94 protein-coding genes, 3 tRNA genes, 3 rRNA genes and 3 pseudogenes (2 of these 103 cut by a window edge) are annotated in these 115,343 nt (G+C 61.8%); 54 read left to right on the forward strand and 49 right to left on the reverse strand.

Annotated features, from left to right (window positions below; translation table 11 throughout):
• The 4 genes from U5K31_00975 to U5K31_00990 form a co-directional block, all read left to right on the forward strand.
• A protein-coding gene (locus U5K31_00975) for a DUF368 domain-containing protein (GenBank protein ID MDZ7771312.1) crosses the window boundary here: on the forward strand, positions 1 to 906 show its 3' portion. It extends 237 nt beyond the left edge of the window; only the last 906 of its 1,143 coding nucleotides appear in the window; the start codon falls outside the window, past its left edge; the stop codon is at positions 904 to 906.
• Positions 907 to 999: 93 nt separating this feature from the next.
• Positions 1,000 to 1,986 carry a universal stress protein gene (locus tag U5K31_00980; GenBank protein ID MDZ7771313.1) on the forward strand — a complete coding sequence of 329 codons (987 nt, stop codon included), beginning with the start codon at positions 1,000 to 1,002 and terminating at the stop codon, positions 1,984 to 1,986.
• Positions 1,987 to 2,029: 43 nt separating this feature from the next.
• Entirely contained in the window at positions 2,030 to 2,908 is an 879-nt protein-coding gene (locus U5K31_00985) for a sterol desaturase family protein (GenBank protein ID MDZ7771314.1), read from the forward strand.
• 235 nt (positions 2,909 to 3,143) lie between these two features.
• The gene (locus U5K31_00990) at positions 3,144 to 4,559 is read left to right on the forward strand and encodes a DEAD/DEAH box helicase (GenBank protein ID MDZ7771315.1); all 1,416 of its coding nucleotides are present in this window, start codon (positions 3,144 to 3,146) and stop codon (positions 4,557 to 4,559) included.
• Between the two features lie 13 nt (positions 4,560 to 4,572).
• Here the strand turns inward: U5K31_00990 and U5K31_00995 are convergent, their stop codons facing one another.
• Entirely contained in the window at positions 4,573 to 5,763 is a 1,191-nt protein-coding gene (locus U5K31_00995) for an MFS transporter (protein ID MDZ7771316.1), read from the reverse strand.
• A gap of 14 nt (positions 5,764 to 5,777) precedes the next feature.
• The gene (locus U5K31_01000; GenBank protein MDZ7771317.1) at positions 5,778 to 8,540 is read right to left on the reverse strand and encodes a UPF0182 family protein; all 2,763 of its coding nucleotides are present in this window, start codon (positions 8,538 to 8,540) and stop codon (positions 5,778 to 5,780) included.
• Between the two features lie 226 nt (positions 8,541 to 8,766).
• Between U5K31_01000 and U5K31_01005 the strand changes: the two genes are divergently transcribed.
• Positions 8,767 to 10,299: a sensor histidine kinase gene (locus U5K31_01005; GenBank protein MDZ7771318.1), complete on the forward strand. Its 1,533-nt coding sequence runs from the start codon at positions 8,767 to 8,769 to the stop codon at positions 10,297 to 10,299.
• An 18-nt stretch (positions 10,300 to 10,317) separates the two neighbouring features.
• Here the strand turns inward: U5K31_01005 and U5K31_01010 are convergent, their stop codons facing one another.
• Positions 10,318 to 11,556, reverse strand: coding sequence for a Gfo/Idh/MocA family oxidoreductase (locus U5K31_01010; protein MDZ7771319.1), 1,239 nt, complete (start codon positions 11,554 to 11,556; stop codon positions 10,318 to 10,320).
• Positions 11,557 to 11,631: 75 nt separating this feature from the next.
• Positions 11,632 to 12,171: a hypothetical protein gene (locus U5K31_01015; protein MDZ7771320.1), complete on the reverse strand. Its 540-nt coding sequence runs from the start codon at positions 12,169 to 12,171 to the stop codon at positions 11,632 to 11,634.
• A gap of 168 nt (positions 12,172 to 12,339) precedes the next feature.
• On the opposite strand from U5K31_01015, the gene U5K31_01020 reads away from it, so the two are divergent.
• The 4 genes from U5K31_01020 to U5K31_01035 all read left to right on the forward strand — a co-directional run bounded on the left by U5K31_01020 (position 12,340) and on the right by U5K31_01035 (position 16,058).
• Positions 12,340 to 13,644, forward strand: coding sequence for an MFS transporter (locus U5K31_01020; GenBank protein MDZ7771321.1), 1,305 nt, complete (start codon positions 12,340 to 12,342; stop codon positions 13,642 to 13,644).
• Between the two features lie 106 nt (positions 13,645 to 13,750).
• The gene (locus U5K31_01025; protein MDZ7771322.1) at positions 13,751 to 13,927 is read left to right on the forward strand and encodes a histone H1; all 177 of its coding nucleotides are present in this window, start codon (positions 13,751 to 13,753) and stop codon (positions 13,925 to 13,927) included.
• Between the two features lie 120 nt (positions 13,928 to 14,047).
• Positions 14,048 to 14,530: a PH domain-containing protein gene (locus tag U5K31_01030; GenBank protein MDZ7771323.1), complete on the forward strand. Its 483-nt coding sequence runs from the start codon at positions 14,048 to 14,050 to the stop codon at positions 14,528 to 14,530.
• The gene (locus U5K31_01035; GenBank protein ID MDZ7771324.1) at positions 14,523 to 16,058 is read left to right on the forward strand and encodes a PH domain-containing protein; all 1,536 of its coding nucleotides are present in this window, start codon (positions 14,523 to 14,525) and stop codon (positions 16,056 to 16,058) included. Before U5K31_01030 ends, U5K31_01035 begins: the two co-directional genes overlap by 8 nt.
• Positions 16,059 to 16,060: 2 nt before the next feature.
• On the opposite strand, the gene U5K31_01040 is transcribed toward U5K31_01035, so the two are convergent.
• The 6 genes from U5K31_01040 to U5K31_01065 all read right to left on the reverse strand — a co-directional run bounded on the left by U5K31_01040 (position 16,061) and on the right by U5K31_01065 (position 21,421).
• The gene (locus tag U5K31_01040; protein MDZ7771325.1) at positions 16,061 to 16,546 is read right to left on the reverse strand and encodes a hypothetical protein; all 486 of its coding nucleotides are present in this window, start codon (positions 16,544 to 16,546) and stop codon (positions 16,061 to 16,063) included.
• A gap of 49 nt (positions 16,547 to 16,595) precedes the next feature.
• Positions 16,596 to 16,793 carry a hypothetical protein gene (locus tag U5K31_01045; GenBank protein ID MDZ7771326.1) on the reverse strand — a complete coding sequence of 66 codons (198 nt, stop codon included), beginning with the start codon at positions 16,791 to 16,793 and terminating at the stop codon, positions 16,596 to 16,598.
• A gap of 134 nt (positions 16,794 to 16,927) precedes the next feature.
• Complete coding sequence (locus U5K31_01050) at positions 16,928 to 17,296, reverse strand: response regulator (protein ID MDZ7771327.1); 369 nt, start codon at positions 17,294 to 17,296, stop codon at positions 16,928 to 16,930.
• 80 nt (positions 17,297 to 17,376) lie between these two features.
• Positions 17,377 to 18,207, reverse strand: a complete 831-nt coding sequence (locus tag U5K31_01055) for a ZIP family metal transporter (protein ID MDZ7771328.1) — start codon at positions 18,205 to 18,207, stop codon at positions 17,377 to 17,379.
• 12 nt (positions 18,208 to 18,219) lie between these two features.
• The gene (locus U5K31_01060) at positions 18,220 to 19,368 is read right to left on the reverse strand and encodes a YncE family protein (GenBank protein ID MDZ7771329.1); all 1,149 of its coding nucleotides are present in this window, start codon (positions 19,366 to 19,368) and stop codon (positions 18,220 to 18,222) included.
• A gap of 19 nt (positions 19,369 to 19,387) precedes the next feature.
• On the reverse strand, positions 19,388 to 21,421 hold the full coding sequence (locus U5K31_01065) for a hypothetical protein (GenBank protein ID MDZ7771330.1): 2,034 nt from the start codon (positions 21,419 to 21,421) through the stop codon (positions 19,388 to 19,390).
• Between the two features lie 275 nt (positions 21,422 to 21,696).
• On the opposite strand from U5K31_01065, the gene gcvP reads away from it, so the two are divergent.
• Positions 21,697 to 24,615 (forward strand): aminomethyl-transferring glycine dehydrogenase, encoded by a 2,919-nt coding sequence (gene gcvP, locus U5K31_01070; GenBank protein MDZ7771331.1) that lies wholly within the window; start codon positions 21,697 to 21,699, stop codon positions 24,613 to 24,615.
• A gap of 3 nt (positions 24,616 to 24,618) precedes the next feature.
• On the opposite strand, the gene U5K31_01075 is transcribed toward gcvP, so the two are convergent.
• From U5K31_01075 to U5K31_01095, 5 genes are all read right to left on the reverse strand, one after another.
• Positions 24,619 to 25,089: an OsmC family protein gene (locus U5K31_01075; protein ID MDZ7771332.1), complete on the reverse strand. Its 471-nt coding sequence runs from the start codon at positions 25,087 to 25,089 to the stop codon at positions 24,619 to 24,621.
• Between the two features lie 37 nt (positions 25,090 to 25,126).
• A complete protein-coding gene (locus U5K31_01080; protein ID MDZ7771333.1) occupies positions 25,127 to 25,603 on the reverse strand; it encodes a DinB family protein in 477 nt (158 codons plus the stop codon).
• 86 nt (positions 25,604 to 25,689) lie between these two features.
• Positions 25,690 to 25,941, reverse strand: a complete 252-nt coding sequence (locus tag U5K31_01085) for a hypothetical protein (protein MDZ7771334.1) — start codon at positions 25,939 to 25,941, stop codon at positions 25,690 to 25,692.
• Complete coding sequence (locus U5K31_01090; protein ID MDZ7771335.1) at positions 25,938 to 26,471, reverse strand: DUF6036 family nucleotidyltransferase; 534 nt, start codon at positions 26,469 to 26,471, stop codon at positions 25,938 to 25,940. Before U5K31_01090 ends, U5K31_01085 begins: the two co-directional genes overlap by 4 nt.
• 138 nt (positions 26,472 to 26,609) lie before the next feature.
• Positions 26,610 to 30,677 carry a response regulator gene (locus U5K31_01095; GenBank protein ID MDZ7771336.1) on the reverse strand — a complete coding sequence of 1,356 codons (4,068 nt, stop codon included), beginning with the start codon at positions 30,675 to 30,677 and terminating at the stop codon, positions 26,610 to 26,612.
• Positions 30,678 to 30,845: 168 nt separating this feature from the next.
• Here U5K31_01095 and U5K31_01100 point away from each other — a divergent pair, with 168 nt between their 5' ends.
• Together U5K31_01100 and U5K31_01105 are read left to right on the forward strand one after the other, a co-directional pair.
• Positions 30,846 to 32,420, forward strand: coding sequence for a GLUG motif-containing protein (locus U5K31_01100; GenBank protein ID MDZ7771337.1), 1,575 nt, complete (start codon positions 30,846 to 30,848; stop codon positions 32,418 to 32,420).
• On the forward strand, positions 32,417 to 37,231 hold the full coding sequence (locus U5K31_01105) for a filamin/ABP280 repeat domain-containing protein (protein ID MDZ7771338.1): 4,815 nt from the start codon (positions 32,417 to 32,419) through the stop codon (positions 37,229 to 37,231). The genes U5K31_01100 and U5K31_01105 overlap by 4 nt, the downstream gene beginning before the upstream one ends.
• Here the strand turns inward: U5K31_01105 and U5K31_01110 are convergent.
• The 5 genes from U5K31_01110 to U5K31_01130 form a co-directional block, all read right to left on the reverse strand.
• The gene (locus U5K31_01110; GenBank protein ID MDZ7771339.1) at positions 37,219 to 39,324 is read right to left on the reverse strand and encodes a pitrilysin family protein; all 2,106 of its coding nucleotides are present in this window, start codon (positions 39,322 to 39,324) and stop codon (positions 37,219 to 37,221) included. The genes U5K31_01105 and U5K31_01110 overlap by 13 nt on opposite strands.
• 38 nt (positions 39,325 to 39,362) lie before the next feature.
• Positions 39,363 to 40,895: a pitrilysin family protein gene (locus U5K31_01115; GenBank protein ID MDZ7771340.1), complete on the reverse strand. Its 1,533-nt coding sequence runs from the start codon at positions 40,893 to 40,895 to the stop codon at positions 39,363 to 39,365.
• Positions 40,896 to 41,079: 184 nt separating this feature from the next.
• Positions 41,080 to 41,286, reverse strand: coding sequence for a hypothetical protein (locus tag U5K31_01120; protein ID MDZ7771341.1), 207 nt, complete (start codon positions 41,284 to 41,286; stop codon positions 41,080 to 41,082).
• Positions 41,287 to 41,369: 83 nt separating this feature from the next.
• Positions 41,370 to 41,951, reverse strand: a complete 582-nt coding sequence (locus tag U5K31_01125) for a DNA-3-methyladenine glycosylase I (protein MDZ7771342.1) — start codon at positions 41,949 to 41,951, stop codon at positions 41,370 to 41,372.
• 65 nt (positions 41,952 to 42,016) lie between these two features.
• The gene (locus U5K31_01130; GenBank protein MDZ7771343.1) at positions 42,017 to 42,706 is read right to left on the reverse strand and encodes a uracil-DNA glycosylase; all 690 of its coding nucleotides are present in this window, start codon (positions 42,704 to 42,706) and stop codon (positions 42,017 to 42,019) included.
• Positions 42,707 to 42,894: 188 nt separating this feature from the next.
• Between U5K31_01130 and U5K31_01135 the strand changes: the two genes are divergently transcribed.
• Complete coding sequence (locus U5K31_01135; GenBank protein MDZ7771344.1) at positions 42,895 to 43,974, forward strand: branched-chain amino acid aminotransferase; 1,080 nt, start codon at positions 42,895 to 42,897, stop codon at positions 43,972 to 43,974.
• Here U5K31_01135 and U5K31_01140 read toward each other — a convergent pair.
• Positions 43,971 to 44,900 (reverse strand): glyoxylate/hydroxypyruvate reductase A, encoded by a 930-nt coding sequence (locus U5K31_01140; protein MDZ7771345.1) that lies wholly within the window; start codon positions 44,898 to 44,900, stop codon positions 43,971 to 43,973. The two genes, U5K31_01135 and U5K31_01140, sit on opposite strands and share 4 nt — an antisense overlap.
• A 167-nt stretch (positions 44,901 to 45,067) precedes the next feature.
• Here U5K31_01140 and U5K31_01145 point away from each other — a divergent pair, with 167 nt between their 5' ends.
• From U5K31_01145 to U5K31_01195, 11 genes are all read left to right on the forward strand, one after another.
• A complete protein-coding gene (locus U5K31_01145; protein ID MDZ7771346.1) occupies positions 45,068 to 45,448 on the forward strand; it encodes a hypothetical protein in 381 nt (126 codons plus the stop codon).
• A complete protein-coding gene (locus U5K31_01150) occupies positions 45,448 to 46,935 on the forward strand; it encodes a RimK family protein (GenBank protein MDZ7771347.1) in 1,488 nt (495 codons plus the stop codon). Before U5K31_01145 ends, U5K31_01150 begins: the two co-directional genes overlap by 1 nt.
• Positions 46,932 to 48,173 (forward strand): glutamate-cysteine ligase family protein, encoded by a 1,242-nt coding sequence (locus U5K31_01155; GenBank protein MDZ7771348.1) that lies wholly within the window; start codon positions 46,932 to 46,934, stop codon positions 48,171 to 48,173. The genes U5K31_01150 and U5K31_01155 overlap by 4 nt, the downstream gene beginning before the upstream one ends.
• A 3-nt stretch (positions 48,174 to 48,176) precedes the next feature.
• A complete protein-coding gene (locus U5K31_01160) occupies positions 48,177 to 48,893 on the forward strand; it encodes an N-formylglutamate amidohydrolase (protein MDZ7771349.1) in 717 nt (238 codons plus the stop codon).
• Between the two features lie 45 nt (positions 48,894 to 48,938).
• Positions 48,939 to 49,715 carry a queuosine precursor transporter gene (locus U5K31_01165; protein ID MDZ7771350.1) on the forward strand — a complete coding sequence of 259 codons (777 nt, stop codon included), beginning with the start codon at positions 48,939 to 48,941 and terminating at the stop codon, positions 49,713 to 49,715.
• A gap of 304 nt (positions 49,716 to 50,019) precedes the next feature.
• Positions 50,020 to 51,558, forward strand: a 16S ribosomal RNA gene (locus U5K31_01170).
• Positions 51,559 to 51,660: 102 nt separating this feature from the next.
• Positions 51,661 to 51,735: transfer RNA gene (locus U5K31_01175), tRNA-Ile, on the forward strand.
• Positions 51,736 to 51,795: 60 nt separating this feature from the next.
• Positions 51,796 to 51,871: transfer RNA gene (locus U5K31_01180), tRNA-Gln, on the forward strand.
• 248 nt (positions 51,872 to 52,119) lie between these two features.
• A 23S ribosomal RNA gene (locus U5K31_01185) occupies positions 52,120 to 55,054 on the forward strand.
• A gap of 149 nt (positions 55,055 to 55,203) precedes the next feature.
• Positions 55,204 to 55,313: ribosomal RNA gene (rrf, locus tag U5K31_01190) — 5S ribosomal RNA — on the forward strand.
• Together the 16S, 23S and 5S rRNA genes with 2 tRNA genes alongside form the textbook arrangement of a ribosomal RNA operon.
• Before the next feature lie 168 nt (positions 55,314 to 55,481).
• The gene (locus U5K31_01195; protein ID MDZ7771351.1) at positions 55,482 to 56,756 is read left to right on the forward strand and encodes a 6-bladed beta-propeller; all 1,275 of its coding nucleotides are present in this window, start codon (positions 55,482 to 55,484) and stop codon (positions 56,754 to 56,756) included.
• Positions 56,757 to 56,794: 38 nt separating this feature from the next.
• Here U5K31_01195 and tgt read toward each other — a convergent pair whose 3' ends face one another.
• A complete protein-coding gene (gene tgt / locus U5K31_01200; protein ID MDZ7771352.1) occupies positions 56,795 to 57,922 on the reverse strand; it encodes a tRNA guanosine(34) transglycosylase Tgt in 1,128 nt (375 codons plus the stop codon).
• Between the two features lie 200 nt (positions 57,923 to 58,122).
• On the opposite strand from tgt, the gene U5K31_01205 reads away from it, so the two are divergent.
• From U5K31_01205 to U5K31_01245, 9 genes are read left to right on the forward strand one after another with little or no spacing between them, the layout of a single operon-like run.
• The gene (locus tag U5K31_01205) at positions 58,123 to 58,851 is read left to right on the forward strand and encodes a polyprenol monophosphomannose synthase (protein MDZ7771353.1); all 729 of its coding nucleotides are present in this window, start codon (positions 58,123 to 58,125) and stop codon (positions 58,849 to 58,851) included.
• Between the two features lie 43 nt (positions 58,852 to 58,894).
• Positions 58,895 to 59,866 (forward strand): acetyl-CoA carboxylase carboxyltransferase subunit alpha, encoded by a 972-nt coding sequence (locus U5K31_01210; GenBank protein MDZ7771354.1) that lies wholly within the window; start codon positions 58,895 to 58,897, stop codon positions 59,864 to 59,866.
• A 6-nt stretch (positions 59,867 to 59,872) separates the two neighbouring features.
• Positions 59,873 to 60,313 carry a thioesterase family protein gene (locus U5K31_01215; protein MDZ7771355.1) on the forward strand — a complete coding sequence of 147 codons (441 nt, stop codon included), beginning with the start codon at positions 59,873 to 59,875 and terminating at the stop codon, positions 60,311 to 60,313.
• A gap of 48 nt (positions 60,314 to 60,361) precedes the next feature.
• Entirely contained in the window at positions 60,362 to 60,868 is a 507-nt protein-coding gene (locus U5K31_01220; GenBank protein MDZ7771356.1) for a DUF2085 domain-containing protein, read from the forward strand.
• Positions 60,855 to 61,430 (forward strand): DUF4199 domain-containing protein, encoded by a 576-nt coding sequence (locus U5K31_01225; protein MDZ7771357.1) that lies wholly within the window; start codon positions 60,855 to 60,857, stop codon positions 61,428 to 61,430. Before U5K31_01220 ends, U5K31_01225 begins: the two co-directional genes overlap by 14 nt.
• On the forward strand, positions 61,431 to 62,438 hold the full coding sequence (locus U5K31_01230) for a type II CAAX endopeptidase family protein (protein MDZ7771358.1): 1,008 nt from the start codon (positions 61,431 to 61,433) through the stop codon (positions 62,436 to 62,438).
• The gene (locus U5K31_01235) at positions 62,431 to 62,703 is read left to right on the forward strand and encodes a hypothetical protein (GenBank protein ID MDZ7771359.1); all 273 of its coding nucleotides are present in this window, start codon (positions 62,431 to 62,433) and stop codon (positions 62,701 to 62,703) included. The genes U5K31_01230 and U5K31_01235 overlap by 8 nt, the downstream gene beginning before the upstream one ends.
• A 3-nt stretch (positions 62,704 to 62,706) precedes the next feature.
• A complete protein-coding gene (locus tag U5K31_01240; GenBank protein ID MDZ7771360.1) occupies positions 62,707 to 63,528 on the forward strand; it encodes a phosphatidate cytidylyltransferase in 822 nt (273 codons plus the stop codon).
• Positions 63,515 to 64,573 (forward strand): dipeptide epimerase, encoded by a 1,059-nt coding sequence (locus U5K31_01245; GenBank protein ID MDZ7771361.1) that lies wholly within the window; start codon positions 63,515 to 63,517, stop codon positions 64,571 to 64,573. The genes U5K31_01240 and U5K31_01245 overlap by 14 nt, the downstream gene beginning before the upstream one ends.
• Here the strand turns inward: U5K31_01245 and U5K31_01250 are convergent.
• Positions 64,539 to 64,997, reverse strand: a complete 459-nt coding sequence (locus U5K31_01250; protein ID MDZ7771362.1) for a DoxX family membrane protein — start codon at positions 64,995 to 64,997, stop codon at positions 64,539 to 64,541. The two genes, U5K31_01245 and U5K31_01250, sit on opposite strands and share 35 nt — an antisense overlap.
• Positions 64,998 to 65,088: 91 nt before the next feature.
• Here U5K31_01250 and U5K31_01255 point away from each other — a divergent pair, with 91 nt between their 5' ends.
• Positions 65,089 to 65,988: a TIGR01777 family oxidoreductase gene (locus U5K31_01255; GenBank protein MDZ7771363.1), complete on the forward strand. Its 900-nt coding sequence runs from the start codon at positions 65,089 to 65,091 to the stop codon at positions 65,986 to 65,988.
• Positions 65,989 to 66,082: 94 nt separating this feature from the next.
• Here U5K31_01255 and U5K31_01260 read toward each other — a convergent pair whose 3' ends face one another.
• Positions 66,083 to 68,692, reverse strand: a complete 2,610-nt coding sequence (locus U5K31_01260; protein MDZ7771364.1) for a PQQ-binding-like beta-propeller repeat protein — start codon at positions 68,690 to 68,692, stop codon at positions 66,083 to 66,085.
• Positions 68,693 to 68,867: 175 nt separating this feature from the next.
• On the opposite strand from U5K31_01260, the gene U5K31_01265 reads away from it, so the two are divergent.
• The 10 genes from U5K31_01265 to U5K31_01310 all read left to right on the forward strand — a co-directional run bounded on the left by U5K31_01265 (position 68,868) and on the right by U5K31_01310 (position 82,901).
• Entirely contained in the window at positions 68,868 to 70,994 is a 2,127-nt protein-coding gene (locus tag U5K31_01265; protein ID MDZ7771365.1) for a BatA domain-containing protein, read from the forward strand.
• Positions 70,991 to 71,572: a hypothetical protein gene (locus U5K31_01270; GenBank protein MDZ7771366.1), complete on the forward strand. Its 582-nt coding sequence runs from the start codon at positions 70,991 to 70,993 to the stop codon at positions 71,570 to 71,572. Before U5K31_01265 ends, U5K31_01270 begins: the two co-directional genes overlap by 4 nt.
• Before the next feature lie 42 nt (positions 71,573 to 71,614).
• The gene (gene hflX, locus U5K31_01275) at positions 71,615 to 72,904 is read left to right on the forward strand and encodes a GTPase HflX (GenBank protein ID MDZ7771367.1); all 1,290 of its coding nucleotides are present in this window, start codon (positions 71,615 to 71,617) and stop codon (positions 72,902 to 72,904) included.
• A 40-nt stretch (positions 72,905 to 72,944) separates the two neighbouring features.
• Entirely contained in the window at positions 72,945 to 73,604 is a 660-nt protein-coding gene (locus tag U5K31_01280; GenBank protein MDZ7771368.1) for a CBS domain-containing protein, read from the forward strand.
• 70 nt (positions 73,605 to 73,674) lie between these two features.
• Positions 73,675 to 76,656 (forward strand): tetratricopeptide repeat protein, encoded by a 2,982-nt coding sequence (locus U5K31_01285; GenBank protein ID MDZ7771369.1) that lies wholly within the window; start codon positions 73,675 to 73,677, stop codon positions 76,654 to 76,656.
• A 10-nt stretch (positions 76,657 to 76,666) separates the two neighbouring features.
• Entirely contained in the window at positions 76,667 to 77,986 is a 1,320-nt protein-coding gene (aroA, locus tag U5K31_01290) for a 3-phosphoshikimate 1-carboxyvinyltransferase (protein MDZ7771370.1), read from the forward strand.
• A 149-nt stretch (positions 77,987 to 78,135) separates the two neighbouring features.
• Positions 78,136 to 78,561, forward strand: coding sequence for an Hsp20/alpha crystallin family protein (locus tag U5K31_01295; GenBank protein MDZ7771371.1), 426 nt, complete (start codon positions 78,136 to 78,138; stop codon positions 78,559 to 78,561).
• A gap of 78 nt (positions 78,562 to 78,639) precedes the next feature.
• A complete protein-coding gene (dnaK, locus tag U5K31_01300) occupies positions 78,640 to 80,625 on the forward strand; it encodes a molecular chaperone DnaK (protein ID MDZ7771372.1) in 1,986 nt (661 codons plus the stop codon).
• Between the two features lie 81 nt (positions 80,626 to 80,706).
• The gene (gene tsaD, locus U5K31_01305) at positions 80,707 to 81,687 is read left to right on the forward strand and encodes a tRNA (adenosine(37)-N6)-threonylcarbamoyltransferase complex transferase subunit TsaD (GenBank protein MDZ7771373.1); all 981 of its coding nucleotides are present in this window, start codon (positions 80,707 to 80,709) and stop codon (positions 81,685 to 81,687) included.
• A gap of 92 nt (positions 81,688 to 81,779) precedes the next feature.
• Positions 81,780 to 82,901 carry a Fic family protein gene (locus tag U5K31_01310; GenBank protein MDZ7771374.1) on the forward strand — a complete coding sequence of 374 codons (1,122 nt, stop codon included), beginning with the start codon at positions 81,780 to 81,782 and terminating at the stop codon, positions 82,899 to 82,901.
• A gap of 44 nt (positions 82,902 to 82,945) precedes the next feature.
• On the opposite strand, the gene rnhA is transcribed toward U5K31_01310, so the two are convergent.
• The 8 genes from rnhA to U5K31_01350 form a co-directional block, all read right to left on the reverse strand.
• A complete protein-coding gene (rnhA, locus tag U5K31_01315; GenBank protein ID MDZ7771375.1) occupies positions 82,946 to 83,401 on the reverse strand; it encodes a ribonuclease HI in 456 nt (151 codons plus the stop codon).
• Positions 83,394 to 84,233, reverse strand: coding sequence for an orotidine-5'-phosphate decarboxylase (pyrF, locus tag U5K31_01320; protein ID MDZ7771376.1), 840 nt, complete (start codon positions 84,231 to 84,233; stop codon positions 83,394 to 83,396). Before pyrF ends, rnhA begins: the two co-directional genes overlap by 8 nt.
• Before the next feature lie 69 nt (positions 84,234 to 84,302).
• The gene (locus tag U5K31_01325) at positions 84,303 to 84,443 is read right to left on the reverse strand and encodes a hypothetical protein (GenBank protein ID MDZ7771377.1); all 141 of its coding nucleotides are present in this window, start codon (positions 84,441 to 84,443) and stop codon (positions 84,303 to 84,305) included.
• 22 nt (positions 84,444 to 84,465) lie between these two features.
• Positions 84,466 to 86,610, reverse strand: a complete 2,145-nt coding sequence (feoB, locus tag U5K31_01330) for a ferrous iron transport protein B (GenBank protein ID MDZ7771378.1) — start codon at positions 86,608 to 86,610, stop codon at positions 84,466 to 84,468.
• Between the two features lie 12 nt (positions 86,611 to 86,622).
• On the reverse strand, positions 86,623 to 86,841 hold the full coding sequence (locus U5K31_01335) for a FeoA family protein (GenBank protein MDZ7771379.1): 219 nt from the start codon (positions 86,839 to 86,841) through the stop codon (positions 86,623 to 86,625).
• Between the two features lies 1 nt (position 86,842).
• Positions 86,843 to 87,064, reverse strand: coding sequence for a FeoA family protein (locus U5K31_01340; GenBank protein ID MDZ7771380.1), 222 nt, complete (start codon positions 87,062 to 87,064; stop codon positions 86,843 to 86,845).
• A 169-nt stretch (positions 87,065 to 87,233) separates the two neighbouring features.
• Entirely contained in the window at positions 87,234 to 88,649 is a 1,416-nt protein-coding gene (locus tag U5K31_01345; GenBank protein ID MDZ7771381.1) for an SGNH/GDSL hydrolase family protein, read from the reverse strand.
• Between the two features lie 21 nt (positions 88,650 to 88,670).
• Positions 88,671 to 89,924 (reverse strand): outer membrane protein transport protein, encoded by a 1,254-nt coding sequence (locus tag U5K31_01350; protein MDZ7771382.1) that lies wholly within the window; start codon positions 89,922 to 89,924, stop codon positions 88,671 to 88,673.
• Between the two features lie 301 nt (positions 89,925 to 90,225).
• On the opposite strand from U5K31_01350, the gene U5K31_01355 reads away from it, so the two are divergent.
• On the forward strand, positions 90,226 to 90,966 hold the full coding sequence (locus U5K31_01355; protein ID MDZ7771383.1) for a class I SAM-dependent methyltransferase: 741 nt from the start codon (positions 90,226 to 90,228) through the stop codon (positions 90,964 to 90,966).
• A gap of 39 nt (positions 90,967 to 91,005) precedes the next feature.
• Here U5K31_01355 and U5K31_01360 read toward each other — a convergent pair whose 3' ends face one another.
• The 7 genes from U5K31_01360 to U5K31_01390 form a co-directional block, all read right to left on the reverse strand.
• Entirely contained in the window at positions 91,006 to 91,686 is a 681-nt protein-coding gene (locus U5K31_01360) for a hypothetical protein (protein ID MDZ7771384.1), read from the reverse strand.
• A 417-nt stretch (positions 91,687 to 92,103) separates the two neighbouring features.
• Positions 92,104 to 94,317: a sodium-translocating pyrophosphatase gene (locus U5K31_01365; protein ID MDZ7771385.1), complete on the reverse strand. Its 2,214-nt coding sequence runs from the start codon at positions 94,315 to 94,317 to the stop codon at positions 92,104 to 92,106.
• Positions 94,318 to 94,369: 52 nt separating this feature from the next.
• A complete protein-coding gene (gene pth, locus U5K31_01370) occupies positions 94,370 to 94,927 on the reverse strand; it encodes an aminoacyl-tRNA hydrolase (protein ID MDZ7771386.1) in 558 nt (185 codons plus the stop codon).
• Positions 94,928 to 94,957: 30 nt separating this feature from the next.
• Positions 94,958 to 95,677, reverse strand: a complete 720-nt coding sequence (locus U5K31_01375; protein ID MDZ7771387.1) for a 50S ribosomal protein L25 — start codon at positions 95,675 to 95,677, stop codon at positions 94,958 to 94,960.
• 19 nt (positions 95,678 to 95,696) lie between these two features.
• Complete coding sequence (locus tag U5K31_01380) at positions 95,697 to 96,629, reverse strand: ribose-phosphate pyrophosphokinase (GenBank protein MDZ7771388.1); 933 nt, start codon at positions 96,627 to 96,629, stop codon at positions 95,697 to 95,699.
• 76 nt (positions 96,630 to 96,705) lie between these two features.
• A tRNA-Gln gene (locus tag U5K31_01385) sits at positions 96,706 to 96,776 on the reverse strand.
• A 50-nt stretch (positions 96,777 to 96,826) separates the two neighbouring features.
• Positions 96,827 to 98,038: a DUF2851 family protein gene (locus tag U5K31_01390; protein ID MDZ7771389.1), complete on the reverse strand. Its 1,212-nt coding sequence runs from the start codon at positions 98,036 to 98,038 to the stop codon at positions 96,827 to 96,829.
• A gap of 124 nt (positions 98,039 to 98,162) precedes the next feature.
• Between U5K31_01390 and U5K31_01395 the strand changes: the two genes are divergently transcribed.
• Both U5K31_01395 and U5K31_01400 read left to right on the forward strand, forming a co-directional pair.
• The gene (locus tag U5K31_01395; GenBank protein MDZ7771390.1) at positions 98,163 to 98,663 is read left to right on the forward strand and encodes a phosphoribosyltransferase family protein; all 501 of its coding nucleotides are present in this window, start codon (positions 98,163 to 98,165) and stop codon (positions 98,661 to 98,663) included.
• 99 nt (positions 98,664 to 98,762) lie between these two features.
• The gene (locus U5K31_01400) at positions 98,763 to 99,701 is read left to right on the forward strand and encodes a DUF3078 domain-containing protein (GenBank protein ID MDZ7771391.1); all 939 of its coding nucleotides are present in this window, start codon (positions 98,763 to 98,765) and stop codon (positions 99,699 to 99,701) included.
• Positions 99,702 to 99,929: 228 nt separating this feature from the next.
• On the opposite strand, the gene U5K31_01405 is transcribed toward U5K31_01400, so the two are convergent.
• The gene (locus U5K31_01405) at positions 99,930 to 100,358 is read right to left on the reverse strand and encodes an aldehyde dehydrogenase family protein (GenBank protein MDZ7771392.1); all 429 of its coding nucleotides are present in this window, start codon (positions 100,356 to 100,358) and stop codon (positions 99,930 to 99,932) included.
• Entirely contained in the window at positions 100,355 to 101,404 is a 1,050-nt protein-coding gene (locus U5K31_01410; GenBank protein MDZ7771393.1) for an aldehyde dehydrogenase family protein, read from the reverse strand. Before U5K31_01410 ends, U5K31_01405 begins: the two co-directional genes overlap by 4 nt.
• A 126-nt stretch (positions 101,405 to 101,530) precedes the next feature.
• On the opposite strand from U5K31_01410, the gene U5K31_01415 reads away from it, so the two are divergent.
• From U5K31_01415 to U5K31_01435, 5 genes and pseudogenes are all read left to right on the forward strand, one after another.
• Positions 101,531 to 102,202, forward strand: coding sequence for a hypothetical protein (locus U5K31_01415; protein MDZ7771394.1), 672 nt, complete (start codon positions 101,531 to 101,533; stop codon positions 102,200 to 102,202).
• A gap of 338 nt (positions 102,203 to 102,540) precedes the next feature.
• Positions 102,541 to 102,891 (forward strand): PIN domain-containing protein, encoded by a 351-nt coding sequence (locus U5K31_01420; protein ID MDZ7771395.1) that lies wholly within the window; start codon positions 102,541 to 102,543, stop codon positions 102,889 to 102,891.
• Positions 102,885 to 102,935 (forward strand): annotated as a pseudogene (locus U5K31_01425) (hypothetical protein). The gene U5K31_01420 and the pseudogene U5K31_01425 overlap by 7 nt, the downstream one beginning before the upstream one ends.
• Positions 102,936 to 103,116: 181 nt before the next feature.
• Positions 103,117 to 103,470 carry a PhoH family protein gene (locus U5K31_01430; protein ID MDZ7771396.1) on the forward strand — a complete coding sequence of 118 codons (354 nt, stop codon included), beginning with the start codon at positions 103,117 to 103,119 and terminating at the stop codon, positions 103,468 to 103,470.
• A 1-nt stretch (position 103,471) separates the two neighbouring features.
• Positions 103,472 to 103,642: pseudogene (locus tag U5K31_01435) on the forward strand (PhoH family protein).
• 253 nt (positions 103,643 to 103,895) lie between these two features.
• On the opposite strand, the gene U5K31_01440 reads toward U5K31_01435, so the two are convergent.
• From U5K31_01440 to U5K31_01460, 5 genes and pseudogenes are all read right to left on the reverse strand, one after another.
• Complete coding sequence (locus U5K31_01440; GenBank protein MDZ7771397.1) at positions 103,896 to 104,048, reverse strand: hypothetical protein; 153 nt, start codon at positions 104,046 to 104,048, stop codon at positions 103,896 to 103,898.
• A complete protein-coding gene (locus tag U5K31_01445) occupies positions 104,045 to 104,299 on the reverse strand; it encodes a hypothetical protein (GenBank protein ID MDZ7771398.1) in 255 nt (84 codons plus the stop codon). Before U5K31_01445 ends, U5K31_01440 begins: the two co-directional genes overlap by 4 nt.
• A 59-nt stretch (positions 104,300 to 104,358) precedes the next feature.
• Positions 104,359 to 104,502: pseudogene (locus tag U5K31_01450) on the reverse strand (glutamate racemase).
• Between the two features lie 2 nt (positions 104,503 to 104,504).
• Positions 104,505 to 104,708: a hypothetical protein gene (locus U5K31_01455; protein MDZ7771399.1), complete on the reverse strand. Its 204-nt coding sequence runs from the start codon at positions 104,706 to 104,708 to the stop codon at positions 104,505 to 104,507.
• A gap of 74 nt (positions 104,709 to 104,782) precedes the next feature.
• On the reverse strand, positions 104,783 to 110,446 hold the full coding sequence (locus tag U5K31_01460) for a lamin tail domain-containing protein (GenBank protein MDZ7771400.1): 5,664 nt from the start codon (positions 110,444 to 110,446) through the stop codon (positions 104,783 to 104,785).
• Between the two features lie 229 nt (positions 110,447 to 110,675).
• On the opposite strand from U5K31_01460, the gene U5K31_01465 reads away from it, so the two are divergent.
• Positions 110,676 to 111,077, forward strand: coding sequence for a hypothetical protein (locus U5K31_01465; protein MDZ7771401.1), 402 nt, complete (start codon positions 110,676 to 110,678; stop codon positions 111,075 to 111,077).
• A gap of 33 nt (positions 111,078 to 111,110) precedes the next feature.
• Here the strand turns inward: U5K31_01465 and asd are convergent, their stop codons facing one another.
• Complete coding sequence (asd, locus tag U5K31_01470) at positions 111,111 to 112,166, reverse strand: aspartate-semialdehyde dehydrogenase (protein ID MDZ7771402.1); 1,056 nt, start codon at positions 112,164 to 112,166, stop codon at positions 111,111 to 111,113.
• 163 nt (positions 112,167 to 112,329) lie between these two features.
• Between asd and U5K31_01475 the strand changes: the two genes are divergently transcribed.
• Positions 112,330 to 113,802: a glycine--tRNA ligase gene (locus U5K31_01475; protein MDZ7771403.1), complete on the forward strand. Its 1,473-nt coding sequence runs from the start codon at positions 112,330 to 112,332 to the stop codon at positions 113,800 to 113,802.
• Between the two features lie 13 nt (positions 113,803 to 113,815).
• Here the strand turns inward: U5K31_01475 and U5K31_01480 are convergent, their stop codons facing one another.
• Positions 113,816 to 115,279 carry an alpha/beta fold hydrolase gene (locus U5K31_01480; protein MDZ7771404.1) on the reverse strand — a complete coding sequence of 488 codons (1,464 nt, stop codon included), beginning with the start codon at positions 115,277 to 115,279 and terminating at the stop codon, positions 113,816 to 113,818.
• Positions 115,280 to 115,327: 48 nt separating this feature from the next.
• Positions 115,328 to 115,343, reverse strand: the final stretch of a protein-coding gene (locus U5K31_01485) for an SdpI family protein (protein MDZ7771405.1). It continues 641 nt past the right edge of the window; the window shows 16 of its 657 coding nt (coding positions 642–657); its start codon lies off the right edge, out of view; the stop codon is at positions 115,328 to 115,330.

Genomic DNA, 115,343 nt, shown 5'->3' on the forward strand with positions numbered 1-115,343 from the left:
GTCCACTGGCGCTTTCTGGTCCTCTTGGTGGGCGGCATCCTGCTGGCCGTGGTCTTCTTCACCCGGGTGGTGCCCTTGCAGATCTACATGCATACCCACCCCGAGCTGATCTACGGACTCTTTTTCGGGCTTATACTGGGCTCCATTTTTATCCTGGTCAAGGCGCTTGAGCACTTCGGGTGGGCCCACGCCCTGCTGCTGGCCGCCGGCGCCCTTGCGGGCTGGTGGACGGTGACCCTGGTGCCCGCCGCCACGCCGGAAACCCCGCTCTTCGTCTTTCTGAGCGGGTCGGTGGCCATCTGCGCCATGGTCCTGCCGGGTATCTCGGGTTCCTACCTGTTGCTCATTCTGGGAAAATACGACTATATCCTGAGTCAGCTCGCCCTGCTCGGCGGCTCCGCCACTGTCGAAGGGCTGCTGGCGCTATTGCCCTTCTTCGGCGGGGCTGCGGTGGGACTGGCCCTCTTTACACGACTGCTTTCCTGGCTGCTGGACCGGCACTACGGCCCCACCCTGGCGGTACTCATCGGTTTCCTGGTGGGGTCGCTCTATATGATCTGGCCCTGGCAGCAGCGTGAATACCGCGAGTTTACCCGTGTGGAGGCCGTGGTGGAGGTCGGCAGCGACCGGGCGGGCGACCTTCGCGACCGGCAGGAGGATCCTGACCTGCCGGAGTTCGAGAGGCTGGGCGAGGTGCTGAACCCGGATGTGCAGGGAGCCCCCCGGCAAGTGGAGATTCTGCGGGTCCAGAAAAAACTGGTGCGCTCCACACCGGAGCTTCCCGCTCCCCGGGAGCAACCCGGCGAAAGCGCGGCCGGCGCTGCCGGCGCTGCGGCGGGACTGCTAATGGTGGTGGCACTGGAGCGTATGCAGCGGCGCATGGGCGGGGACGGTAGGAATGAATAGCCCGCACCACGGGTTATACCGTATCGGGACAGACGGGGCCGCAAGAGCGGCCCGGACCACACAATCGTTTAACGGAATGAATCGGGAGCTAATATGAAGGAAATAAGGAAGATACTGGTGCCAACGGACTTTTCGGAGGGGGCGGTCCCCGCCTACACCCACGCGCAGGAAATTGCGGGACGTTTCGGATCGACGGTGGATTTTATCCACGTTATTCCCACCCTGCGCTATTTCGGGGAGAGTCTTTCCAGGATGGGAGCGCCCCTCGATATGGAGAACGATCTCTATCCCCATGCGCAGGAGGAGGCTCAGCACCGGTTGGGAAGCCTGATGGATGACTATATCCACGAAGACAATCGAGGGGAGGCGGTGGTGCGCATCGACCGCAAGCCCTCGGAAGCCATTGCTGAATACGCCGGCGACCACGGCTACGATCTTGTCGTCATGGCCACCCACGGCAAGCATGAGACAGAGATGCTCCGGGGTTCAGTCACCGAAAAGGTGATCCGACACTCGCCGGTCCCCGTATTCACGGTCGACCAGCGCCTGTCGCCGGGGGGACTCAAGCACATTCTCTATCCCACCGACGGCTCCTCCGCCTCCTGGGAGGCCCTGCCGCTTGCCCTGGCCGTGGCCGACACCTACGACGCCGAGATTACCTTTTTCCACGTCACCGAGCTGTACGGCAGCCTGGCCGAGAAGGTCACGCAGAATCCCAACCTGCCCGACGAGGTAAACATCTACGAAGGACTCCTCGACAGCCTGGAGGATTATCTTATCGACCGAGGCATGGATAGCGTTGATCTGCAGCGCGGGGAGGTCGATTTTGAAGACCGCCTGGTGGTGACCGAGGGGGCGGGCAGCCACGCCATCCCCGCCAGGACCGAAATACGCAAGGGCGTCTCCGCCCACTACGCCATCGAGGAGTACGCCGGGGAGTACGCCGACCTGGTCGTCATGGCCACCCACGGCCATAGTGGACTCGCCCATTTCTTTCTGGGCTCCACCACCGAAAAGGTTGCGCAGCACGTCGACAAGCCGGTGCTTACCGTCCGTTCGGTGCGGCGCGAGGACACCTGATATCGTCCTCACACCGCAAATTATTTGAGATTCATCCTACCCCATGCCCGAACTTATTACCATCGAGGAGCTTACCGCGATGGGCCTTCCTCCCATTATCATCTACGCGGCCCCAGTCATGTTCGCCCTTGTCTTCCTGGAGTGGGGATTCGGCTGGTACCGCAAACGAAAGCTCTACAATAAAAAGGACTTCTGGGCCTCGGCCGCCATCGGCATCGGCAACGTGACGATCAGCTCCTTCACCAAGCTCAGTATCTTCGCCCTGGTACTCTTCTTCTATAACATGGTACCCTGGCGGGTTCCCTACGCCTGGTGGGCTTATCCCCTCTGTTTCGTTTTCCTTGACTTCTGCCGCTACTGGGCCCACCGCGTCGCCCACGAGCAGCGGATATGGTGGGCTACCCACGTTCCGCACCACTCCTCGGAACAGTACAACTTTTCGGTCTCCTTCCGTCTTTCCTGGGTGCAGGGCTTCAAGGTGATTTTTTTCCTGCCGGTGGCCATGGCCGGATTTCACCCGGTGGTCTTCTTTATCTGCCACCAGATTGCTGTTCTCTACCAGTTCTGGATTCATACCGAACTCATCGAGAAGCTGCCTCGTCCCATCGAGTTTCTTTTTGTGACGCCTTCGCATCACCGCGTGCACCACGGCAAGGACGACAAGTACCTGGACAAGAATTACGGCTCCACCTTTATCATCTGGGACCGCATCTTCGGGAGCTTTGTGCCCGAGCAGGAGCGTCCCAATTACGGCATCACCGAACCGCCCGACTCCTACAACCCGCTCTACCTGGTCTTCCACGAGTTCATCGCCATCTGGAAGGACATACGTGCGGCCGAGGGCTGGAGAGAGATGGCGTGGATTCTCTTTGCCAGTCCCGCCGAGCAGGCGGAGGCCGCCGAAGGGGATAAGCAGCAGTAGCCCTGGATGCCGTGGAGCGGCCTACCCCCCGTTACGCTTTTTCTTTGAACTTGCGGGGATTCGGCGTACCTTGGGTGCGCCAGACGGCACAGCCTACCTCTCGGATTACGACGGAATAGCGGCCCTTCTCAGTGCACAGCCCCGTTTCACTCGGTTTTAGGTTCATTATATGTTCAGGGTACCTGGACCGCAGTGACGCGCAGGGTGCCTGCATTCAACTCGTATTTATCCTCTTATGTCTAAAAAGACCTTCCAGGGCCTGCCTATCAGCGGACCCGTATTGCAAGCTCTCCGTGAACTCCAATTTGAACACCCCACCCCTGTCCAGCAGGAGGCCATTCCTCCGCTCATGGAGGGAAGGGACGTAGTGGGTCAGGCCCAGACGGGCACGGGCAAAACCGCCGCCTTCGGCATCCCGGCCGTCCAGCAGGCGGACCCCTCCCTGCGCGCCGTGCAGAGCATTGTTCTGTGTCCCACCCGGGAACTGGCCGTGCAGGTCACCGGTGAACTGAAGCGCCTCGGCCGCCATATTTCCGGACTGGAGGTACTGTCGGTCTACGGCGGACAATCCATCGGGCGGCAGATCAAGGCCCTGAAGCGCGGGGTCCAGATTGTGGCAGCCACCCCGGGCCGCATGATTGACCACCTGGAACGGGGCACGCTCTCCTTTGAACACCTGAAACTGGTGATCTTCGACGAAGCCGACGAAATGCTGAATATGGGATTCCGGGACGACATGGAGTGTATTCTCTCCTTTGCCCGGCAGCCGGTGCAGATGGCCATGTTTTCGGCCACTGTTTCGGGTCCCATCCGCCAGATCATGCAGCGTTACATGAAGGATCCGGTGATGATCCGCACCGGCCGGGAACAACTGGCCGCCCCCGACATCGAGCAATTCGTGATGAAGGTACGGGACTCCGACCGCCTGGAGGCCGCCTGCGGCATCCTGGCCGGCAAAGGCATGCAGCTGGCCCTCGTGTTCTGCAACACACGCTGGAAATCGAAGAAGCTGGCCGGCCAGCTTCGTTCGCGCGGCTTCGGGGCGGACTACATCGGCGGAGACCTGAGCCAGAATCAGCGGGATCGGGTTATGGCCCGTTTTCGTTCGGGCGGCCTGGACCTGATGGTGGCCACGGACGTGGCGGCCAGGGGCATCGATGTGGACGACATCGACGTGGTGATCAACTATGATATTCCCAACGACCCCGCATACTACGTGCACCGGATCGGTCGCACGGGACGTGCGGGCCGAAGCGGCACCGCCGTCACCCTCTGCTCCCAGAGGGACCGGAAGGCCCTGCGCGCCATCGAAAAAGAGGTGGGACACAGCCTGCCCGACATGGATCGGCCTGAGACTCCCGAAGTTGCGCCCACCCGGAAGGGGGGACGCCCTGCGGAAAAACGCGCCGATGAAGGCGATGTGGTCCAGGTGAACTTCAACGTGGGACGCCGGCACAAGGTCTATCCCGGGGACATCCTGGGCGCCATTACCGGCGAAACCGACGTCCCGGGTCCCGCAGTAGGCAATATTGATATCAGGGGCAAGGAGAGCATCGTGGATATCTCGGCCGTCTACGTGGACCAGGTGCTTCGCGGGATGGAGCAGACCCGGGTGAAGGGAAGAAAGGTCCACGTCAGCATGGCCCGCTGAGCCGTTTCCGCGCCTAGGTTTGCGGCGCGCCCGCGCCGTGGCCCATCCACGTCTTGAGGACTGCCACGACCCCGAGGAAGCCCAGGGGGAGCAGCCATCCGGCCGTCAGGTCGTGCAGGGCCCCGAATAGGGTGGGTCCGGCGGCCGCCAGCAGGTAGCCCGCCGACTGCGCCATGCCCGAGAGTTCGGTGGCGCGCTGGGAGTTGCTCGAGCGCAGCACGATAAAGAGCAGCGCCAGTCCGAAGCTCCCGCCCAGCGAAAAGCCGATCAGCGAGACCCAGAGTGCCGCCATGGGAGCCTCCGGCAGGGCCAGCCCGGCCAGGCTCACCCCTTCCATGGCCACCAGCACCCAGACCATACCGCGCTGGCTGCGCAGCTTTTCGGCCCAGGCCGGGATGACCAGCGTTCCCAGCACGCCCATGGCCTGTGAGAGGGAGAGCATCCAGCCGGCGGGGCCTGCCGCCATGCCGCGGTCGCGCAGCAGCTCCGGCAGCCAGGCCAGCACCACGTAGAACGTAAGCGACTGCAGTCCCATGAATAGCGCCACCTGCCAGGCCTGCCGCGATCGGCCCAGTTCCCACATCGCCTTGCGGTGGCTGCGTCCAGGTGTCGGACGTTCCCGGTAGCGAAGCTGCGGCAGCCAGGCCAGCAGGCCTGCGAGGGAGAGCAGGGCCCAGGATCCCAGCGACCAGCGCCAGCCCAGTCCCACGCCCTCGGCCAGGGGAATGCTCAGTCCTGCGCCTGCGGCCGCGCCCACGCCCAACACACTGGAATAGAGTCCTGTGACAGCGCCCGTATGGTGGGGGAAGTCCCTTTTGGCGATGACCGGAAGCAGGGTGTTGCCGAGGGCGATGGCCACCCCCAGCAGCAGGGTGCCCCCGAAGAGTGCGCCCACCGGTTCGGGCACACGCAGCAGAAGGCCCAGGGTCAGCAGTCCCATGGCACCCGCCATGGTGCCCTCCAGACCGAAACGGCGGGTGAACAGCGGCGTGAACATGGAGACCACCCCGAAGGCGATCAGCGGCAGGGTGGTGAGCAGGCCCAGCAGGGTGTTCGACAGGCCCGTGGAGGCGCGTATGGCACCCACCAGCGGACCCACCGAGGCGAGGGCCGGGCGCAGGTTGAGGGAGACCAGGACAATGCCCGCCAGCAGCAGGACCTTCTGGAGAGGTTCCCGCCGGGAGTAGATGGGTGCCTGCTTCACCTGGACGCCAGCCCCTATGGGTTGTTCGATCCGTTCAGCAACCGCCCGATCTCGTCCATTTTCTGCCCGTAGAGGGTCCAGTTTCCGTCGCGCATGGCGGCGCGCGCCTCCTGCCAGAGGGTCCTCAGGCGGTCGACCTGTTCGGAAGTGAGCTCTGCGGCTGTCGTGGCCGCCTCGCCCGCTGCGGCCGTATCGGCACCGAGGGCCGGCGGGGGAGGCTGCGGGGTCGCGGAGGTGTCCAGCGCTACCGGATTGACGTCTTCTTCGTAGAGGGCGTCGATGCCCTGCTGGAGCGTCGGCTGCATGGCGATCTGGTCGCCTGCCGTCACGATCACCCGCTGGAGCTGTGGAATGTCCACGCCCTGGGCGATCAGGAAGACCGGCTCTACGTAGAGGAAGGAGTCCTCGATGGGAATGACCATAAGATTGCCGCGTATGACCGACGATCCGCGCTGGTCCCACAGCGAAAGCTGCCGTGAAATCTCGGTATCCTGGTCGATTTTCGCCTCAATCTGGGCGGGTCCCAGGATCAGGCGCTCCTTGGGAAGCTGGAAGACGGAGACCTCCCCGTAATCGGGGAAATCATTTTTGGCCGCCATCCAGCCGATCATGTTGTCGCGGTTGGCGGGGGTGAGGGGGGAGATGAGCAGATATTGCAGCTCTTCCTCCCCGGGCAGGCGGGTAAGGATGTAGTAGGGCTCCATGGGGATCTGCTGTCCCCCGTACTTCTCGTTGGGACGCGTCCAGAGGTCCTCGTTGTTGTAGAAGACCTGCGGATCGGTCATGTGGTAGACGTTGTACTTGGCGATCTGGTCCTGGAAGATGTGCTGGGGATAGCGCAGGTGTCCCTTCAGATCCTCCGGCATCTCCTCCAGGGGGGTAAACATGCCGGGAAAGATGTCGCGGTAGACATTCAGGATGGGATCCTCTTCGGTCATGGCGTAGAAATCCACCGACCCGTCGTAGGCGTCCACCACCACCTTGACCGAGTTGCGGATGTAGTTGTAGCCGCCCTGCGCCGGCTCGGAGTAGGGGTAGTCGGGGGTGAGGGTGTAGGCGTCCTGTATCCACTTCAGTTCGCCTTCGCTGAGCACCAGGTAGGGCCGGTCGCGCAGCTCCAGGAAGGGAGCGATGCGCTGCACCCGCTCCCGGGTGCGTTTCCAGAAGATGATGCGGCTGCCCTCGTTTATGTAGTTGGTGAGCAGCATGTTCATGTCGCCGAACTGCCAGGCAAAGAGCAGCCGCTCCAGGAAGCTGTTGATGGAGACCCCCCCGCCTCCCTGGTAGCTGGTGTAGACGTTCTGGTCGCCGCGCGGATAGTCCAGCTCCTGTACGTCGGTGTTGACGATCTTGTAGTCGCTGTTGTGCTCCCCGAAGTAGATGGCGGGCTGGTCGACGGTGAGACCCATTTCGGTCACCGGCGGCAGGTCGCGTATCACCAGGCGGGGATCGCCGGAGCGACCCACCTGGGCTACGGGACTCATGGCAAGTCCGTAGCCGTGGGTGTACTGCAGGCGGCGGTTGACCCAGGTGTCGGCCTGCGGGGGCAGTTCCTCGGTGAGCTCACGGGCCGAGAGCATCATTTGCATGTACCCTTCGCCGGTCCGGTAGCGGTCGATGTCCACGTTGTAGAACTGGTAGTAGGAACGGATCTCCTGCAGCTGCCGGTAGGTCTGGATGATCAGCCGCGGGTCCCACAGCCGGATGTTGTCCACTGTGCTCTGGTTCTGCTGCAGCTTGGCGCGGGAGAGGGTGTCGCCCGCCTCGTAGTTGCGCACATTCATCTGGTCCAGCTCGTAGGCCTGGCGCGTCTGGGCGATATTGTGCTCGATGTAGGGCGTCTGGAGCTGGAGCTCATTGGGATTGACCCGCAGGCTCTGCACGGCCGGCGGCAGCACGGCCTGTCCCACGCCGCCGATGACCAGCACGGCCGCGGCTCCTCCCAGCAGCCATTTGAAGCGCGGCTTGTAGAGCTGCCAGAAGGCCACGGCGGCCAGCAGCAGGCAGGCCACGAAGAGCACCCAGAGCACCGGGAGCGTCACGCTCATGTCCACGTAGTCAGCCCCGTAGACCACCCCGTTGTCCTTGTAGAGCAGCTGGTAGCGCTCCAGGAAGTAGCCCCAGGCCAGCAGCAGCAGCCAGAGTCCCAGGTTGAGGTTGAGGTGGCGCGACACCGGACGCGGGGCGGAAACCCCCTTGCCGTCCTCCCGCACCGAGAGAGTGCCTGCATAAAGATAGATAACGGCGCAGGCGGCCACGGTGAAAAAGACCAGCAGGGTCAGGCTGTTCTGTATAAGCTCCAGGAAGGGGAGGCGGAAGACGTAGAAGCCGATGTCGTTGCCGAATATGGGATCGGCCTGGCCGAAGACCTCGCTCCAGTGGAAACGGAAGTAGGTGTCCCAGCGCATGAAAAAGGCCATGGAGAAGAAGACGCTGATCAGCGCCCCGGCGCCCATGAGCGTGCCCTTGATCTTGGAGCGGTCGATCTGCCCCAGGTCAAGCTGTCCCAGGGGAGAGGGGGAGGAGGGGAGGCTGCCCACGTTGCGCGCCAGCAGGTTCATGTTGGTCATCACATAGCCCAGGGCCACCAGCAGGGCCCCGCCCATCAGCAGCAGCTGGGTCTTCTTGATGGTCCAGAAGACGGGGGAGTAGCCCAGGGCGTCCAGCCAGAGGTACTCGACGATCCAGTCGGTGAAGGCACCCACCAGCAGCAGGATCAGGAATACCAGCAGAATCCAGGTTCGTTTTTTCTTGAAGACGTTCGGCAGGATGCTCATCCGTAAATCGGGCTTGGTTTCGGGGGTGCGGCGACGCCTGGGGCGGTGCCGGTTCTGATGTGTTCAAAGTATCGACTCTGGGTCGAAATATGAAATCTATAGGGGGGGAGTCGGACAGCGGTGCGCGCCTCCCCTTGAGAGTAGGCACTGTGTGATGATATCTACGTAGAAATCCCTATCTTCGAGCGCAAGAAAATCAACCTCTTAAATCGGCGGAATTGCAGGCATGAAAGCACGGAGTAGACGCTTTCTGCCGGTTCTCCTGACGCTGTTATTGCTTCAGGCGGGCTGGTGGAATTACGCAAGGGCGTGGCAGCAAACCGGCGAGGCGCAGCATGCATCCCATCCCCATCTCTCTTTGGAGGAGATCTACCGTGACGCCGACGGCGACGGCGCCTCCGACCGTATGGGCGATACCGTGCGCGTGAGCGGGATGGCCAACGCTCCCAGCGGCGTCTACCACGAGCGCTACCTGCAGATCTATCTGCAGAACGGCGCCACCGGACTCTCCCTCTTTGCCGAGTCCATCGATCGGCCGGTCTCCATGGGCGACAGCCTTGAGGTGCTCGGTGTGGTGCAGGACTACCACGGGCTCCTGGAGCTGGAGGTGCTTGACTACCGCATCGCAGGACAGGTGCCGCTCGGCAGCCTGCGCACCCTTCCTCTCGACACTGTCTACGCGAATCCCGGGCGTTTTCTCGGCATGCAGGTAGCGGGAACCGCCGTGGTGGTGGGCAAGGGCAACCGCTACAACGGCAAGTACCTGACCCTCGCGCCCGGTGAGTCCGGAAACCGCTCCCTGATGTTTTATGTGACCAACTTCCACCGCAACTACGCCTCCTTCGACTTTGAACGGGTGAGCATAGGTGACCGGGTGCGGGTGGCCGGCGTGGTCAACCGCTACACCGACCCCAACAGGGGCGGTTACATCTACAGCCTTTTTCCGCGAACGACCGACGACTTCGCCTTTACCGGGATTCCGCGCCACTACCTGCTCCTGGGCGCGCTGCTGCTGGGAGGCGTACTGCTGGCAGTGGGTGCCTGGATCGTCTCCCTGCGCCGGCAGGTGCTCAGGAAGACCCGCAGCCTGGAGGAGGCGGTCGACCAACGTGACGCCCTCTTCCAGGAGATCCATCACCGCGTCAAGAACAACCTGGCGGTCATCTCCGGGCTCATCGACCTGCAGATGGACGGTACCCGGGACGAGTCCGCGCGGCGGGTGCTGCGCGACAGCCAGAAACGCATACAGTCCATGGCTCTGGTGCACGACAAGCTCTACCGCTCCGATGCCGTCACCGCCATCGGCATGGAGGCCTACGTGAGAGACCTGGTGGAGTCCATCCGCCGTACCTTTGCCGAGAGAAAGGGCGACGTGCGCCTGGTACTGGAGGTGGAGGACCTCGATCTTGACATGCGGCAGGTTATTCCCTGCGGACTGCTGATCAACGAACTGGCGGTCAATGCCTTCAAGCACGCCTTCCTGCCGGAGCACGGGGAGGAGGGGGTGCTGACGATCCGACTGGAGGAAAGGGACGGGGCGGCGCTGCTTGTCATCTCGGACAACGGTCCCGGTCTGCCGGAGGATTTCGATCTGGCCTCCAGCGATTCCCTCGGCATGATACTGGTACAGACTTTCGCCCGGCAGCTTTCGGCCGAGATGGAGGTGAACGGCCGCGATGGGACCGCCTTCCGTTTTACTTTTCCTCTTGAGCAGCATGCCTCCGTACCGACCGCACCGGCGGAAACCCCCAGCCGCTAGGCCTCCCTTCCGAGAACGCTAGAGCACCTGCGCCCCCTCGCCCTGCGCGATGAGCGAGGTGTAGCCGTCCAGGCGCTCCTGCACCTTCCCGTCGGTCAGGTCTACCGTGCGTCCCTCCTCCGCCGCAAGGTAGGCCGCCTGCACCAGGCGGGTAATTTCAAGTCCGTAGGACCAGTCCAGTGTCGCGTCCCGTCCCTCCAGGAATGCCCGGGTCATGTCGTCCAGCTCGCCCACGTAGCCGTACAGATCGGCCTCGTTGGGCTGCACCGCCATGAGGCCCCTGCTGGCCGTGGCCTTTTCCAGGGCTGTCTCCGCGTCGGCGGCGGCCTCCGCCGCTTCGTCTCCTATGAAGATCTCGAGGGGTGACTGCAGGGTGTTGATCTCCATGGCGTAGCCCGGTCCAAGTCCCTCCATGGTCAGCCGCAATCCCTGTTTGTCGTACATCCAGGAGTCGGTAAACTGTCCCTTGACCCTCTGGCCGGTATCGGGGTTCTCGAAGGTGACGATGCCCGTGCAGAAATCCTCCGCCGGGGTCTCGCTGTAGTCCACCCCGTAGCGATCAATCAATTGGTCGCGGTAGGTGGGCTGCCCCCATTTCAGCAGGCTGGTGTCGCACTGCATGGATACGGGACGCAGGAAGGAGGGGTCGCGGCCTGGAGGCGTGAGGATGTGGCGGGAAACGGCGATGCTGTGGCAGCCCATGTCGGAGAGCACTCCGCCTCCCTGCCTGCGGGGGTCCCAGAACCAGCCGTTATGCGGGCCGGCGTGCTCCTCGGTGCTTCGCGCCAGGGTCAGGTTGCCCATGGTCTCCATCTGCGGTTCGAGCTGGGCCAGGGCGTTGTTGATGGCGCGCATGAAGATCTGGTTTTCGAAATAGGAGGTGAGCAGGTCGGCCTTTCCGGCCAGCTCCACCAGCCTCTGCGCCTCGGCCACGGTACGCCCCAGCGGTTTTTCGCAGATCACGCCCTTCAGCCCGGCGCCCTTGCGCACCGCCTCGGCGATTTCTTCCATGATCTCCACCCGCACGTAATTGGGCGCCAGGATGGCGACGGCGTCGCAGTGTTGACAGACCTCCTCCACCGTGTCGTAGACCCTGCAGTCGCCCAGGCCGCTCTTGCGGGCCTTCTCGGCCAGCTCCCCGGCGCCGCCCCGCCGGTAGACGGCGGTCAGTTCCACGTGGCGTACCTGCTGCATGGCGGTGGCCATGAAATGCGCGATGAATCCGGATCCGATGAATCCAACTCTTAAATGTTCCATATAGGGTTTATGCTTTCGGGTTCGGAGGAAGGCGGGGCCTGCCGCCCGGTTCAGAAGAGGATAAGCAAGAGCGGGCTAAATTGAAAAGCCGGAGGATAGGTCGAGCAGGAAGTCCACCTCCCGCTGATCGTCCGGTCGGGGGAGGGAGGTCGAAAAGGAAGGGGAGGCGCCGGACCGGGCGGCTTTCCACAGGCTCAGGTACTGGCTGCACCGAAGCGCGCCCTGCCAGGCGTCGGGATTGACGCATTCGCGCGTGGCCAGGAAGGCGGGAGCGCCCGCGCTGCCCTGGCGAAGCCCTACCGTGTCGGTGGCCACCGCCATGCCCTCGGTCTCCTCGTAGAGGGAGGCGATCCGTTCCGCGCCGGTCTCTCCGTCGAGATGCGCCTCCGCGGCGCGCAGTAGCCTGCGCTGTACGGGCTTGATGGAGGGACTCATGCGCCGTGCGCACCAGACCGACCAGCGGCGAAGCTCCTTCCGCCGGCCGCCCTCCCGCAGCCAGCGGAGCAGGGACAGCACGCGGTCGTTTTCCCGGCTGACGGCCCGCCCGCTCTCCCGGTCAAACAGGATCACGGTCTGTCCGTCGGTATGATATTCGTAACGGTAGGAAGAACTCATGTTTGCTATCTGATGGGTGCTCATCCAAAGGATACGAAGACGGCGCCGGCGGTACAAGTTCCAGGCACCGGCGCACTTGACAATGGAGCGCGGAGGACGTACCTATGGGATGCCGACCGCGGTCGGCATCGGTCCGCGCCGGCCTTCCCGTTCACCGACATGCAAGCCATGAACAGCGATTCCGACGGAGCCTATTCCCGATCCGCCCTCTTCTCGTGGGCGATGTACGACTGGGCCAACAGCGCCTTCTTCGCGGTTATCCAGACCTTCGTCTTCGCAACCTTTTTCATCAATGCGGTGGCCGCCGACGAGACGGCCGGCAGTACCCTCTGGGGCAATACCATCAGCCTGGCCGGCCTGCTCATTGCCGTCGGTGGACCATTCCTGGGCGCCATCGCCGACCAGACGGGCCGGCGCAAACCCTGGATTGCCGCCTTCAGCCTGCTCTGCATCGCAGCCACCGCACTGCTCTGGTATGTGGCCCCGGGCCAGGAGTACCTGTGGCTTGCGCTGGGACTCATTTTCGCGGGCACCGTGGGTTCGGAGTGCGCCATCATCTTTTACAACGCCATGCTGCCCGACCTGGCCCCGCAGCGCGTGCTGGGACGCTGGTCGGGCTGGGCGTGGGGACTGGGTTACGCCGGGGGACTGGCCTGCCTGCTGGTGGCCCTCTACGTCTTCATCGACGTGGAGCAGGCGCCCTTCGGGCTCGACAGGGCCTCCTCGGAGCACGTGCGCGCCACCTTCCTGCTCACCGCCGCCTGGTACCTGCTCTTCTCCCTGCCGCTCTTTCTGCGCACCCCCGACACGCCCCGCACGGGGGTTTCCCTGCGCAAGGCTGCCGCCCGCGGCTGGAAACAGCTCCGCACGTCGGTCCGCCAGGTGCGACAGTACCGCCATATCGTGCGCTTCCTGGTAGCCCGCATGATCTTCATTGACGCCCTCGCCACCGTCTTCGCCTTCGGGGGCATCTACGCCGCGGGCACCTTCGAGATGAACGAGACCCAGGTACTGACTTTCGGCATTGGACTCAACCTGACGGCCGGCGTGGGGGCGGCCCTCTTCGCCTGGATTGACGACCGTCTGGGCAGTCGCCTGACCATTCTGGTCTCCCTGGCCGGGCTCATCGCCATGACCTCCGCCGTGCTACTGGTGGGTACGGAGACCCTCTTCTGGGTGTTCGGGCTCATCCTGGGCGTATTTGTGGGACCCGTGCAGGCGGCGGGGCGCTCCTGGATGGCGCGGGCCGCGCCCCCGGACCTTCGCAACCAGATGTTCGGGCTCTTTGCCCTCTCCGGCAAGGTGACCGCTTTCATGGGGCCCTTCCTGGTGGGCTGGCTCACCTGGCTGGCCGGCAGCCAGCGCATCGGCATGAGCGTGATCGTCGTACTCTTCTGCCTGGGACTTTGGCTGATGCTGGGCGTGCCCGAAGCGGAGCACGCCCTGGCCGAAGGGTCTGCCAATAAAAAATGATGAAAAGTTGCTCCAAAGTGGTAAATTGGCCGGAGTTTCTACGAGACACGGGCCGTGATGGGCAGGTCTCACACATTCAATCCCAACAAATAAACGCGAGCATCACATGAGCAGATTCGACGACATCAAAGGACTGGTTGAAGGTTTTGAAGCCGACATGAAGAAATTCTATGGCAAAGGCAACAAGGCCGCCGGCACCCGCGCCCGCAAGGGACTGCAGGAGCTGCGCAAACTGGCCCAGGAAGTACGCCTGGAAATCCAGGACATCAAGAACAAGGGCTAGGCCAACCGTCTTTCCCACGTATTGAGCCCCTGTGCGCCTAACCGCTCGCAGGGGCTTTTTTTATTGGCGAGGTATGGCTATTCTGGAGGCCGGCCGCAATTTTTCAAACTATTTCCGTTCATGAGACCCGCACCTGAAAACCAACTGCCCCGATCCGCCGTCCGCGCCTGGCGCATCAGCTCCGTGCTGGTGGGCCTGCTCATCCTGATGGTCCCCGTTTTCCTGTGGCTGCTTGGGTTGGGCGAGGATGGGCCGCCCCGATGGCTGGCCTACGGACTGGCGGGGGCCGTGGCGGTCTGCACGGGGGTGTGGACCCTGCTCATACCTGAAATCCGCTGGCGGCGCTGGCGCTACCAGGTAGACGAGCACGAAATCGATCTGCGGCGCGGCGCCATTATTATCAGCCGCACATTGGTACCCGCCAACCGGGTGCAGCATGTGGACACCCGCCAGGGTCCCATCCTCCGCAATTACGGGCTGGCCGACGTAACCATCTCCACCGCAGCCACCACCCACAAGATTCCCGCCCTGGACGAGGAAACTGCCGAGCTGGTCCGCGACCGCATATCCCAATTCGCACGACTGGCCCAGGAAGATGTCTGAACCCACCCGACAGCATCCTGTGGCCGCACTGGCCAAGGTGGTGGACATCATCCGCCAGAATTTCCTCACCATACTGATAGTGGTTGTGGCAGGGGGGACCAGCGACGAGGCCATCTGGAACCTCGTCGGTCTGGGCGGCGTGGCCGTGGTGCTGCTGGTCTGGGGCGTGCTCGACTGGCTGCGCTTTACCTACCGGGTGGAAGAGGGCGAGCTGCGCATCCACCAGGGCGTCTTCGTGCGTAAAAAACTCTACCTGACGCCCGAACGCATACAGGTCATCAACATCACCTCAGGACTGGTGCAGCGCATGTTCGGACTGGTGGCCGTGGAGGTGAAGACGGCCGGCGCCTCCTCCAAGGAGGCGCGCATCAGCGCCCTGCACCGCGAACAGGCGGAGCAGCTGGAGCACATGCTCCGCAAGAAGGCGGCTCCCGCCTCGGAAGGAGAGGGTGTCCGGGAGGATTACTTCCCCGGTTCCGACCGCGCCACAGAGGAATCGGGGACCCGCAGCGACATCTACGAGCTGGGCCTGCGCGATCTGGTGGTCGCCGCCTCCACCTCGGGCAGTTTCGGCGTAGCGCTCTCTATCGTAGGGGGCTTTTTCTCACAGATCGACCAGCTGGTCTCCGAGGAGCAGATGATGGCCTGGGCGGAACGTTTCACCCCCAACATGCCCTCCACGAACCTGGTGATCCTGGGCGTGGCGGCGGTGATTGCCATCTCCTGGCTGCTGGCTTTCCTGGGTACCATCATCAAGTATTACGGCTTCCAGGTGGAGGTCAAGGAGGAGGAGCTGGTGATCGTGCACGGGCTTATTGAAAAAAAGCAGCTTACCATTCCCTACAATCGCATACAGGCCCTCTCCATGCGCGAGGAGCTGCTCCGCCAGCCTTTCGGCTACGTCTCCCTGCACCTGGAAAGCGCAGGCTACGGCGACCAGGGGAGCAATACCGCCACCCTCTATCCGCTGCTTCCCCGCGAAGATGCGCGCGACTTCATCCGGCGGGTGGTGCCGGAGTTCGATGCGGACCTGTCCGGGGGACGGGAGGGGCCTCCCCGCCGGGCCATGCGCCGCTACCTGCTACGTATGACCTGGCTGGGCCTGGGTTTCGCACTGCCCTTCTGGTTCTTCGTACCCTACGGGGGATGGGCCCTCCTGGCACTGCCTCTCGCCTGGCTGCTGGGATGGGCGCAGTACCGCGCGGCCGGCATCGGCGTGCGGGACGGCAGCCTCGTTATCTGCCGGCGCGTGCTGAGCAAGACTACCGCTGTGGTGAAGAGATACCGCGTGCAGGCCGCCGAACTCAAGCAGAACCCTTTTCAGCGCAGGCTGCATCTGCTGAGCTGCCAGGTGACGGTGGCTTCGGGGAGCCAGGGACAAAGCTTCAGTGTGCGCGAGCTCGACCGTGAAACGGCTCACCGTTACTGGCTGTGGTGTAGTTCGGCTACTAAGACTATTAAGTCATCAAAGTCTGAAAGTCTTAAAGTCGGAAAGTCCGAGGTCGGGAAGTCGGAAGTCGGGGGATGATCCTAGGGGGTGAATAGGTAGTCGTAGGTGATCAGCGTGACCGCCCCGTAGGTCATGTGCAGCAGGAGCAAGGCGTAGGGCACACCGGCTCCCCATCTCCGGCCCATCATGCCCGGATCTGATAGGGCTCGTCCCTCGCCGATGTGCGGGTGGTTCTGAGAGAGGGTGCCCATGATCACGCCCACAAAAATACCGTGGGCGAATCCCCACAGCAGTCCAGCGGGCCAGTCCGGATGCACGCCCATGGCGGTCAGCAGGAAGACGTAGAGCACGCCCCATCCCGCGCCGGCCACCAGGTGGAGCACGACGCCCAGTCCGTAGACGCCACCCCGGTTGGAGGGGTCCACAAACCGGGAACCCAGCAGGTAGGGAATGTCGATCTTGACGCCCATGCCGCCCAGCAGGTAGATGAGAAGGGTGAGTATGAAAGCGCCCGCAAGTCCCGACAGGGCGCCGATGAACAGGTTGGCTTCCATGGCCATTTCCATAGGGAACCTCCGTTTTTTCGGTTTGGAAGGATGCGGGCTTGCCGCGGGGCTACTCCTCGTAGGAGAGCTTCACCTCAAAACGCATGGTGCGGGTGTCGTGAAGCGCGATGTGGTCTTCCGTGTCGATATTGGGCACGTCCAGGTTGGACACCTCGCAGCTGCACTCCTCGTTGAGGTATTCGCTCACTTTGCCGGCGATAAAACGTTCAAGCTGTGAGCGCGAGAGGGTTTTAAGCTTGTTGCTCATAATGGAAGAACGATTGACTTCGGGTCTCCGTGATGCGGCATGGTAACGACAATAAATGCAGAAGGAAGCTAATTTTCAAAAGAGGGTGCCCCTGAGCGTCTGGCACAGCCGGACTTGCAGGCGTCCCGTTCCGATCAGGCAAAGGCCTTCTGGATGGATCGCTCCAGGTCGCTCATCTGAATGGGTTTGACCAGGTAATCGATGAAATGGGTTTTTTTGGCCCGGCTGAGGTTGTACTGGTCGGAATTGCCGGTGATGTAGATGACGGGCACTTCGGACCATTCCCGGATGGTCTGCATGGCAGCGATGCCGTCGATTTCGTCCTTGAGCTGAATGTCCATCAGGATAAGGTCGGGCTTCAGCTCACGGGTGGTTTCGATGGCTTTGGCGCCGGTGATCACCTTGTTGATCACCTTGTGGTTGAGCTTCATGATCATGCGCTCAAGCACCATCGATATAATCATGTCGTCCTCGACAATGAGGATTTTTCTGGACTCGTCCATCATCCATTATGACCGTTTTGCAACCTTTGTTCAGGGGCTGAAAAGAGCAATTCGTAACCAATAAAGTAAAAAAAAGGGGATTAACCTAAAGCCACGTCAAGCACCATCATGACACTGAAGCCCAGCATGGTGCCCAGGGTGGCGATGTCGGTGTTGCCGCGCAGCTGCGATTCGGGAATGAGTTCTTCCACCACCACGTAGATCATGGCGCCTGCCGCAAAGGAGAGGGCGTAGGGCAGCATGGGCTGCACCGTCAGAACCGCCCAGGCGCCGACGACGGCCGCGATGGGCTCGACTATACCCGAAAGCTGCCCGTACCAGAAACTACGTCGCACCGATATGCCCTCGCGTCGAAGGGGCATGGAGACGGCCACGCCCTCCGGAAAGTTCTGGATGCCGATACCCAGCGCCAGGGTGATGGCGCCCATGACGGTGGCCGCCCCGGAAGGATCAACCCCAGAGGCCGCCGCCCCGAAAAGAACTCCCACGGCCAGTCCCTCGGGAATATTGTGGAGGGTGATGGCCAGCACCAGCAGGGTGGCCCTGCGCCAGGTGGTGGAGATGCCCTCTGCCTCCTCCATGGGAAAGCCGATGTGCAGGTGAGGCAGGAACTGATCGCATATCCTGAGGAAGACTCCCCCGGCCAGGAAGCCGACCACTGCGGGAAACCACTCCACCAAACCCTGCGCGGCGGCCATGTCGATGGAGGGCACCAGCAGGGACCAGAAACTGGCGGCGATCATCACGCCGGCTGCAAAGCCCATCATGGCGTCCAGCACCTTGCTGTTGACGGTGCGGGTAAAAAAGACCAGTCCCGCGCCCAGGGCGGTCATCAGCCAGGTAAAGAGTCCCCCGGCCAGGCTCTGGGTAACGGGGGGGAGTCTCAGGAAAAAGTCGTGGATGTCAGCCAAGACAGGAGGCTGTTAACGTTCGGTCTTCCAGTGGATGATGCCGCCCGCCTGCTTGCCCACTTCGATGACGGCGGTACGCTCCAGGCGCTGTAGGTCGATCACGTCCACCGATCCCGGTTCGCCGCCCTTGCCTTCCACGGAGATGAAGGCGAAACGGCTGTCGGGGGATATGCTCACTCCGTGGGTGACCGTGCGGCTGTTGGGGATGACGGCCACCTCCTCGCCGCTGTCGAGATTCCATACGCCCGTCGTACCGCCGCTCTTGTAGCTGGCCACCAGGTAGCGTCCGTCGTGGGCCACCTCCAGGTTATAGGGGGCGGAACCTTCAGGGGCCTGGAAACGGCGGGTGACGCTCCACGACTCCCGGTCGATTTCCAGAATTTCGTCGGAGCCGTTGCCGGCCACATAGACCATGGGACGGTCGGGGTGGGGGTCGGCCCAGGTGGGCTTGACCTCCGGCTGCATGCCGGACATCCCGGAGCCGTCGGACATGCCGCCCATCTCCGCATGGCCGCTCATGCCGCCCTCGTCGACGGGGTGATCGGGTCCGCCGTCTCGGCGGAGTCCCAGCCGGCGGGAAATCTTCATGGTGGCGGTGTTGATCTCCATCAGCTCGTCGGTCATCATGGAGACGTGGTACTGCCGGCGTCCGTCTTCGGTGATGCGAGAGCCGTGGGGCATGATGCCCGTGGGGATCTTGGTAATCTCCTCCATCACCTCGGGATCCACCACCGAAACGGTGGAGGGCTCGTGGTCGCCGTGAAGGTTGAAGTTCACCACGTAGAGCAGGCCCGTGGCACGGGAGATCTCCATGCTGGCGGGAAACATGCCCAGCTCGGTGCGGGCCACCATCTCATTGGTGCCCGTGGTGTACTTGTAGAGCCAGCCGTAGGGGTTGCCGTGGGCGATGGAGAGATACCAGTGCTCCCCGTCGGGGGAGATGTTGATGCCGTGGGGACCCTCGTTTTCGGTGGGCCACTGTCCCACGGCCACGGCGTCCTCCACCGCGCCCTCACCCGTTTGGGCATTGTAGGAGACCAGGTAGACCTGGTCGTCGGATTCGGCCGCCACGTAGACGTAGTAGGTCTGCGCCTGCGCCCCGGCCTGGGGCTGAAGGGTGAAGGCGATCAGCGCGGCAAGGAAAAGTAGTAATGTACGCATAGGTGCTTCTTTTGATGGATCAGTTCGTGCCCTGGGCCGGGTCGACCAGTTTGAGGGCCCAGAGGCCGGAGTTCCAGTCGCTCATGAAGATGTAGCCCTTGTAGGGCTGGGGTCCCCATGCCATCGGCGCATTGGGGACGCGTCCCTCGTGGTGGGTGGGAACGTAGTGGGCGATCTCACGCCCCTGCTCGTAGAGGTTGCCCATCAGCTCCCCGGAGATGTCCACTACCCGGAGTCCGGCGTTGTAATAGGCGATGTAGAGGGTGTCCCCCTTGACCCAGAAGTTGTGAGTGCCTGCTTCCGGGATCTGGTAGCGGGCCACCTCTTTCGGGCTGTCCCAGCCACCCTCGAACTTGATAAAGTGCATGTAGCCGGCGGGTACGGTGGGTTCGTTCTCCGTGTTGATGCCGTTGGGAAACGACTCGTCGCCCGCAATCACGTAGAAGTCGCCCGTCGATTCGCTCTTGAAGGGGAAGGCGGCGTGATTGCGTCCGCTGGGGTAGGCATAACTCCCAAGCTGCACGGGATTGGACAGGGAACCGGCGCCGACGGCATGCCCTTCGGGGCTCTGGGCCGCAGGCGTACTGCCCACGTCCACCGCCACCACACCGTCGCCCCAGTTGGAGCTGTAGGCGATGCCGTTTTCCACCCAGACATCGTGGATGGAATGGCCGGGCGTGTCGAGCTCGAAGCGGCTGACCCGGTAGGGGTTTTTGGGGTCCTCGATGTTGATAATGTCGTAGCGCCGCCCGTTGTTCACGGCAAACACATGGTCTTCGTAGATAAAGGCGTTATGCACGCCGCCGGTGAGGCCGTCTTCAAATTCCGAGTGCACGGTAACGTTGTGCGGGTCGGTAATGTCAAGAATGAATATGCCGTTTTTGCGGTCGGAGGCGCCCTCGCGGGTGATCACGGCCACGCGGCCGTCCTCGGAGACCTTCACATCGTTGACGGTGCGGGCGTCCACGGTCACCGTATCAATGATGCTCATGTTGGCCGGGTCGGTGACGTCCCAGAAGTAGGCCTCGCCGTTGGCACCCCAGGTGCCGGTCAGGGCGTAGTCGCCCCCGTCCACGCCTTCCCATACCCAGAGGTCGGAGGTATGCACGTCGGAGACCAGGCCGTGTCCCACTACCTCCACCTCCTTCTGCACGTTGCGGGCGTCCACCCGGATGGTATGCTCGGCGGCCATGCCGCCCGCCTTGGCGGTCACGGTAAAGAGTCCCGTCATGTTGGCCACAAAGCGGCCGTCCTGCTTGATAAGTCCGCTGGAGCCCTCACCCAGGTCGTCGTCGGTCTGGGCGCTGAAGGAATAGCTCAACGGCATGTCGCTCACCGGGCTGCCCGAAGCGTCCAGGGGACGGGCCGTGAAGCGCACCACTTCGCCTGTGACGGCGCGGTCGGTGTTGCTGGTAAGCTCAATTTCAGTGACCGGGTTGGGCTGCACGGCAAGTTCCCAGGTGGTCTGCACGCCCTGCACGCTGGCAGTGAGGGTGGCGCTGCCCGCCTCGCCGGCCTGCAGCCGGTTGAAACGGTCTACCCTCGCCACGTCGGGATCGGAACTGCTCCAGGTTACCTGCAGGGTGTCGCGGTCGAAGCCCATCTGGTCGGTAATGTCATAGTTGATGGGCACCACGGTGCCGGCGTAGATGTTGCCGGGCTTGTCGGTGATGACGATCTCCTGAAGTGCGGGATAGCTCACCTCCACCGGAAAGCTGGCCGTGATCCGCTCGTCCCAGCCACCCACGGTCCTCGCGTAAAGGTCGAAAGTTCCGGGGCGCAGGGCGGTGACGCGGGCGGCGGATTTGCCGGTCTCCTCAACGCGGATGGACTCGCCGTCGCCGGTGTAAAAGATGACCGAATCGGCCAGGGCGTTGCCGTCGGCGTCATAGGCGGTGGCGGACACCTCCACCGAGGCGTTTACCTGCAGGCTGATCTGCTCGGGCTCGAGGACAATGGTGCCGTCCTCGTCGTCCTGCGCCATTACGGCCGGGGCGGTGAGAAGCATCGCCAGGAGGAGGGTGAGAAGGGAGCTCGTTTGGAAGTTCTTCATGATCGGGTACTTGAATGGGTGGTTGGTATGTCAGGGCGGTAAGTAATCAAAGTAATCAAAAAATCGCGTGAATATGAAGTGCCCGCGTTGCATATCACATATTATTACAGTGCGTACGGCGAGCCGGCTGCCGGTCGCCGCTGGTACGGAGGGTCCGGGCGCGGCGGCGGAAGCCGGTAATTCGGGCCACCGGCGCCTGTGAAAAGAAGACGTTAATCCTTACCTTTACGCGCCTGTTACATCACGCCACCGGCAACCCTGAGACCATTCCTTTCATGAGTATCCGCTTCGATAAAGAACGCTTCCTGAATCGCCACAACGGCTCCGACGGGCAGGCCCTGCAGGAGATGCTGGAGGCGGTGGGTGCGGAATCCCTTGACCAGCTGGTGGACGAGACCATTCCCGCCGGCATCCGCCTGAAGGAAGAGACCGGGCTGGAGGAGCCCATGAGCGAGCACCGCTTCCTGGAGGAGTTCCGCGCGATGGCCTCCGAAAACAAGGTGTACGACTCCTACATCGGCATGGGCTACCACGACACGATCACGCCCAACGTAATTCTGCGCAATGTGCTGGAGAATCCCGGCTGGTACACCTCCTACACACCCTACCAGGCGGAAATCTCCCAGGGACGCCTGGAGGCGCTTCTCAACTTTCAGACCATGGTCTCCGACCTGACCGGCATGGAACTGGCCAACGCCTCGCTGCTGGACGAGGGCACCGCGGCCGGCGAGGCCATGTCGATGTTCTACTCCTCCCTGCGCGGACGCAAGCGCAAGGAGGCGAAGACCTTCTTTGTATCGGAGGGCTGCCACCCGCAGACCGTGGAGGTGGTGCGCGGCCGGGCCGAGCCGATGGACATCGAGATTGTGACCGGCGACCCGGAGGAGGTGGACGTGACCGATCCCGGTCTCTTCGGCATGCTGCTGCAGTACCCCGACAGCGACGGCCGGGTGCGCGACTACCGCGGGCTTATCGCCGCGGCCACGGAGAACGAGGTCTACACCGTGGTGGCCGCCGACCTGCTCAGCCTCACCCTGCTTACCCCGCCGGGCGAGATGGGCGCCGACGCCGTGGTGGGCTCCAGCCAGCGTTTCGGCGTGCCCATGGGCTACGGGGGACCCCACGCGGCCTACTTCGCCACACGTGAGGATTTCAAGCGCCAGGTGCCGGGCCGCATTATCGGCGTGACGAAGGACGCCGAGGGCAACCCGGCCTACCGCATGGCCCTGCAGACGCGCGAGCAGCACATCCGCCGCGAACGGGCCACCTCCAACATCTGCACCGCCCAGGTGCTGCTGGCCGTGATGGCCGGCTTCTACGGGGTGTGGCACGGTCCGGAGGGCCTGCGCCGCATTGCCGAACGCATCCACGGCCTAGCGCGCACCATGGAGAGGGGACTCGCCGAACTGGATCTCGAGGTGGCGCACGATCACTATTTTGACACCCTGAAGGTGCCGCTGGAAGCCTCCGCCGTGCAGGCCGTACGACGCGAGGCGCTGAAGCGGGAGATCAACCTGCGCTACTACGGCGAGGAGGCCGTGGGCATCGCCTTCGACGAGGTAAAGGACCTGGACGACGTGGATGCCCTGCTGGATATTTTTGCGAAGGCGGCCGCGCCCGATGGCGCCAAGGCCTCCCCGGCGGCCGAACTGTCGCAGGGACTTGAGGTGGAGCTTCCCGACGGGCTGGCGCGCACGAGCGCCTACATGGAGCACCCGGTCTTCACGTTCTACCACTCCGAGCACGAAATGCTGCGCTATCTGAAAAAGCTGGAAAACCGCGACCTCTCCCTGGTGCACTCGATGATTTCCCTGGGATCGTGCACCATGAAGCTGAACGCCACGGCGGAGATGATTCCCCTCTCGTGGCCGGAGTTTTCCAGGCTGCATCCCTTTGCCCCGCAGGAGCAGGCGGGGGGCTATCGCCGCCTCTTCGAGGGACTCCGGGAGCAGCTGCGCGCCATCACCGGCTTCGAGGCGGTCTCCCTGCAGCCGAACTCAGGCGCCCAGGGCGAATACGCCGGACTGATGACCATCCGCGCCTGGCACCGCAGCCGGGGCGAGGGACACCGCAACGTCTGTATTGTGCCCGATTCGGCGCACGGCACCAACCCCGCCAGCGCCGTCATGGCCGGCATGGAGGTGGTCGTCACCAAATGCGACGAGCACGGAAATATCGACCCGGCCGACCTGCGCGAAAAGACCAAGAAGCACGCCGACCGGCTCGGGGCCCTCATGGTCACCTACCCCTCCACCCACGGGGTTTTTGAAGAGGACATCCGCGAGATTTGCGAGATCATTCACCAGAACGGGGGACAGGTTTACCTGGACGGGGCCAACATGAACGCCCAGGTGGGACTCACCAGCCCCGCCGCCATAGGCGCCGACGTCTGCCACCTCAACCTGCACAAGACCTTCTGCATTCCGCACGGGGGAGGCGGCCCCGGGATGGGTCCCATAGCCGCCGCGAAGCACCTGGCGCCCTTCATGCCGGGCAACCCGGTGGTGAAAACAGGAGGCGACAACGCCATCCCGCCCATCTCCGCCGCGCCCTGGGGCAGCGCCAGCATCCTCACCATCTCCTACGCCTATATTCGGATGATGGGTCATGCGGGTCTGCGGGAGGCCACCCAGCTCGCCATCCTGAACGCCAATTACCTGAAGGAGCGCCTGAAGGACCACTACCCCATTTTGTATACGGGCAAAAGTGGGCGCACCGCCCATGAGTTCATCGTGGATATACGTTCCCTGAAGCAGGAGACCGGCATCGACTCGGTGGACGTCGCCAAGCGGCTGATGGACTACGGTTTCCACGCTCCCACCATGTCCTTCCCGGTGCCGGGAACCCTTATGATCGAGCCTACCGAGAGCGAATCGAAGGCGGAACTGGACCGCTTCTGTGAGGCGATGATCGCCATTCGAGATGAGATCCGCGAGGTGGAGCGCGGCGAGGCCGACCCCGAAAACAACGTACTCAAAAACGCCCCCCACACCATGCGGGTCGCCCTGGAAGGGGAGTGGGACCGCCCCTATGCACGCGAAAAGGCGGTGCTGCCGCTGGACTATCTGCGCTTCAACAAATTCTGGCCTGCCGTAAGCCGGGTGGACGACGCCTACGGCGACCGCAACCTGATGTGCAGCTGCGTGCCGATGGACGCCTACAGCGAGGGGCAGGAGCCGGCAGCCGTGGAGTAGCGGCTAGCTGCCCAGACTGTTTTCGATCTGTATCTCTCCCTTGAGTGTGCGGTGTACGGGACAGCGTTCGGAGATCTCCAGCAGCCGTTCTCTCTGGGCTTCATCCAGGTCGCCTTTCAGGATAAGCTCCACTTCAATATGGTCCATCTTACTGGCCGCATCGTCGCAGTTCTCGCAATCCTCAGCATGCCGCTTGTGGTGGCGAAGCTCCAGGTAGACCTCCTCAAGGGGCCATTCCTTACGCCGGGCGTACATCTTCAGCGTCATGGCGGTGCAGGAGCCGAGGGACATCAGCAGGTAGTCGTAGGGATCCGGGCCGGTGTCCCTGCCGCCCTCCACCGTCTCCGGTTCGTCAGAGGTCAGTTCGTGGCGGCCAGCGGTGAGGGTGGTTTCGTAGACCGCGTCGGCGGGCAGGTGCACGTGCACGATCTTGTCCTTCGGTTCCTGGGGGGAGTTGCTCTCGGGTGGTGTCATGACGCGGGTTGGTCGGTTCAATAGGATGACGGCTAGTCTAGTCTGCCGCGTCCGGCAGGGGCAGTCCGTAGCGCTCGCGGAAGAGGCGAAGATGGTGCCGTTCGTGACCGGCTATGATCCACGCCAGTGCGCGTACGGTTACCTTCAGCTCGTTAGCCCGTCCGCCGCGCAGGGCGACCTCTTCCGAGAAGCTGTTGAAAAGATGCACGGTGGCCTCCCGCAGGGCGCGGTATTCCGCCGCCAGGGTCTCCGTGCTGCGCTCGTCAAAATGTCCCTCCTCCACATAGTTGTCCTGGTCAAAGCCGGGCAATGATTTCTGCTCACCCCGCGCGATGCACATGGCGCGGTAGGCGAACACGCGCTCCGAGTCGACCAGGTGTCCCAGCACCTGCTTTACGGTCCATTTGTCCTCGGCATACCGGTGGCCGGCCTGTTCGGGCGAGAGCCCCTCGACCAGCCGGTGCACTCGATCGCCCTGCATGTGAAGCACCTCGAGTACGTTGCCGTCGGGCACCTGGTCGATATATCCCTGGTAGTAGTCGCCGTATTCGCCGGGTTGCGGGCGCTCGGCGCCCCAGGCTGCGGTGTGTTGAAACTTTGCTAGTACGATAGGATCGCCTCTTTTATGTTTTTTAACTTCTCCTCGGAAAATTCATTCTTGTAGTAACGCTCAAATCGTTCAGCTACGACCTCGCGCTCTGAAAGATGGGGATGTTCCTCCCGGATGCTGTTCGTTACCACCTTGCGAGCGCTTTCGATCATGTCCACGCCCAGCAAGGCACGTTCCCTGTCCGTCATGGCGTGAATGATGTCGCGTTGCATCTGCCGGATTTCAGGCGGGGTGTCTTTCATGATTCAAGGAGGCCGTATGTATTCAATGAAAGTTGGTTACACCAATCGTCAATGTATTCCCGATCCAGATCCTTACGGGTGAGCAAGTTCGAAATATCCCGTTTTTGGGTATCACTTTCCAGATCCTGTATCCATTTGAGCTTGGAAACAATCAGGTCCTCGGCGGTCACCACCCACACATCAAAGCCGAAAGCCGATGATCGCACTCTTCTGTCAAATTCAGTGATATGAAAATCCGAACTTTTTCGAATGATAAAATCGATCTTGTTGCCAGTCTCATGGTCGACCACATTGAACATGCCTTCGTTGGCAACTGCGGAGGCGATTACCTCCGGATCGATGTAATATCCGGTATGGAACAGGGAGGCCAATCGTTCGATATGAGACCGGTCCATATGAATGACAAGATCGATGTCCCGGGTCATCCTGGGGACGGTATAGATATTCATCGCCAGGCTGCCGGAGAGCATATAGGGTATTTCCGCCTCTTCCAGCTTCCGAGAAACCCGATCCAGCAATTTAAGAATCATTATACCGATATTGGTTATGCGGCTTTTTTCTCGAAAATTACCATCGGGAACCGGAGAGAGTATTCACGACTCCCGCCACGCAACATTATAACCAATCCCCGGCGAAATACCTGTTCATGTCAAGGCATCGCCGAACTATCATTTCAGCTCCGAGGGCGACTGTCCCGTCACCTTCTTGAAACTCCTGGAGAAGTAGCTGGGATCGGCATAGCCGACGGCGCATGCGGCCTGCTGCACATTAAATCCACGCTCGGCGATCAACACCCGGGCCTCCTCCATGCGCCGCTCCACGATATAGTCGTTCAGGGTCTTCTCGCCGGTTTCGCTCCACTCCCGGTAAAGCTTGGACCGGCTCATGTAGAGGGCGTCGGCCAGCAGTTCCACGGAGAGGTTGGAATCGGCCAGGTGGCGGTAGACAATCTGCCGGACACGGGCAACCAGATCCGGTTCTTCCGAAACCCCATACCCTGCTTCCTGTTTCCTGAGAACGCGTTCACGCCGCAATATCGCACGTACCTGGGAAAGAAGCATGCGGCTTTGGATCGGTTTGGTCAGGTAGACGTCGGCCCCTGATGAGAGGCCTTCCCGGATGTCGGCCTCGTGGTTTTTCGCCGAGAGAAAGAGGACCGGCAGCGTACGCAGGTCGTGCATATCCCGGAGTCGGTCCACGAACTCAACTCCGCCCATGCCCGGCATCATGACGTCGGAGATGACCAGGTCGGGCCTCCACTCCTCCAGCAGTTGCAGGGCCTCATGGCCCTCGGCTGCCAACCGAATCTGGTAGGACCCGGAGAGTATGGAGGCGAGATAGTCCCGGAAGTCGGTGTCGTCTTCCACCACCAGGATACGCGCCGACGGCCCGCCGCCATGCTCCTGCAGGCTTTCCCCGCGCGCCTGCTCATGTCCTGCCCCCTGCATCGGCGCGAATGCCTCATCCGGAGCTGGAATCCAGGGTACGTGCGTTACCCTATCGGCCGCGGAGAAATGGGCATCGCCCAGGCGGAGCCGCACGGTAAACTCCGCCCCCTCGCCTTCGCGGGAGCGCAGGGCGACCGATCCGCCCATATGCTCCGCCAGTCCCCGAACAAGGTAGAGTCCGATGCCGGTACCCCCGCGCGAGTATTCCCCCTCCGCCTGGTAGAGGTAGTTGAACACCTTTTCCTGTTCCGCTTCGGGGATGCCCTCACCCTGGTCGCGCAGGATGAGGGCCGCGTGCCCATCCTCCTCCCGTATGTCCAGGAAGATACGTCCGCCCCTGGGCGAATGGCGAATGGCGTTGGACATCAGGTTGAAAACAATGCGCTCCCACGCGTCCAGGTCCACATATACAGACACTGGCGGGCCGGTCTCCATCTCCAGGCTGATCTCCTGCTGCTGCAACAGCGAGCGAAACTGTCCGCAGATGCTGAGGGTCAGTCTGCGGAGGTCAGCCGGCTGCAGGGTGAGTTGAAGGGCGTTGGCGTTGAGGCGGCTCACGTCGAGAATCTGGTTCACCATCTGCTGCAGGCGCCGGCTGTTGCGGCTCATCACCCGCAGGCGGTTGGTTTCCACTGCGGGACGATCTCCGGAATGTTCCAGCAGCATGTCGTCGAGGGGACCGACGATGAGGGAAAGGGGAGTCTTCAGGTCGTGGGTAATCCTGCTGAAGAAACGGGATTTCTCCTCAGCGGCCCTACGGAGCTCGGCAGTCTGCTGCTCAACCCTGTGCTGCAGGCGTTGCTCCTGCCGCTTCAGCGTCCCCACGCGGTACCGGTGTCCTCCGTAGGCCATAAGTCCGGCCAGAAGGGCCATGGCAGCATAAAAAAGGGTAGTTTCGTAGATGTAGGGAGGTACCGACACGATGAGGGCGGCGGTGGTGCGGGTACCATCGGGACGTTCGGCCGCCACTTCGAAGGTGTGGTTGCCTGGCGGGAGGTTGGTGTAGCTTGCCGTGCGCCCGCCGGCCGTCCATGCTTCGTCCGCTCCGGTGAAACGGTGCCAGAAGGTCATCTGCCCGGGCAGCGCGAAATTCGGGGCGGTGAAGGCGAATTGGATGTTTCGCTCTCCGAGTGGCAGGCGTAGGCGGTCTCGTCCACCCACCAGGAGGGTGCTGTCAGACAGGCTTACCTCCTCCAGCAGTACAGGGGCCACGGGCGGCATATCCTGTTGCCCGGTTTCCAGGACGGTGATGCCGGCCTGGTTCGGAAACCAAACCGTGCTGTCGGAACGGAGCATGCCCGCCGTCTGCACGCCCCCGTTGGCTTCACGGTTGATCATGCCGGACTGTTCGTCGAAATGAAGCAGGCGAAGCGGACCCGTCCCGCTGTCGGCATAACGGTTCAGATCGGACAGGGGGATGCGCATGATGCCGGCGTTGGAGCTGATCCAGAGGTTTCCGTGCGGTCCCTCGATGATGCGGTGGAGGGCATCGTTGACCAGCCCATCGGCCGCTCCCACGTGAACCACCGAGTCCACCCGGCCGGCGTCGTCCAGCACTAGTCGGTTCAATCCGCGGTCCTGGGTGGCCACCCAGAGCGTGTCGTCGGACTGCAGGTAAATATCGCGTATGTAGCTGCTGGCCAATCCGTTTTCCAGGTCGGCAAAACGCCGCAGGAGATCGCCTTTCATCCGGTAGATGCCGTTGCCGTTGCTGCCCAGGTAAAGCGTGCCCCGGCTGTCTTCGCGGATGACGCGGACGCCGTTCACGGATTCGTCCCTGTCGGTGCGCAGCCGTTGCCAGGTATCCCCCTCCTTGACGGCCATTGCCGAGAGCGAACCGACCAGCAGTCGCCCCCGGCGGTCCCGGTACATGGACTCGACCGTCAGATCGGACGAGCCCATCACACGGTCCAATTCCGCCACCCTGACCCACGTGTCTCCGGTGTATTGCCACAGACCGTGCGCCCAGATGCCCGCATAGACGGTGCCGTCGGTATCTTGATGCAGGTAACGAACCACATCGGCCGACAGGTTGCTGTTGCCGGTATGCCAGTTGTCGGTTTCGCCCTCTCTTAACCGGAATATGCCGTACCGAAAGCTGCCCGCCCAGACAGCGCCGTCCTTCGTTTCAATGATAGGATAAATGTTTTCCAGGGGGCGACCTCCCGCTGACGTGAGGTTGAGCACCCTGTTCCGCCGTATCTGGTAGACGCCGTCGGTCCACGAGGCCACCCAAATGGAACCGTCGTTATCCACGTAGCCTTCCTGGATCTGATCGGCCCGGAAAACGATCTCGTCGTTCACGAGCACCTCGTCATCTCCCAGCAGGATGCGTTCCCCGTCCGGACCGGTATGCAGGCTGCCGCTGGCGTTGCCTGTGTTGACCTGCACAGGAAGGGCGGTTACCGTACCGGCCGCGGGGTCGGCCTCCATAAAACCCGCCGTGGTGGAGAAAAGTCGCGATCCCGCGGGGCCTGCCATCGATTCCATGACGTTGAAGTTCCCCTCTCCCGTACCGGGCAGGTACGAAGATGACCCGGAGACGACCCCATCCACCACGAGGAAGAATCCGCCGAGTCCCATCAGCCAGAAGGAATAGTCATCCCTGACGGCAATGCCGGAAATATTCTCCATCGGCAAGGGGGAATCTCCGGGTGCCAGCAAAAGGTCGGCTTTCCCGTTCTCCCAGTGCAGCAGCCCGTGACGGTTAACCGCCAGCACGCCACCGGAGGCCGTGGGTTCGAGCGCCCACGTGTCGGCAGCGAAGCGCGGCTCGGGCAGTGCGTGGAAGCGGCGCGCTTCTCGATCGTACCGGAAGACGCCCCGGTCGGTGCTCACCCAGACAGTCCGGATGCCCTCGCGTATCCTGGAGACTGCTCCAGGCAGGCCTTCTTCGGCCCCGATCGGAGTGAATCCGTACGCCGGACCGTCGTAGCGGACCAGCTTCAACTGTTCGTTCAGCAGCCAGAGGGATCCCCATTGGTCAGCCATGATGCCCGTGATGCGGTTGCTTATGAGTCCGGGACTGTTGCTGACATTGAAGGTCACAAACCGGTACCCGTCGTAGCGTGCAATCCCGTTCATCGTGGAAAAGTAGATATAGCCCTGCCGGTCTTTGGCGATGCCGGTCACCGCGTTTACGGGCAGCCCCTCCTCAACCGTAAAGAGCCGGGTCAGGAACTGCTTCGGCGGCAGATCCGGTCCACTACTCAGATCCTGGCCAGCCAGGGGAAACGTCCCGGTCACGAGGATAAAAAGGGCGGTATAGCGTAGTATGAGGGGCCTCATGGGATGATTTTACCTAAAAATGGGACGTTATCAAAGATGAAATTCACTATTGTGGTAGCGGGTAAATAACTGAAAGGGAGCAAGAGAGCAGAAAGAGGCCGTTTGTTGCCTCCGTCGCCCATTTCTCACTCCAGACACACAGTCAAGATTGACAGAGGAACACCTCATATGAAGAACAAGAGAGTTGCCATAGCATCTATGATTCTGTCCCTGGTCGGTATCTGCCTGCCTGCGGTGGCGCAGTTTTCAGGCATGGGTTCCGGTACGCCTGGGTCTCCCTACCAGGTTGCAAACGCCCAACAGCTTGACGAAATGCGTAACAACCTGGATGCCCATTATATCCTGGAGCAAGACATCGATCTTTCCACGGCTACAGGTCCCGGCGGGGCCTTTTATGATGGCGGGGCCGGCTGGGAGCCTATTGGAACGCTGGGAAGTGGATTCACTGGCAGCTTGGACGGAGACGGGTATGTAATCACCGGGATGTTTATCGCCCGCTCAGGAGATTATTTTGTCGGGCTGTTCGGAGACCTTTGGCCGGGGGGCTCGGTCTCGGACCTGGGGGTGGAAGCGGCGGACGTGACCGGTGATCAGTACGTCGGTATCCTGGCCGGATACTCCGAGGGTACGGTGACCGGCAGCTACGCCACCGGCACAGTGAATGCCCGTACCGCAGTCGGTGGATTGGTGGGGAGAACTGGTTCAGGATCCTCGATCACCGGCAGCTATTCCGGGGCTTCGGTGAGCGGCGACTTCGCCGGCGGCCTGGTGGGAGACAATTACGGCTCGATTTCTGAGAGTTACGCTACGGGTTCGGTGAGTGGCAGCTACTATGTCGGCGGCCTGGCGGGAAGCAACGATGGATCAGTCACAGACAGCTACGCCACGGGTTCTGTGAGCGGAAGTGGAGGCAATGTCGGCGGCCTGGTGGGAGAGAATTTCGCCGCGATTTCCGCGAGTTACTGGAACACCGAGACCAGCGGGCAGGAGGGGGGCGTGGGCGATGGCTCGGCTACGGGTATGACCGGCCTGACCAGCGCCGAGATGCGTCGGGTGGCGAGCTTCGGAGGCTTCGATTTCACCGATACTTGGCAAATAGACGAATACCTCTCCTTTCCCACGTTGCAGGACAATCCCCAGGACCCGGCGCCGGGTTTTGCTTTTGCCGATGGCGATGGCACGTCCGGGACTCCCTACGAGATCACCACGTCTGCACAGCTTGATGCCATCCGGGGTGACCTTGATGCCCATTACATCCTGACGGAAGACATCGAACTTTCCACGGCTACAGGATCCGGCGGGGTCTTTTACCACGGTGGGGCCGGCTGGGAGCCGATCGGGGAGAATGGCGACGAATTTACCGGCAGTCTGGACGGCAACGGCCATACCATCTCCGGACTTTATATCGACCGCTCAGGAGATGATTATGTCGGGCTGTTCGGGTCCCTTGGATCGGGGAGCTCGGTCTCGGACCTGGGGGTGGAAGAGGCGGACGTGACCGGTGATCGGCACGTCGGTATCCTGGTGGGAGAAACGGATGGCTCGATTACTGGCAGCTATGCCACGGGTGAAGTTAGCGGTAATAATCGTGTCGGTGGCTTGGTTGGGATTACTTCTTCTTCAGGATCCTCGATCACCGGCAGCTATTCCGGGGCTTCGGTGAGTGGAGGCGACTGGGTCGGCGGCCTGGTGGGATCAACAGTTATGGCTCGATTTCTGAGAGTTACGCCACGGCTTCGGTGAGCGGAAGTGGAGGCTATGTCGGCGGTCTGGTGGGAGAGAATTTCGCCGCGATTTCCGCGATTTCCGAGAGTTACTGGAACACCGAGACCAGCGGGCAGAGCAGCTCCGAAGGCGGCTCCGGTCTGACCAGCGCCGAGATGCGTCGGGTGGCGAGCTTCGGAGGCTTCGATTTCACCGATACTTGGCAAATAGACGAATACCTCTCCTTTCCCACGTTGCAGGACAATCCCCAGGACCCGGCGCCGGGTTTTGCTTTTACCGTCGGCGATGGCACGTCCGGGACTCCCTACGAGATCACCACGTCTGCTCAGCTTGATGCCATCCGGGGTGACCTGGATGCCCATTACATCCTGACGGAAGACATCGAACTTTCCACGGCTACAGGATCCGGCGGGGTCTTTTACCACGGCGGGGCCGGCTGGGAGCCGATCGGGGAGAATGGCGACGAATTTACCGGCAGTCTGGACGGCAACGGCCATACCATCACCGGACTTTATATCGACCGCTCAGGAGATGATTATGTCGGGCTGTTCGGGTCCCTTGGATCGGGGAGCTCGGTCTCGGACCTGGGGGTGGAAGAGGCGGACGTGACCGGTGATCGGCACGTCGGTATCCTGGTGGGAGAAACGGATGGCTCGATTACTGGCAGCTATGCCACGGGTGAAGTTAGCGGTAATAATCGTGTCGGTGGCTTGGTTGGGATTACTTCTTCTTCAGGATCCTCGATCACCGGCAGTTATTCCGGGGCTTCGGTGAGTGGAGGCGACCGGGTCGGCGGCCTGGTGGGATACAGTTATGGCTCGATTTCTGAGAGTTACGCCACGGCTTCGGTGAGCGGAAGTGGAGGCTATGTCGGCGGCCTGGTGGGAGAGAATTTCGGCGCGATTTCCGAGAGTTACGCTTCGGCTTCGGTGAGCGGAAGTGGAAGCTATGTCGGCGGCCTGGTGGGATTCAATCAACCCAGCGGTACGGTCACAGACAGCTACGCCACGGGTTTGGTGGGTGGCACCAGCCTGTTCGGCGGCCTGGTGGGAAGGAATATCGGTTCGGTATTCGAGAGTTACTGGAACCGAGAGACCAGCGGGCAGGAGGGTGGAATAGGACTTGGCTCTGGCGATGTGACTGGCCTGAACAGCGCCGGGATGCGCCGGGTGGCGAGCTTCGCCGGCTTCGATTTTGGGGGCACCTGGCAGATAGAGGAGTACCTGGGCTTCCCGGTGCTGCAGGCCAACCCCCAGGATCCCCCGCCGGGGGACGTGCCGGCTTCGGCGGCCTCGGCTGCTGTGGGCGGCGGGACGGCGGGGCAGGCGACGACGGTGACCGTGACGCTCCGGGATGCGGCGGGCGATCCGGCGACCGGCTCGGGCGGGGCCCTGGCGCTGTCGGTGGCCGGAGCCAACGCGGGGGCCTCCTTCGGGGCGCCCGTGGACAACGGGGACGGCACCTACGCGGCCTCCTATACGCCCACGGTTGCCGGCACTGATGAGATTGCCATTACCCTGGGCGGAGTGGCCATCCCGGGGAGTCCGTTTTCCAGCACGGTCACGGCCGGCCCGCCGGCGAGCGTGACCCTGTCGGGCCCGGCCTCGACCGTCGCCGGACAGGTGGCCGGGCCCTTTACGCTGGAGCTGCTGGATACGGAGGGCAATGCAACGACGGCCGGCGGCCTCACGGGCTTCGGGCTCACGTCCACGGGCACTACCTTTTACGCGGATGCGGCCGGGCAGACCGAGATTGGCGAGCTGACGTTGGCCGGCGGGGCGAGCACCGGCCTGTTTTACTACGCCTCCCCCTCGGCCGGGGAGCACGCCATCACGGCGGACTGGTCGTCCGGCCCGGACGGGGACCTGGGGCAGGCCACCCATGACATTACGGTCACGGCCGGGACGGCCGGAGCGCTGGTCTTCGCCGGACAGCCGTCGGGCGCGGTGGCCGGGCAGGTGTGGGCCCCGGCCCCGTCGGTGCGCATCGAGGACGACTCGGGGAACCTGGTCAGCGGCAGCGCCGCCGAGGTCACCCTGACGCTGTCGGGCGGTCCGGCCGGGGCGATCCTGTCGGGAACCCTCACCGTGGCCGCCGAGAGCGGGGTTGCCACCTTCGGCGATCTGAGCGTGGCCGCCGCCGGGGAGGGCTATACCCTGGCCGCCTCGGCCGACGGGCTGGCGGGGGCGAGCTCCACTTCGTTTGAGATCACGGCCGGCCCGCCGGCGAGCGTGACCCTGTCGGGCCCGGCCTCGGCCGTCGCCGGACAGGTGGCCGGGCCCTTTACGCTGGGGCTGCTGGATACGGAGGGCAATGCAACGACGGCCGGCGGCCTCACGGGCTTCGGGCTCACGTCCACGGGCACCACCTTTTACGCGGATGCAGCCGGGCAGACCGAGATTGGCGAGCTGACGTTGGCCGGCGGGGCAAGCACCGGCCCGTTTTACTACGCCTCCCCCTCGGCCGGGGAACACGCCATCACGGCGGACTGGTCGTCCGGCCCGGACGGGGACCTGGGGCAGGCCACCCATGACATTACGGTCACGGCCGGCACCGCCGGAGCGCTGGTGTTTGCCGGGCAGCCGTCGGGCGCGGTGGCCGGGCAGGTGTGGGCCCCGGCCCCGTCGGTGCGCATCGAGGACGACTCGGGGAACCTGGTCAGCGGCAGCGCCGCCGAGGTCACCCTGACGCTGTCGGGCGGGCCGGCCGGGGCGATCCTGTCGGGGACCCTCACTGTGGCCGCCGAGAGCGGGGTTGCCACCTTCGGCGATTTGAGCATAGCCGCCGCCGGCGAAGGCTATACCCTGGCCGCTTCGGCCGACGGGCTGACGGGGGCGAGCACCACTTCGTTTGACATCACGGCCGGCCTGGCTGATGCGGGCGCCTCTTCTGCGGAGGTGCCGGCCGAGGGGCTGCGGGGCACCCCGACCACCCTTACGGTGACGCTGCGGGACGCGGCCGGGAACCTGGTGGCCGGCGAGCCGGGGCAGCTGGCTGCCGCCGTAGTCTCCGGCCCCAACAGCGGCGCGGCGTTCAGCAAGGTAACCGGCCACGGGGACGGCACCTACACCCTCAGCTATACCCCCAAGCAGGCGGGCGCCGACCAGCTGGCCGTCACGGTGCGCGGGGAGGCGGTGGATGGCAGCCCCTTCCCGCACCAGGTGGCCTGGGAGGTGGACCCGCCCGGGGCCCCGGGCGTTCCGGCCCCCACGCCCGGCGACCGCCGGGTGGCTCTGGCCTGGTCCGCGCCCGCCAGTGGCGGCGGGGCGCCGGTGACCGGCTACCGGGTGCAGGTTTCCTCGAACGCCGGATCCGGTTGGAGCGAGGCCGGCGGGACCCTTGCCGGCACGTCCCGTACCGTTCGCGGCCTGGACAACCAGCGGGGCTACCGCTTCCGGGTGGCGGCGGTCAATGCGGTGGGCCCCGGCCCCTGGTCGCCGCCTTCCGCGGTGGCCGTGCCCACGGCTCCGCCGCCGGATCCGGGCGGCCCCGGCGGCTCGCCCCCGCCCCCCGGAGACGCTACAGGCACCCTCGACGGGGAGCCGATCGAGCTGACCCTGCAGGTCACCGACGACGGGGAGCTGCTGCTTACCGACGCCACGGGGACCTTCCGGTTGACGCTGGCGGCCCTGGGGCTGACCGGGGACCGCTTGCCGGTCTCCTCGCTGGACCAGATCCTCCGCTTGCTGGCCGCCCAGGGGGCCTCCGTACGGATCAGCGGGGACGGCTTTGCCCCGGGCAGCTGGGTGACGGTATGGCTGTTCTCCGAGCCGCTGCTGCTGGGCAAGCTGGAGGTGGGGGCTGGCGGGACCATGGGCGGAGACCTTCCCCTGCCGGCGCAGATCCCGGTCGGGGCGCACACGCTGCTGGTGAGCGGGCTGTCGCCCTCCGGGGCCCTGCGCACGGTGAGCGCGGGTGTGGAGGCGGCTCACCTGGCCCCGCCGTCGCTGCTGGCCCCGCCGTCCATTGCCGGGGAGGCCCTGGAGATCGGGGCCGAGCTGGCGGCGGACCCGGGCACGTGGGGCGGGGAGCCGGCCCCCGCACTCACTCCGCAGTGGATGCGCTGCCCGGATGACCAGACGACCGCCGCCTGCGTCCCGATTGCGGGGGCGACGGGCGCGCAGTACCTGCTCGCCTCGGCGGACCTGGGCTCCCACCTTCGGGTGCGGGTGGTAGCCGACAACGGGATTTTTGCCGCCGACACGGCCTGGTCGGCCCCCACGGCCTCGGCGGTGACGCCGGGGGCGGGCGTGGCGTCCGGATCACGCGCCGAGGTGCCGGCGGGCGTGGCCGGGGAGCCGACCACCGTAAGGGTGACCCTGCGGGACGCCCACGGGACCGCGGTGGACGGGGCGGCGGGCTACCTGGCGCTGTCGGTAGCCTCCGGCCCCAACGCCGGGGCCCCGTTCGGGGAGGTCGCCGCCCATGGGGACGGGGTCTACAGCGCCGCCTACACCCCCGCCCGGCCGGGCACCGACCGCATCGAGGTGATGCTCTCGGGCATGCCGGTGGACCAGGGGATCTACGCCAGCCAGGTGGGGCCGCTGAAAAACGAGCTGCTCCCCAACTACCCGAACCCTTTTGCCGGCCCCACGAGCATCGCCTACGCGGTGGTGGCCCCGGCGCGGGTGACCCTGCAGGTCTACGACGTGCTGGGAAGGGTGGTGCGCACCCTGGCCGACATCGAGCGGCAGTCTCCCGGCGAGCACGTGGTAGAATGGGCCCCCGAGCGTCTGGCCGGCGGGGTCTACTACTACCGGCTGGTGATCGTCCCCGAAGGCGGCGGCGAGCCCTTCACCAAAACCCTGCCGATGACCTATATACGGTAGGCGGGGAACCGTAGCCGCCAGTTCAGTGCACGGTATGGCTGGTGAATGTAGCCTGGCTGGCCTGGTTGCCGTCCTGGTAGGTAGTCACCGAGTAGGCATAAGCCACGCCGTCCACCACGGTCCAGTCGGAATAGTGCTCCTCGATGGTCACCTGCGAGCCGGCCTGCGGCACGAACTGCTGGTAGCGCATGATGTTGGGATAACCGGTCTCCGGATTGATCATGTAGGTGATGTCCGTTCCCCCGAGATTGAGGCGCACCTTGGCCAGCTCGGTACCGTCGACCTCTTCCATGCCGGTGAACTCGGGACTCGAGTTCAGAAACTTTCTGGGCCACGGCGAGGTAGTCGCGGTTGAGAGTCTGCCGCAGCGACTGCACGTAGGGCTGGGGCAGGGGCTGCGACTGTCCGCCTACGCTCAGGGTGCCCTGGCCGCCGGAATAGGACATGGTCAGCGTACCGGTGGGCGCCTGGACGGTCTGGCGTATGGCGTCGGGATAGTTGATGGTAAGGGAAGACTGCATGGTCTGTCCCTGGAGGGTGACCTCACCCTGTACGCTCAGGCTGTCTATTTGCGTGCCGGGGGCGATCAGGGCTTCGGACATCTGGCTGAGCAGCTCGGCTCCCCGCACCGGGTCGCCTGCCGGAGCGGCCTCGGCTGAGTCCTGTCCCGGCTGTGGAATGCTGATGTCGATTTCGTTGACCTCCCCGTACTTCTGCAGCTGGTCGCCCAGCCCGCTCTTGTTGCCCACCACCAGAATTTGCAGGGAGTCGGGATGCATGTACTCCTGCGCCACCCGCTGCACGTCTTCCACGGTGGTGTTGCGGACGCCCTCCACGTATTCGTCAAAGGTATCTTCGGGAAGGCCGAGATACGCGTAGGACATGCGCTCGTTGAGAACGTCCTCGTAGCTGGTGTAGCGAAACACCAGGGAATTCAGAAACTGCTCCTTGGTTTCCTGCAGCTCCTGCTGCGGGATGGGTTCCTGCCGCAGGCGCTCGATCTGTTCGATGACCGCGTCAATGGCCTCCGCGGTGGTGGAGGTCTGCGTGCCCACGCCCGCCGTGAAAACGCCGGGGTAGTTGGTGTTGCCCATGCCGTAGGAGCCGCTCACGGTGTAGGCAAGTCCCATTTCAGTGCGGACCACCTGCATGAGACGTCCGCTGAAGCCCCCGCTGAGTACCTGGTTCATCACCTGTACCTCGGGGTAGTCGGGGTTGTCGCGCATGCCACCGATGTGTCCCATGATCACGGTGCTCTGCGTCACGTCGGGCTTGTCCACCAGATTGATGCTGTTCTCCCAGTCGTAGTCGACCTCGGGAAATTCGAGGGTGGTTTCCTCTCCTGCGGGGAGGGCGCCGAAAGCCTGTTCGAGCTGACGGCGCATCTCGGAGGTTTCAAAATCGCCGATGACGCCCACCATCATGTTCTCGCCCGTGAAATGCTCCTCGTGGAACTGCATCATGTCCTCGCGCGTGATGTTGTTCACCGTCTCATACTCGGTGTTGCGAGCGTAGATTGATGACTCCCCGTAGATGACCTGCTGAAAGACGCGGCTGGCCACCTGCTGCGGGTTGTCGTTGCGGCGGGAGATGTTGCTCTTGGTCTGGGTCTTGGCCAGGTCAATTTTGTCCTGCGGAAAGGCCGGGTTGCGCAGCAGGTCGATGAAGATGGGAAGCAGCTCCCCAAAGTCTTCTTTGAGCACATTCATGGAGGCCGAGCCCGAGGAGAATCCGATACCGGTCTCCATGCTGGCCGCCCGGTACTCCAGGATCTGGTTGAGAGTATCGGCCGGGTAGTTTTCCGTGCCGCCCGAGCGCATGACGGTGCCCGTCATCGATGCAAGGCCCGTCTTCTCGTCGGGCACCAGTACCTCCCCGGTGCGGATGCGCACGCTGAGGTCGATAAGTGGTAGCTCATGGTCCTCCACCAGAAAGAAACGGATGCCGTTGGCGGTGGTGAAGGTGGTCACATCGGGCTGCTGGAACTCGTTCAGTTCGGGGAATTCCAGTTCGTCGTAGCTGCGCTGCTGGCCCAGGGCGGAGCCGATGGATAAGCCAAACAGCAGGCAGAAAATGCTCAGTCGTTTTAACATGGTTTTTCCTGTTTTCATGATAGCGTAGATCCTGATGATTACCGGGAAGTATTGTCTGCGGAGGTGGTGTCGGACTCGGGCTGCTCAATGGTGCCTACCGTGAGGTTGTCCTCGGTCAGATAGGTCCGGGCCACGCGCTGCAGGTCCTCCAGGGTAACCTCCTGCAGGTCGTCGATGCCGGTAAATACGGTCCGCCAGTCGCCCCGCTGGGCCTCGGCGGCCGCGAAAGACTGGGCGAGTCCCATATTGCTGTCGAGGCTGCGGATCAGTCCGGCGCGTATGTTGGTGCGGGCGCGGTCAAGCTCCTCCTGGGTGAGGACGCCCTGTTTTACTTTCTCGATCTCCTCGTGGATCACCGATTGCAGGGTGTCCACCGATACGCCCTGGTTGGGAATGGCCAGGGTCATGAACATGGTCTCGAACTTGGTACCGGGGAAGCCGTTCAGGGCCTGCACGCCCAGTGCCAGCTGCTCCTCCTCTACCATGCGCTTGTAGAGACGGGAGGTGCGTCCCTGGCTGATGACGGCTCCCAGGAGCTGCAGGTCGTCAAAATCGGGATGGTCCTGGGCCACCGCGTGGTAACCCATGAGTAGAACGGGTTGCGACTGCTCGCGGATGGTGAACTGCCGCTTTCCGAGCTGCTCAGGCTCCTTGGTGTAGACGGGCGGGGGTTCCGGTCCGCGCGGGATGTCCCCGAAGTAGGTTTCGGCCAGCTCCCGGGCCCGATCGGCCGTAATGTCGCCCGCGATGCCAATGGTAATGTTGGAGGGCACGTAATAGGTCTCATAGAACTCGCGCGTGTCCTCCATGGTGGTGGCGGTGATGTCGGAGGGCCAGCCGATGATAGACCTGCCATAGGGATGCGCGGTATAGGCTACGGCCAGGAACTCTTCCACCAGGCGTCCGGTCGGCTGCGATTCACGGGCCCGCCTTTCCTCGCGCACGGCATCTTTCTCCTTGTAGAACTCGCGGAAGACGGGGTTCTTGAAACGGGCCGACTCCAGGCTGAACCATAGCTCTGCCCGATTCTCGGGCAGGCTGTAGAAGTACATGGTCTGGTCGGCGCTGGTGGAGGCGTTCATGCCCGTGCCGCCGTTGCGCGATACAATCTCACTGAACTGGTTGTTGACCACGTATTGGCCGGCCTCCTCCTGAAGGGAGTTGAACTCAGCCATCAGTTCCTCCATTCGTGCGCTGTCGGGCGAGGGGCTGTAGCTCTCCTGCAGCCACTCCTGGTAGACGGCGTCCATCTCCTCCAGGAGATCCTGTTCGGCTTCCCAGTTGCTGGTGCCGATCTCGTGGGTACCCTTGAAGGCCATGTGCTCGAAGATATGGGCGATGCCGGTGTGTCCTACAGGTTCGTTGGCCGCCCCCACGTCCACGAAGGTGACGAAGCTGACCACCGGGGCCACGGGACGGTTCACCACCACGAAGGTCAGTCCGTTGTCCAGCGTGAATTCGGTGACTTTCTGCTCGAACTCCTGCAGGGACTGGGCGTCGGAGGGTTGGGTGCCGGTCAGCAGCACAAGGACCGCCAAAACGGGCAGACTGCGAAGAATGGATGTTTTCATGGGTCTCCCTATAACTCTTTTGATTGCTCTATTTATGGGGTTTTGAGAGCGTTTAAAATGTGACTATATACGGAAAGACACAAGCAAATATTAGTCCCTTCGTTTTACCGGGAGGTCGTCGACCCGACGAAAGGCTGGAGGAAGGGGATGAGGGAATGCTGGGAGATGGGCGAACTGTAGGGGGTCAGGAACCTTCGTCATGCAGGAATTCGCGAACGATCTTCATGGTCTGGTCTGCTCCCATGTACTTCTCAAGGTCGTACATGGTAACCATTTTCTCCCCTTCGTGATAGGTGTAGGAGAGGGTGCCGCCTTCAATCTCTTTTTGTACCTCCGACGGCTTCATGCTGAGCATTTCCCCGATCTCCTCAATTGAGAACATGGAGCGCATGATACAGGGCTTTTAGAATGATGATGAACAAGTTGATCCCGTTTCTGGTGTAAGCCTTAAAATAGTAAAAATGAAGTTTTTATCTATCCCGAATGCACCTCGCCATGGCGGAAGCAGTCCAGCAGGTGGTCGTTAACCAATCCAGTTGCCTGCATGTGGGCATAGACGATGGTGCTTCCCACGAATTTAAAGCCCCTCTTTTTGAGATCTCGGCTGAGGGCATCCGATTCGGGGCTGGTGGCCGGCACCTGGTCCATCGTCTTCCACCGGTTCACGATGGGATGGCCTCCCACGAAACCCCATATGTAGTCGCTGAAGCTGCCCTCCTTTTCCTGCAGCTCAAGGAAGGCGCGGGCGTTGGATACGGCGGCGCGCACCTTGAGGCGGTTGCGCACGATGCCGGGGTTTTCAAGCAGGCGGGCGATGCGCGCCTCGTCAAAGCGGGCCACCCTTGTAGGATCAAAACCTGCGAAGGCTTCGCGGTAGCCCTCCCTTTTTTTGAGGATGGTACTCCAGCTGAGGCCGGCCTGTGCGCCTTCCAGGATGAGAAATTCGAAATGGGTGCGGTCGTCGCGCACCGGAACGCCCCACTCCTCGTCGTGGTAGGTCACGTAGTCTTCAAAGGTGCCGAGGCACCAGTCGCAGCGATCAAGGTCATCGTTCATGGCATGAAACCGGCGGTAGGGGGGGGCGGGGCGGCGCCAGCAGCATGTGCGGCGGCGCGGAACTTCTAGCCGGGCAGCTCCCCATGGTTGACAATGGAGGAAAACTGGCGGCGGAACTTGGGGGCTCCGCCGTTGGCAGGATGGCGAACCGGCAGGTAGTCCACCCCAAAACGGTCGAGGCACTGCTCGGCCTTGCGTCCCACAGCGATCACGCGTCCCTCCGGAAACAGCTCCAGGAAACATCCCAGCGCCTGGCCTCCGGCTTCCAGTTCGGTGTCGGTGGGCGTTCGGTTGCTGAGCATGCCCTCCGAGCGGTCGAAGGGATGCCAGGCGAGGGCGTTCCAGAGCACCACCTCGTAGGGGTCCACCCCCAGTTCGTAGAGAGCTTTCCACATGATGGTGGCGGTGGGCTCGGACATACCCTTGGCGTTGACCGACTCCCTGCTGGTGCGCCGGGCCGGGATGCCACGGAAGGCGCCGTCGGCGGGTATGCCATGCACCGGTTTGTGGTGGCCGAGCAGGATGCGCTCGGAGGTCATGGCGATCCCGGTAAAGTGCCCGCCCTGGTAGCCCAGGGCCTCCGCTACGCAGAGGTAGCGGGCCCGGCCGGTACGCTCCTGCAGGTAGGCGCTGAGCTGGCGCTTGCGGATGGCGGGCGCCTCGCTGCTGCGGTCGTTCTGCGGGTCGCGGTCGTACCAGGGGTTGAAGAAGTCGCCTTCGGGCGTCTGTTTGAGGGCGTCGAAGAGTTGGTCCATAGGACCGGAATATGATTATAGCCGGGACCAGATGCAACGGCGGCGGGATGGTCCCGCCCGGCGCAACTATGGCCGACATCAAGCGGTATGATGAAGCCCCTCCACCAAAAGTGGTCCGGGACCGCAGCTCATGCTTTATGGAAAAATTGTCTACCTTACCCGCAACGTAACGAGCAGAACCCGAAGAGATGAAGACCATGAATTCAACCAGCCTGTTCAACCTCGTGCGAACACAGCAAAGCCGTCTCCCGGAGGTGGACCTGGAAAACCCGGGCTTCGGAAGGATCTTCTCCGATCACATGCTGGAGGTGGAATACCAGGGGGACGCCTGGCAGGAGGGCACCATCAAGCCCTACGGCCCCATCCAGATTGAGCCCTCCCTGAATACGCTTCACTACGGGCAGTCGGTATTCGAGGGCACCAAGGCCTACTATGCGGGCGACGATACGGTAAATCTGTTTCGCCTGGAGATGAATTACGAGCGTTTTTGCAACTCCTGCGAGCGTATGTGCATACCTCCGGTGGATCGCGAGGTCTTCATCGAGGGCATCCGCGAGCTGGTCCGCCTCGACCACGAGTGGGTACCCCGCAGTCCTGAGAACGCCCTCTACATCCGTCCCCTGGCCTTTGCCTTCGATATGCTTATCGCCGCCCGGGTCTCCCCGAAGTACCGTTTTTACATCATCACCTCACCCGTGGGGTCCTACTACTCCGACCCGGTGCGCCTGATCAGCTCCCTCAAGTACGTGCGTGCGGTCAAGGGCGGGGTAGGCGCCGCAAAGACGGCGGCCAATTATGCCGCCAGCCTCTACCCGGCGCAGAAGGCCAAGGCCATGGGTTACGACCAGGTGCTCTGGCTGGACGCCATGGAGCACCGCTACGTAGAGGAGGTGGGCACCATGAATATTTTCTTCGTCATCGACGGGACGCTGGTCACCGCGCCTCTCGGCGGTACCATCCTGCCCGGGGTGACGCGCGACTCGGTGCTCAAGCTTGCGCGGCACTGGGACCTCGACGTCGAGGAACGTCCCCTGCCCATCGACGAGGTGATGAAGGCGGGGCGCGAGGGGCGCCTGCAGGAGGCCTTCGGGGCCGGCACCGCTGCGGTCATCGCCCCGGTCGGGCTCATTCACCACGACGGGGAGACCGTAGAAGTTCACGAGGAGAGCAGGGGACCTATCGGAAAGCGGCTCTACGATGCCATTACGGGCATCCAGCGGGGCGAGCGGGAGGATCCCTTCGGTTGGATTACTACGATCCGAATTTAATAGCCCTTTTCCCTATCCACCCCGTGCAGGGGCGCCATCCCCGATAAGACGCGCTTGTAGTTTTCCACGATCTGCGCGGCCGCCTCGTCCGGCGGGGTGATGCTGGCGGCGTGCGGGGTCACCATGATCCTTTCGCGGTTCCAGAACGGGTGTTTCTCCGGCAGGGGTTCCTCCCCGAATACATCCAGGAAGGCGCCTGCAAGCCATCCCTTGTCGAGTGTGTATACCAGGTCCTCCTCCACAAGGTGCTCGCCCCGGGCCACGTTGACCAGGCAGGCCGGACGCACCAGGCGGCGCATCAGCTCCAGGTCCAGGATGCCTTCGGTTTCGGCCGTCAGCGGGAGCAGGCAGACCAGCACGCGTGTCTGTTCCGCGAAGGCCTCCAGGGATTCCCTGCCCGACAGGCAGCGCACCCCCTCCAGCTCCCCCGGGGTGCGCGACCACCCAAGCACCGGATAGCCGGACTGCGCCAGGAACTCGGCCACCGGTCCGCCGATGGCTCCCAGTCCCATGACCCCCACCGGCAGCTCCCCGGCCGGTATGTTCGGGTGCACGTTCCACTCGGAACGCTCCTTCTGGCGCAGGTAGCGCAGGGTGTGGCGCTGAAAGTTGAGCACCGCCGCCAGTACGTACTCCTGCATCTGGCGCACCAGGGAGGGGGCCACCACCCGGCAGATGGACACCGACTCCGGCAGGTCGGGATCTCCGAGCAGGTGATCTGCGCCCGCTCCCAGCGAGGAGACGGCCTTGAGATTGGGAAAATCGCCCAGCAGATGGCGGGGATGATTCCAGGTGACCGCAAACTGTACCCTCTTTTTGTTCGGGACCGCAGGCCAGAGGTCGACGTCCAGGTTCGGGTCCACCTCCAGCAGGCTCTCTTTCAGACTTTTCATGTCCCTTTCGGGGGCAACCAGCAACAGCGACATGCGATGGCGTTCAGGATTGGGTTTGGAGTTGATACATGGGGAAGGTAAAATATTTGACGAGGGAATGCGTATTCCTCGTAATATACCGATCTACCCAACAGGCGACCGCCTCCCCCGACGATGAAATCATTGCTTCCCATGCGCATGCCCTGGGGAGGGGATACCGGGTGGCTATCTACACCTATAATCTCACCCTTTTCGATCCCACCTGGTTCGGACACGAATCTTTCTACATCAAGAACAAGCTCATGCAGCAGGCGGCCCTGAAAGACGATCCCAAGCTTGGGGAGGCCACCGAGGCCTACGGGGCCTTCCTGGACCGGGGCGGGGAGCTGCGCTACGAGGTGCTGCGCCCCTGGCTGGTCCGACGTGAGCTTGAGGAGGGCAGGCCGGTGCTGGCCGACCCCCTGCGCGGCAATCCGATGGGAGGGGAACAGATTTACGAGACGGACATCGACCGGGTGTTGAATGCCATCCTGCTGGGCATCGTGACCTACGACGCCAACCTTATACTCATAACGCCCCCCGAAGGAGGGACGACGGACTGATGCGAAATATCGTGGTGGTGAACCAACCGAAACACTGGCCGCTCGACCTGCCCGGGGTTGAGGTGGTGGCGGTGCGCGCCTACCTGGGCGATCCCGAATGGAGCCGCGTCCGACGGGTTCGGGTCTTTAACATGTGCCGTTCGTACCGCTACCAGTCGGCCGGCTACTACGTCTCCCTGCTGGCCGAGGCCAGGGGACACAAGCCGCTGCCGGGGGTGATGACCATTCAGGATCTGAAGTCGCAGACCATGGTGCGTTTCGTCTCCGACGAGCTCATCGAACTCATCCAGAAGAGCCTGCGTCCCATTCAGGGCGACCGCTTCGTGCTGAGCATCTATTTCGGTCGCAACACCGCCCGCCGCTACGACCGCCTCAGCCGGAAACTCTTCGCGCAGTTTCGCGCCCCGCTGCTGCGCGCCCACTTCCTGCGCGGGGCGGGAGGATGGGGCCTGCAGTCCATCGGACCCATCCCTGCCGGTGAGGTGCCTGAAAGCCACCGCGACTTCGTGGGACGCGTGGCCCGGGAGTATTTCGAGGGGAGGCGTTCGGAGTTGGCGCCGGGACGCGAGACCCGTTTTGACCTGGCCATCCTTCGCAACTCTGAAGAGAAGTTCCCGCCCTCCGACGAGAAGGCCATCCGGGCGTTCGTGAAGGCCGCCGAGCAGCTTGACTTCTACGTCGAGCAGATCGGCCGGGAGGACTACGCGCGGCTGGCCGAGTTCGATGCGCTTTTTATCCGGGAGACCACCAGCGTAAACCACCACACCTACCGCTTCGCTCGCCGTGCGGCGGCCGAGGGACTGGTGGTGATCGACGACCCGGAGTCCATCCTCCGCTGCACCAACAAGGTTTACCTGGCGGAGCTGTTGCAGCGCAACCGCATCCCGGCCCCGAGCACCATTATCCTGGGCGAGGGACAGGAGGAGCGGCTGGAACGGGAGATCGGATTTCCCTGCATCCTCAAGCAGCCCGACAGCTCATTTTCACAGGGCGTCGTGAAGGTGGACGCCCGCGAGGACCTGCAGCCTGCCCTGGAGCGGCTCTTTGACAAGTCCGAACTGCTCATTGCCCAGGAGTTTCTGCCCACCGAATACGACTGGCGGGTGGGCGTGCTCAACCGGCAGCCCTTCTATGCCTGCAGATACTTCATGGCGCGCAAACACTGGCAGATCTACGAGCAGCACGCATCGGGACGCGTGTTTGCCGGCAGGGCGGAGGCGGTGCCGGTGGAGGAGGCGCCCCCGGAGGTGATCGAAACGGCCCTGGCCGCCGCCAACCTGATCGGGGACGGTTTGTACGGGGTGGACCTGAAACTCACCGGCGGGAAGGTTTACGTCATCGAGGTGAACGACAATCCCAGCATCGACAGCGGCTGCGAGGACGCCTGTCTGGGTGAGGAGCTCTACCGCAGGGTCATGGAAGAGATGCTGCGCAGGGTGGAGCAGAAAAAGGAGCGCAGCACACGCTCCAGGAACGGCGCGCCATGAGCACGAACTCCCCCCTTCATCTTTTCCAGGCCTTCGGCATCGAGCTGGAGTATATGATCGTGGACCGCGACAGCCTCGACGTGCGGCCTGTGACCGACCGCCTGCTGCACAAGCTGGCAGGGTCGTATATCAATGAGGTGGAGCGCGGCGACCTGGCCTGGTCCAACGAACTGGCCCTGCACGTGCTGGAATTCAAGACCAACGGCCCAGCTGCCGGACTGGGCGGCCTCCACCGTTCATTCCAGCGGGAGGTGGAGGAGGCCAACCGCCTGCTGGCCGGGGAGGGCGCCTGCCTGATGCCCACGGCCATGCATCCATGGATGGACCCCTACCGCGAGCTGAAGCTCTGGCCCCACGAGTACAACCCCATCTACGAGGCCTACAACCGGATCTTTGACTGCAGGGGACACGGGTGGGCCAACCTGCAGAGCATGCACCTCAACCTGCCATTTCAGGGCGACGAAGAATTTGGGCGCCTGCACGCGGCCATTCGGGTGGTGCTGCCCCTGCTTCCGGCCCTGGCTGCCAGCTCTCCGGTGGCGGACGGCGAGCTCAAGTCTTTTGCCGACTACCGGCTGGAGGTCTACCGCGGCAACTCCCATGCCGTACCCTCGGTGCTGGGCTGGGTGGTGCCGGAGGCCGTTTCCAGCCGGGCGGAGTACCAGCAGAAAATTTTCCAGCCCATGTACCGCGACATTGCTCCGCACGATCCCGAGGGTATACTGGCTGACGAATGGCTCAACTCGCGCGGAGCGATTGCCCGTTTCGACCGAGGCAGTATCGAGATACGGCTTGTTGACGTGCAGGAGTGTTCCCTGGCCGACCTGGCGCTGGCCCGGATGGTCACCGACACGGTTCGGGCCCTGGCCGACGAGCGATGGGCAGGTCTGGAGGAGCTGAATGCGTGGGACGAGAAGGAGCTTTTCGGGTTGATGATGGAGGCGGCGCGCGAAGGGGAAGAGGCCCGGATTGACAGCCCCGGCTACCTGGCGCTCTTCGGAATGGAGGGCCGCACCGCGACAGCCGGAGAGGTCTGGCAACATCTCCACGAACGTATCTACGGGGACCGTCGGGGGAAAGCGGACGAGCAGCTTGCGGCCCTGGCGCGCATCCTGGAGGCGGGCACCCTCTCCACGCGCATCCGCAGGCGAGTTGGACCGGCCCCGGATCGTCCCCGACTGAAGCAGGTCTACCGGGAGCTTACGGAATGCCTGGGTGAAGGACGCCTGTTGGAATAGGTCATGGAAGCCCAACTCGTACTGACTTGCGAACACGCCGGCAACAGGGTGCCGGAACGCTACACGGACGTATTCCGGAATGACGCCCCGGTGCTGGAGACGCACCGCGGCTACGACATCGGCGCCCTTGAGCTCACGCAGGCCATCGCGGAGGCCTGTGAGGTGGAACCGCACCTGCATACGGTCACCCGTCTGCTGGTCGACCTGAACCGCTCCCTTCACAACCCCACCGCCTTTTCGGAATATGTGAGGGATTTTGAGCAGGAGGATCGCAGCGAGCTGGTGCGCCGCTACTACCATCCCCACCGCAACAGGGTGGAGGAGATCATCCGCTCCCTCCTTGCCCGCGGCGAGCAGGTGCTGCATCTCTCCGTTCATACCTTTACGCCTGTCATGAGGGGCGAGGAGCGCCAGGCTGACGCAGGTCTGCTTTTCGACCCTTCCCGCGCCCTGGAGAAAGATTTCTGCAGGGCCTGGAAGGCCTCCATCCTGCGGAAACGTCCGGAGCTGAGGGTCCGCTACAACTACCCGTACAGGGGAACCATGGATGGATTTTCCACCGCCCTCAGGAGGCGCTACGGACCGGCGGAGTATATGGGCGTGGAGCTGGAGGTCAACCAGAAGTTCCCTCAGCAGGGCGACCCCGCCGGCTGGAAGAAGCTGCGGGAGGACATGGGACAAAGCCTGAAAGAGGCGCTGCGGAACGAATTGGACTCCTAAGGTTGTCCTTTTTACTTTCCGCTCAACCCAAACGGCTTCGTGTCCATGTCCGACGGCGACCCCCACAACAACGGCGTCAGCTACAAGCGCGACGCCCTCTTTCTCACCCTTGCCGGCATCTTCCTTACCGCGCTGGTCCTGGGTAATGTCATCGGCACCACCAAGTTCGTGGATCTTTTCTCCCTGGAGCTGCCGGGCTGGCTGCTCTCCATTACCCCCGAACTGGTGCGCAACGACCGGATCTACACCATGAGCGTGCCTGTGGGACTCATCGCCTATCCCTTCACCTTCCTTGCCACCGACCTGATCTCTGAACTTTACGGGAGGAGGAAGGCGCAGCTGCTGGTGTGGGTGGGTTTTTTCATGAATGTTTTCATGCTTTTCCTGATGAGCGTGAACCACTGGCTGCCCAACAGTGCGGGGGTGAGCGGGGGACTCAGCCTCTTTGAGCAGGTCTATGAATTTATGGTGGGCAATACCATCGGAAGCATGATTGCCTACCTTGTCGCACAGACGGTGGACGTGCGCCTCTTCCATTTCTGGAAGCGGCTGACCAAGGGCAAGCACCTGTGGCTCCGCAACAACGCCTCCACCATGGTGAGTCAACTGGTAGACTCCACCGCCATTCTTTCCATACTTTATATGGCCGGCAACCTGGGTTCGGACGTAACCACCATCGGGGCACTGGTCATCCTTATTATAAACTCCTATCTCTTCAAGTTCTTTTTCGCCCTCTTTGACACCCCGCTTTTCTACCTGGGCGTGCGGCTGTTCAAGCGCTTCGACGAAGACCCGTCCGGCTACGCTCTTCACGATTCCTGAGGGGCCGGGGAGCCCCCGGGGGAGAGAGGAAAAATTAATCCGGAAAAACATTGACACTGTCACCGCTATAGCCGTATATTTGAAATCCGTTTTCGACGAGGGGTTGAGCACAACACCTGGTGTTGCACTCAACCCTATTTTTTGCTCTGAGAATTGGGCAATGCGAAAGGGGAAATAAGTTCTTTGACATGCTGGAATACAGAGACGATCGCACGTCGAGCCCTTGTCATCCCGACAATAGTTGGGAGCGACATAGGAAAACGTTACGGGCTGGGTTCAACACTCTATATTAAGGTGTACTCTTACAATGGAGAGTTTGATCCTGGCTCAGGACGAACGCTGGCGGCGGGCTTAACACATGCAAGTCGCGGGAGAAGCGTCCCTTCGGGGACGTGGAGACCGGCGGATGGGTGAGTAACGCGTAGGCAATTTGCCTGAAGGACGGGGATAACATGCCGAAAGGCATGCTAATACCCGATGATGCAGCGGGGTCGCATGACCACAGTTGTTAAAGGCTTCGGCCACCTTCAGAGGAGCCTGCGTGCCATTAGCTAGTTGGTAGGGTAACGGCCTACCAAGGCGATGATGGCTAGGGGGTCTGAGAGGATGATCCCCCACACTGGGACTGAGACACGGCCCAGACTCCTACGGGAGGCAGCAGTGAGGAATCTTGCGCAATGGGGGCAACCCTGACGCAGCCACGCCGCGTGCCGGAAGACGGCCCTACGGGTTGTAAACGGCTTTTACTGGGGAAGAACCCGGGTCTTTCGAGACCCGCTGACGGTACCCAGAGAATAAGCACCGGCTAACTCCGTGCCAGCAGCCGCGGTAATACGGAGGGTGCAAGCGTTGTCCGGAATCATTGGGTGTAAAGGGTGCGCAGGCGGAAGCCTAAGTCGGAGGTGAAATCTTGCCGCTTAACGGTAAAATGGCCTTCGATACTGGGTTTCTTGAGTCCAGAAGAGGTCGGTGGAATTCGTGGTGTAGCGGTGAAATGCATAGAGATCACGAAGAACACCAGTGGCGAAGGCGGCCGACTGGTCCGGAACTGACGCTGAGGCACGAGAGCGTGGGGAGCGAACAGGATTAGATACCCTGGTAGTCCACGCCGTAAACGATGTATGCTAGTTGTTGGCCCTTCGGGGTCAGTGACGCAGTTAACGCAGTAAGCATACCACCTGGGGAGTACGTCCGCAAGGATGAAACTCAAAGGAATTGACGGGGGCCCGCACAAGCGGTGGAGCATGTGGCTTAATTCGATGCAACGCGAAGAACCTTACCCAGGCTAAATCTCGGGCGACCGGTCCTGAAAGGGACCTTCCCTTCGGGGCGGCCGAGAAGGTGCTGCATGGCTGTCGTCAGCTCGTGCCGTGAGGTGTTGGGTTAAGTCCCGCAACGAGCGCAACCCCTGTGGTTAGTTACCAGCACGTAATGGTGGGGACTCTAGCCAGACTGCCTACGCAAGTAGTGAGGAAGGTGGGGACGACGTCAAGTCATCATGGCCCTTACGTCTGGGGCTGCACACGTGCTACAATGGATGGTCCAGTGGGAAGCGACCGCGCGAGCGGCAGCAGATCCCCAAAACCATTCCCAGTTCGGATTGGAGTCTGCAACTCGACTCCATGAAGCCGGAATCGCTAGTAATCGCGTATCAGCAACGGCGCGGTGAATACGTTCCCGGGCCTTGTACACACCGCCCGTCAAGCGATGGAAGTCAGGAGTACCTGATGCGGCCGGGCCAATTCCCTTCGGGGAAAGGCAGGTCGTTAGGGTAAGCCTGGTGACTGGCGCTAAGTCGTAACAAGGTAGCCGTACCGGAAGGTGCGGCTGGATCACCTCCTTTTTGAGGGAGAACCGGCCCGTAGCGGCTCGTCGTGTGATCGTCTGTGTATTCCAGCCAGGCCGGCCTGCCGGCCCCAAACCGGTCGGTTCCCGCCACGCATTTGGGCTTGTAGCTCAGGCTGGTTAGAGCGCACGCCTGATAAGCGTGAGGTCGCAGGTTCAACTCCTCCCAAGCCCACTTACGGCCGGCTCTAGCTCAGCTGGCCAGAGCGCCTGCTCGGCCAGCCGGGGCGCCCCTGGGGCTATAGCTCAGTTGGCTAGAGCACCTGCTTCTGCAAGCAGGGGGTCGTCGGTTCGAATCCGACTGAGCTCCAGCACGGTAGGTCCGCGCCGGAGGGTATGTGTTGGTTGTTGATGTGTTGCCAGGCGCCGACGTTGAGGGCGGGATCTTCCTGGAGAAGCGTCCCGCGCCGGAAGCATCCGTGCTCCAGGTGTTCTTTGACGTAGTGGAATAGCTGATAGGTTATGAAGGTTAAGATCGAAGCAAGTCGATCGAGCAAGATGACGTCTGACAGACGAACTGCTCAGGCTGCCCGCCGATGGTGGATGGCAAGTCATATAAGCGAAAGCAACTCAAGGGCGCATGGTGGATGCCTTGGCATAACCAGGCGATGAAGGACGTGTAAAGCTGCGAAAAGCTGCGGGGAGCTGCATAAGAGCTGTGATCCGCAGGTGTCCGAATGGGGCAACCCCGCCGGTTTCGACCGGTGACTCCCTACGAGGAGGGCCAACGGGGGAACTGAAACATCTCAGTACCCCTAGGAGAAGAGAACAAGTCAGTGATTCCCCAAGTAGCGGCGAGCGAACGGGGAGCAGCCCAAACCGGGTGCCTACGGGCATCCGGGGTTGTAGGGCCCGCATTATGGGGGCCCCTGAGCGAAGACGAAGCGGACTGGAAAGCCGCCCCACAGAAGGTGATAGGCCTGTAGACGTAAGCGCGGAGACCCCCGCGGGATACCCTGAGTAAGGCGGGACCGGAGAAATCCTGTCTGAAGCTGCCGGCACCATCCGGCAAGGCTAAATACTGGTTATGACCGATAGTGAACAAGTACCGTGAGGGAAAGGTGAAAAGAACGCCGAGAAGGCGAGTGAAACAGTACCTGAAACCATGCGCTTACAAGCGGTCGGAGGTTTTGGCTTTCGAGCTGGAACTGACGGCGTGCCTTTTGCATAATGAGCCTACGAGTTGCGCCTGGTCTGCGAGGTTAATCCCCTACGGGGAGCAGCCGGAGCGAAAGCGAGTCCGAAACGGGCGTCAGTAGACCGGGGCAGACGCGAAACCGAGTGAGCTATCCATGGCCAGGATGAAGGTGCGGTAACACGCACTGGAGGTCCGAACCGTCTGGCGTTGAAAAGCCACCGGATGAGCTGTGGATAGGGGTGAAAGGCCAATCAAACTCGGAAATAGCTCGTTCTCCCCGAAATATATTTAGGTATAGCATCTGTCCAAGCCGCTCGGAGGTAGAGCACTGATTAGGCTAGGGGGCTTCACCGCCTACCAACCCTAGACAAACTCCGAATGCCGGGCGTGCGATGGCAGGTAGTCAGCAGGCGAGCGATAACGTCCGTCTGCGAGAGGGAAACAACCCAGACCACCGGCTAAGGCCCCTAAATCCAAACTAAGTTGCGAAAAGAAAGTTGGGTAGCCCAGACAACTAGGAGGTTGGCTTAGAAGCAGCCATTCCTTGAAAGAGTGCGTAATAGCTCACTAGTCGAGCGACCCGGCGTCGATAATTTGCGGGCATAAGTTTGGTGCCGAAGCCGTGGATTGTCTCCTTAGGGAGGCAGTGGTAGGGGAGCATTCCAGCGGCGCTGAAGCCGGGCCGGGAGGCCCCGTGGAGCGGCTGGAAGCGAAACTGTAGGCATGAGTAACGATAAGACGGGTGCGAACCCCGTCCACCGAAAATCTAAGGGTTCCTGATCAACGTTAATCGGATCAGGGTTAGTCGAGACCTAAGGCGTAGCCGAGAGGCGAAGCCGATGGCGAACCGGTTAAATATTCCGGTACCACCGACTGGCGATACCCAGAGGCGTCACGCAGAAGTGACACCCGCGCGTCGCGACGGAATGCGGCGTTGAAGGCAGTAGGCCGGGGCGGCAGGCAAATCCGCCGCCCCTCAAGGCTGAGCGCCGACAGTACTGTGAGCCTACGGGCAAGCAGATAGCCGGGGTAATCATGCTGCCAAGAAAAGCGTCGCTGGGTGCCAGGCCGGTGCTCGTACCCAAACCGACACAGGTAGATGAGGAGAGGATCCTCAGGTGCTCGAGCGAATCGTGGCTAAGGAACTCGGCAAATTAGATCCGTAACTTCGGGAGAAGGATCCCCGCGGCTGCCCTTCGGGGTGGCCGGCGGGCGCAGTGACCAGGTCCAATCGACTGTTTAACAAAAACACATGCCTCTGCTAAGTCGCAAGACGATGTATAGGGGCTGACACCTGCCCGGTGCTGGAAGGTTAAGGAAGCTTGTTAATGTCCTTCGGGGCATGAAGCGGGCGACTGAAGCCCCAGTAAACGGCGGCCGTAACTATAACGGTCCTAAGGTAGCGAAATTCCTTGTCGGGTAAGTTCCGACCTGCACGAATGGTGCAACGAATTGGACGCTGTCTCGGCCACGAGCTCGGTGAAATTGTGGTATCGGTGATGACGCCGATTACCCGCAGCGGGACGGAAAGACCCCGTGAACCTTTACTACAACTTTACATTGGCTTTAGCTGCCCGATGTGCAGGATAGGTGGGAGGCTTTGAACCGCGCGCGCCAGCGTGTGGGGAGCCGCCGGTGAAATACCACCCTCCGGGCCGCTGAATTCTAATGCCCCACCGCGGGCAGACAGTGTATGGTGGGTAGTTTGACTGGGGCGGTCGCCTCCTAAAGTGTAACGGAGGCTCCCAAAGGTACCCTCAGCACGGTCGGCAATCGTGCGTAGAGTGTAAAAGCATAAGGGTGCTTGACTGCGAGACATACAGGTCGAGCAGGTGACGAAAGTCGGGTTTAGTGATCCGGCGGTTTCCGAATGGAAGGGCCGTCGCTCAAAGGATAAAAGGTACTCCGGGGATAACAGGCTTATCTCCCCCAAGAGTTCACATCGACGGGGAGGTTTGGCACCTCGATGTCGGCTCATCGCATCCTGGGGCTGGAGAAGGTCCCAAGGGTTGGGCTGTTCGCCCATTTAAAGCGGTACGCGAGCTGGGTTCAGAACGTCGTGAGACAGTTCGGTCCCTATCTGCTGTGGGCGTAAGGAATCTTGCGGAGAGCTGCTCCTAGTACGAGAGGACCGGAGTGGACGCACCGCTAGTGGACCAGTTGTCCCGCCCGGGGCACCGCTGGGTAGCTATGTGCGGAAGTGATAAGCCGCTGAAAGCATCTAAGCGCGAAGCACGCTCCAAGATAAGGATTCCCTACAGAGCCTGGTGGAAGACGACCACCTTGATAGGCGGCAGGTGCACGGGAGGCAACTCCCTCAGCCGAGCCGTACTAATCAGGCCACCGGCTTGCCTGTATGACTTGCCAGGCCCTCGCCCGGCCGGCGACCGGTCTTAACCGGCAACCCCCTTCAGCTATTCCCCTGGGTCAAAGCACGCCTTGCGCGCGGCCCCGTTCCCTTCTTTGTACATACATACTGACAGTCCCTCCTTCCAAGGCTTTGGAGGAGGCGAGCCAAGCGCGGAGGTTCCACCCGTTCCCATCCCGAACACGGCCGTTAAGCTCCGCAGCGCCGATGGTACTGCCTCTGGCGGTAGAGTAGGTCCTCGCCTCCTCCAAAGCCTTCCTTTATTACTATTGGCCAACCATTGAAAGCCCGAAGCTCACCTGCGGGCTTTTTTACGTATGCAATTCTGAGATTTTCACTCATTTTGAATTAAGAACCTATATACGTAACTATTAGTAAGAGGATTGCCTACAACTTTCTTATAAGGTCAACGATCATGGTCATGGAACTGTCTCCAATGAGAAGTCTCCCAATTGCAGTAATATTGTGTACTTGTTTGGCCCTTCTAAGCTGCGAAATGGGAACATCACCGGTACCTACTAATACTCAAAAGGTGCCTGCTTATATCGACTCTCTGGACAATGTAGATATTGTTTCCATAAGAGAAGAAGGTCTTGATACGGCCGAAATAGAAAAAGTGGGTATCTATCAAAGCAATGAAGAAGTGTTTATCAAGGGATATCCGGGTGAAGTCATGGTCGATATGAAAGGCCAGGTTTATATTGAAGCATTTGTACCAGGAGAAGCTGGTATATATGTGTTCGACTCAGATGGAAAGTATGTTACGACCATAGGACGACATGGTAAAGGTCCGGGAGAGTTCCTTACTCTGGCAGCATTGAATCTCAAGAACGGTCGTTTATATATCTATGATGCGCATCAGGAGAAAATTTCGGCCTTTTCCACAGATACCTTCGAGCTAGTATATGAAGAAACCATAAAAAGAGATTCACTTGAGAGCAAGGATCTGTTGGCTATGCAACCAAGAAATGAACTATTCATCAAGGAGGACAGCTCATTCGTAATGAATTTTTTCCGTGCTGTAAACTCCAATGAATACAGAAATATTCATTATTTGGCAATATCATCCCGGGGCCAGATTAAGCCCCAAAAATTGATTACGGTCAAGCGCTCTACAATATATGAACCGGCAACCTCGCATAATTCAGGAGGGTACTTCAGGGTAGCTAGAACATTGCCCTTTTCCCGCGGATCGTTGGTTGCTTTATCCAGCAATGGAACATTCTATACAAACTGGAATGATGATTTTTTAATTAAGGAATATGCGCCGGATGGTAGCTACAGGCGAGCCTATTACTATCCCTATGTGCGAAGTGAATTATCCGTATCTGAAATTGAGGTCGGCGATGGCATGAGATCATTAATTGACGATAATCGAGATGTCTTACCGGATACCTGGCCTGCAGTTCATACCATTGAAACCGATGACCAGGATCGTTTATGGATATCAACCATAACAGAAAGTGATTCAACTTTTCAATGGTGGGTATTGAACGGCCATGGTAAATTAGTAGCTCGATTCAGATGGAAAGGAAGTAGGGACGACCGAAGTGGGATGCTCAAGCCTATGATTACAATCCACAATAATCATATTTACACTCGAAAACTCGACTTCAGGAATGAAGTCTATCAGATTATAAAATACCGGGTTTCCTTCAAACCGCATCCGCATTTTCAGCCAAGGCGGTAGTAGTTCCGTTCAGCCCATGGAGCTGCCCTCCGCAGGTATCAGATCTTCTGCGCCACCTGCTCGGCCGTCCCGGCGTACCAGCCGGCGAAGGTGTCCTCCCGGATCTGCTCGCGCATCTGACGCATCAGCCACATATAAAAGGTGAGATTGTGCAGGGAGGCGAGCTGCAGTCCCAGCAGCTCGTCGTTGCGGAACAGGTGGTGCACGTAGGCCATGCTGTAGTCCCGGCATAGGCTGGTGGGAAACTCCTCGTCCAGCGCCTTATGGTGGTTCTTCCACTTGGCGTTCTTGAGGTTGATCACCCCGTTACGCGTGAAGATCTGTCCGGTCCGGGCGTTACGCGTGGGAATCACGCAGTCGAACATGTCCACTCCCCGGGCCACGGCGTGCAGCAGGTTGGCGGGCGTGCCCACCCCCATCAGGTAGCGCGGCTTGCCGGCGGGGAGGTCGTCCGTATTCAAGTCCGTCATTTCGTACATCAGCTCGGTCGGCTCGCCTACGCTGAGTCCCCCGATGGCGATGCCCTCGAAGCCCATCTCCGCCACAGCCAGCGCCGACTCCCGGCGCAGGTCGCGAAAGGTGCCCCCCTGCACGATGCCGAACTGGAACTGCCGGTGTCCATACTGGGGCTCAGTGTCCAGGAAGGCCTGCCTCCCCCGCTCTTCCCACCGGTGGGTAAGCCGCATGGATTCCTTCACGTAAGAGCGCTCGGCGGGGTAGGGCGGACACTCGTCGAGCACCATCATTATATCGGAGCCCAGCACGCGCTGGGTTTCCACCACATTTTCGGGAGTGAACCAGTGCTCGGAGCCGTCCAGGTGGCTCTTGAACCGGGCCCCCTTCTCCGTCAGCTCTCGGTTGTCGGAGAGCGAGTAGACCTGGTAGCCGCCCGAATCGGTGAGAATGGGACGCTCCCACGACATAAAGCGATGCAGTCCTCCGGCCTTGCCAATAATTTCGTTGCCTGGACGCAGGTATAGATGGTAGGTATTGGCGAGTAAGATCTGTGCCCTGACCCGCTCCGCCAGCTCATCCTGGCGGACGGCCTTTACGCTGGCGTGGGTGCCGACGGGCATGAAAAAGGGGGTTTGGATCGTGCCGTGGTCGGTGGTCAGCTTCCCGGCGCGGGCCTTGGTGGAGCTGGCGACTGTCTCTAATTCAAACAATTTCGGTAAGGGATGGCTTTTCAGGGCTACCTATAGGATACGCCTCAATGCTTCGTTAAAGCGTATCAAGGCCAATTCAAATACGTATTGAGCAGGAGTATAACCAAAATTTCGTGTTAAATTAACGCCATAATTTTGTATTCTTTTCCTTATTCCATAGCATGGAAGCCCGAATTCCGAGCATATCCGACCAAGTCCTGATGCGTTCCGATACTCTCATCATCGTCCCCACCTACAACGAGTCGCACAACATCGTGCGGCTGATTGAGATGGTGTTCGGGCTGGACACAGAGATGGATCTGCTGATCGTGGACGACGGCTCGCCTGACGGGACGGCCGAACTGGTGGAGGAGAAACAATCCGACTACCCGGACCGCCTCCACATGATCCGCCGGGAGGGTAAGCTTGGATTGGGTACGGCCTACGTGCGGGGTTTCGAGTTCGCCCTGGAGCGGGATTATATCTACATATGCGAAATGGACGCCGACTTCTCCCACAACCCTGAAGATCTCCCCCACCTGGTCGACGAGGTCAGGGAGAACCGGGCGGATCTGGCCATCGGCTCCCGCTATTCCAAGGGTATAAGCATCGTCAACTGGCCGCTGAGCCGGCTCATTCTTTCGTTCACCGCCAACCTCTATGCGCGCTTCATCACCGGCCTCCCCATACACGACACCACCGCGGGCTTCAAATGCATTCACCGCAGGGTGCTCGAGAAAATCTCCGTGGGCAACATTCGTTCCAACGGCTATGCCTTCCAGATCGAACTGCATTTCCGTGCCTGGCAGGCCGGATTCCGCCTGAAGGAGGTCTCCATCATCTTCCGGGAGCGCGAGGAAGGGGTCTCCAAGATGTCCAAGGCCATCGTATGGGAGGCGATCTGGAGGGTCTGGACCCTGAAGGTGCAGAGTATCGTGGGGACGCTCTAGTTCTTATATTCCAAGACATTTATACCAAAGAACAAGGACATTCATGCAGTACCTGGATTTCGAACAGCCCATAGCGGACCTTGAGAACAAGATCAAGGAGCTCAACGAGATCAGCGTGGCCGATGACGACGTACTCGCGCCCGAGATCGAACGCCTCCAGGAAAGGGTGGACGAACTGCGGGAGTCGATTTTCACCAATCTCACACGCTGGCAGAAGGTGCAGCTGGCGCGACATCCCGACCGGCCCTATACCCTGGACTACATCTATCGCATCACCGAGAATTTCGTGGAACTGCACGGCGACCGTTACGAAAGTGACGACAAGGCGATCGTCGGGGGACTGGCCACCATTGAAGGGCGCTCTGTGATGATTATGGGTCACCAGAAGGGTCGTGACACCCAGGATCGCAAGTTCCGCCGTTTCGGCATGGCCAACCCGGAAGGGTACCGCAAGGCCTACCGCCTGATGAAACTGGCTGAGAAGTTCGGCATCCCGGTGATCACCCTGCTCGACACCCCAGGCGCCTTTCCCGGATTGGAAGCCGAGGAGCGGGGACAGGCCGAGGCCATCGCCAGAAACCTCAAGATGATGGCTACGCTCAAGGTACCCATTATCACTGTGGTCATCGGGGAGGGGGCCAGCGGGGGCGCCATCGGCATTGGCATGGGCAACGAAGTCTACATGATGGAAAATACATGGTACTCGGTCATATCGCCCGAATCGTGCTCGTCCATTCTCTGGAAAACCTGGGATTACAAAGAGCAGGCTGCCTCCGTGCTCAAACTGACGGCCGCCGACCTGGAAGAGATGGAGGTAATTGACGGGATCATTAAAGAGCCGCTGGGAGGCGCCCACCGCGATCCCGATGCGGCTGCCGAAGCTGTACGCGGGCAGCTGGTGAAGTCCCTGAAGAAAATGGGCCGCCTGAAAGCCGAAACACTGGTGTCGCGGCGCATCGAAAAGTATTCTTCCATGGGCGAGTGGAAAGAGGCTTCCCCAACCAAAAAGAAATAACCCCCCTTGCTGCCCGACCGAGAACCCGCATTTACCTATCGCCACACCCTGCGCAGCCGGTACGGGGAGACCGACAAGATGGGCTTCGTCTACTATGGACGCTACCTGGAGTACTTCGAGGAGGCCCGCACCGAAATGATCCGTTCGTTGGGCATGCCCTACAGCCAGCTGGAAGAGGAGGGTTTTATGCTTCCTGTGGTGCATGCCTCCATCGACTATAAGGCGCCTGTATTCTACGACGAATTGATCCACGTGCACGTGTATCTCTTCGAGCTGCCTTCCGTAAAATTGGAAACCTGGTACCGGATTTATACCGATCGGACTGATGCAGCCCACGCTGCGGGTAAGGTGACGCTCTGTTTTATGAAGGCCGACAGCCGCAGGCCTTGCCGAGCCCCTGACTCGTTTTTGAAGGGTCTGGAACCGCATTTTGACGAAGCAACCTGAGTGACGCACGTCGTATCTGAGCCAAGCCCGACACCAAGCAATCAACTTATGCCCATTGGCCGACACCATTACGGACTCTATACCTATGTGGCGGGTGCCGTGACTTTCGTGGCTGTCGCAGCCCTGGGAGGAGGACTTTGGGGACAGCAGACCCACTGGATGCTGCAGTGGCAGCACACCATGTTTGAACTGCTTTGCCACCAGATACCCGACCGCTCCTTCTGGCTGGGCGGGCAACCCATGGCCGTCTGCAGCCGCTGCATGGGCGTGTACGGCGGCATGCTGGCGGGCGTGCTGATCGTCCCCATGGCCGGAAGCGTGTTTCCCACGGTGCGGCGCCGGTTGCGATTTGACTTCCTCAAATGGGCCGTCGCCGGGACCGCAGCGCTCAATGGGGCGGACATACTTGGAAATATGCTCTCTTTTTGGCAAAATACCCTGCACTCGCGCCTGGCCCTCGGGCTCCTGGTAGGCGTAGCAGTCTCGGCCCTGATTATATCGGCAATGACAACCCATAACGAAAAAAAGGAAATCCTGCACTATGGAACAGCATAACGAATCGGAAATTCCCTCATACTGGCCATCGGTTGGGGTGGCAGGCCTCCTCTTCGGGGTCATTTTCTTCATCGTGGCCACAGGCGGCGCCTACATGACCATCGGCAGCGAACCTGTCGGGTCCTTTTTCTCCACCCAGACGGTGGGATACTGTCTGGCCTGCCTGCTCGGCGCCTTCGCTGGCATGACCGCCATCTGGCACTACAATCGGGAGACGGGTATGAAACTCACCCTGGGCAAAGGCGCGCTCATTGGATTCTATTCCGGGGCGCTTATTGGAGTGATCGGCACTCTGCTGAGTCAGATCTGGTATATAATCGATCCCGCCTTCACCGAGGAGCTGATGAACTGGACCATTGCAAATTTTGAGGCTATGGACCAGATGCCTGATGAACAGCGTCAGGCCATGATTGACAGCACCTATTCCCAGTTTCAGAACATGCACTCCCTCTGGAATATCGTGCAGGGACTTCTCATGTACTCCATTGGGATGGGAATCCTTAATTCGCTGAGTGGACTGTTGGGCGTAATGTTCTTCGCTCGCAAGAAAGAGGACATCTGAATGACCCCCACCTCTGATCCCCTTTACGGCGTCTACCGACCCTGGGTGGAGCGCAACGGCTTCGCCCACTGGGCCATGGCGCTTATCTGGCTGATTCTCGCCTTCGTTCTATTCCAGGTCATCGCCTCCATCGTGGCCGTCGCGCTTATTTTCGCGCGCACCGGGCTGGAGCTGAACATGGACGACACCATGGAGATGATGATGGCCAACCTGGACCTGCTTTTCGTGGGTAACACCCTCGGGCAGGTCTTCTTCCTGGGACTGCTGACGTGGTTTGTGAGTCGTTTTCACACCTCTTCATTTGAGCGTCCTTCTTTCTTCCGATTCCGTTGGCGGTCGAACACTCTCCAGATCACGGCCCTGACCGTCGTGCTGGTACTGGTTATGCAGCCGGCCGTCTGGTTTCTCTCCTGGCTGAACGCAATGATACCGGCGCCTGAATTCTTTGAGTCCATGCAGGCCTCCCAGATGGAAATGATCGAGATGTTTCTGAAGGGGGACCATATCATCTGGCTGACGCTTTTTCACGTGGCGCTGGTGCCGGCCGTTTGCGAGGAGGTGCTTTTCCGCGGGTATGTCCTGCGCGCCTTCCAGAAGAGCTGGGGCGCCTGGACGGCCATCATCGTCTCCGGAATTCTTTTCGGCATGTACCACATGCAACTCACCAACCTGCTGCCACTGGCGGCCATCGGCATACTTCTGGCCTTCCTCACCTGGATTTCCGGGAGTATCGTACCGGCCATGGTGGCCCACTTTGTCAACAACGGGAGCAGTGTCCTTCTGGGCTCCTATTTTCCGGAATCGGCCCTGGCCGAGATCACCCCGGAGACCATGCCGCCCCTCTGGGCAGTGGTCCTGAGTCTAGTAATCTCGGGCTATATTCTGCACTATCTGGCCAGTAAGGGGGTGCCGGAAGAAGAACGGACCGCAGGGACGTCGGATGCCGACCCAGACACGTTCGGTAACAAAGACCAGTCCGGCACGACCGGGGAGGACCGCTATGTTTGAAGGACCCGATCCCGAAGAGATTGAAGACTGGGTCTGCGTGCTGGAGGGCAGTACGGAGCACGAGGTGGCCATGGCGCAAAATTTCCTGGCCAACATGGAGATCCCCTCCAACATCCTGTCGAAGCGCGACTCCGCCTACAGCTTGAACGTGGGCGAGATGGCCCTTGTCTACCTCTACGTGCCCAAGGAGTACGCCGCTGAGGCCAGGGAGGCCCTGGACGAACTGAACGATATGGACCTGCCGCCCGGCGGGGAAGAGGAGTAGATCTTGTCCGAACTCGCCACACGCATAGCGACGGCCCTCCCGGCAGCGGCGCTGCTGCTGTTTGCCGTCTGGATGGGCGGCTGGATTTTGTTCGGGGCGGCCGCGCTGCTCGCCCTCCTGGGCGTCCGTGAACTCCACCGGATCTGCAGCATGGCCGGATGGCAGGGCGATCCCGTCCTGGCGGCGCTGTTGGCCCTCTGGCTGCTGTCCGCGCCCATCAATCCCCACATGATGGCGACCGGCTTCGCGCTGATGCTGCTGCTGGTCATCCGCGACCTGATGCGGGGCAGACCCGCCGACCTCGACCGACTGGTCGCCACCCCCTTTGTGGCTTTCTATCCCTCGGCCGGACTGCTGGCGTTGCTGCTCATCCGTGATACCGCTGCCGGCGACACCGGCTTCGCCCTGGTCGTGACACTTCTGCTGATGGTATGGGGCAACGATGTATTTGCTTATTTCGGAGGCAAAGCCTTCGGCCGCCGGCCCATGGCGCCCCGCATCAGTCCCAGGAAGACCTGGGAGGGATTCGGATCGGGTCTGCTGGGAGCGGTGACGGGCGTGATGCTGTCTTGGTGGCTGCTGCCCGGCCTGGACGCGCTCTCCTGGCAATTCCTGTTACCGGCCGCCGTGCTGGTGAGCCTCTTCGGACCTGCGGGCGATCTAACGGTGAGCCGCCTGAAGAGGGCGGCCGGCGTGAAGGACTCCTCCGGCCTGCTCCCGGGTCACGGTGGGGTGCTCGACCGCCTCGACGCACTGCTGCTGGCCGCCCCGGTCTTCTGGCTTTACCTCCACCTGGCCCTGGAGGCAGGTTATGCCGCGATTTGAACGCAGGCTGGCCGTACGCAGGCTCCCCCTCCGGCACACCTTCCGCATTTCCCGCAGCTCCCGTGAGGCAGTGCACAACGTCTTCATGGCCCTGTCGGATGGACAGGTGACCGGCTACGGGGAGGCCGCTCCCAGCGCCCGATACGGCGAGGATCCCGGGGCGGTCCTGGATTGGATGGACGCTTTGCCCCTGGAGGCACTCGGGGAGGCTGGAAGTCCCGGCGAGCTGCGCGAGATCCTCGACCGCCACAACAGCGGCCGCCCGGTCTACGCCGCACGCGTGATGGCCGAGATGGCCTGGCTGGACTGGCATGCGCGCAGCGAGGGGAGGTCGCTTGGGCGCACCTGGTCGCCGGATCACGCCCGCACCCCGCCCACCTCCTATACCATCGGAATGGGGAGTCCGGAGGAGATTCGCAGAAAGGTGAGGGAGGCGGAAAATGCCGGGGCGCCCCTGCTCAAGGTGAAACTGGGGGACGCACACGACGAGGAGACCATCCGAACGGTCCGGTCGCTCACCGACAGGCCCCTGCGGGTGGACGCCAACGAGGGGTGGGGCGACCTGGATCTTGCGCACCGGCGCATCGCCTTTCTGGAGGGGCAGGGGGTGGAGATGGTTGAGCAGCCCATGCCGGCCGGTATGGAAGAGGCCATGCGCGAGCTGAAGGCGTGGTCACCGATTCCCCTCTGCGCCGACGAGAGCTTCCGGGGAAGCGAATCCCTGGAGGAGCTGGCCGGGTCCTTCGACGTGGTCAACATCAAGCTGATGAAAATCGGAAGCCTGCTGGCGGCCCGCCAATCACTCCACCGCGCGCACGATCTGGGCTTGAAGGTGATGATAGGGTGCATGGTGGAGAGCTCGCTGGCCATAGCGGCGGGCGCGGCAGTGGCGCTGGAGGCGGACTACGCCGACCTGGACGGTTTCCTGCTGGTGGAGGGAGACCCCTTTGAAGGTCTTCACCTGAATGAGGATTACCGCATTGGCGTTGGGGAGGAGGCCGGCCTGGGCGTCAGTCCTTCCAGGGAGGCTGAAGTCTGGCGTTGAGCCAGAGCCCTGTTCCGGCCAGCACCAGGAGCACGGCATTGCGTATAAGGGTGAATTCAATGCCGGAGGCAAAGCCGAAGGCGCCGAAACAGCCGCAGTTTTCAACGCTCATGCCTTGCAGGTAGAAATAGCCGAGCACGCCGATAAAGAAGAGAAAGAGGACGATGGAGCCCGTCAACGCGGTGCGCAGCAGCCTGTTGAAAATAAGCAGCAGGCCCAGGAGCAGTTCCGCGACCGAGATGGCCAGGACGATGGGCCAGGTATACTCTATGAGCCAGTAGAATTCCGTGGCCATCAGTTCCACCAGGTAGCGCGCGTCGCTGCTGTTGATGAGCTTCCCGATGCCCGAGAAGATGAAAAGCACGCCGAGGAAGGCGCGGATGGCGATGAGGGACCAGTGCTTGACGGGGAATCGGTGCTTCATGGACTCGGGATTAGACGAATTTCCTTTCGGCCGTGGAATGGTTATATACGGAGTAATGTAATGCTTTGCAGATTGGATCAAAACGAATGATATGAAGATAGTTATAAGCGGCGGGACTGGTTTTATCGGTACCCGCCTGACCGACCAGCTGCTCAAGGAGGGACACCTGGTGACCATCGTCACCCGAACGCCCGCCACCTACGAGAAGGAAATGGCGCGCAACCAGCAGTTTGTCTCGTGGGAGCCCCAGGAGCTGCACGCCGCCGTGGACGGCTCGGATGTGGTGATCAATCTCGCGGGGGAGTCCATTTTCGGGCAGCGCTGGACCGAGGAGATCAAGGAGCGCATCCGCAGCAGCCGGCTGGAGACCACCTCCTCGCTGGTGGAGGCTATCGCCGCCGCCGGGGAACCCCCCTCGCTTATGGTATCGGTGTCGGGGGTGGATTACTACGCCGACGGGGGCGAAAAGGTGTTAGACGAATCGGCTCCCCCAGGCGACTCCTTTCTCTCGCAGGTCACGCAGGAGTGGGAGGCGGAGGCCCGCAAGGTGACCGCCACGGGTACCCGGCTGGCCATCCCGCGCCTGGGTATAGTCCTTGAAAAAGGGGGCGGGGCCCTGCAGCAGATGCTTCCGCCCTTCCGCTATTTTGTGGGGGGACCCGTCGGAAGCGGCCATCAGTATTTTCCCTGGATCCACATGCACGACCTGTGCAGGGGACTGCTCTATCCGGCTACCGACCCCGATTTTGAAGGACCCTACAACCTGAGTTCACCCGAGCCGGTGACCATGAGGGAGTTTGCGTCGGTGCTGGGTGAGGTCATACGGCGCCCCTCCCTGTTCCGCGTGCCGGAGTTCGCGCTGCGCCTGGCGCTGGGCGAGGCCGCCGAGCCCATTCTTGGGAGCCACCGCGTGAAGCCCCAAAAGCTGCAGCAGGCGGGCTTCCGTTTTCACTATGAATCTCTCCGCGAAGCGCTGGCCGACATCCTCTGACTCCCCGACTCCGGACTTTCCGACTTATTAGACTTTTCGACTTTCCAGACTTTAAGACTTTCCGACTTTAAGACTTTCCGACTTTACGGCGACATCAGTCGCCGTAAAGCGTCCAACAACGCAGCCCTTCACGCGTCCGGGCGATGAGCTCCACATAGCCGTCCCCGTTCAGGTCCTCAAGCACGGGGAATTCCATGCCCGCAGTCGGAAGACTTATGCGTTCCCCGGTCACCGTATCCCAGGCGTAGAGCCTGCCGAAATTGGCCAGGGCCACGATATCGGGCCGGCCGTCGCCGTTGACGTCCGCCAGGGTGGGCGAGGTGTCCTGTGAGATGGGCTGGCCCATACTTCCGGTGAAGAGAAGTTCGCCTCCGAGTCCCAGCAGGAAGACCGATCCATTGGAGCTGGAGGTCAGGATCACCGGGCGGGTAACAGGATCCTCTTCAGGGTTGGGTCGAACGGTAAGGGTGTGTACCGCCGGGGTGCCGCTGAGGCTGCTGTTGGAAACGTAAACGGCCTGCGGGGTCTGACCGGAGACTCCGAAATCGTTATACACGTCCAGGGAGTCTTGGAAAAAGGGACCTGGTCCCATGGCGTAGAGATAACCGTCGGCGCCTCCGCCCAGGATATGATTTTCGTGGAGCACGGGGGAAGATGTCAGGGAGGCGTTGATGAATTTGGGATAACCCTCGCGCGGGCTGCCGTCGGCATTCCAGGCGTGTACGGTGTTCTCGGAGAAAGCCGCTACAGTCTGCTCCCCGTCGATTTCCGCCACAAGAGGCGTTCGGGTCATGCTGGTGTTGGTGGAAACCGGCCAGCCCTGGATGTTGTTGCCCCGGCCGTCCAGGGCGTGCAGACGGCGGTCGGCCGTACCCACAATGGCCTCCGGCTGTCCGTCGCGGTTCACGTCGCCCACCATCAGCGGGGTGGTGACCTGTTCGTCAAGCTGCATGGGAAACTGCGGAAGGGGGCTTCCGGTATCGTTCCAGCCGTAGATTTTGTTGCCGGCTGCCAACAGAATTACGTTCTGCCCGGTACCGTACCAGTCGTAGACCACCGGCGCCCCTACGGGCGTGTCCGAGCCGGTGTTGACGCGAAGCACCTCCGTACCGTCGGATGCGGCCAGTGCCATGACACTTCCGCTCCGCGTCGCGACGATCACCTCGCTGCGGGGACTCCCCCCTAAGTCGGCCAGCACAGGGCGCCCGCTCAGGTCCGGTCCGATGTCGGGTTTAATCCAGTTTTCCTCGTAGGGTGAGGTGCGTTGCTGCGTACGGAAGGTTTCCACCTTCAGGTCCAGCTTGTTGCCGTCGTCCGCGCGCCGGGCGCTCAGGGCAAGCAGATCGAACTGGTCAGTAAGGACGTCTATATAGGTATCGGGGGCGAGGTAGGAGGAGATGAAGGACGAAAAGTCGGGACCCGTCACCACCAGGCCGCTCACCTCGTCGGGGAGACCTTCCCGTATGGAGGTATAGTTGGCGTCGTAGTACATCACGCGCCTCCGGTCGCGGTCGGAGGCCACCACTTCGGTAAGTCCCCTGCGCTTGGAAATTACGGCCGCCTCCCCAGTGATGTTCAGGTAGTATTCGTCGTAGGAGCCGAGTCCGGAACCGATCAGACCGGAGAGTAGGCGCCCGGAGGCCAGCCATACTCCGTCCCGCAGTTCGATGACTCCCTTGTCGCGCAGTCTCTGCAGCTGCTGTCGGAACTGGCCGGGATTGGCGAGACGCCTAAGAAAGAGATGTTCGCCCACCGATTCATAGCCCGACTCGGCATACATGACCATGGCGAATTCCGGCGACATGCTCTGGGCCAGCAGGGGATAGAGGCCGGGATCGGTCACCAGGGCGGAATCCAGCGGTGTGGGGTCAGAGAGCGTGTCGGGAGGCGAGGAGGGCGGCTCCAGGCGGAAAATACCGAAGGCGGCCGCGTCGGAGGAGATGTAGCGGTCCAGCAGCAGAGGGCGGTTCTCTGTGGACAGGGCGGAGACCAGCTCGCTGCGGCCGCCTCCCCCGGTCAGGTCCATGGAAGCCGAAAAGCGAAGCATCAGGTTGTCGCCCGCCGCGGCGGTATCCATGCGCATGACCATGGGGGCCGAACCTCGGAAACTGCCCAGCAGGGAGGGGCGGTACATAATGCGGGCCACTTGCTCCGCCCAGCGTCCCAGGCTGGGCGTATTAAGCACAAAGGAGCCCGGGGGAGCGGAGAGCGCGCGCAGGTCCAGCGCATCCTGCTCGCCGCGGTAGGTGCGCAGCATGTTTTCCAGCGCCAGGCTCGACTCCGATAGCAGCAGGGAGCCGCGGTGGATGGCCGCGAAAATCACCCGCTCGCTGACGTGCAGGCGGTGGATGCGCACCCCGTGGAAGGTATATTCGTTCTGGGTGAAATCACGGTAGAAATGTTCGCGGAAGGCGTCGGGGAGTCCCCCGGGCGCCTCGGCCACCCAGACCGGCTGCAGGGCGTTGCCGGTGCCGGGATAGAGCAGCACGGCGCGCAGCGCGGGGTCGCTTCCGGACAGGCGGGCGACTTCGCCCACCAGGTTGATGGCGGATCCGGTCACGTCGTCCAGGAAGGGGATGTAGGGCGCCTCCAGGGCCGACTGCAGGGTGGCGTCCTGTGCAGGCATGAGCACAAAAGGCGTCTTGGCCGGCACGGCCTGGTCCCACTCCCTCCCGCCGGAGCAGGAAGCAAGCAGGAAACTCATCAGCAGCAATGCAGCGAAACGTGCCGGTTGTAAGGGGCGGACCATGGGTGCGTTTAGAATTTCCTCGTAATAATGTTAATTACAAGCTGTTTATTTTATAGCTTATGAGACGACATTCAAAGAGCCTTCCGGAAGCCGGCCGCCGGCGGGGCTTAAAGTAATGAATTTCGAGTAAATGAATTTCCTCAACCCGCTCTTTCTGCTGGGACTCCTGGCGGTGGCTGTGCCCGTGGTGATACACCTGATCAATATCCACCGCCCGCGGACCGTAGCATTCTCCACGCTTGCCTTTTTTCGTGAGCTCCAAAAGAGCACCTTGCGGCGCATCCGCATTAAGAGGTACCTGCTGATGGCGTTGCGGGCGGCCGCCGTGCTGCTGCTGGCCCTGGCTCTTGCCCGCCCCTTTCTACCTCCTACGCTCAGCAGCACTTCAGGTTCCGGCGAGGCGCGCATACGGGTGCTGCTGGTGGACAACAGTCCCAGCATGAGCCGCGTGGGTCCTTCGGGTCCCCTGATCGATCGCGCCCGTGAGGTGGCCGGGATGATCCTCGACCGTGCCGGTGCCGGCGACCAGTTTATGGTGGCCACCACCAACGGGGAGGGACGTGCAGGCACCCTGGTGAACGCCTCCCGCGCCCGGGAACTCGTCAACGAAATCGAGCCGGTGCCCCGGGGCAACTACCTGCCGCAGGTGCTGGAAGGCATCGCGGCGAGCCTGGAAGAGTCCACAGCCACCGGGGTGGTTCTCTACCTGATCAGCGACGGTCAGGCCTCCCAGTTTGCCGGCAGCGGGGAGGTCGAACTGGGCGACCACGCCTCCGATCACATGGTGATACAACCCGTACTGCTGGACGAGGCCGACCAGCAGAACGTCTCCATCGCCTCGGTGGAGCTCGGGGGACAGATGGTCAACCAGGGCTCGCCCGTGGAGCTGCTGGTGGACGTGCGCAACGAGGGCGATCAACCCGTGACCAACCAGTACCTGTCGCTGGAATCGGGCGGGGAGATCCGCGGGGAGTACGAATTCGGCCTGCAGCCCGGGGAAGACCGCACCTTCAGCTTTGACTACATACCCGGGCAGACCGGCGACAACACCGGTCGGGTCATGCTGGAAGGTGATGAACTGGCCTACGACAACGTGCGCCATTTTGTGGTGCGCGTGCCCGAGTCGCGTTCGGTCACCGTACTACGCCGCGAGGGAGAGGGCGAAAGCTCCTTTCAGTCCTACCTGCGTCCCGCCCTGGAAGCGGCGCAGCTCACCGACATGCAGCTGGAGGTACAGCTTAACACCTTTGCGGAGGCCGAGCCCGCCGACTGGGAGACGTCGGGCGTGCTGGTGCTCGACGGACCGCAGCACGTGCCCGAATACTGGTTCGACGCGCTGCAGCGCTACGTACAGGAGGGCGGGGGACTTCTCTTCTTCCCTTCCGAGCAGGGCGACGTGACGAACTACAACGCCTTCTTTGAACTCTTCAACGGGGGAAGCTACGACGACGTGAGCGGAACCTATGCCTCCTTCGAGTCCGTGGCGCAGATGGCCGGCCTGGTACAGGGGCACCCGGTGCTGGACGACCTTTTTGAAACGGAGGAAGGGGAGGACATCCGCCTGGATATGCCGCAAATCTACTACCACTACCAATACGACGAGCCCTCCAACACCGGTTCCTACGTGCTCCTGGAGACGGAGGACGGCGACCCGCTCTTCACCGAGCAGCGTTTTGGGGAGGGCACCGTGCTCATCTCCGCCATAGGCTCCGACCCGGGATGGAGCAATTTCCCGGTCAGCCCTCTCTATGCCCCCTTTTACTACCGCAGCCTGCTCTACGCGGCCTCCGGAGAGCAGGGAGGCATCGTGCAGCACACCCTGGGCCGCCCCTTCGACCGGCAGACCGACCTCACGGGCAGCATGGCGACCCTTTCCCTCAACGACCGGGAGGCGCGTCCGCAGGTGAGCAACCGGCCCGAGGGCATGCGCCTTCAGTATGCGGGCCGCGAATGGGAACCCGGCATCCTCGAAATAGCCGCGGGGGAGCAGACTCACCGGGTGGCGGTAAATCTGGACATAATGGAATCACGTTTCGCTACGTTAGGAGAACAGCAGCTGCGGTCCTACTACGGAGAGCAGGCGGCTGTTTCCGGCGTCATATCAGCCGAGGAGCTCAGCGCCGATCAGCTTGACGCGCAGCTCCGGTCGGCCGGTTTTGGCCGCGAAATCTGGAACTGGTTTGTGTGGGCCGCACTTTTGCTGTTACTTACTGAATCTCTGGTCTCACGCCTCTACCGGGCGGAAACCCTCTCATGATCGACACCGAATTCAATATCACTCTCTGGGTCCTATTGGGCATTTTCACCGCGGGATCGGCGGTGCTGGCCGTCGACACCGGCGTGAAGGTGATCCGACTGCGCAACATCCGGATGAGCTGGAGGGCCGGCAAACTGAAGGGCTATCCCCTCTTTTCCACCCTCTTCCTGGGACTCACCCTCCTGCTGATGGGTGTGGCCCTCTACCGCGGGCAGAGCAACGAAATCCTTCTGGCCGGTTCCTATATGCTGCTCGGACTGAGCTGGTTTGTGACGAGTTACCTGGCCTCCAAACGATTCATCACCGACCACGGCATCGTCAAGAACATCAACGAGCTGGTGCAGACGGTGGCCTGGCACCAGGTGCGCGACATAGTGGAGAAGGAGCTGGACGGGGCCACCCGCTTTGTGTTCATCTACGTCAACGACGAAGATGCCACTCCCCCCGATCTTGTTCGTCTGGAACTGGATGTGCCCGCATCCCACCTGCCCTCATTCCGTAAGCTGATATCGCATAAACTTGGAAGGCGGATCAGTTGTTATAAGCATGAACTGTTTCGGATTGAACAGTTCGATTGATACCTTTCCTGACAAGCAAGACCCACAGAGGCGGACAAGCTATTGCTAGACGACGTACGTAATGCTGACTTACAACAGGAACGGGCCATACTGGTGGGCCTTTACGGGCCCGATACGGCCCGCATTCAGGCCGAGGAGTACCTGGACGAGCTTGAAAGGCTGACGCACACCGCGGGCGGCATCGTGGTGGACAAGATCCTTCAGAACAAGATCCATCCCGACCCCTCCACCTTCATCGGTGAGGGCAAGCTGCGCGAGTTGAAGGGCCAGGTGGGAGAGAGCCGCGTCACCACGCTCATCTTCGATGACGACCTGTCGCCCACCCAGATCCGCAACATTGAGAAGGAGACCCAGGCCAAGGTGCTGGACCGCAGTGGACTCATCCTGGATATCTTCGCCACACGGGCGCAGACCTCGGCCGCCAAGACGCAGGTGGAGCTGGCCCAGCTTCAGTACCTGCTGCCGCGCCTTACGCGCTTCTGGACCCACCTTTCGCGCCAGCAGGGTGGTATCGGCACGAGGGGACCCGGTGAAACCCAGATCGAGACCGACCGGCGCCTCATCGACAAGCGCATCTCCTCGCTGAAGGAGAAGCTGGAGAAACTGGACCAGCAGCGGCAGACCCAGCGCAAGGGGCGCTCCAACCTGATCCGCATCTCCCTGGTGGGCTACACCAACGCGGGGAAGTCCACCCTCATGAACGCCCTTACCGATACGAGGGTGCTGACCGAGGACCGGCTCTTCGCCACCCTTGACTCCACCGTTCGCCAGTACGAGGTAGGCAACTACGACGCGCTGCTCTCCGATACGGTGGGATTTATCAGGAAACTGCCCCATGACCTCATCGAAAGCTTTAAGTCCACCCTCGACGAGGTGCGGGAGTCGGACATCCTGTTGCACGTGGTGGATGCCGGCGCGCTGATGCTCGAGGAGCAGATCGAGGTGGTCAACGAGACCCTCGAGGAGCTGGGGGCCGGCGACAACAAGACGCTGCCGGTCTTCAACAAGATCGACCGCATCGAATCGCACCGCATCTCCGAACTCAAGTCGGCGTGGCCCGGGGCGGTATTCGTTTCCGCCCTACGGGGCATCGGCCTCAAGAAGCTGGAGGAGGCCATCCAGGAGCTTATCGAGCGCGATTTTGTGACCATGACGATGGATATTCCCGTTTCCAAGTACGAAGCGGTGGCTTTTCTGCACCGCGTTTCCAATATTCACGATGAAAAGTACGTCAATTCCAGCGTGCGCCTCACCTTCAGTCTCAGCGAGGAGAATTTGATGAAGCTGGAGCACATGCTGGAAAATATTGACAACTCCGAAACGGTTATATAAGTAGCGCAGCGGCGCAGGCCGCGTACCCAAGACCCAAACCATGCTCACACAACAGGCCCTCAATACCGAAATCGTTCCCCTCTGCCTGGAGGACAGCGTGCAGGCCGCCCTGCTCAAGATGGACGAGTGCGGGGCAAACACCCTGCCCGTAATCGATGACGGTGAACGCCTGGCAGGGCAGGTAACCCGCGCGGAGCTGGAGGAGTCGCCGGGCGAGCGGGTGGCGGACGTGGAGATGGAGGAGGCTGTCAAGGTCTACGGCACGCAGCACGTTTTTGAGGCCGCCCGCCTCATGCTGCAGTACGAGCTGCGCCTGCTGCCGGTCATCGACGGCGAATGGGGCTACCGCGGCGTAATTACCAAGCAGAAGGTGTTGGAGTCACTGGGCCGGATGCTCAACCTGGCCAAGCAGGGCTCGGTGATTACCGTGCAGCTTGACTTCATCGACTTCACCCTATCCGAAATGGTGCACCTTATAGAAACGGAGGGCGCCAAAATCCTCGGCATCACGGTAGAGACGCCGGCGGGGGACGACAACTCCTTTCACGTCTCCTTCAAACTGAACGTGGAGGATGTCTCGCGCGTAGCCTCCGCCCTGCGACGCCACGATTACAGGGTGGCCACCGAGGCCAGAAACGAGAGTTTCGGCATGGACATGGAAAGCCGTGCCGACGAGCTTCTGCGCTACCTTGACATGTAGTGCGGAACATCTGTTCAATGTTTGATATATTCTATTCTTAAGGAACCTTCCAACTCCAACCTAGCGCCCTATGCCGACGCACCGGCTGTGTACTCTCTTTTCCCTGACGCTGTTGCTGGCCCTGCTTTCCCTTCCTCTTTCCGCCCAGGATACCCGCCAGTCCGATCTTGAGACGTACAACCGGGGGGTGGACCTGTTCGAGCAGGGGCTCTACCGGCAGGCGGCCCGCCTGCTGGGCGATTTCGCCTCCGAACGCCCCGACCACCAGCTCGCCGCCTCGGCGCTTTTCTACCGGGCGCGCGCCTTGGCACAGGACGATTCGGCGCGGACGGCCGACTACTACGAGTCCTTCCTCGCCGACCATCCCCGGTCGGAGTTCAGCCGCCGCCTGCTTTTCGAGCTGGGTGACAAGGCGGCGCGCGACTCCAATTTTTCGCAGGCCATAGCCTACTACCGCCGATCCTTTGACCATGGGCTGACTGACGCCGAGTCGGCGCAGGCCCGCTACTGGATGGCCGAGGCGGCCGTGGGCTTGGGCGATTACGGGCAGGCGCGCTCCCACTACCTCACCCTGGCCGACAACCATCCCGATTCGGAATGGGCGCCCAAGGCCCTGTATTCGCGGGGACGCCTCTACCTCAGCGAGAACCGGTACGACTCCTCCACGGTGGCCTTCGAGCTGCTGCGCGAGCGCTTTCCCAACCATGAGATGACCCGGCGCATCGGTACGGCCCTCGGGGAGTCCTACTACCAGCAGGGCGAGTACGGGCAGGCCATCGAGGCCTTCGAGTCGGCCATGCCCTACCTGGAGGACGAGCTGCGCACCAAGGCGGTCTACCTTATCGCCGAGAGCCACAACTACCTGAACCAGCTGGACCAGGCCTCCAAATACTACCTTCAGTATATCAACCGTACGCGGGGCACCGACCGCGAGCGGCAGGCCCATTACGGGCTGGGCTGGGTTTACCACAAACAGCAGATCTACCACTGGTCGGCCGACGAGTTCGAACAGGCGGCTTCGGGCGACGATGAGCTGGCGCGCAAGGCCCTCTATTACAAGGCGGTGAACGAGAAGCTCGGTGGACGCTACGCCGACGCCATGAGCACCTTCCAGCAGTTCGGCGAGCGCTACAGCGAGGGACTCTGGGTGGAGGAGGCCTACTACGAATGGGCGATCACCGCCTTCGAGATGGGCGACTACCCGCAGGCCATCGAGGTGCTGCTGCCGCTGGTACGCAACGAGGAGAGTCTCGACTGGACCGGCAAGGTCTATACGCTGCTGGGCGAGTCCTATTTTGCCAACAAGGAGTACACCCGCGCGCTTCAGGCCTTCGAGGCGGCCGAACAAGTTACCGACATCGATCCTGAAATCAAGCGCCAAGCCCGTTTCCAGCGCGCCTGGGTGCAATACCGCAACCAGGCCTACGAGCAGGCCCAGGAGGGATTTCAGCAGGTCTACGCCGAGGCGCCCTCAGGCAGCGAGCTGGGACGCGAGGCTCTGTTCTGGAGCGCCGATTCCTACTACAACCGGCAGGACTACGGGCCGGCCAGCCGGCAGTACGCCCGTTTTATCAACGAGAATCCCGACCACGAACTTAACGGCGCGGCGCGCTACGCCCTGGGCTGGAGTTATTTCAAGATGGGACAGTACCAGCAGGCCATCGAGCCTCTGCGTACCTTCCTGAACGAGTACGAGCCCCCCTCCATCGCCCTCTATCCCTACGACACCGACACAAAACTTCGTATAGGGGATGCCCACTACGCGCTGGGACAGTACCAGGAGGCGATCTCCGCCTATGAAACCGCCATCGGCGCCGAGCCGGGAGGCGACTACGCCATGTTCCAGATCGGCAACAGCTACTACCGCAACGAACAGACCTACGAGGCGGTGACCACCTTCCGACGCTTCCTGCGCATCTATCCCTACAGCACCCTTCGCGAGCAGGCCCAGTACAACATCGCCTACATCTACCTGAATACCGGCAACTACACCCAGGCCGTGGAGGAGTTCCAGACCGTCATCAACAAATATCCCAACACCAGCTGGGCGGCGCGCTCGCAGTACAACATCGGCGACGCCCACTACAACGCGGGACAATACGACCGGGCCGTGCAGGCCTACCGAACCGTGATGGAGGAGTATCCGGAAAGCGAGTACATCATCGAGGCGGTCAACGGCATCCAGTATTCCCAGCTTTCGGCCGGGGAGTCCGACTCCAGCATGACCGTGCTCGAGGAGTTCCTGGCCGACAACCCGAGCAGCTCCACCGCCGACCGCCTGCGTTACCGCCAGGCGGAGACCCTGCTGCAGTCCGGCGACTACGAAGGAGCCGTGGCGGAGTTTCAGCAGTATATCCGCGTCACCAATAACCAGGAACTGCTGCCCGACGCCCATTTCAACCTGGCCAATGCCTACGAACAGACGGGCAATATGCAGCAGGCAGTGGCATCCTACCAGACGGTGGCGGAGGAATTCCCGCAGTCACAGCGGGCGGCGCCCTCGCTGGCGGCGCTGGGACGAATCCACCAGCAACGGGGCGACTACGCCCAGGCTTACAGCTTTTTCGAGAAACTGGCAGGGGAGGGCGGAAGTTACGTCCAGGAGGCGCACATCGGCATGGGTAACGCGCGCCTGGCCCAGGGACAGCTGGAGGCGGCGGCCGGCCACTTTGAGTCGGCTTCGGGCGACGCGGCGAGCGTGGGACTGGCTAAGGTGGAGCTGCAGCGACAGAACTTCGCCGCTGCCGAGGAGCTGGCGGCGCCCGTGGCCGAGTCCAACTCCACCGAAATCGGCGCCGAGGCGCAGTACCTTGTGGGACAGAGCCGCCAGCGCCGCGGACAGTATGAGCAGGCCCTGAGCGCCTACTCCAACGTGCGGGTGCTCTACGAGGCCTTCGACACCTGGGTGGCCCGCGCCATGCTCCGCAGCGCCGAGTGCTATATCCAGCAGGGCAATCCCGGGGAGGCGCGCAACACCCTCAACGCCCTTCTCGACCGCTTTCCCGGCACGCCGGAAGCGCGGGAGGCACAGCGCATGCTCGAATCCGATTGATCCCCCTTCCATGATCGAAGTCCTACGTCCGCCGTCCGCCTTGGCCGGCGAACTTCAGCTGCCGGCCGACAAATCCATCTCCCACCGCTCCATCCTGTTCGCCTCCCTCCACGAGGGGCGGTCGGAGATCCGCAATTTCTCTTCGGCGGCCGATCCCGCAAGTACGGTAGCCTGCATGCGCGCCCTGGGCGTGGAGATTGCGCGGGAGGGGGGACATGTGACGGTGGAGGGTGTGGGACGCGGAGGGCTGCGCGCACCCGGCGCGCCCCTGGACTGCGGCAACTCCGGCACGACCATGCGCCTGCTGGGCGGCATCGTGGCCGGGGCCGGACTGGAGGCCGAGCTCGACGGAGACCATTCCCTCCGGGGGCGTGACATGAAACGCATAGCAGACCCCCTGGCGCGCATGGGCCTTCATATGGAGGCCCGCGACGGGCAGTACGCCCCCCTGAAGGTGCGTCCACATGAGGGGGTGCGTCCCATGCGTTTCGAGCTGCCCATTCCGAGCGCCCAGCTCAAGTCGTGCGTGCTGCTGGCCGGCCTCTTCGGGGAGGGCGAAACGCAGGTGGTGGAGACGCTGCCCTCCCGCGACCACACCGAGCGCCTTCTTCGCCTGCCGGTGCGCTACGAAGGAGAGGGCGGAGGACCCGGTCCGGGCTGGGAGGGTCCGCGCCGCATCCTCGCCTCCAGCCTGGCGCAGCAGGTCCCGGAGCAGTCTTACCGCGTACCCGGCGATTTCTCGGCCGCCGCCTTCTGGCTGGCCGCGGGCGCCGTGCACCCGGAGGCGGAGATCCACATGCCGGGGGTAGGTCTCAATCCCACGCGAAGCGCCGCCCTGCAGGTGCTGGGGGATATGGGCGCGGACATTGAGGCTGCGAACAGCAGGGAGGAGGGGGCGGAGCCCGCAGGTGACCTGACCGTGCGATCCTCGCAGCTGCAGCCCATTGATATCGGACCCGACCTGGTGCCTAACCTCATCGACGAGATCCCCGTCCTCTGCGTGGCCATGTGCTTCGCCGACGGCGTCTCCACGGTGCGCGGGGCCCGGGAGCTGCGCCACAAGGAGAGCGACCGCCTGGAGGCGGTGGCGGAGCTGCTGCGCGCAGCCGGCGCACGTTTCGAGGAGCATGAGGATGGATTTACCATCTACGGCGACCCCGGCTTCCGTCCCCAGCCTGCGCGCTACCGCAGCTTCCACGACCACCGCATCGCCATGTCGGCTGCCGTGCTCGCCCTGCGTGCCTCCGGTCCCTCGGAGGTGTCCGGCGCGGAGTGCGCCGCCATCTCCTATCCCCGCTTCTGGGAAGACCTGGAGGGGCTGACGAATTGATGGTTGTCCGCCTTATCTGCCCGCAATTCTGACACCCGGCCTGTTTTCCCCTCACAATAATGCCAATACGTCATAAAAGCCTGCCGGTAGGGGTTTTGGCATTGTGATTGCTCATTACTGGAACGAAACCCGAACGAACCGGTACGATAATGAGCGAATACACCATAGATATAGAGAAGCAGCTCAACAAGCTCGGCAAGGATCTGCAGAACTTCGTGGAGCGTATCATCCCCCTGGAAGACAAGGGTCACGATTTTCGTCCCGCATGCGACATTATCGAGGACGAGGAGAACTACAAGATTGTGCTCGATCTGCCGGGACTGACCAAGAAAGAGATTAACATCGCACTCAAGGAGGCCGTGCTCACCGTAAAGGGCGAACGCTCCGGCGAGCTGGCCGACGGCGAGGAGTATCGACGTCAGGAACGATCGAGCGGCGTTTTCTCGCGTTCCTTCGCGCTGCCCGAAAACGTCAACGCCGCCGAAATCGACGCCAAGTTCAAAAGCGGCGTGCTGACGATCTCCATGCCGAAATCGGATGTTCTGAAGGATGCGCAGTCCATCCCCATCAAATAGGGCCGGGCGGCGCCAACGCATTCGCTTCAAGAAAATCAGCAAAGAGTAACAGCTAAAACAAAATAAGCACTACGTATTATGGGTAAGATTATAGGCATTGACTTAGGTACCACGAACTCCTGCGTTGCCGTCATGGAAGGCGGCGAGCCGGTGGTCATCCAGAATTCGGAGGGCGGACGTACCACTCCCTCCGTGGTAGCTTTCTCCAAGGACGGAGAACGCCTGGTGGGTGCCCCGGCCAAACGGCAGGCCATCACCAATCCCGACAAGACCATTTCCTCCATCAAGCGGTTCATGGGCCGCTTCTACGACGAGGTCAAGGACGAGACCAAGCAGGTCTCCTACAAGATCGTCAAGGGCGACGACAACACCGCCCGTGTACAGATCGAGGACCGGAAGTACGCTCCCCAGGAGATTTCGGCCATGGTGCTTCAGAAGATGAAGCAGACCGCCGAGGAGTACCTGGGCGAAAAGGTGACCGACGCCGTCATTACGGTGCCGGCCTACTTCAACGACGCCCAGCGCAAAGCCACGCAGGAGGCGGGCGAGATTGCGGGCTTCAACGTAAAACGCATTATCAACGAACCCACCGCCGCTTCGCTGGCCTACGGTCTCGACAAGAAGGACCAGGACCAGACCATCGTGGTATACGACCTGGGCGGCGGTACTTTCGACGTTTCCATACTGGAGCTGGGCGACGGGGTCTTCGAGGTGAAATCCACCAGCGGGGACACCCACCTGGGCGGTGATGACTTCGACTCCCGCCTCATCGATCACCTTGCCTCGGAGTTCAAGAAAGACGAGGGCATCGACCTGCGTGAGGACGCCATGGCGATGCAGCGCCTCAAGGACGCTTCCGAGAAGGCCAAGATCGAGCTCTCCAGCTCGCAGAAAACCAATGTAAACCTGCCCTTTATTACGGCTACCGATGCGGGACCCAAGCACCTGAACATCGACATTACCCGCTCGCAGTTTGAGAAGCTGATCGACGACCTGGTGCAGAAAACCGTCGACCCCTGCAAGAAGGCCATGAAGGACGCGGGTCTGGACACCGGCGACATCGACCAGGTGATCCTGGTGGGCGGCTCCACCCGCATCCCCAAAATCCAGGAGGTCGTGAAGGACTTCTTTGGCAAGGACCCCTCCAAGGGTGTGAATCCCGACGAGGTGGTGGCCGTTGGCGCAGCCATCCAGGGCGGCGTGATGAGCGGCGACGTGGACGACGTGGTGCTGCTGGACGTCACCCCTCTGACCCTGGGCATCGAGACCCTGGGCGGCGTGACCACCAAGCTGATCGAATCGAACACCACCATCCCTACCTCCAAGACGGAGACCTTCTCCACGGCGGCTGACAATCAGACCAGCGTGGAAATCCACGTGCTGCAGGGCGAGCGCGCCAAGGCGCAGGACAACCGCACGCTGGGACGCTTCCACCTGGACGGCATTCCTCCCGCCCGGCGCGGCGTGCCGCAGATCGAGGTGACCTTCGACATCGACGCCAACGGCGTGCTGAACGTCAGCGCGAAGGACCAGGGCACCGGCAAGGAGCAGAGCATCCGCATCGAATCCTCCAGCGGACTTTCCGAGGAGGAGATCGAGAAGATGAAACAGGCGGCCGAGGAGCACGCCGAAGAGGACGAGCGCATCCGCGAGCGCACCGAGAAGCTCAACGAGGCCGACAGCCTGGTCTTCTCCACCCGCAAGCAGCTGGACGAGCACGAGGACAAGATCTCCGACGAGAACAAAAACAGGATCGAGGAGGCTCTCGACAAGCTGGAGAAGCTGCATGAGGAAGAGAAGGTCGACCAGCTGGATGACGCCATGGAAGAGCTGAACAACGCCTGGTCCGAAGCCTCGCAGGAGATCTACCAGAGCGCCCAGGAGGCCCAGCAGGCCGCCCAGGGCGCTGCAGGGGCCGCGGGAGCGGCCGGAGCGGCAGCCGGCGGAGCCGGAAACGGCCAGCCGGGCGCCCAGGCGGATGAGTCTTCCGAAGAGGAGGACGTCGTGGACGCCGACTTCGAAGTTGTCGACGAGGAGGAGGGCGACGACGAGGAAGAGAAATAAGCATCGGCCTTCCGGCCGACACGAATTCCGGGGACGCAGCCTGTGGGTTGCGTCCCCTTTTTCTTAGTATATTTTGCTGCCATGAACATCCTGGGCATCGAATCTTCCTGCGACGACACCGCGGCGGCGGTCTACACCTCCGGCGGACTGCGCTCCAACGTCCTCGCCGGCCAGGCCGTACACGAGCAGTACGGCGGGGTGGTACCCGAGCTCGCCTCCCGCGCCCACCACCGCACCATCTCGGCCACCGTCCGCCAGGCCCTGGAGGAAGCGGGCATGGAACCGGGAGATCTCGACGCGGTGGCGGTGACAAAGGGACCCGGACTGATGGGCTCGCTGCTTGTGGGACTCTGTTTTGCCAAGGGCCTCTGCCTGGCGCGCGGGCTGCCCCTGGTGGGGGTGGACCACATGGACGCGCACATCTACGCCAACTTCATCGACGAGGTGCCGGACTACCCCTTCGTCTGCCTGACGGTGAGCGGGGGACATACCCACCTGGTGCACGTCACCGCCCCCTTTGAGCACCGCATGCTGGGCAAAACGCGCGACGACGCGGCCGGGGAGGCCTTCGACAAGATCGGCAAGATCCTGGGCCTGCCCTATCCCGCCGGACCTGTCATCGATGAAAAATCCGCCGGCGGCGATCCGGAATTCCATGACTTTCCGCAGGCCATGCTCCACGAGGGCTTCGAGTTCAGCTTTTCCGGGCTGAAGACCTCCGTGCTCTACTACCTGGAAGACAAGAGCGAATCATGGGTGCAGGAGCACATGGCCGACCTCTGCGCCAGCGTCACCCATGCCATCACGGAAGTGCTTACGGTCAAGCTGGAGAGGGCCGTGGAGGAGACCGGCGTGTCCACCGTGCTGCTGGCCGGGGGCGTCTCCGCCAACACCATGCTGCGGCAGAAGGTCCGCCGCATGGCCGAGAATCACGGCCTGAGCCTGCATATCCCGAAGATGGCCTACTGCACCGACAACGCGGCCATGATCGCCGTCACGGGCCATATGAAGGCTGAGCGGGGCGAGTACGACGACCTGGACCTGGAGCCCTACGCGAATTGAAGTTCTGCGCACACCATTGATGAATTATAGAACGGTTTTCTATAACTCATTATTTGATATATATTGAGTTATAGAAAACAAACCTATAACTCATGGCGTGGAATTGGCAACATAGCGATTGGCCGAAGTTCGACTACGAGCTGAATGCCTATGCAGACTACGAAAAGCAGTTTCTGCAACAAGACGGAATATTTGTCGGAAGTTTAAAGCATCTCGGCGAGGAAGAGCAGGAATTGCTCAGAATAGAACTTCTCAGCGATGAGGCCTATAAAACGTCCGAAATAGAGGGTGAACTGTTGCGTCGTGACTCCCTGCTATCATCCATCCGAAAGGAATTCGGGCTTCAGGCCGATTATCAGGACGTTTCTCCGGCTGAGCAGGGCGTGTCGGAAATGATGGTGAATCTCTATCGGAATTTTGAGGCTCCGCTCAGCCGTGAACTGCTCTGCAGGTGGCACAGCATGATTATGAAGGGTCGCAAGGACCTGGAAAAGGTGGGGGCTTACCGGATCCACACCGATCCCATGCAGATTGTATCCGGTTCCATGAATCGCCCGAAGGTCCATTTCGAGGCGCCTCCCTCCGCGAGGGTGAGCGAAGAAATGAAATGGTTCATCCATTGGTTCAACCGAACCCGCCCCGATGGGGAGCATTCCCTGCCGGCCCTGGTGCGTTCGGGCATCGCCCACCTCTATTTTGAAAGCATTCATCCCTTTGAGGACGGGAACGGCCGTATTGGGCGAGCGCTCTCCGAGATGGCCTTGGCCCAGCACGCGGGACGTCCGCCCCTCCTGGCCCTGTCCGCCACCATAGAGGAGAAGAGAACGGCCTATTACGGTGCCCTTCAGCAGGCTTCCGCACGCATGGAGATTTCGGCGTGGCTCTCCTATTTCTGCCGGCTGGTCCTGGATGCCCAGGATCGCACGCAAAGCACCATTGACTTTCTGGTTGAAAAGGGGAAATTCTATCGTTCCTACCTGGACCTGCTGAACGAGCGCCAGGCCAAAGTGGTGAACCGGATGTTCCGGGAGGGCATATCAGGTTTCGAGGGGGGACTCAGTGCGGACAACTATCTCTCCATCACGGGGACGTCCAGGGCAACGGCAACCCGGGATCTGCAGGACCTGGTGAAGATGGGCGCGTTCAGGCGAACCGGGGAAAGGAGATATACGCGTTATTACCTGAACATCGATCACCCTTCGGCTCAATCCTGAGTCCGGTCTGTCGGTAAACAGTACTTGCTGCTTGTTGCTCGGGATCAGGTGAGGTACTGCTGGTAGGCCTGCACGGCCAGCTCGTCCACCCTGTTGTTGCGCTCATCGTCGGCGTGTCCCTTCACCTTGGTCCATTTCACCTTGTGGTCGTCCATGGCCGCCAGCATCTCTTTCCAGAGTTCCTGGTTTTCTACAGGCTTCTTGTCGGACTTGCGCCAGCCGCGCTGCTGCCAGCTCTCGATCCATCCCTTGGTGAAGGCGTTCACGATAAGTGCGCTGTCGCTGCACACCTCCACGCGGCAGGGCTTGTTGAGCGTTTTGAGTCCCTCGATGATGGCCCGCATCTCCATGCGGTTGTTGGTGGTGTGGGGCTCTCCGCCTGAGATCTCCTTGACCTGGCCCCGCCACTCCAGGCGTGCGGCCCAGCCGCCCGGGCCTGGATTCCCGCTGCAGGCCCCGTCGGTGTAGAGAAGAACGGTGGGCTTGCGGGCGTCAGACATAGGAGGCAGTGATGGGTTGGAGCTGTTCCCTGTACGATTGGGCGGCGGCGGCGACGGATTCCTCCCAGTTCTCCTCCTTCCCGCCGGCAAAGAGGATGCTGCGGCTGGAGGAAACCAGCGGGATGCCGCGGTGGCCGGCGAGCACCTCCACCAGGTCGGATATGCTTCCGCCCTGGCTGCCCACGCCGGGCAGCAGGAGGGGGGCTGTGGGATGGGCGGAGAGCAGGGCACGCAGGTCGCGCGGACGGGTGGCCCCCAGCACCATGCCCAGGGCCGTGCCGCCGGCGTCTTGGCGGCGGGCCAGTTCGCCCGCGATGTAGGCGGCCATGGTCTCCTCCCCTGCGAAGGGCCGGGCGAAAAAATCGTCCGCGCCCGGATTGGAGGTGAGGGTGAGGACGTAGAGCGCTTTTTCGGGATAGCCGGCGAAGGGTTCCAGCGTCTCAAAACCCAGCAGGGGACTCACCGTGAGGGCGTCCACCGCAAACTGCTCGAACCAGGCTTTGGCGTAGTGGGCGGCGGTGGAGCCGATGTCCCCGCGCTTGGCGTCGGCGATGACGATCTTGCCGGGAGGGATGGCCTCGATCACCTCCCCCAGGATATCCAGTCCCCTGCGTCCCATCGATTCAAAAAAGGCCAGATTGGGCTTGAAGGCGGCGCAGTGGGGGGCGGTCAGTTCGATCACCCGCTTCAGGAAGAAACCGGCGCGTTCGGCCGGGCTGTCCGTGGTGCTATGGAGGGAAGGGGGGAGGAGTTCCGGGTGAGGATCGAGTCCCACGCAGAGGCAGGATTCTGCCTCGGTGACGGCGCACCTCAGTTTTTCGCTATAGGACATTCGCTGGATTTTGAATTCCAGCGGAAGTTACAAAGAGCGAGGGGAAATTCAGAATGGAAGGCCGCCTGTTCAGCCGCACTTGCAGTCGGGTCCGCAGTTCTCCTTCTCTTGCGTGCCGGTCACCTTCTCGTAGAGTTTTTTGCCGCCGAAGGTCCAGGCCATGAAGCCAACTGCGGCAACCAGGAGCGTGATGGAGAGTACGGTCTGCATGGCGTCGGGGTTTGGGTTGGAATTAGCCGTAGCCGAGTGCGGTACCCACCTGAAAGGTAAGTAACGAGCAGAGATAGGCAAAGGCCGTCATATAGACGAACATCACGATGGGCCATTTCCAGGTATTGGTCTCCCGCTTGACGATGGCCAGGGTGCTCATGCACTGCATGGCCAGTGCAAAAAAGATCATCAGCGAGAGGGCCGTAAGCGTCGTAAATACAGGCTCGCCCGTCTCGGGGTCCACGTCGTTGATCAGTTTCTGCTGGAGGGTGACCACCTCGCCGTCGCCCTCCACGCTGTAGATGGTGTTGAGCGTACCCACCACCACCTCGCGTGCGGCGAAGGAGGTAATCAGGCCGATGCCGATCTTCCAGTCGAAGCCCAGGGGGGCGATGACCGGCTCCATGGCCTGTCCTAGCATGCCGGCATAGGAGTTCTTGAGCTTGTAGGATTCCGGCGAAGTCTGCGCGTTGAAGGAGGTCTCCGTGGTGGTCTGGGCCTGCTGCACGTCCTGCGGCACCTCCACTTCGGGAAAGGAGGCCAGGAACCAGAGTACGATGGAGATGGCGATGATGATTTTGCCCGCCTGGGTAACGAACACCCAGCCTCGCTCGAACATGTTTTTAAAGACGTCGCTCCACTTGGGCATCTTGTAGCTGGGCAGCTCCATCATGAAGGGCGTCTGCTCGCCAGTGGGAAAGAACTGCTTGATCAGCACGGCGGCCAGTACGGCCATCACGATACCGAAAAAATAGAGTCCGAAGAAGGTGAGTCCCTGCAGCCCGAAAAAGCCCAGGAGGGTCTGGTCGGGTATGAAGGCGGCGATCATCAGCGCGTAGACCGGCAGGCGTGCTGAACATGCCATCCAGGGGAGCACCATGATGGTGATGAAGCGGTCGCGCCAGTTGTCGATGGTGCGCGTGGCCATGATGCCGGGGATCGCGCAGGCAAAGCCGGAGATCAGCGGCACCACGGAGCGTCCGTGAAGTCCAATTTTGGTCATCACCCCGTCCATCACAAAGGCGGCGCGGGCCATGTAGCCCGTGCCCTCCAGAATGGAGATGAAGAGAAAGAGGAACATGATCTGCGGCAGGAAGATCACCACGCCCCCGAGTCCTGCAACCACGCCCTCCACCAGCAGGTCGTTCAGCATGCCGGGCGGCAGGGTGGTCGAAAGCCAGTTGCCGGCCTGCACGAAGATCAGATCGATCATGTTCATGAAGGGCTCGGCCCAGCTGAAGATGGCCTGGAACATCACCATCAGGATGCCCACGAAGATCACGGGTCCGGCCACCTTGTGGGTCACCACCGCGTCGATCTTGTCGGTGAGGGTGTCCTCCCCGGCCGACTCATCCTCCTGTCCATCGGTGCACTGTTCAATAAAGTTGTAACGCGCCAGTACCTCGTCGGCCGAAGGATTGCCGCCATTGTTTTCTATAAGCTTCCGCGCTTCGGCCACAATTTCGTCCGCTTTCCCGCGGTCGGGATGGTTCTTGAATGCGTCGGAGAGCTGGTTGTCGCTGATCAGACGCAGGGCCTCGATGGGGTGGGACTGGGGAGGCAGGTCGGTGTAGGACTCCAGCCACTTTTCGGTGATCATCTCGATGGCGCTGTTCATGGCGTCGTCAGACTGCCAGCGAAGGGGTTCGGGGCGGGAGAGGTCGTGGCCGGCCACCGCCTGCCTTAGCTTTTCAATATCTTTTCTGCGCTTGCCCACCACAGGTACCACCGGCACGCCCAGGGTCTCGCTGATGCGCTCCGGGTCGACGCCCAGGCCGCGGTCCTCCGCGATGTCCATCATATTGAGCACCACGATCATCGGAATGCCCAGGTCCATCACCTGGGTGGCCAGGTAGAGGTTGCGGTCAAGGTTGCTGGCGTCCAGGATCACCATGGCCAGGTCGGGAGAGCGCTCGTGCTCAAACTCCCCGATGAGGGTCTGGTAGGTGATCTTCTCGTCCACCTTCTTGTGGTTGAGGCTGTAGGTCCCCGGAAGGTCGATCACCCGGTGCTCGGTGCCGTCAATGGTCATGCGCCCCACCTTGCGCTCCACGGTCACGCCCGGGTAGTTGCTGATCTTCTGCTTCATGCCGGTGAGTCCGTTGAATATGGTGGACTTCCCGGTGTTGGGATTGCCGATGAGCGCGATGTCAAGGGACTGCTGCAAGAAGGGCCTCTCTTATTCTACGGTGATGCATTTGGCTTCGGACTCCCGGAGCGAAAGCAGGTAGCCGCGCACCTTGATTTCAATGGGGAAGCCCATGGGCGCGGTGCGGACCACCTCGATCTTTCTGCCGGGGGTGAGCCCCATCTCCATGAGCCGTACGGCTTCGGGTCCTGAAATGTCCTTGATGCGGGAAGTACCCGGATCGGTACGCTCGGAAAGGAGAGAGCTCATCTTACTTCTTGGGGCTTACCAGGATGCTGCGGGCCAGATCGCTGTTGATGGCAAGGCGGGTGTCACCGACCTGGATGATTACACGGGACTGGTTGGAGATGATTTTGCCTTCCACACCTTCCACGCAGCCCATTTCACGAAGACGGCAGGCCTGCTGGCAATCGCAGCTCAGGCAACAGATGTCAATCTTCTCGCCCGCCTTGGTGGTGTTGAGTGGAAACATGATGCCTGACCGAATGCCTTCTATTTATAATTGATCTAAACAAATATAATAAGAATGCGGCAAAGATGGAAAGCCTATTTGGGTGGGAAGGCACCTTTGCCGCAACCCATAAAAAACGGCCCCGATCGAGCTTTTCGAAGGGGGCCGTATGATTAGATTCCGGGTAGGTTCAGTTGCTTGCGGTCTGGACAGGCTTGTCTGCCTGCGGCAGTCCCTCGGGGATGACGCTCACGTCCACCGGCGGGATGCTTGCGCCGTAGGTGTTGTTGATCACCTCGATGGTTTCGTTGACCACGGCCGCGTGTCCCCGGTTGGAGGGGTGAACCCCATCAAAGCTGAAGAGCTCGCCGGGTACGGGACGCAGGGTGAGCCCGTCGGAGGAGTAGCCCCCGGTTCCGCCGCTGGTCTGGAAGTTCTCGGAGATCTGGGCGAAGGTGGCGTTGATGTCCACCAGCGCGAAGCTGTTGGCGGAGGCCACGCCCTGGATGGCGGCGTTATACTGCTGTACGGCGCCTGCGGCCTGCTCCAGTTCGGAGCTTCCCAGGGGACCGCCCGCTGGTCCGTCAAGCACCAGATGGTCGGGGATGGCGTTGCCCGGAGTGATGGGTGGCGCCACCTGGCCGGCCTGCACCTGTGCCACGTAGGTCTGGGCGAGCAGGATCGGGAAATCGTACTGCAGCATCAGTCGGGGACCGATGTCGGTTTCGATGTATATGTCGTACCAGTTGCCCGACTCCTGGTCGAACAGTTCATATCTCGCAGGCTGTGGACCCTCATTGTCGGGATCGTTCAGTCGGATGAGCCCCTGCTGCTGCAGCTGAAGCCGCAGGTAGAAGACGAAGGGGATGGTGGTCACGTCGGGGATATTGTAGACCACCACGTCGGCCCCGGTGGAGGCGAGTGCCTGCCCGGAGGCCTGGTAGAGCTGGCTGAATTGGTTCGGCGGGGTGATGGCGCGTCCCTCGCCGCCGTCCAGCACGTATCCAAGCACGTCGTTGTTACCCATCCAGAAGGTCACAAAGGTGGGCTCCTGCTTGGCCAGCTGGTTAAAGACGTTCGGGGCGTCCTTCTGAAGCTCCGAACCCTCCAGCACGATGCTGTAGAAGGGGTTGAAGGCGGGGTGGTTGGGGTTGGTGGCCCGTTCCTTCAACTGTCCCTGGTTGCCGGGATTGGTGAAATCCACAAGCACCGCGCCGGGCACGCCCAGGTTGCTGAATGGCTTCTGTTCCTGGGTGTAGGGCTGGCCCTGCTGCTGGTTGCGCTGCACTGCCAGGGGATCGAGGCTGGTCAGCTCGATGCGCTCGCCGATGCCGGGATCACTGATCAGCGGCTGGGAGAAGGACTCCGAGCGACGCACCTGACGCGCCAGCATATGGGCGTAGGTGTATTGCTGGGCCGATTCGTACAATGCGTTGTTTTGAATGCCCGCGGTGATGCTGTTGCCCACGGCAACGTAGCTGCTGAAGTCGGCATTGCCCGTGGGTACGGGCTCCAGGTTCAGGTCGTTGTAATCCTCGCACCCGGCGGCCAGCATGAGAAGCAGCGCCGTGAGCAGGGTGGTTGTTCTGGCTGAGAAATTTTTCATGGGGCTGGTCTCCTGCGTTCGTTATTTGAGATTCAAAGTCAGTCCGATACCGGGGAGGTGGGCGTAAGTGTTGTAGACGCCATCGGGACTCATCGGCGATTCGGTGGTACGGCGCTCCTTGGCGCGGATAAAGATATAGGCGACATCCACCTCCACCGCAGGCGTCAGCGCGTAGGTGAGTCCTCCGGAGAAGAGCAGCCGGTCGGAATCGGGCAGGGTAGGGTCAAGGTATTCGTCCGGGATGGGGTTCTTGTCGTAGGCCAAGCCGCCACGCAGGGTGAGTCCCTGGACCCCGAAGCCGGTGTATTCGATGCCGCCGCGGATCTGCCAGGAGTCCTGGAAATTCCGTTCGTTCACAAGCTCGTCGCCGCCCAGGGCGGGAATGACCTGGTCGAACTGCAAGGCCAGCTCGTCGTAGCTTGACCAGCCCCACCAGACGTAATCCACTTCGGCGCGCAGCCCGTCCATGATTTCCACGTTCAGGGCGGCCACCCAGCTGGCGGGCAGCTCGATCTCGGCGCTCCCGCCGGCCTCATCGGGAAAGCCCACGTTCAGATTGGTGAAGGTGGCTTCGCCTTCGTACTCGGTGGTCACCGAACTGCGGTAGGTGAATCCCAGGGTGACCCGGTCAACGGGTTCGTAGAGCAGTCCCAGGTTATACCCGTATGCCGGTTCCTTAAGTTCGCCCTCAAGCGAGAAGGTGCCTTCGGGTGTAAAGGTGCTTACGGCGCGGCTGAGTGTGACCTCCCCGTGAAAGGCGATCATGAGTCCGGCCCCCACCTTGATGTCGCCTAAGCCGAAGTCGGGCAGCTCATAGCCTACGGCAGGGTTGGCGAAAAGGGTCTGGATTTCGGCTTCGATGGAGTGCTCTCGTCCCACCCAGTCCGACGGCCATTTGGTGCCCAGGCCGAAGGGGGCGTAGACTCCGATGCCGGCCGTCAGGCCGTCGGTAATCTGCGCGGTGCCGTACAGGTTGGGCACGAGGAAGTTCTGCTTCTCCATATTCACTTTTTGCCCGGCCGGGGCAAGAGGACCCAGGTTCCGGAAGCTGGAGCGCGGAGCGATGACAGTAGCGCCGCCGGCGATCTGTATGCCGTCCAGGTTGGCCAGGCCGGCGGGGTTATAGTAGATGGTGGAGGCGTGGTCGGCGAAAGCCGTGAATGCACCCATGAGCGCATTGGCGCGCATGCTTGCCTCGTAGATGGAAAACCCGCCGGCAAATGCGCTGCTTGATCCGAACAGCACCAGTGCCAGAATAGCTATGATTCTTCGCATGAGATCTCCTTTAGATGTTGATGATCAGATTTTTGCGTGAGGTGCAACGGTGCAGGCGTTGAGCAGCCGTGCAGTTGCCGTTATGCGCCCCGCGGTAATTCACGGGCTTACATTATTAGCCCGATGGGATGTTCTACCAAAGAAATCGGGCGGTAACCGGGTACTTAGGTTAACAGTGTTAATCAGAAGTAAATAAAACCTGAGGTATTTTGAAAATATTACCGTAAAGACACTCTTTTTATTTACCTCGGGTCATTTGGTTATATTCGCTCCGAAATTGCACGCAAAGCCCGAAAGACGGATGAACTGGTTCGAAAAATGGTTTGACAGTCCCCTTTACGAATGGCTCTACGCCAACAGGGACCAGAAGGAGGCCACACGCCTCATCGACCTGCTGGAGGAGACCATGAACCTCCACCGGTGCGAGACCATACTCGACCTGGGATGCGGGCGGGGCCGTCATTCCATTAGTCTCAACGAACGCGGCTACTGCGTGGTCGGTATTGATCTCTCGGAGACCGCCGTTCAGACCGCCCGCAGAAAAGCGGAGCAGAAAGGCCTGGAGAACCTGCGTTTCGAAGTGCGGGATATGCGCGAGCCTCTGCAGGAGCGGTTTGACGCCATTCTGAATCTGTTTACCACCTTCGGATATTTCCGCTCCGATCAGGAAAATGCGCGGGTGTTTGACAGTGTGGCCTCCATGCTGGAGCCTGACGGTATTTTTGTCGTCGATTTTTTGAACGCCCCCCTGGTTCGCCGCTCCTACCGGCCCGAGGACAGCGGGGAGTACGAGGGCATTCAGTACGAGATCCGCCGCTATATAGAGAACGACATGATTTTCAAGAAAATCACCTTCAGCGGAGACCGCCTGGAGGAACCCCGCCACTACGCCGAACGGGTCAAGCTCTACACGCTGGACTGGTTCAGGGAGGAGCTGGGAGAACGCGGACTGCGCATACGGCAGGTGTACGGAGACTACGAGGGAGGCAGCTACGATCCCGAAGAGAGCAGCCGGCTCCTAATGCTGGCCGAGTTCGAATAGGCTGTACCTGGCCGGGTCAGTTCCACCTGGAACCCCGCCTCAGATTTGCGTGTCCGGGAAGACCTCCTCGGCGCCGTGGGGCGGCTGGTCCAGGCTCCATGTTTCGAAATAGAAGTGCCGCTCGGAGCGCATGCGCTTGCTGTTGATACTGAAGAGGCGCAGGCTGTCGGAAATCCGGCTCCGGAAGACCGGGAACAGGTCCGCGTAAAGATTGTCGCTGGAGAACAGGTGCAGATCGTAGCCGTGGTGGGCCTGCTCCTTGTAAAGCACCCGGTGGCCTGCCAGCAGCATATCGCGCAGCTCCTCCTTGTGGTGCCCCACGTTGGAGTCGGCTTCCAGGTTGACGGCGGAGAGCTGGGCGTCGGGAATTTCCCGGTCTGGAGCTGCTTTCAATGGGGTGATCAGGATGGCCTCGCCTGTCTCCGCCTGCTCCAGCAGATCGGACAGGCAGTCAGCCCGGGCACGGTGCGTGCGATAGGAAGCGGCCCCCAGCGCATCGTCCAGTCCATCCAGCAGGTCTTCCAGGCTCTCCAGTACGTTGAGGCCGAAGCGCTCGCCCTCCAGGTCGGTGGCGGTAAGGTAGAACTTGGAGTAGGTGGGGGTGGGCTTCATGAAATCCTGCAGGGTGGCCTCCACCTCCTCTTCGGTCTTGTTGGCGTTTCGTTTCGCAAGGGTGTCCAGGCGCAGGTCATGATTATAAAAAAGCTTCAGTATCTGCATGGCCTTAGTTTTATCGGGTGACTATTTGTTTTCTCAGGTCCCGTGCTGTGGATATCGTGCTGGACGGGGGGGGGCTCCCACAGGCTCCAAAAACCTTCCCCTGAATTTGTGAATTTTTCACAAAGGAGGCCGGCCCTGCCTGCGTATGCGTGTCACAGCAGTAGAAGAACACAGCGCAGGTTGTGGTAAAAACACAAATTCGGGTATTCGATTTCAAGCCCCAGACAGGGGAGGGTAAGATAATGATCCTCGGCGGACTGTTCAGGCCACGGCTCTGCACCGTGAGGAAATCACACCGCCCCGTCCACCCAAAATAACCGCCCAAAAAAAGAGCAGCGGCCAGAAATGACCGCTGCTCTCGAAATTCGGTCAGCCCGCCGGGTACGTCCCGGTCAGGCCCAGGGATGGCCGCCGGACCTAGATCATCGTCGCGATGACCAGGGCCACGACCGACATCAGCTTGATCAGAATGTTGAGGGAGGGACCGGAGGTGTCCTTGAAGGGATCGCCCACCGTGTCTCCCACGACGGCGGCTTTGTGGGCGTCGGAGCCCTTGGTCAGCATCGTGCCGTCGGCATCAAATCCCTCCTCGATCATCTTCTTGGCGTTGTCCCATGCGCCGCCGGCATTGGACTGAAAGAGAGCCATCAGCACGCCGGAGGCAGTCACGCCCGCCAGCAGTCCTCCAAGCATTTCTGCGCCAATGGTCGGGTCTGATGAGACCCATCCCGGTACGAAACCAAAGAGCACGGGCACCGCCACGGCGAGAACGCCGGGAGCCACCATCTCACGAATGGAGGCGGTGGTGGAAATGGCCACGCACTTCTCGTACTCGGCCTTCCCGTCGGCCGCTTCGAAAGCCTTGCGGTCTTCTTCCGACCAGTTTTCCAATTTCTCTCCCTTGTTGCGGTTCATGGCGTCGAGACCGGCCTTCAGTTCGGGAATGTCGCGGAACTGGCGGCGCACCTCCTCGATCATCGACATCGCGGCACGTCCCACAGCGTTCATGGAGAGCGCCGAGAAGAGGAAGGGCAGCATGGCGCCCACGAAGAGGGCGGCCATCACGAAGGGATCGGTCACGCTGATCGAAACGTCGACGCCGGGATTCACGGTTTCGTAGGCCGTGATGAAGGCGGCGAAGAGGGCCAGCGCGGTCAGGGCCGCCGATCCGATGGCAAAGCCCTTGCCGATGGCGGCGGTGGTGTTGCCTACCGCGTCCAGCTTGTCGGTGCGCTCGCGCACCTCGCTGGGCAGTTCCGACATCTCGGCGATACCGCCTGCGTTATCCGAAATGGGCCCGTAGGCATCCACGGCCAGCTGTATGCCTGTGTTCGAAAGCATGCCCACAGCGGCGATGGCGATGCCGTAAAGGCCCGCAAGGTGGTAGGCGCCGATGATGGCAGTGGCGATAATCACAATGGGGATGGCGGTGGACATCATGCCCACGCCCACTCCGGCGATAATGTTGGTCGCCGAGCCGGTCTGCGACTGTTTCACGATGCTGGTTACCGGGCCGGTGCCTGTGCCGGTGTAATGCTCGGTAATCAATCCGATCAGCAATCCGGCTGCTAGTCCGAAGACGGTGGCGAAGAAGACGCCGTTCGGGGTGTATTCAATACCTTTGAAGGTCCAGCTTGCCGGCAGCATCCAGTGGATAATCAGGTAGGAGGCGACCAGCATGACGACAGCAGAGGCGAACTCCCCGATATTCAGGGCCTTCTGGGGGTTGCCGCCCTCCTTCACACGCACGAAGAAGGTGCCCATGATGGAGGTGAGGATGCCCGTGCCGGCCAGCACCAGGGGCAGCAGCACGGCGGACATGCCGTTGAAAGCGTCGCTCCAGCCGGGAGCGGCCATGAAGGCGGCGCCCAGCACCATGGTGCCTATGATGGAGCCCACGTACGACTCAAAGAGGTCGGCACCCATGCCGGCCACGTCGCCCACGTTGTCGCCCACATTGTCGGCGATGGTGGCGGGATTCAGGGGATGGTCTTCGGGAATGCCGGCCTCCACCTTGCCTACCAGGTCGGCCCCCACGTCGGCAGCCTTGGTGTAGATGCCGCCGCCCACACGCGCAAACAGTGCGATGGAGGAGGCGCCGAAGGAAAAGCCGGTCACGACGGCCAGTACCTTGTTGACGGCTGACATGTCACCCAAACCGAAGTACTGTCCGAAGATGATAAAAAGGAGACTGAGCCCCAGCACGCCCAGGCCAACCACGCCCATTCCCATGACCGAGCCGCCCGCAAAGGCGATATTCAGACCCTGTCCCAGTCCGGTCCGCGCGGCGTGAGTCGTGCGTACGTTCGCCTTGGTGGCCACGCGCATGCCGATGAAACCGGCCAGTCCCGAACAGAAGGCGCCCGCCACAAAGGAGACGGCCACCATCCAGTGGGAGGTCACCGGGTTGGCGCTCAGGGCCAGGATTACGGCGACCACGGCCACAAAGATCGCGAGCACGCGGTACTCGGCCTTCAAAAAGGCCATGGCGCCGCGCTGTATATGCAAGCTGATCTTCTTCATCTTTTCGGTTCCGGCATCCTGCTTGCCTACCCAGGATGATTTGTACACGGTGTACAGTAAAGCGAGCACACCGCTGATCGGAATCAGATAGGTCAGTAAGGTATTCATGTCTTGGTTTGGTTAGGTGTCAGCGTTTGATGTCGGCGTCGATGGTTCAAAGTCAGTTGAAGGCATTCATGGCCGCCTCGATTCCCTCCCTGCAAAAGAAGAGGACCGCGTCTTCGGCCCGTTCCAGCGCCTCGCGTGCAATCTTCTGCTGCCCGCTGTCGAAGCGCGAGAGCACGTAGTCGACCTGACGGCCCTCGGGAAAATCGCTGCCGATGCCGATACGAAGACGCGGGAAGGCATCGGTGCCCAGCATGCGTATGATGTCTTTCATCCCGTTGTGTCCCCCGGCGCTTCCCCTGGCACGGAGTCGGACCGTGCCGAGGTCCAGGTCCAGGTCGTCGTAGCAGACCAGGCAGTGGTCCGGATCGATCTTGTACCAGCTGAGGGCCTGCTGCAGGGCGGTCCCGCTCTTGTTCATGTAGGTGGTGGGCTTCAGCAGCACGAGGGTTTCACCCGCGTGGCGTCCCCTGCCTACATGAAAAGGGCCTTTGCCAGGCCCCATTCGAACCGACAGCGACGAAGCCAGCCGGTCCAACAGCTCAAATCCTATGTTGTGCCGGGTACCGGCGTATTCCGGTCCCGGATTCCCTAAGCCTGCAATGAGCAGCATGTGAAGGTGGCGTGGACTGGGATTGGCGGCCTATTCGGTCGCTTCTTCGTTGTCCTCTCCTTCGGCATCCTCTTCACCTTCGGGTGCCTCCTCGCCTTCTGGCAGTTCCTCGCCTTCGGGCAGTTCTTCGCCCTCTTCGAGCTCTTCCTCGCTGGGTTCCTCGGTGATGAGGGAAGAGGTAAGCAGGGCTTCGGATTTCGGGGGACGTATGGTTACGATGGTTCTTCCCAGGTCGTCCAGGGGCACAATGCCCTCTAGCTCAAGGTCCTCCACGTGGAGGGAGTCGCCGATCTCCAGCTCACCGATATCCACGGTATAGTCGCCGGGGATGCGGTCCGGGAAGACCCGGATACGCAGGATGTGCATGGGCTGAAAGATCCGTCCGCCGCCCTCGGTCACGCCCACCGGGGTGCCGGTGGTGCGGATGGGTATGCTGAGGGTCACCTTGTGATCCTCATGCAGTTCGTAAAAGTCCACATGCGTGGGACGGTCGGAAATGGGATGAAAGTCGGCGGTCTTGAGCAGGGTTTTGTAGGTATCCCCGTCGATCTTGAGTTCGATAATCTGCCGCTTGCTGACCGAGAGAATTTTCTCCAGTTCAAGTTCGTCGATGGAGAAGTGAATGTTATCCTCGGTTTCAGGGCCGTAAAGCACAGCGGGCACGCGCATGGAATCGCGCAGTGCGTCGGCCGCCTTGCGGCCCGTTTCGCGGAGCTCGCCCTGCAATTCTACTACATCTGGAGTCGTCATGATACGTTAAACGTTAGTATTAGTCGTCAAAAAGTGCACTGATGGTGTCGTTGGTATGGATACGCTGTACCGCTTCGGCGAATATGCCGGCAACGCTCAGCACCTTGATTTTGGCCGAGGGCTTGCGCAGCGGTACGGTATCGGTGACCAGCAACTCATCAATGGGCGAATCCTCGATTCGCTGGTACGCCGGCCCCGAAAGTATGGGGTGCGTACAGGTTGCGATAATCTTGTTGGCGCCCCGTTCCTTGAGGGCGGAGGCTGCATTGGTCAGCGTGCCGGCCGTATCGATCAGGTCGTCCACGATCAGCACGTTTTTGTCGGTGATCTCGCCGACGATGTTCATTACCTCCGCCACGTTCTGCTTGGGGCGGCGCTTGTCAATAAAAGCCAGTCGCGCACCCAGGTTTTTGGCGTAGGCGCGGGCCATTTTGAGACTTCCCACATCCGGGGCCACCACCACCAGGTTCTGGATGGGGTGCTCGGAAAAATGATCGATAAAGAGCCTGCTGGCATATAGGTGATCGACCGGAATGTCAAAAAAGCCCTGGATCTGCGAAGCGTGAAGGTCCATCGTCAGTATGCGGTCAGCGCCTGCCTCGGCGAGCAGGTTCGCCATAAGCTTGGCCGCGATGGACACCCGCGGCTGGTCCTTGCGGTCCTGCCGCGCATAGCCGAAATAGGGGATGACGGCGGTGACCCGCTTGGCCGATGCCCTCTTGGCGGCGTCGAGCATCAGCAGAAGCTCGATGATGTGGTCGCCGGGCGGCGTGGTGGACTGCACCACGAAGACGTCTTCTCCGCGGATGCTCTGTTCGTACTTCACATAGAGCTCGCCGTCGGAGAACGGCTTGATGGTAACCTGCCCGAGATCCGTGCTGTAGTGCTCAGCGATGGCCCGCGAAAGAGCAAGATTGCTTCTTCCGGCAAATATTGCGAGGGGTGTGTCCACCGAAGGCTCAGGCTAAAAAGTTGAGAATAAAAGAAAAGGATGGCTTCGCAGTCATCCTCTTATGCATATTGTTGTGTTGCCCGGGGAGGATTCGAACCCCCACTGCCTGGACCAAAACCAGGTGTCCTGCCATTAGACGACCGGGCAATAATGCCATTTTTGACAGATTCAGATGATATGAATTTACCCATTCCATATCAAGGATTAATTGCGGTCTGAAACACCTTGCAATCCTCACAGCGGCGTCCTCGACAGAAGTGACGGAGCTGGTAGACGGCCCCCAGGCGGCGCCGGTAGAGTTCCGGTGGGAGCTGGGTGAGGGCGAAGGGCACCAGAAGCTCGTCGGGCACCAGGGGACGGCAGGCCTCCCACGCCCGGCGGGCCCGGCGCATGAGCGAAGGCGGCCCCATACGCTCGCCCAGCAGATAGAGGGCCGGCAGAAAGACCGTGGCGTAGAGGATGGAGGCGCGCTCTGCACCGGGGCGCCCGTCCTCAGGCACCTCGTCCAGCAGCTCCCGCCATATCCGCTCCGGGTCTCCTCCTCGTAGGCGTTGCAGCGGCATCTGCTCCAGTGGGGCCCAGCAGGCGGCGGCCTGGCGTATGCGATGCCGTGGATGGTTGGCCGGGCGGCAGCCGCGGTGTTTCCAGCGCAGGGAAGGGTGACGGGCCAGCGCCTCCAGTCGGCTCGCGGGCCCCTCCGGGCGGGCCGCACCGGCATCCTCTACGGCCGGGAGTCGCCGGGATATCCCCCCGGCGGACTTCGGCGCAAAGGCGAGGTCGAAGAGATCCCGCATGGCATCCCGGTTGTGCTCGATGCCCAGTCCGTCAAAGAGGGCCTTGCCCGTCATATGCTTCCAGGCCTTCTCGGGAGGCAATCCCTGAGGCAGCCAGCGCAGGGTGTCCTCCACCTTCCGGATGAAGTAGAGGGCCCCGGCCCGCTCCATCTGGGCCTGGAACACCTCCGGGGGCAGCTCCCCGAGCAGGCCGCTGCAGGGCAGGGGATGGGGACGCGAGCAGGCCTCCAGGAAGTGGCCCAGCGGCGCTGTCAGGTGGGGGCGAAGGTAGAGCGTGGGGATGCGGGAGCCGTCGGTCCTTCGGGCGGGACGCCGCCTTCGCCCCTCGCAAACCACCTGCAGCACCACCCCGTTGAAGTGGGGATCGTCGTGGTGGCCGTGGGCGTACCAGTCGCTGGCCCTCCAGTGCAGCTCCACGTCTCCGTGCCACGTCAGCGTGCCAATGGACAGGCGCGCGCCGAGGAAATCGGGTCCGTCGCTGCGGTTCTGCCGTCCCGGATGGTACACGGTGATGGACTCCCCGCGGTCGCATCGCAGGCCGCCGGTCCGGAATTGGCGGTGCCGCCAGACCCAGTGCAGGAGGGTCTCACGGTAGGGAAGGCGCGAGCGGCGCATGCCGGTCACCTCTTTTTATGTTGCGGGATATTGGTTAAAATGCCTTACGGCAGGGGGCATGGCTGCAAACGGTCCCTATGAATAGGTGCCATCAACACCCAAACCTTACAACTGGTTAACCGGTATGGATGCAGAACACGGCGAGATACTGATGAACGGCGACCGGGTGCAGCGCTCCCTCAAGCGCATCGCCTTCCAGATCTCCGAGGCCAACCGCGCCGCCCTCCCCGTTATGCTTATAGGCATCAACCGGCGCGGTCACGTGGTGGCGCGCAGGCTTGCCGAGTACCTTTCGCCCCTCTACGACACGGAGGTCATGGTTCGGCAGCTCGACCTGGAGGAGGGCGCCCTCACCGGGGAAGATCCGGACGAGGACCATTTCATCGTGCTGGCGGACGACGTGATCTTCTCCGGCCATACGATGTTCCAGGCGCTCTCGCTGCTGGCCGAACGCCTCCAGCCCAAGGAAGTGCATACGGTCACCCTGATCGACCGGGGACACCGCAAAATGCCCGTGGAGGCGCAGTTCTGCGGTCTCACCATTCCCACCAAGCTGAACGAGCACGTGCGGGTCAACGTGGAGGAGGACGCCATCCGGAATGTGGAGCTGACCAGGGGCGTCTAGATGCCCGGCAGGTTTTAAGAATAGGCGAAAAAAGGGTATTTTCGCCTACGAAAATTCAGCCGGCACTCCACACCTTCCATTCATACCCACAGACTGCGAATGAGCATTTCAACACTCCGGGCCCTTGCCATCTTCATGGCCGTGCTGCTGGCCCCATCGGCGCTGATGGCGCAGGAAGCCATCGAAATTGGAAAAATCCTGGCGGAAGACGACATCTCCATCCGTGACATGTCCCGCATCGACCAGACCGTGGTGGTTGAGGACACCCTCGACGGCTGGGCGGCCGAATGGAGGGGGGGACTGAACGGCGCACAGGCGGCCTACGACAACTGGAGCGGCGGCGGCGTGAATACGCTCAGCGTGACCGCCTCGACGGTCTTCAACCTGATGTACCGCCGAAACGCCTTCTCCTACGCCTTCGCCACCAACCTGCAGTACGGCCAGGCGCGACTGGACGGGGAGGAGACTCGCAAGACCAACGACCGCGTCGCCGTCAACAACAAGTTCAACTTCCAGTTTGCCAACGACCACTGGAGCGCCTTCGCCAACATCAATTTCAGCACCCAGTTCGATGCGGGCTATAATTACGGAGAGGATCCACCGAAGCTGATCTCTAACTTCTTCGCCCCGGCCTACTTTACGCAGATTGCCGGTATCGCCTACAGTCCGGCCAATTATTTCAGCGCCGAGGCCGGCCTGGCCATGAAGGAGACCATCGTGGCCGATGACACCCTCGCCACGCGTTACGGATTGGAGTCCGGCGACACCTTCCGCTTCGAGCCCGGCTACGCCCTGGCCCTCAACTTTGAGAAGGAGTTGTTCACCAACATTCGGGTGATCTCATCGGTGGAGACCTTCACCAACCTTCAGGAGAGTTTCAACAACACCGATGTGTACTTTAACAACGAGATCGTCGGCGAGATCAACGATTTTATGGATATGTCCTTTCATTTCGTGATGCTCTACGACCGGGACTACTCCCGCGAGGTACAGATCAAGCAGATTCTCTCGGCAGGTGTGTCGGTGAGCATACTGTAGGGGACCCCGGTCAACCCCCTTTGTATTTAACCAGCAGCAGGACAGGGATACAAAACGATCGCAAATATATCGTCCCGTAGCATTTAATGGAGTAGCGTTCTCCACGATATACCGCAGCGGGCGCCATTTGGCAACAAATGGCCTGTCATGAAAGCAGCCGGTAGCTGCAAGCTAAGGATCACACGTCGAACTCGATGCCCTGGGCTAGCGGCATTTCGTCGCCCCAGTTCAGGGTGTTGGTCTGACGGCGCATGTAGGCCTTCCAGGCGTCGGAGCCCGATTCGCGTCCCCCGCCGGTGTCTTTTCCCCGCCGAAGGCACCACCGATCTCGGCCCCGCTGGTGCCTACGTTGATGTTGGCGATGCCGCAGTCGGAGCCGGCCGCGCTCAGGAAGGTCTCGGCCTCCCGCATGTTCAGGGTGAACATGGCCGAGCTGAGTCCCTGCGTCACGCCGTTGTGCTTGGCGATGGCCTCGTCCAGGTCGTGGTATTTTATGAGATAGAGGATGGGGGCGAAGGTCTCTTCCCGGACGATGTCGTAGTGGTTCTCGGCGACGGCGATGGTCGGGCGCACGTAGTGACCGCCCTCCAGTTTTTTGGGCGTGACGGTCTCTCCGCCGTAGATCACTTCGCCGCCGGCCTCCTTGAGTTCTCTCAAGGCCCGCTGCATGCTGTCGACGGCCTGCTCGTCGATGAGGGGACCGACGAGGGTTTTTCGTCAAGGGGGTTGCCGATATTGATGGTCTTGTACATCTCCACCAGGCGGTCTCTCATCCGTTCGAATACATCTTCGTGGACGATCAGGCGGCGAGTGGAGGTGCAGCGCTGTCCGCAGGTGCCGGCGGCGCCGAAGACGGTGGCGCGGGCCGCCATCTCAAGGTCGGCGTGCTCGGAAACGATAATGGCATTGTTTCCGCCCAGCTCCAGGATGGTTTTGCCGAGGCGGGCACCCACGGTCTGGGCGACCTGGCGTCCCATGCGGATGGATCCGGTAGCCGATATGAGGGGGATGCGCTCGTCCTCAGTCAGCCACTCGCCGGTCTCCCGTCCGCCGGTGACGAGGTTGAATATGCCTTCGGGCAGGTCGTTGCGCTTGATGACCTTGGCGATGATGTTCTGTACGGCGATGCCGCAGAGCGGCGTTTTTTCCGATCCTTTCCAAATCATCACGTCCCCGCAGACGGCCGCGATCATGGCGTTCCAGCTGTAGACGGCTACGGGAAAGTTAAATGCCGTGATCACCCCGCAGATGCCCAACGGGTGCCACTGCTCCTGCATGCGGTGGCTGGGGCGTTCCGAAGGCATGGTCTTGCCGTAAAGCTGGCGGGAGAGACCCACGGCAAAATCGCAGATATCGATCATCTCCTGCACCTCGCCCAGGCCCTCCTGGTAGATTTTGCCCATTTCGTAGGAGACCAGCTTGCCCAGGTCTTCCTTATGCTTGCGCAACTCCAGGCCGATCTGGCGGACGATGTCCCCGCGCTTGGGGGCGGGGACGGAGCGCCACTCCTCAAAGGCCTCCTGCGCCGTCTCCACCACCTTGTCGTATTCCTTGCGGGTAGTCAGGGTGACGTCGGCGATGTGGGATCCGTCGATGGGTGTCTTGCTGGACAGGGCTTCAGGGGATTCATCTCCCATGAACTTCTGTCCGGTACTGGTTCCGGGATTGGTGCCTTCGATGCCTAGTTTCTTGAGGAATTCCATTGCTCGGGTGCCTGTTGGTCGCATATCGCGCCTAAGATACGGATACTTTCGGTGTTTCTGGGCAGGACGGGCAGGTGCTCGTCTCTTGCCGTTTCGAATAATAACAAAGCTTCAAATTGATTCTAAATGAAACACGCGTCCAACCGTCAACTCACCCTGCTTCGAAAATTGAACCGCAAAAAGTACCGGGAGCAGGAGGGCCTGTTCTTTGTGGAGGGAGAACGGGCGGTCGACCAGGTGATCGAGAACGGGGTTCTGGCCGTACGCGAACTCTTTTTTGATGAGGACCTCAAACTTTGGGAGCGGGACCCGTGGAATCGTCACTCCGGTAAGGTCTCATCTTCGATGATCGACTCCGGTACATTTCTGGACGTGGCCGACACGGAGTCCCCCCAGGGCATCCTGGCACTGTGCGAAATTCCGGCCGAAGCCAGCGCCGATGAACTTGCCGCGGGAGCGGGTCCGGTACTCGCCATTGACGCCCTTCAGGATCCCGGCAACCTGGGAACCATCGTGCGCTCGGGGTCTGGTTCGGTGCCCGCGGGAATTATCTGCTGGAAGGGGACGGTGGACCTCTACCATCCCAAGGTGGTGCGCGGCACGGCCGGCTCAACGGGCTGCCTGCCCTGGATGAACGGTGAGCTCGAGGAGGTTTTCCCGCAATTGAAGCCCGCAAATGGAAAATATGGATGCTTTCAGGCGCAAGCGAGGGTGTGCCTCTCAAGTCGGTGCAGCCCTCCGGCAACAACCTTCTTGTTGTCGGAAACGAGGCTCATGGCATTAGGGAGAGTCTTTTAGAGGGTGCAGGTACTGAATTACATATATCGCGAACCGGGAATCGAGAACTGGCTGAAAGTTTGAACGCTGCCATTTCCCTTTCCATTGCCCTCCACCACTTCTCAGGGATCTAGGCACACCGGGTGCGTCATCGTGGGATAATTTCCGGAATACCCGCAAATTCGAATGCTGAGGGCCGATCGCCTGCAGGCAGGTCTTTTTGCATGTCTCGATGGCAGCCTCCTGTTCGTAATAATTGCGACAAGCCTGCCCGGTCTATTGCTTATGAGGGGCGTAATGTATATCGTTGATTAAGCACCTGACACGCAGACGACCTACATACCCCTAAAACGATCTCTATGCCGCGAGCCAAGAAGCAGAAGAAGATCTACGTCCTCGATACCTCCGTCCTTCTCTACGACCACGACGCCGTAACCAACTTCCGGAAGAACGATATCGCTATCCCCATCACCGTCCTTGAAGAACTCGACACGTTTAAGAAGGGCAACGACGTCATCAATCTTCACGCCCGCGAGTTCATACGCTACCTGGACAAGATTTCCAACGAGAACATGCTTCAGCATTGGATATCCCTCAACGGGGAGACTCACGGCAAGCTGCGCGTGCTCAAGGACGAGGACGTTCCACGGATGCCTCCGAGGTGTTCGGCACCCGGAAGAACGACCATCGCATTCTCAACAGCGTGCTGAAGCTGATGGAGGACGAGCCGGGCAAGAATGTGATCCTGGTCTCCAAGGACATCAATCTGCGCATCAAGGCCCGGGCGCTGAATATACAGGCCGAGGACTACGAGACGGTTCGGGTAAAGGACATCGATCATCTCTACAAAGGCAAGTCCGAGGTCAGTTTCGATTCAGCCGAAATCATCGATCGTTTCTACGAATCGGGTTCCCTGGACGTGAAGGAAGTCACCGATGAAAAACCGGGCAGCAACCGATTTCTTCATCCTGAAAAACCATTCAAGCTCCGCCCTGGGTTACTACAATGCCCGGACGGAGTGCATCGAGCCGGTAAAACGGACCACGGCATACGGCGTAAAGCCTCGCAACGCCGAGCAGACCTTCGCGCTGCAGGCCATCATGAACCCGGAAAACCTGCTGGTGACCGTTACCGGTGCGGCCGGCACCGGCAAGACGCTCATCGCCCTCGCGGGGGCCCTGGAGCAGCGTCGGAACTATCGACAGATCTACCTGGCACGACCCATCGTGCCCCTCAGCAACAAGGACATTGGCTATCTTCCCGGGACATCCATTCAAGATCGACCCTGACATGCAGCCGTTATGGGATAACCTCTCCTTTATCAAGAACCAGTACCCGGAGAACAGCAAGCCGTACCAGAAGATCGAGGAGATGGTGGAGACCGAGAAGCTGCGCATCATCCCCTTGGCCTACATACGGGGACGCAGCCTGTCGAATATCATCTTCATCGTGGATGAGGCGCAGAACCTGACCCCGCACGAGGTGAAGACCATCATCACCCGGGCGGGGAGGACACCAAGATTATCTTTACCGGCGATATCTACCAGATTGATACGCCTTACCTGGATACCCAGAGCAACGGGCTTTCCTACCTGGTGGATCGCATGCACGACAACGATCTCTACGCGCACATCAACCTGGAGAAGGGCGAGCGTTCCGAGCTGGCCAACCTGGCCAGCAAGCTGCTGTAATGTCCCGGTACCCGCTTTGACGTTCAGGCCAGCTGGCCGATGTGCACGTCGGGAATGGGGGAGCCCAGGAAACGCTCGGCCAGTTGCTGGAAGCGCTGGGGGCGGTCGCCTGACGTAACACTCGAAGGTTCCTTCCTCGGCGGGATTGAGCAGGTCCAGGTCCCGCAGCATGTCACGAGACATGTCCGCAATGGATTGGGCGGAATCGATGATGGCGGATCTGCTTGTTGCTGAGCGCCTGCCGGATGGATTTCTTGAAGAGGGGATAGTGGGTGCAGCCCAGGATGAGGCTGTCGATATCGCTTTCTTCAAACCTTTCCAGGTAGATGTCGAGGGTGTCGCGGGCCACCTGGTTGTCGGTCCACCCCTCCTCGGCCAGCGGCACAAGCAGGGGACAGGCCTCGGAGCTGACTTTCTGATATCCCATTCCCGGGTATGGATGGCCTTTTCGTAGGCCCCGGAGCCAACGGTTGCCAGGGTGCCGATAACCCCGATGTGCCGGCTGGTGGAATCCTCCAGCGCGGCGCGCGTACCTGCCGTAATTACGTCCAGTACCGGGATTTCGCCTGCCTCCTCGATGATATGCTCCTTGGCCGAGGCCGACACCGTGTTACAGGCGATAAGGATCATTTTCACTTCGCGCTCCAGCAGGAAACGGGTAATCTGTAGGGCATAACCGCGGACGGTCTCCTCCGACTGATGCCGTAGGGCACGCGGGCGGTATCCCCGAAGTAGATGATATCCTCCCCGGGCAGGGCCTCGCGCACGGCTTTTACTACGGTGAGTCCGCCGATTCCGGAGTCGAATATGCCTATGGGAGCCTGGGGGTCGGGCATGGTGTGTAGTATGCACTTCAAATTTCGAAGACGGGAAAGTATCCACATTCCCCTAGAAAATGAAATGACCGGCTTTAACGTAGTTTCCGCGCCAGCACGGCCAGTTCACGGTAGGCCTGCCGGCGCCCGGCCGCATTCGACCAGGCCTCCAGGGTTACGATATAGATGCCGATGCGGTTGGACCGGCGTTGACCGTCGCGGCCGTCCCACAGCAGGGAGCCGCTTGGACCCGCCCGCATGCCGTCGGCCAGCGTGTGCACCGGCCGGCCGAAGCGGTCGTAGATTCGCACGCGCAGCAGGTAGTCGGGACGGTCCAGCACCCAGGAGATGACCAGGTGGTCCTGGTAGCCGTCGCCGTCGGGCGAGAAGGGGTTGGGCGAAACATGAAGGCCGGTTTGGGCGAGTGACTCACCCTCCCGGCTGCGAATGGAGTTCTCCTGCAGCGGCGAACCGCCCAGCGGGGCGGCGCTCGAACCCCAGTTGAGGGGGGCGTTTCCGGAGAGGGAGGGATCGATCTTTTCCAGCGCGATGCCCCGCACGTCCACCAGGTCGGGGTTGTGCCAGGAGGCCGTGTAAAATAGCGAGTCGATAACGGTACCGCTGCTGTCGGCCAGGAAGAGAGGACGGTCCGGCGCGAGTCCCAGCCCGTCACGGTCAAAGCGAAGCAGGGGAGGAGCCGGCGCGGCCGTCTCCTCTTCCAGCCGGAAGTAGACGCCCACGCGGCTGCGGCGCAGATCGGCCGCGGTGTCGGCATAGAGCAGGGCGAATCCCCCGCCCTCAAGGCTGCGGTGGCGGTCTTCCGCCGGCACGAGCCGGGCCACCCGCCCGTTTTCGTCGGCCGCCCCGTGCAGGTGCAGGCCTTCCAGGGAGAGGGGGTAGGCGCGGCGGTTGACCAGCTCCACGTACTCCGCCTGGTCGGGTCGCCCGTCGTCAGCCCCGGCGATGGGTTCGTAGAGGATCTCATTGAAGGTGAGGTCGCCGGGCCCGGGCGGCCAGGCGATGTCGATTTCCTGGAGGTCCATGCGGTTGCCGCGATGGTCCTCCAGGTTTCGGACCGCCAGGATGGAGAGAGAGGCGTCCGGCTCCAGGATGCCGCCGTGCTCCGGCTCCAGCAGCAGGCGGTCGGCCTGGTGAGGCTGGAAAGCATACAGCCGCAGCGGCAGCTTGCCTGCCGAGAATTCGGTTTCGGGCAGCAGGCGCACGAATTCTCCGAAGCGCACCTCCAGCATGCCTTCGCGGGATACCCCGGCGAAGCGCAGCCGGGGAGGTTCCACGTCAGGTCGAAATGCGCTGTTGGTATGGCCCGCGCTCGCCCCGCCCTCCGCGCTGCTCTCGGTCCAGTTGGAGGGATCGAGGGTGGGGGCTCGTGGATCCCGGCGCTCCAGGGAGTGTCCCGCGCGCACCGGGTGGGATTCAGCAACGTAGGCCAGGGAGTCCACCGTCACCCCGTCGGCGTCGCGCAGGTAGATCCGGTCGGAGCTGTTGTTGAGGGAGGGAAATCCGGGCACCTGGAGGAACCGGGAGGAGGACCCGGTACCGGTGAACACGAGGAGCTCTCCGGGCAGAAGCAGTACGGCTTCCCGCAGGAGGGTGGAGGAGACCGCGTCGCCCAGACGCCAGTTCTGCAGGTCGAGGTTTTTCGTGCTTGTGTTGAGTACCTCCACGAATTCATGGGCGCCGGCCTCCTCCCGGAACAGGATCTCGTTGATGACGAGGTCGCCCGGCTCGGCCGCATCGATTCTCAGGTAGCGTGCCGATAGGGATTGAGGCACCATGGCGTTCCCGAATGCGTCTTCTAACCCCTGCGCCGCCACCGTGTAGGTGGTGCCCGAATTAAGCGGTACGGCGGAGCGAAGCACCAGGCTGTCCCCGTGCAGCTCCATGGCCGCCAGTGTCACGGAGGGCGAGATGATGAACCGTCCGGCCCATCCCGGGATTTCACGAAGCCTTTCGGAAAAGAGGAGCGAGAAGGTGCGCCCGTCGGGAATGGCCAGGGCAAGCAGCTCCGGGGGGTCGCGGTCGGGAAGAGCGCGGTTTGCCTCACCCGGGCTTCCTCTGCCCGCAGGGGAGGGAACCCAGTTTTCAGGCAGGGAGGCCGGATGCTGCAGGCTGCGCCGCTCCAGGGCGTGCTCCTCGCCGGACCAGTCGCCGCTGTAGGTCAGCTCCTCAAGGACACGTCCCAGGCTGTCGCCTATGGCGATGCGGTCGCCGCCGTTGTTGAGAGCCGGGAATCGGCTGCCCATCTCCAGCAGGGCTATTTCGGGGAAGGAGTCCCGTAGGGTGGCGTCGGGAGCCAGCACCAGGTAGGCGCCGGGAGCAAGCAATACCAGGCTGTCTGTCAGCGGCGCCCGGCGCACGCCGGCGTCGGAAAGGGTGATTTTGCGAAGGGAGAGTTCTTCGCCGCCTGCGTTGTAGACCTCTACGAATTCGGTCCACCCGGGCGGGGGGTCATACATGAACTCGGTGATAAGCAGCTCCCCGCTGCCCGGCCCGGGGTAGTCGAGGTAGGTGAAGGAGGCGTTGCCGGCGCCGGCGTTGCCCCAGGCGTCGGACACCCCGTCGAAGGTAAGCGTGTAGCGCTGACGGTGGCGCAGGGCGCCACCCAGCTCCAGCACCAGGGCGTCGGGGCCGGAAAACAGGACGGCGGACACGGGAACCCGCGGCTGCAGGCGGAAGTTGCCCGGCCGAATGCGCGCGCTGTCCACCGCCTCGCTGAAGAGAAGTTCGAGGCGGTTGGGGCCCGCCACCACGAGCTCCACCAGGTCAGGGGCCGTCGCGTCAGGCCGGGACAGGTTGGCCCTGCCGGGCGTGCCCGCGCTCCCGTCCGGCGGTTCGCTCCAGTTGTAGGCGGCCGCGGCGGGTCGGGAGATCGCGCGCCGTTCCAGGGCTTTTTGCCGACCGCCCCAGGAGGGGTCGTACCTCAGCGAATCGGCCGCAACTCCCCCGGCCGTCCGCAGGAGGATGCGGTCGCCTCCGTTGTTCAGGACCGGTATGCCGCCCGAGGGCACCAGCAGGTCGATCTCCGGGAAGGTCTCCCGGAGCGAGGATTCGGGCGCCAGCACCAGGTAGTCGCCGGGCGCCAGCAGGCGTGTGGTGTCGGCCAGCAGGTGCGAGTGGTTTCCGCCGTCCTGCAACGTGACCCCATGCAGGTCCACCGTCCGCGGGGAACGGTTCAGCAGCTCCACGTACTCGCTCCACCCGTCGGGCGGGTCGTACATAAACTCCGTAACAAGCAGATCCCCGGTCTCGGCGGCCGGATAGTCCACGTAGGCAAAGGAGGTGTCCCCCGGCGCGGTATTCCCGAAGTAGTCCGCTATTCCCTCCCAGCTCAGCCGGTAGCTCTGCCCGTGCCGAAGGTCGCCCGTCAGGGTGAGCACCACGCTGTCGGGATGGGCGAAACGGGCGTCGGTCACGCCGCCGCCCGCCGCACCGCCGCCCTCCAGGCGGTAGTTGGAGGCGTTGCCTGCCGGACCGGCTTCCGGCTGCTCGTCGAAGCGCAGCAGGAGGGAGCCCGGACCCGTGATGCGGAACTCCGCCAGTCGTGGCGGCGACATGTCCGGCCCGATGCGGTTGTCCGTGCCGGGGCTGCCCGGGAAGGGAGGGGGCGAATCCGCCCAGTTGGGACGCTCCCAGGCGGGATGCGCCAGCGAACGACGCTCCAGCGAACGCTCCTGTCCTCCCCAGGAAGGCAGGTAGGCGAGGGAGTCCACCGCCACGCCATGCTCGTTGCGCAGGACCAGGCGGTCGCCGCCGTTGTTGAGGGCCGGGAAGGCGGAGCCCATGACCAGGACGCTGACGCCGTCCAGGGAGTCGGCCAGGGAGGACTCAGGCAGCAGCAGCCAGCGGCTCCCGGGCGGGATAACCAGGGGAGCGGGCGAGAGGGGCACTGGCGCGCCGCCGGCGTCCTCCAGGTAGAGTTCATCGGCTGAGAAGCTCTTGTCGCCGGGGTTGTAGATCTCCACGTACTCACTCCACCCGGGCGGCGGGTCGTAGGCGAACTCCGTGATCAGCAGCTCGCCCGCATCCGCCGTGCTGAGCACCTGCCAGGTGAAGGAGGTGTCCCATGACACGGAAAAATTTCCGAAAAGGTCCTCCACCCCCTCTGCGGAAAAGGTATAGGTGGTGTTGTTGGCCAGGGCGGGCGTGAAGTCAACCCTGACCGTGTCGGGCGGGAAGAAGGTTGCCTCCTGCACCGCAACGCCGCCTGTAACGTCGTAGCGGGCGGGGTCGCCGGCCGAAGCGGCATCCAGCCTCTCGCTGAAGACCAGTTCAAACGTTCCCTCCCCGGCAAATCGAAGCGAGCGCACACGTGGCGCCTCCGTGTCGGGCGCCACGGTATTGGACAGGCCGGGGGAGCCGCCGGGATTGCCGGGCGCGTCGGCCCAGTTCTCCGGCCAGGCGGCATCCACCGCCAGGGATCGTCGCTCCAGCGCCCCGTCCGCTCCGCCCCAGGCCGGGGTGTAGGCGAGGGAGTCGGCCGTCCATCCTCCGGGAGCAAGCAGCAGGAGCAGGTCACCGCCGTTGTTCAGCGTGGGCATGGAAGGTACGGGAGCCGACGGTCCGCGCTGCGCGTAGGCGCCGGCAAGGGCGGCGGTATCCGCCGTCAGGACCAGCAGGCTGTCGGGAAAGAGCGCCAGGGTGTCGGCGGCCAGGGCGGCGCTGCCTGCGGCGTCGCCCACCCGCCAGCCCTGCAGGTTCAGAATGGAAGGACCGGTATTGACAATCTCCACGTACTCCGGTGCATCTCCGGGCGGGTCGAAGGCGAATTCGTTGAACAGAAGCTCTCCCGGAGCGGCTTCCCCGAATACCATAAAGTTCATGGTATCGGGCTCCACGGGCTCGCCCTCCAGGTCCGCCACACCCTCCAGCGAAAGTTCGTAGGCCGCCGAGGGAAGGGTGCCGTAATCCAGCAGCAGGGTATCGGGCGCCGGCAGGCTGAGGACAGGCGCAACACCGGGATCGGGGTTAAGCTTGAAATTTCCGGGCTCCGCCGAGGCGAGGTCCACTTCCCGGCTGAAGGCCAGCCGAAGCCCCTCCTGCGCCACGCGTAGGCCGGTCCACCGGAAGGGCGGCCGGTCAATTTTGAAATCGAAGAAGAAACGGTCGGCGCGGGTGGAAGTGTACCGCACGCGCACCCCGAAATGGGTGGACGAGTCATGGGTAAGATCGGTAACGGTCGCGCCGGCGTCCACCGGCTCGCCCAGGTAGCCGCGTGCCACGCGAAGGCTCCACGTCCCGCCGGCGCTGCGCTCCACGCGCAGCCGGTAGCCTTCCGCTGTGCCGGTTATCCGCGTGGTGTCGGCCAGCAGGTCGGTCGCCTCCCCCGCATCGTAGCGCACCAGCCTGAAATAATCGTCCCCGGCCTGGCCCACCTGCACGGCGTAGCCGCTGACCTCGTCCGCCAGCTCCTCCCGGTCGCTCATAAGAAATACCTCCGCCCGGTTGGAGCCCGAAGGCAGGAAGTCGTCCAGCATCACGAAAAACTCCCAGTAACCCGTGACCGCAGTAGATGGGGTGCTCAGCCAGGCGTCTTCGGTGTCAGGGCTGTCGAGCTGCAGCAGGTGGCCATGGGCGAATGGGCTGATCACAAAGCGCTCGTCGTGGCCGCTCCAGGCCGGGTTGGAGGTGAACTCCCCGTCCTCGAAACCGTCCTCGAAGTTGGCCGCCTGCCCGGAGGCGGAAGGCGCCGGCAGTAGAAGACATACCATGGCCACGAGCGGCAGCGCGGGAAGTCGCATGGGAGGGGAGAATGAATAGCGTTGAGGGAATATAAAAGGGGACGTGGAGGGATCAACCGCCACGTCCCGGAAGGACATTGAATTTGCTCTCTTATATCAACGGCTTAGAGATATCTGGGAAGATATCTGTAGTGTAGACCGCCGCGAAGGTAATTCCTTACAGAATCTTTAAGATTTTTAATATCATTGGGGTCTAACCCAGGTGCCCAACCCCAACAAGCCCAGCGACATGGATTTTCAGAACCGGAGCGTACCCTTTAAAATCGACGAGGTGGCCAGCGGTTTCCAGGAAGCCAACGGACTGCTGACGGCAACCAGGAAGGGGCTGGACCTGGAGTTCGAGGTCACCGACGCCTTCTTCGGGGTGTTCAAATCGGGCGTGAAGAACGTTTTCCTCTCCTTCGGGGACCTGCGTTCGGTCAGCTACAAGAAGGGCTGGTTCAGCGCCAAAATCATCCTCGAGGGCACGTCCATGAAGGTTTTCGACGATCTTCCCGGGACCGACGTGGCGACGGTCACCCTGAAGGTGAAGCGCAGGCACCGGGAGGATGCGCGTTCGGTCATCTCCCACGCGCGCATGATGCTTTCCGAACACCGCCTGCAGCAGCTGGAGGAAGGGGAGGAGGGTTAACAGGTCTTGCCAAGCGCGGCTGTGGGCTCCCTGCTACAGGTATCCTTTCCGCACCAGCAGCTCGGCATTCAGCACCGCCCCGCCTGCGGCGCCGCGCACTGTGTTGTGCGCCAGGGTTACGTAGCCGGCATCAAGCACGGTGCCCAGGCGCAGCCTTCCCACGCTGGCCTGCATGCCGTTTTCGCGGTAGGCCTGCAGCCGCGGCTGGGGAAAACGCTCCTCGGTGTAGAGCCGCACCGGCACCCTGGGGGAGGAGGGAAGGTCGAGCCCGGCTATGGGACTCTTCCAACTCGTGTAGGCCGCCCGAAGCTCCTCCAGGTCGCCCGGTTTGCGCTCTAGTCCCACGCTCACTGAAATCAGGTGTCCCTCAACAGTAGGCACGCGGACGGCTGTGGCCTGGATGGGGAAATCGGCGAACCGAACCTCCTCCTCCTGGCGATCGCCCAGCAGCTTGAGGGCCTCAGTCTGCACCTTCTCTTCCTCCCCGGCAATATGCGGCACGATATTGCCCAGAATGTCCATGCTGGACACCCCCGGGTAGCCGGCCCCGGAGACCGATTGCATGGAGGTGACCACTGCGGCGGTTACGCCAAAGGCGTCGTGCAGGGGCCGAAGGGACATGGCCAGGGGTACCGACACGCAGTTGGGATTGGTGAGAATCCACCCCTTGCCGTCGCCGCGGTAGCGCTGGCTGCGTACCAGCTCCGCGTGGTCCGGATTGACCTCGGGCACCAGCAGGGGCACAAGGTCGTCCATGCGGTGGTTTTTGGCGTTGGAGATGACCGGGATGCCCGCCTCGGCGAAGGAGCGCTCGATGCGCCCGGCCACCGATGAGTCAAGTCCGCTGAATACGAAATCCATGCCGCTGAAGCGACGGGGATCGCAGGTCATCACCTCCATATCGGCCACCTCCCCCGGTAACCCCGTGCTTTCGATCCAGTGGGCGGCCTCGCGGTAAGGCTTCCCGGCGGAGCGCTCGGAGGCGCCCAGGGCTGCCACGCGAAACCAAGGGTGGTTTTCGAGGAGGCGGATGAATTTCTGCCCGACCGCCCCGGTAGCGCCAAGGATGCCGGCCTGGAAGGTTTTCATGGGATGCTGTCTTTGGGATGCCGCCGCCCGGATTGCGACTTTCGGACGACCTTTCTTACTGTACAGAAAGGGAAAATACAGAGAAATGTCCAATTAACTAAAGAGCAGATTTTTTCTATCTTTGGGCTCTGTAAACGCGAGTCTTCCAACCCAAAATACCCTCATGTCCCTGACCGAACTTGACAGCCTCGATAAAATCGTCTCCCTGAGCAAAGCGCGCGGCTTTGTCTTCCAGTCGTCCGAGATTTACGGAGGACTCGGGGCGGTCTATGATTATGGTCCCCTGGGCGCCGAGCTCAAGCGTAACATTCGGGACCTCTGGTGGCACCATATGACCCGCCTGCACGACAACATCGTGGGACTCGATTCGGCCATTTTCATGCATCCGAAGGTGTGGGAGGCCAGCGGACACGTGGGCGGCTTCAACGATCCGATGATCGATGACAAGCAGTCCAACAAGCGCTACCGCGCCGATATGCTCATCGAGGGGTATATCGAGAAGCTTAAAGGCGACGGCAAGGAGGAGGAGGCCGCCGGGGTGCAGGAGCAGCTGGACACCGCCGGCAGCCGCGAGGGGATCTGTGAGGACCTTCACGCCATCATCATGGAGCACGAAATCCGCGCCCCCGGGTCGGGCGCCTTCGAGTGGACCGACGTGCGGCAGTTCAATTTAATGTTTAAGACGCAGTTTGGCGCCACCTCCTCCGGGGAGGACGGCGATTCGGTCTACCTGCGGCCCGAAACGGCCCAGGGCATCTTCGTGAATTTCAAAAACGTCATGGACACCTCCCGCCAGCAGATCCCCTTCGGCATCGCGCAGGTGGGCAAGGCCTTCCGCAACGAGGTGGTGGCCCGGCAGTTCGTCTTCCGCATGCGCGAGTTTGAGCAGATGGAGATGCAGTACTTCGTGGAGCCCGGCAATGACGAGGAGCTCTACGAGGAGTGGCTCGACAAGCGGTTCGACTGGCACAAGGCCCTGGGCATCCGCCCCAGGAAACTGGATATCCACCGGCATCCCGAAGACAAGCTGGCCCACTACGCCGCCGCCGCGGCCGACATCGTCTACGACTATCCCATCGGCTGGCAGGAGGTGGAGGGCGTGCACAACCGCACCGACTTTGACCTCAGCCGCCAGGCCGAGTTCTCGGGCAAGAAGCTGGAGTACTTCGACCAGGCCGAGCAGAAGCGCTACACGCCCTACGTGGTGGAGACATCGGTGGGACTCGACCGCCTGGTCATGATGGCCCTGTGCGACGCCTACCGCGAGGAGGAGGTGGACGGCGACACCCGCACGGTCCTGAAACTGAACCCGAAGATCGCCCCCACCAAAATCGGCATCTTTCCCCTCATCAAGAAGGACAAGCTGCAGGACCTGGCCCACAAGATCACCGACGACCTGCGCAAGGATTACAACGTGCTATACGACGAGTCGGGCTCGATCGGCAAGCGCTACCGCCGCCAGGACGAGGCGGGCACGCCCTTCTGCGTGACGGTAGACTTCGACGGGGTGGAGTCGGAGGGCGAGGATACGGTCACCATCCGCTACCGCGACGACATGACCCAGGACCGTGTGGCGGTCAGCCGCCTGCGCGAGGTCCTCTCCGACAAGATGGAGAGCTGGGAGCCCGAAGACTGAGTGCGCCGGCGCATTACATGCCTGCCTGCGCGCGCAGCCATTCGGTAAGTGTGGACAGGAATCCTTCCGTAAAGGACTTCTCCAGGGAGGCATACTCGCTTGGCGCCCCGCTTTCCGCTTCCTGGAACAGGTGGTTGGCCTGCGGAAAGATCTCGATACGGTAATCAACCCCCGACCGGTCCAGTGCGCTGCGAATGAGCTCTGCATTGGGGTCCTCTTTCACCTGCATGTCTTTGGCGCCGAAAAGGGCCAGCGCCGGGACGCGCAAGGCGCTCAGGTCCGACGCTGGATCGTAGTCTACGAAAGAGGAAAAGGCCGGGCTGACGAGGGTCTCCATTTGGATGCGGACCTGGTTGTCGGCGTGCTGTTCCGGATCGGGGATGGCGGAGCGGGAGCTCTCGGGCAGGGCGGCGATCTGCTCCAGGATCTGTTCTTTCATCCATTTCTTCAGCTCGCTCAGGTCTCTGCTCCCGCGCAGCGTATCGAAAACGGCCTCCTGCATGGCCACCTGTTCCTTTATCAGCGCCTCTGGCGTGTTCTGCTGCTCCAGCAGGGTGCGAACCTGGGCGACGACGACGTCGGCCAGGGGCCGGGCCGGGGAGGCCATCAGCACTACGAAATCCACCGGGGGCTGCGGCTCGGCGGCGATGCTGCCCGCAATGATGCCGCCCTGGGAGTGTCCCAGCAGCCCCATGCGCTCCCCGTCCACCCCGGGATGTTCCTGCAGACGGGTGAGGATGGCGCGGGTGTCAGCGAGATGGTCCTCCATGGAACTCTGTGCAAAGTCGCCTGTTGAGCCCCCCACGCCTCGGTCGTCAAAGCGGTAGACGGCAAAGCCGTTGCGCGTCAGGTGGTCGGCCAGCGTACCGAAAATTTCGAAACCGAAAATCTCCTCGTCGCGGTTCTGGGGTCCGCTTCCCGTAAGCAGTACCAGGAGGGGCGCGGGTTTGCCATCCTGCGGCAGGGTGAGGGTGCCGGCCAGGGTCACCTCCCCGTTCTTCACGGAGAGTTCCTCTATGCGGTAGGGCGGAGGCTCCGGCGCGCGATCCTGCATGCCGGGCTCGCCGCCCTCCCCATCATCCTCCAGCACCCTTTTCAGCTCGAAAGGGAAAGCCATGCCCGCCTGGTGAAAGGTGCCCGAAATGAGGGTGTCCCCGCTGAATTCGCCGTCGAACATCACCATGCCCGCGCCGGCGTTAAAGCGAAAGGAAACCGAGTCCCCCGCCACGGCGATGTCCACCAGCTGCAGCCCCCGGGCCCCCTGCTGGGGAATGTCAATGGTGCCGGTGCGCGCAGTGTCGCCCACCTCCGCGAAGTGGGTCTGTATGGTGAGGCGGGTGCCCTGCACGTCGATGTGACCCTCCCAGTCTCCGGCCAGCCGGTGATCGGTTTGCTGGGCTGATGCGCTGACCGGTGTCAGGGAGCTGAGCAGGAGTGTGAGCAGCAGGGCGGAATATGCAAAGCTTGGTATTTTCATGGGGAGAGTTTCAAGTTTTGGGTTGGCGGATGGTCGGCGATGCGGTTCTCAGTTCTCGGGCTGG

It is taken from the genome of Balneolaceae bacterium, from assembly GCA_034521445.1.
Classification (GTDB): domain Bacteria; phylum Bacteroidota; class Rhodothermia; order Balneolales; family Balneolaceae; genus JAXHMM01.

Bases quoted from the DNA above. Each gene is read 5' to 3' on its own strand.
- U5K31_00980 (MDZ7771313.1), top strand. From the start codon at position 1,000: ATGAAGGAAATAAGGAAGATACTGGTGCCAACGGACTTTTCGGAGGGG.
- U5K31_00985 (MDZ7771314.1), top strand. From the start codon at position 2,030: ATGCCCGAACTTATTACCATCGAGGAGCTTACCGCGATGGGCCTTCCT.
- U5K31_00990 (MDZ7771315.1), top strand. From the start codon at position 3,144: ATGTCTAAAAAGACCTTCCAGGGCCTGCCTATCAGCGGACCCGTATTG.
- U5K31_01000 (MDZ7771317.1), bottom strand. From the start codon at position 8,540: ATGAGCATCCTGCCGAACGTCTTCAAGAAAAAACGAACCTGGATTCTG.
- U5K31_01005 (MDZ7771318.1), top strand. From the start codon at position 8,767: ATGAAAGCACGGAGTAGACGCTTTCTGCCGGTTCTCCTGACGCTGTTA.
- U5K31_01010 (MDZ7771319.1), bottom strand. From the start codon at position 11,556: ATGGAACATTTAAGAGTTGGATTCATCGGATCCGGATTCATCGCGCAT.
- U5K31_01015 (MDZ7771320.1), bottom strand. From the start codon at position 12,171: ATGAGTTCTTCCTACCGTTACGAATATCATACCGACGGACAGACCGTG.
- U5K31_01020 (MDZ7771321.1), top strand. From the start codon at position 12,340: ATGAACAGCGATTCCGACGGAGCCTATTCCCGATCCGCCCTCTTCTCG.
- U5K31_01025 (MDZ7771322.1), top strand. From the start codon at position 13,751: ATGAGCAGATTCGACGACATCAAAGGACTGGTTGAAGGTTTTGAAGCC.
- U5K31_01030 (MDZ7771323.1), top strand. From the start codon at position 14,048: ATGAGACCCGCACCTGAAAACCAACTGCCCCGATCCGCCGTCCGCGCC.
- U5K31_01035 (MDZ7771324.1), top strand. From the start codon at position 14,523: ATGTCTGAACCCACCCGACAGCATCCTGTGGCCGCACTGGCCAAGGTG.
- U5K31_01040 (MDZ7771325.1), bottom strand. From the start codon at position 16,546: ATGGAAATGGCCATGGAAGCCAACCTGTTCATCGGCGCCCTGTCGGGA.
- U5K31_01045 (MDZ7771326.1), bottom strand. From the start codon at position 16,793: ATGAGCAACAAGCTTAAAACCCTCTCGCGCTCACAGCTTGAACGTTTT.
- U5K31_01050 (MDZ7771327.1), bottom strand. From the start codon at position 17,296: ATGGACGAGTCCAGAAAAATCCTCATTGTCGAGGACGACATGATTATA.
- U5K31_01060 (MDZ7771329.1), bottom strand. From the start codon at position 19,368: ATGCGTACATTACTACTTTTCCTTGCCGCGCTGATCGCCTTCACCCTT.
- U5K31_01065 (MDZ7771330.1), bottom strand. From the start codon at position 21,421: ATGAAGAACTTCCAAACGAGCTCCCTTCTCACCCTCCTCCTGGCGATG.
- gcvP (MDZ7771331.1), top strand. From the start codon at position 21,697: ATGAGTATCCGCTTCGATAAAGAACGCTTCCTGAATCGCCACAACGGC.
- U5K31_01075 (MDZ7771332.1), bottom strand. From the start codon at position 25,089: ATGACACCACCCGAGAGCAACTCCCCCCAGGAACCGAAGGACAAGATC.
- U5K31_01085 (MDZ7771334.1), bottom strand. From the start codon at position 25,941: ATGAAAGACACCCCGCCTGAAATCCGGCAGATGCAACGCGACATCATT.
- U5K31_01090 (MDZ7771335.1), bottom strand. From the start codon at position 26,471: ATGATTCTTAAATTGCTGGATCGGGTTTCTCGGAAGCTGGAAGAGGCG.
- U5K31_01095 (MDZ7771336.1), bottom strand. From the start codon at position 30,677: ATGAGGCCCCTCATACTACGCTATACCGCCCTTTTTATCCTCGTGACC.
- U5K31_01100 (MDZ7771337.1), top strand. From the start codon at position 30,846: ATGAAGAACAAGAGAGTTGCCATAGCATCTATGATTCTGTCCCTGGTC.
- U5K31_01110 (MDZ7771339.1), bottom strand. From the start codon at position 39,324: ATGTTAAAACGACTGAGCATTTTCTGCCTGCTGTTTGGCTTATCCATC.
- U5K31_01115 (MDZ7771340.1), bottom strand. From the start codon at position 40,895: ATGAAAACATCCATTCTTCGCAGTCTGCCCGTTTTGGCGGTCCTTGTG.
- U5K31_01120 (MDZ7771341.1), bottom strand. From the start codon at position 41,286: ATGCGCTCCATGTTCTCAATTGAGGAGATCGGGGAAATGCTCAGCATG.
- U5K31_01125 (MDZ7771342.1), bottom strand. From the start codon at position 41,951: ATGAACGATGACCTTGATCGCTGCGACTGGTGCCTCGGCACCTTTGAA.
- U5K31_01130 (MDZ7771343.1), bottom strand. From the start codon at position 42,706: ATGGACCAACTCTTCGACGCCCTCAAACAGACGCCCGAAGGCGACTTC.
- U5K31_01135 (MDZ7771344.1), top strand. From the start codon at position 42,895: ATGAAGACCATGAATTCAACCAGCCTGTTCAACCTCGTGCGAACACAG.
- U5K31_01140 (MDZ7771345.1), bottom strand. From the start codon at position 44,900: ATGTCGCTGTTGCTGGTTGCCCCCGAAAGGGACATGAAAAGTCTGAAA.
- U5K31_01150 (MDZ7771347.1), top strand. From the start codon at position 45,448: ATGCGAAATATCGTGGTGGTGAACCAACCGAAACACTGGCCGCTCGAC.
- U5K31_01155 (MDZ7771348.1), top strand. From the start codon at position 46,932: ATGAGCACGAACTCCCCCCTTCATCTTTTCCAGGCCTTCGGCATCGAG.
- U5K31_01160 (MDZ7771349.1), top strand. From the start codon at position 48,177: ATGGAAGCCCAACTCGTACTGACTTGCGAACACGCCGGCAACAGGGTG.
- U5K31_01165 (MDZ7771350.1), top strand. From the start codon at position 48,939: ATGTCCGACGGCGACCCCCACAACAACGGCGTCAGCTACAAGCGCGAC.
- U5K31_01195 (MDZ7771351.1), top strand. From the start codon at position 55,482: ATGGTCATGGAACTGTCTCCAATGAGAAGTCTCCCAATTGCAGTAATA.
- U5K31_01205 (MDZ7771353.1), top strand. From the start codon at position 58,123: ATGCGTTCCGATACTCTCATCATCGTCCCCACCTACAACGAGTCGCAC.
- U5K31_01210 (MDZ7771354.1), top strand. From the start codon at position 58,895: ATGCAGTACCTGGATTTCGAACAGCCCATAGCGGACCTTGAGAACAAG.
- U5K31_01220 (MDZ7771356.1), top strand. From the start codon at position 60,362: ATGCCCATTGGCCGACACCATTACGGACTCTATACCTATGTGGCGGGT.
- U5K31_01225 (MDZ7771357.1), top strand. From the start codon at position 60,855: ATGGAACAGCATAACGAATCGGAAATTCCCTCATACTGGCCATCGGTT.
- U5K31_01230 (MDZ7771358.1), top strand. From the start codon at position 61,431: ATGACCCCCACCTCTGATCCCCTTTACGGCGTCTACCGACCCTGGGTG.
- U5K31_01235 (MDZ7771359.1), top strand. From the start codon at position 62,431: ATGTTTGAAGGACCCGATCCCGAAGAGATTGAAGACTGGGTCTGCGTG.
- U5K31_01245 (MDZ7771361.1), top strand. From the start codon at position 63,515: ATGCCGCGATTTGAACGCAGGCTGGCCGTACGCAGGCTCCCCCTCCGG.
- U5K31_01250 (MDZ7771362.1), bottom strand. From the start codon at position 64,997: ATGAAGCACCGATTCCCCGTCAAGCACTGGTCCCTCATCGCCATCCGC.
- U5K31_01255 (MDZ7771363.1), top strand. From the start codon at position 65,089: ATGAAGATAGTTATAAGCGGCGGGACTGGTTTTATCGGTACCCGCCTG.
- U5K31_01260 (MDZ7771364.1), bottom strand. From the start codon at position 68,692: ATGAGTTTCCTGCTTGCTTCCTGCTCCGGCGGGAGGGAGTGGGACCAG.
- U5K31_01265 (MDZ7771365.1), top strand. From the start codon at position 68,868: ATGAATTTCCTCAACCCGCTCTTTCTGCTGGGACTCCTGGCGGTGGCT.
- U5K31_01270 (MDZ7771366.1), top strand. From the start codon at position 70,991: ATGATCGACACCGAATTCAATATCACTCTCTGGGTCCTATTGGGCATT.
- U5K31_01280 (MDZ7771368.1), top strand. From the start codon at position 72,945: ATGCTCACACAACAGGCCCTCAATACCGAAATCGTTCCCCTCTGCCTG.
- U5K31_01285 (MDZ7771369.1), top strand. From the start codon at position 73,675: ATGCCGACGCACCGGCTGTGTACTCTCTTTTCCCTGACGCTGTTGCTG.
- aroA (MDZ7771370.1), top strand. From the start codon at position 76,667: ATGATCGAAGTCCTACGTCCGCCGTCCGCCTTGGCCGGCGAACTTCAG.
- U5K31_01295 (MDZ7771371.1), top strand. From the start codon at position 78,136: ATGAGCGAATACACCATAGATATAGAGAAGCAGCTCAACAAGCTCGGC.
- dnaK (MDZ7771372.1), top strand. From the start codon at position 78,640: ATGGGTAAGATTATAGGCATTGACTTAGGTACCACGAACTCCTGCGTT.
- tsaD (MDZ7771373.1), top strand. From the start codon at position 80,707: ATGAACATCCTGGGCATCGAATCTTCCTGCGACGACACCGCGGCGGCG.
- U5K31_01310 (MDZ7771374.1), top strand. From the start codon at position 81,780: ATGGCGTGGAATTGGCAACATAGCGATTGGCCGAAGTTCGACTACGAG.
- rnhA (MDZ7771375.1), bottom strand. From the start codon at position 83,401: ATGTCTGACGCCCGCAAGCCCACCGTTCTTCTCTACACCGACGGGGCC.
- pyrF (MDZ7771376.1), bottom strand. From the start codon at position 84,233: ATGTCCTATAGCGAAAAACTGAGGTGCGCCGTCACCGAGGCAGAATCC.
- U5K31_01325 (MDZ7771377.1), bottom strand. From the start codon at position 84,443: ATGCAGACCGTACTCTCCATCACGCTCCTGGTTGCCGCAGTTGGCTTC.
- U5K31_01335 (MDZ7771379.1), bottom strand. From the start codon at position 86,841: ATGAGCTCTCTCCTTTCCGAGCGTACCGATCCGGGTACTTCCCGCATC.
- U5K31_01340 (MDZ7771380.1), bottom strand. From the start codon at position 87,064: ATGTTTCCACTCAACACCACCAAGGCGGGCGAGAAGATTGACATCTGT.
- U5K31_01345 (MDZ7771381.1), bottom strand. From the start codon at position 88,649: ATGAAAAATTTCTCAGCCAGAACAACCACCCTGCTCACGGCGCTGCTT.
- U5K31_01350 (MDZ7771382.1), bottom strand. From the start codon at position 89,924: ATGCGAAGAATCATAGCTATTCTGGCACTGGTGCTGTTCGGATCAAGC.
- U5K31_01355 (MDZ7771383.1), top strand. From the start codon at position 90,226: ATGAACTGGTTCGAAAAATGGTTTGACAGTCCCCTTTACGAATGGCTC.
- U5K31_01360 (MDZ7771384.1), bottom strand. From the start codon at position 91,686: ATGCAGATACTGAAGCTTTTTTATAATCATGACCTGCGCCTGGACACC.
- U5K31_01365 (MDZ7771385.1), bottom strand. From the start codon at position 94,317: ATGAATACCTTACTGACCTATCTGATTCCGATCAGCGGTGTGCTCGCT.
- pth (MDZ7771386.1), bottom strand. From the start codon at position 94,927: ATGCTGCTCATTGCAGGCTTAGGGAATCCGGGACCGGAATACGCCGGT.
- U5K31_01375 (MDZ7771387.1), bottom strand. From the start codon at position 95,677: ATGACGACTCCAGATGTAGTAGAATTGCAGGGCGAGCTCCGCGAAACG.
- U5K31_01390 (MDZ7771389.1), bottom strand. From the start codon at position 98,038: ATGCGCCGCTCGCGCCTTCCCTACCGTGAGACCCTCCTGCACTGGGTC.
- U5K31_01395 (MDZ7771390.1), top strand. From the start codon at position 98,163: ATGGATGCAGAACACGGCGAGATACTGATGAACGGCGACCGGGTGCAG.
- U5K31_01400 (MDZ7771391.1), top strand. From the start codon at position 98,763: ATGAGCATTTCAACACTCCGGGCCCTTGCCATCTTCATGGCCGTGCTG.
- U5K31_01410 (MDZ7771393.1), bottom strand. From the start codon at position 101,404: ATGGAATTCCTCAAGAAACTAGGCATCGAAGGCACCAATCCCGGAACC.
- U5K31_01415 (MDZ7771394.1), top strand. From the start codon at position 101,531: ATGAAACACGCGTCCAACCGTCAACTCACCCTGCTTCGAAAATTGAAC.
- U5K31_01420 (MDZ7771395.1), top strand. From the start codon at position 102,541: ATGCCGCGAGCCAAGAAGCAGAAGAAGATCTACGTCCTCGATACCTCC.
- U5K31_01430 (MDZ7771396.1), top strand. From the start codon at position 103,117: ATGAAAAACCGGGCAGCAACCGATTTCTTCATCCTGAAAAACCATTCA.
- U5K31_01445 (MDZ7771398.1), bottom strand. From the start codon at position 104,299: ATGGGATATCAGAAAGTCAGCTCCGAGGCCTGTCCCCTGCTTGTGCCG.
- U5K31_01455 (MDZ7771399.1), bottom strand. From the start codon at position 104,708: ATGCCCGACCCCCAGGCTCCCATAGGCATATTCGACTCCGGAATCGGC.
- U5K31_01460 (MDZ7771400.1), bottom strand. From the start codon at position 110,446: ATGCGACTTCCCGCGCTGCCGCTCGTGGCCATGGTATGTCTTCTACTG.
- U5K31_01465 (MDZ7771401.1), top strand. From the start codon at position 110,676: ATGGATTTTCAGAACCGGAGCGTACCCTTTAAAATCGACGAGGTGGCC.
- asd (MDZ7771402.1), bottom strand. From the start codon at position 112,166: ATGAAAACCTTCCAGGCCGGCATCCTTGGCGCTACCGGGGCGGTCGGG.
- U5K31_01475 (MDZ7771403.1), top strand. From the start codon at position 112,330: ATGTCCCTGACCGAACTTGACAGCCTCGATAAAATCGTCTCCCTGAGC.
- U5K31_01480 (MDZ7771404.1), bottom strand. From the start codon at position 115,279: ATGAAAATACCAAGCTTTGCATATTCCGCCCTGCTGCTCACACTCCTG.